Raw genomic sequence first — 102,728 nt, 5'->3', positions numbered from 1 at the left:
GTGGAGTCGATGAGCCGGATCCCGATGGGGACGGCGACGTCGGTGGGCGGGTCGCCGCTGCCCGGGCCGTTCATGGACCGCTACGGCGTCTTCCCCAACCAGGGCGTGGGCGCGGAGATGATCGCCGAGCAGTGGGGCTTCTCCCGGCAGCAGCTCGACGAGTACTCGGTGGCCTCGCACGAGAAGGCCGCCGCCGCGCGGGACGAGGGCCGCTTCGAGGCGCAGATCGCCCCGGTGACCACCGACGCCGGCGTGGTGTCGGTGGACGAGGGCATCCGCGAGTCGACGGTGGAGAAGCTCGGCACGCTGAAGACGGTGTTCAAGCCGGAGGGCGGGACGATCACCGCCGGCAACTCCTCGCAGATCTCCGACGGCTCGGCGGCGCTGCTGATGATGACGTCGGACAAGGCCCGGGAGCTGGGGCTGACCCCGATCGCGCGGGTGCACACCGCCGTCCTGGCCGGTGCCGACCCGGTGATCATGCTGACCGCGCCGATCCCGGCCACGCAGAAGGCACTGGCGAAGTCGGGGCTGTCGGTCGACGAGATCGGCGCGTTCGAGGTCAACGAGGCCTTCGCGCCGGTGCCGCTGGCCTGGCTGGCCGACATCGGCGCCGACGCCAAGGCGCTCAACCCCAACGGCGGCGCGATCGCGCTGGGTCACCCGCTGGGTGGCTCGGGTGCCCGGCTGATGACGACGCTGGTGCACCACATGCGCGACAACGGCATCCGCTACGGCCTGCAGACGATGTGCGAGGGCGGCGGCCAGGCCAACGCCACCATCCTCGAGCTCCTGTAGGCCGCCCGCTGACGGTCACCGGCCGGCGTGCAGCGTGCACGCCGGCCGGTGCCGCACCGGGAGCAGGGGAGGCTGTGTGCGGATCGGGCTGGGCGACCTCGTCGGGGCGGATCTCGCCCGGCACGTCGCGGAGAGCCGGGCGTTCTACGCGGAGCGGGGGTCACGGCGGGGCCCGGCGTCCCTCGAGGAGCTGCTGGCGGCGCGGGCCGCATCGGTGCCGGCTCCGCCGTCCGCCCGGGTGGAGCAGGTCGTGGACGGGTGCCGGCGGGAGGTCTTGCTGCGGATCGCCCTGCCGGCGGACCGGCCGGTGCGGGGCGTGCACCTCGAGATCCCCGGTGGGGGCTTCTACCTCGGGCCGACGGCGGGCGCGGACGCGCGGAACGCGGCGCTCGCCGAGTCGCTCGGCATCGCCGTGGTCGGCGTCGAGCACCGGCTCGCGCCGGAGCATCCGTGGCCGGCCGCGCCGGACGACTGCGAGGCCGCTGCCCTCTGGCTCCTCGACCACGCCGGGGAGCGGTTCGGCACTCCCCGCCTGACCGTCGGCGGCAGCTCGGCCGGGGCCACGCTCGCCGTGACGACGCTGCTCCGGCTGCGGGACCGGGGGCGTGCCGGACCGTTCGCCGGCGCCGTCCTGCAGTTCGGCACCTACGACCTCAGCGGCGGGACCCCGGCCGGCCGGCTGATCGCCGACGAGTACTTCCTCCAGGCCTACGTCGGCGCCGTGGCCGACCGCACCGTTCCGGACGTGTCGCCGGTCTTCGGCGACCTGCGCGGCCTCCCGCCGGTACTGCTGGTCGTCGGGGCGTCGGACGTCCTGCTCGAGGACAACCTGGTCATGGCGGCCCGGCTCGCCGCGGCGGGCGTCGGCGTCGACCTGCGCGTCTACCCCGCGTCGCCGCACGGCTTCACCGGTCACCCCACCGCCATGGCGCGGGCCGCGCTCGCCGACCGGGACGCGTGGCTCGCCGAGCGCTTCCCCGCCCACGGCTCGGGCCGGGGCGGCTGATCCGGGCGGGTCAGAACGGCGGCGGCTCGGTGGTGGCGACGAGCCCGGACCGGGTGGTGACGGTGAGGGTCCCGTCAGCGGCCAACTCGTGGGTCGTGCCGGGGGCCTGGTGCTTGCCGCGGTGGTCGCCGGTGCAGAAGCCGACCAGGTTGGCCGTCGACGTGGCGCCGAGCGGGTAGGGCACGTGGTGGTCCAGCTCGCCGGCGCGGACCCGTCGTCGGCACCCGGGAAAGCGGCAGCGGCGGTCGCGGTGCCGCACGAACCGGTCGAGCTCGGCCCCGGGGCGGTAGCCGTCGGTCGGCGGTGGTGCGCCCAGCGGGTGCCCGGTGGTGGCCGCGCGGCGCAGCCCGGGCAGGTCGGTGAGGGAGACGAGCGCACCCGACAGTGCGTCCACCAGGGCGATCCGCGGCCGGTCGACCAGTCCGCCGCCGGCGGTGCGGGCCAGCAGGTCGGTCAGAGCCGCCCGGTCGGCGGCGGCCGCGGCCGAGAGCGCGCCGAGGGCGTCGCGGGCGGCCGAGACCCGGCCGGACGGGCCGGCCCGCCGGAAGGCCTCGTCGGCCAGGTCGGCGCGTTCGGCCGTGCGCACCAGCCGGTGGGCGCGGGCCATCGCCCGCAGGGACCCGCGCACCGCCGCCGACGCGTCCTCGACCGCCCGGTCGGCGGCCGCCCACCAGCCGGAGTCCGGCGGATCGTCGGGCGGGCCGTCTTCCGGTTCGGGGAAGGGGTCGGGGTGCAGCCCGGCCGCGAACTCCGCCTCCTCCCGGGCGTCGGTGGCGGCCAACTCCGCCTCCAGCTCCAGCCAGCCGTCGTCCAGCGCCCGCTCGGCGGCGGCGACCACCTCGGCCGCGGAGAGGGGGTCGGGGCCGTCGAACTCGCCGGCGTCCAGACGGCGTTCCCAGTCGGCCTCCCAGGCCTCGTGCGCGGCGCGCATCTGCTCGGTCCAGTCCTGCGGGTCGAGGCCGGGGTCGACGAACCGATCGTCCTCGTCCCACCCGGCCGACTCCGCCTGCTCCGTCGGAGCGGCGGTGCCCGCGGCGGCGCCGAGGTGGGCGCCGGTGAGGGCGGCCAGCAGCTGCCGGGCCAGCTCCGCCGGGATCACCTGACCGCCCAGCTCGGCCGGGGCGTCACCGCCGAGCACCGTGCCGATCGGGGCGACCAGGGTCAGCGTCACCTGCACCGGCGGCCGGTCGCCCGCCCCCGGCCGCAGCACCAGGTCCAGCAGCACGTCGGCCAGCTTCTCCCCGCGGGTGCGGGTGTCGGCCGGATCGACCGGCAGCGCGTCGACGTGCGCCTCCGCGGCGGCGATCAGCGCCTGCGCCTCCGGCAGGGTCAGCAGCGCGACCACCGAGGCCATCCCCGGCCGCCGGTCGCCCTGCACGCTCACCCCGCGCCGCTTGACCGCCCTGGCCAGCTCGTCGGCGACCCTGCGGACGTTGCGGGCGGTGACCTCGCGCAGCACCTTGGCGCCCAGCTGCGGCGGGGTGGTGATCGTCCGCCCGGCCGCCCGGGCGGCCACCCAGCCCAGCCCCGCGGCCTCCACCTCGGTGCGCACCGCGTCGTCGGCGATGGGGGCGACGTGCTCGCGCAGGCACCACAGGTGGTCCTCGGTCAGCATCCCGGCCTCGAGGGCGGCCAGCGTGCCCGGCAGCCGGTGCACCAGGGTCAGGGCCTCGTCCAGCAGCCGCTCCGCCTTGCCCTGCGCGCGGGCCAGTCCGATGGACAGCTCCGGCACCGCCCACTCCGACACGGGTCCGAGCAGCTCCGGCCGCGACCGCCACCGCTCCGCGCTCATCGCACCCGGCACGCCCTGCGGCCGGTCCAGCTCCGCCGGCCACGTCCCGGCGAACTCCGCCATGGCGCGCGACCGCAGCGCCACCTGCCGGGCGATCTCGCGGTCGGCCTCCTGCACCGCGGCGAGCGGACCCGACGCCAGGTCGGTCTGCGGCGCGAACACCGTGGTCGCGGCGGGCGTGGTCACGCCTTCGATCATACGTTCGATCATGACAGTTCTGCGTCCAGCCTGTGGACAGGTCCACCCAGCTCAGCCCCCCTGTGAACGGTGGGCCCCGCACGGGGCGTCGTCCAGTCGGTACGGTTTGCCCGACATGCCGCGGGAGGTGCCCGCCGGCCGGACCGTGGAGACGCCGTGACCGATACCGCCTCCGCACCCGCGGACGCGGGCCTCCTGGGCGAGGCGCTCGACGCCGTCCCGGACGGCGTGGCTGTCTTCGACGGCGACTGGTCGATCGTCTACGTCAACGGGGCCGCGGCGGAGCTGCTCGGCCGCGACCGCGCCGACCTGCTCGGGCGCAACATCTGGATCGCCCTGCCGGAACTCGGCGGCACGATCTTCCACAGCTTCCTGCTGCACGCGCGCAGCGTGGGGGAGCGGGTCACCTGGCACGGCTACTACGCGCCCGGCGGGCGCTGGCTGAGCGCGACCGCCGTGCGCAGCGGGGACCGGCTGCACGTCAGCTTCCGCGAGCCGGCCGACCGGCTCGCCGAGGTGGCCGCGCCGACCGACGTGGACGCCGAGGCCGACAGCGAGCGGCTGCGCTTCCTCGCCGAGGTCAGCGAGTCGATGATCAGCACCCTCGACACCGGGGAGACGCTGGAGCGGCTGGTCGACCTCGTGGTGCCGCGCCTGTGCGACTGGGCGATCGCCGCGCTCATCGGCGACGACCGCCGGCCCACCGAGGCCGCCCGCCGGCACAGCGACCCCGAGCGCGTGACCGACATGGACACCTACCTCGACCGGCCCGAGCAGGGCGGCGACGAGGACAGCCCGATGACCACCGCCTTCCTCATGGGCGAGCCGATCCACGCCCACCCCATCCCGGCGGAGCTGGTCGAGCCGCAGCTGACCACCGACGAGGTCCGCACGGCCTGGCAGCGCCTGGACTCGGACTCGTTCACCATCGTCCCGCTGCGCGCCCGCGGCGAGACCTTCGGCGGCATCGCCCTGATGAACACCCGGGCGCGCGGCCCGCACAGCGAGATGGAGATCGCCACCGCGGTCGAGGTGGCCCGCCGGGCCGGGCTGGCCCTGGACAACGCCCGCCTCTACGGCCGCCAGCTCAAGGTGGCCGAGACCCTGCAGCGCAGCCTGCTCACCCCGCCGCCGCAGCCCGACGACCTCGAGCTCGCCGTCCGTTACCAGCCGGCGGCGAGCAACATGCACGTCGGCGGCGACTGGTACGACGCGTTCCAGCAGGCCGACGGCGCCACGCTGCTCGTCATCGGCGACGTCGTCGGCCACAACGTCGACGCCGCCGCGGCGATGGGGCAGATCCGCAGCATCGTGCGCGGCATCGCCTTCGACCGCCAGGAGTCGCCCGCGCGGGTGCTCACCCGGGTCGACGACGCGCTCGGCGGCCTGCGGATCGGCACGCTCGCCACCGCGCTGATCGCCCGGATCGAGCAGTCGCCGGAGGAGGACGGGACGGGCCTGCGCACCCTGCGCTGGTCGTCGGCCGGGCACCTGCCCCCGCTGGTGCGCCACGCCGACGGCGCCGTCGAGATGCTGACGTCGGCCCCCGAGGCGCTGCTCGGCACCGACGTCCCGCAGGGCCGCACCGACCACGTCGCCCGGCTGCTCCCCGGCGACACCCTCCTCTTCTACACCGACGGCCTGGTCGAGCAGGGGCGGACGACGATCGACGAGGGGCTGGACCGCCTCGTCCGGCTGCTCGCCGAGGTGGGCGGGCTCGGGCTCGACGCGCTGTGCGACGCGCTGCTCGACCGGATCGTCGCCCGGCGGTCGGAGGACGACGTCGCGATCGTGGCCGTCCGCTGCCACCCGCAGGCCGGGTCCGGGGACTAGATTCGGTCCGAGACGTTCCGCGGGAGGTCGGCCATGGACGAGCGGCGACCCGAGCTCAGGATCTCCGACCGCGACCGCCACGCGGCCGCCGAGCGGCTGCGGCTGGCGCTGGGCGAGGGCCGGCTGGACCTCCTGGAGTACGACGACCGGCTGACCCAGGCGTACGCCGCCGTCACGCACGCCGACCTCGAGCCGCTGCTCGCCGACCTGCCGCCCGCCGACGAGATGTCCGCGCCGCCGCCGTCCCCCGCCCCGGCGTCCCGCCCCGCGCCGAAGGTCGCCCGCCTGCCCCTGGCGCTCAAGGTGCTCTGGACGGTCTGGCTGGCCGTGGTGTCGATCAACCTCACCGTGTGGGTGCTGGTCAGCGTCGACGGCGAGCCGGACTACTTCTGGCCGATGTGGCTGCTCGTGCCCGGCGCCGCCCTGTTCGGCGTCTCCGCCGCGGTCCTCGGGATGCGGCGCCCGCCGTCCGGCGGAGCCACGTGAGCTGCGCCACCGCGGCGGTGTAGACATCGGGGGTGGTCGCATCCCTCCACCCCCGCGTCACCGAGGGCACGGTGCTCCGCTCGGGCCTCGACCCCGGCGACGAGCAGTACCGGGCCAACCGGGCGGCGTCCCTGGCCCTGCTCGCGCAGCTGGACGAGCAGCTCGAGCTGGCCCGCGCCGGCGGCGGGGAGCGCTACGCGGCCCGGCACCGCGCGCGCGGGAAGCTGCTGGCCCGCGAGCGGGTGGAGCTGCTGCTCGACCGCGACTCGGCGTTCCTCGAGCTCTCCCCGCTGGCCGCCTGGGGCACCGACTTCACCGTCGGCGCCAGCCTGGTCACCGGCATCGGCGTGGTGTCCGGCGTCGAGTGCGTGGTGATCGCGCACGACCCCACCGTCCGCGGCGGCGCGATGAACCCCTGGTCGCTGAAGAAGTCGCTGCGCGCGCTGGAGATCGCCCGCCGCAACCGGCTGCCGGTGGTCAACCTCGTCGAGTCCGGCGGCGCCGACCTGCCCACGCAGGCGGAGATCTTCGTGCCGGGCGGCAAGGTGTTCCACGACCTCACCGAGCTCTCGGCGATGGGCATCCCGACGATCGCGCTGGTCTTCGGCAACTCCACCGCCGGGGGTGCGTACCTGCCGGGCATGTGCGACCACGCCGTGCTGGTCGACGGCGGGGCCAAGGTGTTCCTCGGCGGGCCGCCGCTGGTCAAGATGGCCACCGGTGAGGACGCCGACGAGGAGGAGCTCGGCGGCGCCCGCATGCACGCCCGCGTCTCGGGTCTGGCCGACCACTTCGCCGTCGACGAGCGCGACGCGATCCGGATCGGGCGGCGGATCGTCAGCGAGCTCAACTGGCGCAAGCTCGGCCCGGGACCGTCCCTGCCGGCCGACGAGCCCGTCCACGACCCCGACGAGCTGCTCGGCATCGCCCCGGCCGACCTGCGGGTGCCGTTCGACCCGCGCGAGGTGCTCGCCCGCGTCGTCGACGGCTCCCGCTTCGGCGAGTACAAGGCCGAGTACGGCACCAGCCTGGTGACCGGCTGGGCGTCGGTGCACGGCTTCCCGGTCGGCGTCCTGGCCAACGCCCGCGGCGTGCTGTTCGGCCCGGAGGCGCAGAAGGCCACCGAGTTCATCCAGCTGGCCAACGCCGCCGACACCCCGCTGCTCTTCCTGCAGAACACCACCGGCTACATGGTCGGCAAGGAGTACGAGCAGCGCGGGATCATCAAGGACGGCGCCAAGATGATCAACGCCGTCAGCAACAGCACGGTCCCGCACCTCACCGTGAACCTCGCGGCCAGCTTCGGCGCGGGCAACTACGGCATGAGCGGTCGGGCGTTCGACCCGCGCTTCGCCTTCGCCTGGCCGGGCGCGAAGCTCGCCGTCATGGGCGCCGCGCAGCTGGCCGGGGTGCTCTCGATCGTCGGCCGGGCCGCGGCCGCGGCGTCGGGCAAGGAGTTCGACGAGGCCGCCGACGAGGCCCGGCGACGGGCGATCGAGGCGCAGATCGAGGCCGAGGCGCACGCCTTCGCCGTCACCGGCCGGCTGTACGACGACGGGCTGCTCGACCCGCGGGACACCCGGACCGCGCTCGGCATCGCGCTGTCGGCCGCGCACTCCGGACCGATCGAGGGGCGCCGCGGCTACGGCGTCTTCCGGATGTGAGGCGCGCGTGATCAGGAAGCTGCTCATCGCCAACCGCGGCGAGATCGCGCTGCGGATCACCCGCACCGCGCGGGAGATGGACATCGCCACGGTGGCCGTCTTCTCCGACCCCGACGCCGGCGCGCCGTTCGTGGCCGCCGCCGACGAGGCCGTGCGGCTGCCCGGCGCGACCCCGGCGGAGACCTACCTGCGCGGCGACCGGCTCGTCGCGGCGGCGCGGGCCACCGGCGCCGACGCCGTCCACCCCGGGTACGGGTTCCTCTCGGAGAACGCCGGCTTCGCCCGGGCGTGCGCCGATGCGGGGCTGGTCTTCGTCGGGCCCTCGCCCGAGGCGATCGAGGCGATGGGGTCCAAGACGGCGGCCAAGGAGCGGATGGCCGCCGCCGGGGTCCCCACGCTGCCCGGCGCGGTCATCGGCGCCCGCGGGGAGCTGAACGAGGCCGCGCTCGCCCGCGCCGGCGAGGGGATCGGCTACCCGCTGCTGGTCAAGGCGGCGTTCGGCGGCGGCGGCCGGGGCATGCGGATCGTCCGGGAGGCCGGCGAGCTGGCCGGGGCGGTGGCCGCCGCCCGGCGGGAGGCGGCGTCGGCGTTCGGCGACGGCACGGTCTTCCTCGAGCGCTTCGTCGAGCGACCGCGGCACGTCGAGGTCCAGGTCGTCGGCGACACCCACGGCACCGTCGTCCACCTCTTCGAGCGCGAGTGCTCGATCCAGCGGCGGTACCAGAAGATCGTCGAGGAGTCGCCGTCGCCGGCGGTGACGCCGGAGCTGCGCGCCGAGCTGGGCGCCGCCGCCGTCGCCGCGGCCAAGGCGATCGACTACGTCGGCGCCGGCACCGTCGAGTTCGTGCTCGACCGGGCGGGGCGGTTCTTCTTCCTCGAGGTCAACACCCGGCTGCAGGTCGAGCACCCGGTCACCGAGCTGGTCACCGGCCTCGACCTGGTGCGGGTGCAGCTGCAGGTGGCCGACGGGGAACCGCTGCCCCCCGAGGTCACCGGAGCCTCGCTCACCGGGCACGCGGTCGAGGCGCGGCTCTACGCCGAGGACGTCGCGGCCGGCTTCCTGCCCGCCACCGGCACGGTGCACCGGTTCCGCGTGCCCGAGCTGCCCGGCCTGCGGGTCGACGCCGGGGTCGCCGACGGGTCGGTGGTCGGCGTCCACTACGACCCGATGCTGGCCAAGGTCATCGCGCACGGCCCCACCCGCGACGCCGCCTGCCGCACGCTGGCCCGCGCGCTGGCCGAGGCGCGGGTGCACGGCGTGACCACCAACCGCAACCTGCTCGTCGGGCTGCTGCGCGAGGACGAGTTCCGCCGCGGCGGGATCGACACCGGCTACCTGGAGCGGCACGACCCGGTCGAGCTGGGGCGGTCCGGGGACGAGCGGCTCGCCCTCCGGGTGCACGCCCTGGCCGCCGCGCTCGCCGGCGCGGCCGGGCGCCGGGCGGCCGCGGGCGTGCAGGCGGCGGTGCCCAGCGGCTGGCGCAACGTGCCGTCGGCCGACCAGACGACGACCTTCGCGCTGGACGGCGCCGCCGTCGACGTGGCGTACCGCTACACCCGCGACGGGGTGCGGGCCGCGGTCGGCGGCGAGCGGCTGGACGTCGTCGTCGACGCGGCCTCGCCGGACGCCGTGACGCTGACGGTCGACGGGGTCCGGCGGACCGTCGAGGTGCACCGGGTCGCCGACGACCACTTCTGCGACAGCTCGCTCGGCGCCACCTGGCTGACCGAGGTCGAGCGCTTCCCCCAGCCGGAGGCCGAGGAGCAGGCGGGCTCGCTGCTCGCCCCGATGCCCGGCACGGTCGTGCGGGTGGAGGTCGGCGTCGGGGACCCGGTGCGGGCGGGCGCGGTGGTCGTCGTCCTGGAGGCGATGAAGATGGAGCACCCGGTGCGCGCGGCGCACGACGGCCTGGTGATGGCGCTGCCGGCGACGGTCGGCGCGACCGTCGACACCGGCGCGGTGCTCGCGGTGGTGGGGGAGGAGGCGTGAGCGTCGACATGGCGGCGCTCACCGCCGACCTCGCCGCGGAGTCCGCCGAGCTCTACGAGGTGCTGTCGGTGCTCGCCGAGCCCGACTGGGCGCGCGACACCCCGGCAGCCGGCTGGACCGTGCGCGACCAGGTCACCCACCTGGCCTTCTTCGACGAGGCGGCGGTGCGCGCGGCCACCGAGCCCGAGGCGTTCGCCGCCGAGGTGGCGGCGCTCGCCGAGCAGGACCCCGACCGGGTGGCCGAGCGCTACCGCGGGCTGCCCGGCGCCGAGGCGTTCGCCTGGCTGCAGCAGACCCGCCGCGCCTACCTCGACGTCTTCGCCGCGCTCGACGGCGGCGCCAAGCTGCCCTGGTACGGCCCCCCGATGAGCGCCGCGTCGTCGGTGACCGCCCGCCTCATGGAGACCTGGGCGCACGGCCAGGACGTGCACGACGCCCTCGGGCTGGTCCGCCGGCCGACCGCGCGGCTGCGGCACGTGGCCCACCTCGGCGTCCGCACCCTGGGCTGGAGCTTCGCCGTCCGCGGGCTGCCGGCGCCCGGGGCGCCGGTGCGGGTGGAGCTGACCGGTCCTGACGGCGAGCCGTGGACGTGGGGTCCGGACGACGCCGCCGACCGCGTCACCGGCCCGGCCGAGGACTTCTGCCTGCTCGTCGTGCAGCGCCGCCACCGGGGGCAGACCGCGCTCGTCGCCGAGGGGCCGGTGGCCGACCGGTGGCTGGACGTCGCGCAGGCGTTCGCCGGGCCGCCCGGCCCCGGCCGTGCTCCGGAGGCCGGCGGATGAGCCCGCCCACCGGCCCGCCGCACCTCGCCCCGCGCAGGCCGGTGCGCATCGCGAACTGCTCGGGTTTCTACGGCGACCGGCTCTCGGCGGCGCGGGAGATGGTCGAGGGCGGCCCGATCGACGTCCTCACCGGTGACTACCTGGCCGAGCTGACCATGCTCATCCTCTGGAAGGCCCGCCGGAAGGACCCGACCGCCGGCTACGCGCGCACGTTCCTCGCCCAGCTCGAGCAGGTGCTCGGCACCTGCTTCGAGCGGGGCGTCAAGATCGTGACCAACGCCGGCGGGCTCGATCCGCTGGGGCTCGCCGAGGCGGTCGGCGACCTCGCCGCCCGGCTGGGCGTACCGGCGCGGGTCGCCGCGGTCACCGGCGACGACCTGCTCGACCGGCTGCCGGAGCTCCAGGCGGCCGGGGTCGACCTGGCGCACCTCGACACCGGCGAGAAGCTGGCCGACTCGGGGCTGCGCCCGCTCACCGCCAACGCCTACCTGGGCGGGTGGGGGATCGCCGAGGCGCTGGCCGCCGACGCCGACGTCGTCGTCTGCCCGCGGGTCACCGACGCCTCGCTCGTCGTCGGCCCGGCCGCCTGGTGGCACGGGTGGCGGCGGACCGACTGGGACGCGGTGGCCGGCGCGGTCGCCGCCGGGCACGTGGTCGAGTGCGGCCCGCAGGCCACCGGCGGCAACTACGCCTTCCTCGACGAGATCCGCGACCGCCGCGCGCCGGGCTTCCCGATCGCCGAGGTCGCCGCCGACGGGAGCAGCGTGATCACCAAGCACCCGGACACCGGCGGCCTGGTCTCGGTGGGCACGGTCACCGCGCAGCTGCTCTACGAGATCGCCGAGCCGGCCTACGCCAACCCCGACGTCGTCGCGCACTTCGACACCGTGGCGCTCACCCAGGAGGCGCCCGACCGGGTGCGGATCAGCGGCACCCGCGGCAGCCCGCCGCCGGACACGCTCAAGGTCGCGCTCAACGCCCTCGGCGGCTACCGCAACACCATGACGCTGGTGCTCACCGGCCTGGACGTCGAGGAGAAGGCCGCCTGGGCCGAGCAGCTGCTGTTCGACCAGCTGGGCGGCCGCGGGGCGTTCGCGGAGACCGACGTCCGGCTGCTGCGCTTCGACGTCCCGGACGCCCCGACCAACGAGCAGGCCACCGCATACCTGCGGATCACGGTCAAGGACGCCGACGCCGAGAAGGTCGGCCGCCGGTTCTCCGACGCGGCCGTCGGGCTGGCGCTGGGCGGCTACGCCGGCTTCCACGCCACCTCGCCGCCCACCCGGGAGAGCGCCTACGGCGTCTACTGGCCGGCGCTGGTGCCCGCCGACGCCGTCGCGCACGCCGTCCACCTGCCGGACGGGACGCGGCAGGCGATCCCGCACCCGCCGACCTGGCCGGTGGCCCCGCCGGCCGAGCCGGCACCGCCGCCGGAGGTGCCGGGCGGACCGACCGAACGGGTGCCGCTGGGCCGGATCGCCGGCGCGCGGTCGGGGGACAAGGGCGGCAACGCCAACGTCGGGTTCTGGGTGCGGGACGACGACGCCTACGCCTGGCTGGCCGCCGAGATCACGCCGAAGCGGATCAGGGAACTGCTCACCGAGGCGGCCGACCTGGAGGTCCGCGTCTTCCCGCTCCCGAACCTGCGCGCGGTCAACGTGGTGGTCGTCGGGCTGCTAGGGGAGGGCGTCGCGTCGAGCACCCGGCCCGACGCGCAGGCGAAGGGGCTGGGGGAGTACCTGCGCTCGCGGCTGGTCGACGTGCCGGCCGCGCTGCTCCGGTCAGGCTGAGCGCGCGGCCTGCTGCTCGGCGAGCTGCTCGCGCACCTCGTCCATGTCGAGGCTGCGCACGCCGGCGATCAGCTGCTCGAGGGCGGGCGCGGGCAGGGCACCGGCCTGGTTGAAGACGAGGATGCCGTCGCGGAACGCCATGAGGGTCGGGATCGAGCGGATGCCCGCCGCGGCCGACAGGCCCTGCTCGGCCTCGGTGTCGACCTTGGCGAACACGATGTCGGAGTGCTGCTCCGAGGCGGCCTCGAAGACGGGGGAGAACGCGCGGCACGGCCCGCACCAGGCGGCCCAGAAGTCGACCAGGACGATGCCGTTGCCGGTGACCGTCCGCTCGAAGGAGTCGGCGGTCAGCGCTGTGGTGGTCATGGCGGGTGCAACCGCCGGCGGGCCCGGGGTAGTCCCGGGCCCGCCGGCCGGCTCACCCGGCCAGCACGGCGGCCAGCCGCCGCACGGCCGCGGACTCGGCGTCGACGATCCCGGCGACCTGCTCGCTCATCGAGGCCAGGACGACGGCGACCCGCTCCGGCGACAGCGGCGGCTCGGCGTCGTGCTCGGCCCGCAGCCGCCACAGCTCCTCGGCCGCCGCGGCCCGCTCGGCGGCGGCCGCGTCGCCCTCGGCGACCGTGCCGGTCACCGTGGCCGTCAGCTCGCGCAGCCGGACGAGCGCCGGCACGTCGGCGGGCAGGGCCGCCTCGGCGACGGCGTGCCAGCGCTCGGCGATCTCCCGCCAGCCCGCCGCCTCGGCGGCCAGCGCCGGCTCGCCGAGCAGCGCGGCGGCCTCCTCCAGCCCGTCGGCGAACAGCCCGCGCAGGGAGCCGCCGTCCGTGCCGGCGGGCTCGACGCCCTCCCACACGCTCGCCAGCGCCCGCAGCAGGCCGCGTCGGTCGGCGAACACCGTCGGCCACCCCTTGGCGGCACGGGGGTCGACGAGCAGCTTCGACCACTTGCGCCAGGCGGGCAGCGCGAACGACGTCGACGTCCCGCCGAGCTGGTCGACGGTGGCCTGCAGCCCGGCGCGCACCGCCGTCCGCAGCCGATCGGCGGGGACGGCGGCGTCCCGGGTGCGGACGACGAGCGCCGCGTTCCTGTAGCTGCCGACGCGGGCCCGCGCCCGGTCGAGGTCGTCGACCGCCACGGTGAGCGGGGCCAGGGTGCGGTCGTCGACGTGCACCCGGGTACCGGCGACGGCGTAGGCGACCACCGGGTGGCCGCCGTGCCCGTCGAGGAACGGCGGCAGGTTCCAGTAGCCGACGTGGAAGCGGTCGGGCCAGATGATCGCCGGATCGCCCGCGGCCAGCGCCGAGGCGAGGGCCCGGGCCGCGGCGGCGGTCCCGCCGGTGCGCGACCAGGCGACGTCCAGCCCCAGCCGGTCCACCGTGGTGGCCAGCCGCCGGTCGAAGTACTGCCAGGAGTGGGTGAAGCCCAGCGTGACGACGCGGCTGTCGTCGTGGGCGAACTCCCACAGGATGTAGCCGGCGCCGAGCCCGCCGCCGGCGACCAGGAGGAGGGGCTCGGTCAGCGGCCCGTCGGGCCCGGTGACCCCGCGGTGCGCGAGCACGTTGGTCAGCGCGGCGGTGTCGGGGTCGGTGCCCCCGCGCAGCACCCACCCGCGGTCCACGACGGGGCCGTGGTCGGCGGTGCCGACGACGTGGGCGCGGGCGACGGCGTAGCGCTCGCCGGTGCGGGCCATCCGCGCGCGGACGCGCGCCTTGAGCTGCTTGGCGACGGTCATGGTCGGACCTTCCCGGCTGCACGCGCGGCCGGACGGCTCCACGCACCGCCCGCCGCCGCAGCCGAGCAGTTCCGGACACGTCGGGGACGACCAGCGCCTCGAGGCTCCCGGAGTCCCCTTTGCCCCGCGGTGCCGGCCCGCGTGGAGAACCGGTCTGGGGTTGGGCGTGAGGCCCGCCGCCCGGGAGCTTATCGAGCCGGGAGGACCGGCCGGTAGCGTCCGCGCCGTGGCCGCCCGCGAGCTCGTCGTCCTGGGGACGGCGAGCCAGGCGCCGACGCGCACCCGCAACCACAACGGCTACTTCCTGCGCTGGGACGGCGAGGGGTTCCTGTTCGACCCGGGGGAGGGGACGCAGCGGCAGATGCTCCTGGCCGGCGTGCCCAGCTCGGCGGTCACGCGGCTGTGCCTGAGCCACTTCCACGGTGACCACTGCCTGGGTGTGCCCGGCGTGGTGCAGCGGCTCTCCCTCGACGGGGTGGCGCACCCGGTCGTCGCGCACTACCCGGCGAGCGGGCAGGTGTTCTTCGACCGGCTGCGGCACGCCTCGGTGTTCCACGAGCGGGCCGAGCTGAACGAGGAACCGCTCACGGTCGACGGGCCGGTCGCCACGGGGGCGTTCGGCACGCTGGAGGCCCGCCGGCTCGACCACCTCGTCGAGTCGTTCGGGTACCGGCTGGTGGAGCCCGACGGCCGGCGGATGCTGCCCGGCGAGCTCGCCCGGTACGGCATCGCCGGCCCGGACGTCGGCCGGCTGCAGCGGGAGGGTTCCCTCGACACCGGCGGCCGCACGGTGCGGGTCGAGGACGTGAGCGCGCCCCGGCCGGGGCAGCGGTTCGCCTTCGTGATGGACACCCGGCTCTGCGACGCGGTGTACGCGCTGGCCGAGGGGGTCGACCTGCTGGTGGTCGAGTCCACGTTCCTCGCCGAGGACGCCGCGCTGGCCGACCGGTACGGCCACCTCACCGCCCGCCAGGCCGGGGCCGTGGCACGGGAGAGCGGCGTGCGGCTGCTGGTGCTCAGCCACTTCTCCCAGCGCTACCCCGACCCCGCGCGGTTCCGCGAGGAGGCCGCCGCGGAGTTCGCCGGCGAGATCGTCGTCGCCGCCGACCTCGACCGGGTCGCCGTCCCGCCGCGCCGCTGACCGGCGGTGGTCACGCCGGGCGCACCGCCGAGCGCGGGTGCAGCACCAGCACGCCCCCGTCCGCGGCGAGCGCCCGCTCCACGTCGCGCAGGACGTGCAGGCCGGCGTCGTCGGCGGCGTGCACGTCCCGCAGGTCGAGGAGCACCCGGGCGTGGCCGCTGCGGTGGAGGCTCTCCACGGTGCCGCGGACCAGGTCCGCGCCCTGCACCGTCAGGTGCCCGCTGACCCGGACGGACCCGGTGCGCGGGTCGACGGTCTCGGACATGGCGGCGCGGGGTGCTCCGGTGGTGCTCATGGGACCACCCTCCCAGCCCGCCGGGCGCGGCGGAGCGGTCAGGGGCACCCGTCACCCGCTCGTCACGGAACCGCAAAGTCAGGACGGCGGCGCCGGGGAGGGCGGGGGCGGCGCGGTGGCCAGCGGCGCGTAGTCGTCGGCCGTGAGCGGCGCGGAGGTCAGCTCGCCGGACGGCAGCGGGGCCTCCAGCGGTTCGCCGTCCAGGGTGAGCAGCACCGCGCGCACCTCCGGCAGGCTCGTCGCCGTCAGCACGACCTGGCCCACGGCGCGCCGGCTCTGCTGGCCGGAGGGGGCGTCGCCCGCACCGGCCAGGTCGACGGTCACGGTGCCGTCGTCGGCGCCGGTCACGGTGAGCCGCAGACCGGGGGGCAGCGCGGTGGTCAGGGCGTCGTCGCGCTCCCCGGCGGTGGGTCCGTCGGCGAGCTGCGCGAGGAGGTCGGCCAGCCGCTCGCGGGTCGTCGTCCCGTCGACGTCGCGACCGCTGGCCACGAGGACGTCGTCGGGGCCCACGAGGTAGACCCGCGGCTGGTCGGCGCGGGGTGCGGAGCTCGTCGGCGCGGCCGTCGTGGGCGCCGGATCGACCAGGCCGTAGGGGACGTCGGACGCCGGGATCGCCTCCGGCGCCCCGCCGGTCGGGACGCCGCAGCCGGCCAGGACGACAGCGGCGGCCACGAGCAGCCGGCCCCTCACGCCGGCTCCACCGGCAGCGCGAGGGTCATCCGCGCGCCGCCGTCCGGGCTCGCCGAGCACCAGGCGGCGCCGCCGTGCCGGGCGGCGGTCTCGGCCACGATGGCCAGGCCCAGACCGGCGCCGGGCAGGGACCGGCGACCGGCGTGCACGCCGCGGGTGAACCGCTCGAAGATCCGCTCCCGGTCCTCCGGCGGGACGCCGGGGCCGGCATCGTCCACGGTCAGCACCACCGACCCGTCGCGCTGCTCCACCCCGACGGCGCGCGCCCCGCCGGCGTGCCGGTCGGCGTTGTCCAGCAGGTTGCGCAGCGCGCGCTCGAGCTGCCGCTTGTCCCCGCCGACGACGGTCCGCCCGCCCGTGTGCAGCAGGTCGACCGGTCGGCCGGTCGCGACGAGCACCTCACGGGCGAGCGCGGCCAGGTCGACGGCGGACCGCTCCTCGACCGCCGCGGCGTTGTCCAGCCGGGCCAGCTCGAGCAGGTCGTCGAGCGTGGCGCGGAAGCGGACCAGCTGCTCCTCGACGAGGGCCAGCGCCTGCCGCGCGCGCGGCTGCAGCTCCTCGCGGCGGGCGGCGAGCACCTCGACGCTGGTGATCAGGCTGGTCAGCGGGCTGCGTAGCTCGTGGCTGACGTCGCCGACGAACCGGGCGTCGCGCTCGATGCGGGCGGCGAGCGCGTCGACCATGGTGTTGAAGCTGCCGACGATCGCCACCAGGTCGCGGTCGTCGGTCGGTGGCAGGCGGGTGGTGAGCTCGCCGGCGGCGATGCGGGTGGCCGCCCCGGCGACCTGGTTGAGCGGCTGCACCACGCGGCGGCTGGCCCAGACCCCCGCGGCGGCGCCCGCCGCGGTCGCCGTGGCGGCCGCCGCGCCCAGCACGGCGGTCAGCGTGCGCAGCACCCCGCGCAGCTCCACCAGCGGGGCCAGCTCGTAGAACTCGAGGTCGGCGGCGACCACGGGGACGCCGATGACCAGCCGCGGCCCCTCGTCCGACGGCGTCCGGATCGTGCCGGCCGCACCGCCCTCGACCAGCTCCTGCAGCGTCGCGGGGACGTCCCGCGCGCCGACGTCGAGGCTGGAGGAGTACCAGGAGTCCCCGCTGCGGACGACGAAGTCCGACCGCCCGGGGGACATCTCCGAGAGGACGTCGCCGACCTCGGTGCCGGCCGTCGCGAGCCGGCTGCGCAGCAGGTCCGCGTCGACGAACGCCTGCCGGGTGGCGGCGCGCTCGCGCTGGTCGAGGAGGTAGCCGCGGGCGAGCAGGAAGGTGGTGACGACGAGGACCGCGGAGACCAGCAGGGCGCCGGCGGCGAAGGCGAGGACGATGCGCGCCCGCAGGCCGCGCGGCCCGGGCGCGAGCCTCACTGCGGGTCCAGCCGGTACCCGAGCCCCCGGACGGTGACGACCAGCCGCGGGGCGCCGGGATCGGTCTCGACCTTCGTGCGCAGCCGGCGCACGTGGACGTCGACGATCCGCTCGTCGCCGAAGTAGCCGTGCTGCCAGACCCGCTCCAGCAGGTCCTGCCGGCTGAGCACCCGGCCGGGGACGGCGGCGAGCTCGCACAGCAGCCGGAACTCGGTGACGGTGAGCGGCACCTGCTCCGCGCCGCGGTGCACGGTGCCGCGCTCCTCGCGGAGGACCAGCGGTGCGGCGGGGTCGGCGTCGAGCACGACCTCCCGGGGCGCCTCCTCGCGCGCCGGCCGGCCGCCACCCGCCCGGCGCCGCAGCGCGCGCAGCCGGGCGGTGATCTCCTTGACCTGGAACGGCTTGGTCACGTAGTCGTCGGCGCCGGCCTCCAGCGCCGCGACGATGTCGTGCGTGTCGGCCCGCGCGCTGACCACGATGATCGGCAGGTCGTGCGAGCGGCGGACGTGGCGGACGACGCCGTAGCCGTCCATCCGCCCGAGCATCAGGTCCAGCACCATCAGGTCGGGCGGGGCGGCGTCGACGACGGCGCAGGCGTCCTCCCCGCTGGCCGCCTCGTCGACCGCGTACCCCTCGTCCTCGAGGGCCCACCGCAGCGAGGTCCGGATGTGGTCGTCGTCCTCGACGATCAGCAGACGCGGGGGCACGCCGTCCCATGCTGCCACCGCCCGGCGTCGGCAACCGTCCCGGAGGCGGACCGTCACGGAATCGCAAAGCGGCCGTCCGGGGAACCGCAATGTGCCGCGGGAACGCTCGGGCCATGACCGCCGTGGCCGATCGCGTGGACCTGCCCCCGGCCGTCGACGAGGTGGTGGTCACCCTCGACGACGGGGTGCTCGCCGACGGGTTCGCCGACGCCCGGTGGCTGCTGCACGACGCGCTGCTGGCCGGGGCGCGGCGGATCGTCGTCGACCTCAGCCGGGTCGGCTCGCTGGGCAGCCCGGCGCTGGCCAGTTTCCTGTGGGCGCACCGCGTCTGCCGGGCCCGGGGCGGGGCCGTGGTGCTGCGCGGTGCCGACCGGCGGACGCGGGACATGCTCCACCGGACGGGGCTGTGGCGGGTGCTGCAGGTGCAGAAGGGCGCGGCGCGGGGCCGCGGCCGGCGGTCAGCGGACCGGCGGCACGACCTCTGAGACGGGGGCGCTCGGGGCGTGCCCGCGCTGCGCGCGGTAGACGTACAGCAGCGCCCGGTCGGGCAGCGCGTGGCCGCGCGGGCAGGCCAGCGTGTCGACGTGGCCGACGTACACGGGTACGCCGAGCACGCCGTGGTGGTGCAGACCCGCCTGCTGCACCAGCCGGTGGTCGCACCGGGGGCAGTGGAGGTTGTGCAGGGACTGGACCCAGAGCGCATCCATGGCCCCAGGCTGGAGGGCCGCCACGGTCCGCAGCCACCCGGCTCCGGCGTGTTCGGGGAAGCGTCACGGGATCGCAACACCTCCGCGTCGGGATGTGACGGTCCCGGGACGACCCGCCCCAGCGCGTGCGTCGTCGACCCGCGCCGGGGCGCGGCAGGCCACGGTTCCCCGGTCCACCGACCGAGGAGGCCCCGTGTCCTGCACCCGTTGCGGCTCCGCGCGCCCGCGCGGCCGGTTCTGCACCACCTGCGGCCGGCGGCTGCCGCCGTCCGGCTCGCTGCCCCCGGTCCGGGTGGTGCCCCGGCCGGTCACCGACCGGGCGGCAGGGAGTGCTCGGCGAGGGCGTTGACCGCGGCCGCGCCCAGGGCGTCGACGTGGGCGGCGAGCCGGCGCAGCGGCAGGGGGCCGGGCGCGCTCAGCAGCCCGGCCAGCCGGTCGGCGGCGACGGCCACGCGGTCGGCGCCGCGGCCCGCCAGCTCGGGCAGCGGCTCGGCGTCCCACGGCTCGCCGACCTCGGCGGAGAGGCCGGGGTAGCGGCGCAGGAAGTCGGCGCAGCCGGTGGCCAGCCGCCACCAGGTGCCGGCGGCGAGCTCCGGCGCGGTGCCGGCGGCCGCCCAGCGCAGCAGCCGGACGACGTCCTGCCAGACGACGTCGGACACCACGCCCTGCACGGCGGACGGCGCCGGCGGCCGGTGGGCCAGCACGAGCCCGCGCGCGGCGTCCGGGTCGAACAGGGATCTGCGCAGCTCGTCGTCCACGGGGCCGACGCTGCCGCGCCTCCCCGGTGCCGGGGTGACCGCCGGCTGTGGACCGGCTGTCAGTTCTGCGCGGCCGGGGCGGCCTCCCGCTCGGCCTCCGTCGTCGTCCGCCACCGGGAGTGCCGGTAGCCGTATCCGAAGTAGACGAGGAAGCCCAGGGCCATCCAGGCGAGGAACCGCAGCCAGGTCTCGAGCTCGAGGTTGGCCATCAGGTAGAAGCAGGCCAGCGCCGACAGCCAGGGCAGCCAGGGGGAGAACGGCACCCGGAAGGCGCGCTTCAGCTCGGGTCGGGTCTTGCGCAGCCGCGGGACGGCGAGGGAGACCAGCAGGAAGGCGAACAGGGTGCCGATGCTGACCAGGTTGGCCAGCTCCTCCAGCGGCACGAACGCGGCCATGACCAGGACGACGGCCGCGTACATCAGCGTCATCCGCACCGGGGTGCCGGTGCGCGGGCTGACCTTGGCGATCGACATGGGCAGCAGCCCGTCGCGGCCCATGGCGAAGCCGATCCGGCTGACCGTGACCAGGTCGACCAGGATCACCGAGGTGAGGCCCGCGACCGCGGCCAGCGAGATCAGCGCCGAGGCCCAGCCGAGCCCGTTCTGGGCGAACGCGTCGGCGATCGGAGCGCCCTCGTCGATGTCGGTGTAGTTCACCATCCCGACGACGACGAACGAGACGCCGACGTAGAGCGCGGTCGACAGCGCGAGGGTGCCGAGGAGGCCCAGCGGGAGGTCGCGGCCGGGGCGGCGGGTCTCCTCGGAGAGGTTCGCGACGGCCTCGAAGCCGGTGTAGGAGAAGAAGACGACGGCCGCCGCGGTGAGCAGGCCGCCGATCCCGAAGACCGCCGGGTCCAGGCCGAGCGCCCAGCCGATGAGCGGCTGCTGCAGGCCGCTGGCGCCCGCGCTGCCCTCCGACGGGGGGATGAACGGGGTGAGGTTGGCGCCGGTGACGAACCAGGCGCCGGCGACGATGACGAAGACGCAGATGGCGACCTTGACGATGACCAGGGCGCCGGTGACGCGGGCCGACTCGCGGATGCCGAGCACGGCCACGACGGTCAGCACGACCACGATGAGCACCGCGCCGACGTTGACCACCGAGTCCTCGCCGAACAGCGACGGCGGCAGGTCCAGCAGGTTGCCCACGTAGCCCGACCACCCGCGGGCGACGACGGCGGCGCCGAGGGCGAACTCCAGGAAGAGGTCCCAGCCGATGATCCAGGCGAGCAGCTCGCCGGCGGTGGCGAAGGCGTAGGAGTAGGCGCTGCCCGCCGTCGGCACGGAGGAGGCCAGCTCGGCGTAGCAGAGGGCGGCCAGGACGGCGACGACGCCGGCGACGACGAAGGAGATCACCACCGCGGGCCCGGCGGTGTTCTTCGCCTGCACGCCGGTGAGGGTGAAGATGCCGGTGCCGATCACGACGCCGATGCCGAAGGCGACGAGGTGCCGGGCGGAGAGGTTCTTCCGCAGTTTCCCGACGCCGGTGACCTCGCTCTCGGTCTCCCCGATGTGCTCGACCGGCTTCGTCCGGAACACGTGCATGGCCACGAGGGGCCCCCGTACCCCTGCGGACCGACCTGTCACACGCGCGGCCGGACGGGGCACCCTGGAGAGGTGTTCGACGTCGACTGGATGGGTCTGCTCACCCGCGAGGTGCTGCGCGAGCGGGTGCCGGCGCTGGTCGCCGAGGCGTGCGCCTGGAGCGTGGGCCTGTCCGACCAGCCGCACCACCTGCGCCACCGGGGCCGGCTGGTGGCCACCGGCACGACCATCGGTGTGCGCGCCGCCAACGGCCAGCCGCTGTCGGGGGAGGAGGACGGCCGGCTCGAGCTCGGCGACGCGCGGCCGGGCAGCTTCGCCGACGTGCTCAACGCGGTGACGGCGGACGGCGGCACCTACGCCGACCGGCTCGACCGCGAGGTGCTCGACCCGTTCGTGCTGCAGACCTGCGTGCTCGCCGCCGAGCGGGCCCGCGAGACGCGGCAGCGGGCGTGGGCGGAGCTGCTCGACGAGCTCGGCGAGGACGGCGGGGACCTCGGCGACGTCGTCCGGGCGGGCGACTGGGAGACGCCGCTGCGGGCCGAGGCCGAGCTCCTGCTGCTCGCCGCGCTGGGCGACGTGCCGCTGGCCGAGGTGGAGGCGGAGGGGCTGCCGCTGGCCGTCGTGCGCGCCGCCGAGCGGGCGACCCGGGGCGCGGTGCCCGCTCCCGAGCCGGAGCCGGCCGACCTCGGCGCCGCCCGGATCCTCGCCGACGCGGCGCTGCGCGGCTCCGGGCTGCCGCTGCCCGTGCCGCCCGGCGAGGCCGGCCGCCTGCTGGAGCTGCTGCTCACCGAGGGGCTGGAGCCGGAGGAGATCCCGCCGCTGCTCGCCGAGCTGCCGGTGGACGCCGCGACCGCCGTCCAGGTGGCCGCCATGCTCGCCGCCGCCGGCGAGGACCCCTACGCCTGACCGGGCCCGCCGGTGCACCATTCCGGTGTGGAGGGCCCGGTCCGGCAACTGCTCGCCGAGGTGCGCGTGGCGCTGCGCGCAGGGGACGCGGCCACTGCGCGAGACCTGCTGGCCCGGCTCGACGAGGCCGAGCCGTCCCCGCTCGTGCACGAGCTCCGGGGCCGGGTGGCGTTCCTCGAGCTCGACTTCCCGCGGGTCGCCGAGAACTGGGAGCGGGCCTACGCCGGCTACCGCGCGGCCGGGGACCCGCTCGGGGCGATCCGCACGGCCCGCAGCCTCGGCGGCGTCCACTTCTCCATGCTGGGCAACCCGGCGGTGGCCGCGGGCTGGCAGGCCAGGGCGCAGACGCTGCTGTCCCAGGTCCCGGGGTCGCGGGAGGCGGGGTGGGTGGCGCTCGACGCGGGCATGTTCGAGGCCGACCGCGCCCGCAAGGAGGCGCGCTTGCGGGAGGCGCTCGCCGCCGGGCGGGGGGCCGGCGACACGGACCTGGAGTGCGCCGCGCTGGCCTACCTCGGGGCCGCGCTGGTGCACGCCGACCGCACGACCGAGGGGATGGCGCTGCTGGACGAGGCGCTGGCCGCGGTCGCCGGACGCGAGGTGGACGACTTCTTCGTGCTGGAGGAGATCTTCTGCCAGCTCTTCTCCGCCTGCGAGCACGCCTGCGACGTGCGCCGCGCCGAGGAGTGGATCGCCGTCGGAGAGGCGATCGCCGCTCGGCGGAACCTGCCGGCGGTCTCCGCCTTCTGCCGCACCCACTACGGCGGCGTCCTCACCGCCGCGGGCCGGTGGTCGGAGGCCGAGCAGGCGCTGACCGCGGCAGCCCGCATCTGGGGGCTGAGCCGGCGCTCGGCGCTGCGGGCGGGCGCCCTCGCCCGGCTCGCCGAGCTGCGGGTACGCCAGGGCCGGTTCGAGGAGGCCGCGCAGCTGCTCGCGGAGTTCGACGGGGCGGTCTCGGCCGAGGTGGTCCGGCCGCTGGCCGCAGTCCACCTCGCGCGCGGCGACGTCGAGCTCGCCGGCGACCTGCTCGAGCGGGCGCTCGGGGCGGTCGACCCGTCCGCCGCGGAGGCCGCCCCGCTGTGGGCGCTGCTGGTCGAGGTGCACCTCGCCGCCGGCCGGGCCGACGCCGCCCAGGACGCCGCCGGGCGGGTTGCCTGCTGCGCCGAGCGGCTGCCCGCCCCGCACCTGGTGGCGCTCGCCGCCTTCGCCCGGGGACAGGTCTGCCTGGCCACCGGCGCCGATCCCTCCGCGTGCCTGCGCCAGGCCCTCGCGGGGTTCACGGCGGCGCAGATGCCGCGGGAGCGGGCCCGCACCCGCCTGGCGCTCGCCCGCGCGGTGGCCGGCGAGCGGCCGGCCGTGGCCCTCGCCGAGGCGCGCACCGCCCTCGCGGAGTTCCGGGGGCTGCGCGCCGACCGCGACGCCGACGACGCCGCCGCGCTGCTGAGGTCCCTGGGCGTGCGGGTGCCGGGGACCCGGGCGCCGGGCGGCGCGCTCACCTCCCGCGAAGCGGAGGTGCTCGAGCTGCTCGGTCACGGGCTGACCAACCCGGAGATCGCCGAACGGCTGTTCATCAGCCGCAAGACCGTCGAGCACCACGTCGCCAACGTGCTGGCCAAGCTCGGCCTGCGCAGCCGTGCCGAGGCGGCGGGCTACGCGGTGCGGGCGGGTGCGGACGGGATGCGGGGCGGGATGCGGGGCGGGAGATAGGGGAGCTCACCGATCCTTGCGCGGCCGGAGGGGACGACCGTGTCGGCGTCCGTCCACGGAGGAGGTCCGGCCATGACCCAGCAGTACGACGTGATCGTCGTCGGCGCCCGGTGCGCAGGTTCCCCGACGGCGATGCTCCTCGCCCGCGCGGGGCACCGGGTGCTGGTCGTCGACCGCGCGGCGTTCCCCAGTGACACGGTGTCCACCCATGCCGTCCACGCGCCGGGCGTCGCCGCGTTGCGGCGCTGGGGGCTGCTGGACGCGGTGCTGGCGACCGGCTGCCCGCCGGTCGACGGCTACTCGTTCGACTTCGGCCCGTTCACCCTCACCGGCACGCCCCGGCCGTCCGGAGGCGGCTCCACCATGTACGCGCCTCGCCGGTACCTGCTCGACGCCGTCCTCGTCGAGGCCGCCGCCGCGGCCGGCGCCGAGGTGCGGGAGCGCTTCTCCGTGCAGGAGCTGCTCGTGGAGGACGGCGCCGTGGTGGGGGTCCGCGGGCACAGGCCCGGTGGTCGGGAGACCACGGAGCGGGCGCGCGTCGTCGTCGGGGCCGACGGCCGCAACTCACGCGTGGCCCGGGCCGTGGGGGCGTCGGAGTACCACGTGCGGCCCTGCCTGCAGTACGGCTTCTACACCTACTGGAGCGGCCTGCCCGTCGACCGGTTCTCCACCGTTGCGCGCCCCGACCGGGGCTGGGGGGCGATCCCGACGAACGACGGGCTGACCCTCGTCGTGGTCGGCCGGCCGTACGCCGAGCTGTCGGACTACCGGGCCGACGTCGAGGGGAGCTACCTGGCGACCCTCGAGCTGGTGCCGGAGTTCGCGGCGCGGGTGCGGGCGGCCACGCGGGAGGCCCCGTTCGTCGGCGGCGGGGTGCGCAACTTCTTCCGCACCCCCTACGGGCCGGGGTGGGCGCTGGTGGGCGATGCCGGCCTCACCGTGGACCCCATCACCGCGCAGGGCATGACCCACGCGTTCCTCGACGCGGAGCTCTGCGCCTCCGCGCTGGACGCAGTGCTCCGGGGGCGCGCCGCGCACGCCGCCGCCATGGCGGCGTACCAGCGGGCACGGGACGAGCGGGTGCTGCCCCTGTACGAGTTCACCTGCGGCATCGCCACGCTGGCCCCGCCCCCGCCGGAGGTGCAGCGCCTGCTGGCCGCGGCGGCGGGGAACCGGCCGGCGATGGACGCCTTCGCGTCCGTGATCGCCGGGACGCTCGCACCCGCGGAGTTCTTCGCGGCTACCGCTGCCTGAGCGGCTCGATGTCGAAGGCGGCGATCCGCTCGGGATCGGCGATGAGCTCGATCACGGTCACCCGGCCGTCCACGACGGTGAAGGCGAAGACCACCTTGGTCTCGCCGAGGTGCGACCAGACCCAGCCCGGGACGCCGTCGACCAGCACCAGGCGGGCGGCGCGCGCCCGGCCGGAGAGGAAGCCGGCGACCCCGCGGGCGCCGCGCAGCTCGGTGACGTCGGAGCCCATCCGCACGGCCGCGGCGTCGGCGCGCAGCACCGCGTCGGGGTCGAGCAGCTCGAGCAGCGCGGAGAAGTCGCCCTCGCGCGAGGCGGTGAGGAACGCCGACACCACCTCGCGCCTGCGGGCGACGTCGTCGGCCGGCTCCGCCCCGCGCACCCGCCGCCGGGCGCGGCTGGCCAGCTGGCGGGCGGCCGCGGGGGAGCGGTCGACGATCGGGGCGATCTCGTCGAACGGCACGTCGAACAGGTCGTGCAGCACGAACGCCAGCCGCTCGGCGGGGGCGAGGGTGTCCAGGACGGCGAGCAGCGCCAGGCCGACCGAATCGGCGAGCACCGCCTCCTCGGCCGGGTCCGGGACGGCGTGCAGGTGCCGCCGCGCGGCCTCCTCCAGCGGGTCCTCGCGGCGGGAGGTGCGGCTGCGCAGCTGGTTGAGGGACACCCGGGCGACGACGGTGGTCAGCCAGCCGGCCAGGTTGTCGACCTCGCCGCTGTCGGCGCGGCTGACCCGCAGCCACGCCTCCTGGACGGCGTCCTCCGCCTCGGCGCGCGAGCCGAGCAGCCGGTGCGCGACGGCGGTCAGCCGGTCCCGCTGCTGCTCGAACTCCGTGGCGAGCAGATCGTTCTCGCTCATGTCCGTCACATCCCCCGGTCGGCGCGTGTCAGTGAGGTGAGAGACCCACCGATCCGCACCACCCGAGGAGCACATCATGACCGCCGGCGTCCGCACCGTCATCTACCCCGTCGCCGACCTGCCCCGCGCGAAGGCGCTGTTCGGCGTCCTCACCGGCGCCCAGCCCGTGGTCGACGCCCCCTACTACGTGCAGTTCGACGTCCGAGGCCAGTCGATCGGCCTCGACCCGCACGGGCACCGTTTCGGGCAGTCCGGCCCGGTCGCGTACTGGCACGTGGACGACGTCGCCAAGGCCCTGGCCGCGCTGGTCGAGGCCGGCGCCGAGACCGTGCAGGAGCCCACCGACGTCGGCGGCGGCATGCAGGTCGCCGTCGCCCGGGACGCCGAGGGCAACCTGATCGGCCTGCGCCCCGGCGCCTGAACCGGGTCCGAGAGGGCGATCCGTGCACGGCCGGCCGGCGTGTCCGCCGCGATGTCGTGCACGGGATGCCTTCTCGGCGGCACGGTGCCGGCGGACGACCGCTGCCGCTCAGGCATGGCCGTGCTGCGCCCCCGGTGGACGACGCCGGGCTCCGCGCACGGGGTGGCGGGCGAGGACGGCGGCGAGCTCGGCGTTGCGCCGGACGAACGGCTCCCACGTCGCGCTCGACGCCTCCGGTGGCCGGGTGCCGCGCCGCTGCTCCCAGCCGCGCAGCCGCCCGCCGCGGATGCGCAGCCGGAGGAGGACGTCGCCGGCCCAGCCGGTGACGTCCTCGTCGCCGCCGGCCGCGGTGACCCGCTGCGGGGCGACGACCCACTCGACGGCGGCGAGCTCCTCCTGCAGCCGCGCGGCGGCCTCGTAGCGCTGGGCGCCGGCGGCCGCGTCCCGCCGCGCGGTGAGCTCCGCGCGCAGCGCCGCCACCGCCGACGGCTCGCGGTCGAGCACCGCCGCGATCGCCGCGGCGAGCTGCGACGGGTCGGCGCCGGCCGCGCCGCGCAGCCGAGCCATCTCCCGCTCGGAGGGGCTGAGCCCGGTGCCGGCGTAGCCGAGCGGGTGGACCCGCAGCAGCGCCGAGACCGCGAGCCGCACCCTCCGGCTGCCCAGGTACGGGCCGAAGCAGCGCGCCCCCGGGCCGGGCGGCGCGTCGCGGACGACGTGCAGGCGCGGCGCTCCGGGAGTGGCGTCCAGGCGGATGCGGACCGGCACCTCGAGGCCGCCGGGAATGCGGTTCCACCGCGGCATCGCCCGCTCGAGCAGGTTCCGCTCGGCCCACGCCGCCTCGTGCGCCGAGTCGCAGACGAGGGCCTCGATGCGGGCGACGTGCGGCACCATGCGCCGCAGGTGCCGGCGGTCGCCGAGGTCGCCCCAGTAGGAGCCGACCCGCCGCCGCAGGTCCACGGCCCGGCCCAGGTAGAGGACCCGGCCGCCGTCGTCCCGGAAGCGGTACACACCCGGCTCGGCCGGCAGGGCGGCGACGGCGGACGGGCGCGCGCTCACCCGGCCATCGTGCACGACAGGGACTTCGGCCCCTGGGCCGTATCGGACGGAACCGTCACGGTATGGGCATGAGCTCGGACGCGGTGACGACGCCCGCGGCCGGCAAGGGGCCGGCCGACGACGAGGGACTTCCTCAACCACCGGTGCTGGTGGTCCGCTGCGACCCGGTGCGCGGGGTGGTCCGCGCCCGCGGGTGGCTGGACACGGTGGGCGCCGAGGTGGTGGCGGCGCAGGTGGACGCCCTGCACCTCGCCGGCCACCGGGAGATCGCCGTCCGGCTGACGCAGGCCGACGTGGGCGCCCGCGCCCTGCTGGGCGCCCAGGCCGCGCGGCTGGCCGCCGCGGGCGTCCGGGTCCGCCTCGGCGGGGGGTCCGCCTAGTCCTCGATGAGGTCCCGGCCCTGCTCGCGCAGCCGCGCCAGGCCGTCGAGCACGCCCTGCAGGACCTCCGGGTCGTGCCCGGTCCAGCCGTCGGGCTCGCCGACGACGCGCAGCGGGAGCGGGTGCGGTAGGAGCGCGTGGGGTTGCCGGGGAACCTCGTGTCGGTCACGTCCGGGTCGTCCTCGCAGGGGCCGAGCGGCTCCACGACGTCGATGCGCCCCCGCGCCCCGTCACCGGCCGGCCCGGGCGCGGTAGCGCTCGGCGCGGCGGGCCGCCGCGGCGCGCTTGCGCTCGCTCTCCTCCTGCTGCCTGACCAGCGAGCGCCGGTCCCGGTGCGCCTGCGCCGTCCCGGCCGGGTAGCCGGCCTTGACCACGCGGTTCTCGATCACCTCGGTCATGTAGGCCAGCGAGTAGATCATCGCCAGGAAGATGCCGCCCCCGGCGACCGCCGCGCGCAGCGCCAGCGGCGCGGGGAGGAAGACCATGATCAGCACGACCGGGACGGCGAGCTGGACGAACATGCGCGCGATGTGCCGCAGCCACCAGGTGTCGGTCGTCGTGTCGTGCAGCACCCAGCCGCGGTTCTCGCGGGGGAGCCGGCCGCCGAAGGCGTACCAGAGCCACCGGTGCGGGGCCGGGCGGACGACGGGGTCGGCCGGCGCGCCGGTCTCTGCCATGGGGAGCGCTCCTGGACTGGTCATGCGATGGCCCGCGGGCCGTCGCCGGGGGTGGACAGCGCCTGCTGCGCCGCCGAGATGACGCGGGTGAGCGCGCCGTGCAAAGACATCAGCTCGTCGAGGGGCATGCCCAGCCGCTCGACGATGCCGGCCGGGATCTGCTCGGCCCGGGCGCGCAGGGCCCGGCCCTCGTCGGTCAGCGCGAGGGCCAGGTTGCGCTGGTCGCGGGGGTCGCGCTCGCGGCGCAGCAGACCGGCGGCCTCGAGCCGCTTGAGCAGCGGCGACAGGGTGCCGGGGTCGAGCTGCAGCAGCCGCGACAGGTCCTTGACCGCCAGGGTCCCGTGCTGCCAGAGCGCCAGCATCACCAGGTACTGCGGATGGGTCAGCCCCAGCGGCTCGAGCACCGGCCGGTAGACCGCGACGACGTTGCGAGCGGCCACCGACAGGGCGAAGCAGACCTGGCGCTCCAGCGCCAGCACGTCCTGGTCGTCGGTCACGTCCCCATCGTAGACCGTTGGGGCACCAAACATTGGACCGCCAACGGTGATGCTCGACGCACTGGAGGCGGGTAGGTTCCGCCCTCTCGACGGCACGGCACGAGGAGGGGACATGGCTGGTCCGGCGTCCGGCCGCCCGGAGACCTGGGCACCGGCCTACTTCGACGCGTGGAACACCCGCGACCCGGCCGCGATCGCGGCGTTCATGGCCGACGACCTCGTCTGGGTGGACAACGGCGGTGGCGACCGGCTCACCGGCGTCGCCGCGTTCCGGGAGTACGTCGCCGGGCTGTCGGCCACGTTCTCCAGCGACTACCGGTTCGAGCCGGGCGACGTCGTGGGCGACGAGGCGGGCTACGCGATCGAGTGGACCATGGTCGGCACGCACGACCGGGCGGCGCCGACGCGGGGGCTGCCGGCCACCGGCCGCACCTTCCGCTTCCCGGCGGTCTCGGTCGGGCGGGTGCGCGACGGCCTCGTCGTGGAGAACCACGACTACTGGAACCTGGCCGCCTTCCTCCAGCAGGTGGGCCTGATGCCCGCGGCCGCCCGCGCCGGGTGACCGCTACCGGCGCCGGTCCCCGTCGGGACCGTGCAGCGCCGTGAAGACGTCGAGCAGCCGGTCCCGGGCGGCCGGCGGCAGGGTGGGCGCCGGTACGGTCCGGAGCGCGGCGGTGGTGGCGCGCATCTGCTCCAGGTAGACCCGGCAGGGCTCGCACAGCTCGAGGTGGTCGGCGACGGCGCGCTCGAGGGTCTCGGGCAGCGTGCCCTCGAGGTGCTCGGTCACGAGCTCGACGAACTCCTGGCAGGCGATCTCCAGGACGTCGTCGGCGGGAGGCCGTGGGCCCGGCAGCTCAGCCACGAGGCCCTCCTTCCCCCGCGGCGCCGCGGTACACGTCCTCCAGCCGGGCGCGCAGCCGCGAGCGCCCCCGGTGCAGCAGGATCCGCTGGTTGCCGGGACTGAGGGCCAGCCGCTCGCAGACCTCCTCCGCGGTCAGCCCGTGCACGTCCCGCAGCTCGACGACCACGCGCTGGCGTTCGGGCAGCTCGTCGAGGGCCACCCGCAGCTCGGACCGGATCTCGGCGGCCACGGCGGCGTCCTCCGGCGGCGGCTGCCACGCCACGGGCAGCCCGGCGTCGGTCCAGTGGCGCGGCCAGCGGTCGTCCGGTCCGCGGAAGCGGGCGCGGTCCACCGCCGGGCCGTCGTCCCCCTCGCCGTCGGGGAACGCCGTCGACCACGGCACGGACCGGGCCTCCTGCGCGCCGCGGGACCGGGCCCGGTTCTCCAGGATGCGGAACACCCAGGTGCGCAGCGACGAGCGGCCCTCGAAGCGGTCCAGCTGCCGGATGACGGCGAGCCACGTGTCCTGGACGACCTCCTCGGCGGAGGCCCGGGTCGACACGTGCATCAGGGCCACCCGCAGCAGGACCGGCGTCCAGGCGTCGACCAGCTCGGCGAACGCGGCGCGGTCGCCCGCGCGCAGCCGCTCGAGGAGCTGCTCCTGCGCGGCGCTCCCGCCCTCGACGACGGCGGCCGCCACGGCCGACGGGGGACCCGTGTCGGGCTGCTGCATGCGGCTGCTCCTCGCCGGACGGCGGCCGGGAACCGAGCCCCGTCCCGGACATCATGGAGAGGGTCGGGAGCCCGCGTCAGGGACCGAGGTCCCGCGTGCACCGGGCTCATCGCCGCGCGCGCTCCGCCTGGTCGATCGCCCAGGCGGCGTTGACCAGCCCGATGTGGCTGAAGGCCTGCGGCACGTTGCCGAGCAGCTCCCCGGTCGCCGGGTCGATCTCCTCCGAGAGCAGGCCGAGGTCGTTGGCGAACGCCGCCGCCCGCTCGAAGACCTCCCGGGCGCGCTCGACCTGCCCGGACAGCGCGAGCGCCTGCGCCAGCCAGAAGGTGCAGAGCAGGAACGTCCCCTCCTCGCCGGCCAGCCCGTCCACGCCCTCCTCCGTGCGGTAGCGGTAGACCAGGCCCCGGTCGTCGGTCAGCCGGTCGGCGATCGCGTCGATGGTCGCCAGCATCCGCGGGTCGTCCGCGGGCAGGAACCCGACGATCGGGAGCATCAGGTTCGACGCGTCCAGGGCGGTCGACCCGAAGTACTGGGTGAAGGCACCCGCCTCCTCGTTCCAGCCCTGCTGCAGGACGGCGTCGGCGATCTCCTCGCGCACCTTCTGCCACTCGTCGACCCGGTGCTCGCAGCGCAGCTGCGGCGCCAGGGCGATGGCCCGGTCCAGTGCCACCCAGCACATGACCTTGGAGTAGAGGAAGTGCTGCGGCTCGCCCCGCACCTCCCAGATGCCCTGGTCCGCGTCCCGCCAGCGGACGGCGGCGGTGTCGGCGCAGGCGGCCAGGAACCAGCGGGTCTCCTCGTCGAGGGCGGGCAGCTGGTCGGCCAGCCGTGCCGCCGCGCCGAGCAGCTCGCCGTACACGTCGACCTGGCGCTGGTCCCACGCGCCGTTGCCGACGCGGACCGGGCGGCTGTCCCGCCAGCCCCGCAGGTGACCGAGGGTCCGCTCGCTCAGGTCGTGCTCGCCGCCGACGCCGAACATGATCTGCAGGGACATGCCGGGGCCGATGCCGCCGGCGCCGGCGGTGGTCATGAAGCCGAAGAAGTCCTCCGCCTCGTCGGGGCACGCGGCGACCCACAGCGCCTCCATCGTGAAGCTCGCGTCGCGCACCCAGGCGTAGCGGTAGTCCCAGTTGCGCTCGCCGCCCACGCCCTCCGGCAGGGAGGTCGTCGCGGCGGCGACGACGGCGCCGCTGGGCTGGTACGACAGCCCCTGCAGCACCCGTCCCGAGTGGTGGACCAGGTCGGCCCAGGGCCCGTCGTAGGACTGGTGCAGCGCGCACCACGACTCCCACGAGACCAGCGTGCGGTCCAGCAGCTCGGCCAGCTCCTCCTGCGACCAGACGTGCGCGGACACCGCGTCGCCGAGGGTGCTGCGCTGCAGCGCCAGGTGCACGACGTCGCCCGCCTCCAGGTGCAGACGGGCGGTGGCGCGCCCCTCCCGCAGGTCGGCGCCCCCGGGCAGGGTGAGCACCAGCCAGTCGGCCCCGCCCCGGGCGGCGACCCCGCCGTCCAGGTGCGAGAGCAGCGGGACGATCAGCCCGTACTCCGGCCGCGGCCGGTAGTCGACGACGACGTCGACCGCGCCCGCGGTGCAGGCGAGCCGGCGGACCAGCACGTGCGGCACGTCGGTGCCGATCCGGTGGCCGTCGTTCTCCGGGCCGAGGCCCAGGGCGTCGGTGAGCACGAGCTCACCGCCCGCGGTGCGGAACGTGGTCTCGAGGGCCAGCGAGCGGTCCGCGTACCGCCGGGTGGCGGTCCAGTCGGCGTCCGGCCGCACCGACCAGTGGCCGGCGTCGTCGTCGAGCAGCTGCGCGAAGACCGCCGGGCCGTCGAAGCGGGGGAAGCACAGCCACTGGACCGTCCCGGCCCGGTCGACCAGGGCACACGAGTGCCGGTCGGAGAGGAAGGCGAGGTCGGCGATCGGGGTGTCGCTCATCGGAACTCCCGGAGGTCGGCGGTCGTGCCGGTCCAGTCCCGCGGGTGACCCGCCCGTTACGCGTAACGCGGCACCGCGGCGCGGGACGACGGTGGGGCAGCGACTGCCCGAGGAGGTCCCATGTCCCCGTCCCAGCAGGTCGACCTCGAGGTCGACGTCGTCGTCGTCGGTGGCGGGCCCGCGGGGGAGGTGCTCGCGGGCCGGTGCGCGGACCGGGGGGTCGACGTCGCGCTGGTCGAGACGGAACTGGTCGGCGGCGAGTGCTCGTACTGGGGGTGCATCCCGAGCAAGACCCTGCTGCGGCCCGGCGACGTGCTGGCCGCGGTCCGGCGGGTCCCGGGTGCCGCCCGCGCGGCCGGCGGCGCGATCGACGTGCCCGCCGTCCTCGCCCGGCGCGATCTCATGACGTCGTCCTGGGACGACCGCGGGCAGGAGGCCTGGCTGGCCGAGCACGGCGTCCGGCTCGTCCGCGGGACCGGCCGGCTGGCCGGCCCGCGCCGGGTCGAGGTCGCGGGCGGGCCGGTCCTGGCGGCGCGGCGCGCGGTGGTGCTGGCCACCGGCAGCGCCGCGGTCCTGCCGCCGGTCCCCGGCCTCGCCGACGTGCGGCCGTGGGACAACCGGGCGGCGACGGCGGCCAAGGAGGTCCCCCCGCGGCTGCTCGTCCTCGGCGGCGGCGCCGTGGGGCTGGAGCTGGCGCAGGCGTTCGCCCGCCTCGGCGCGCAGGTCACCGTCGTCGAGGGCGGCGACCGGCTGCTGCCCCGGGAGGAGCCCTTCGCCGGCGAGCAGGTGCGGACGGCGTTCGAGCAGGAGGGGATCGCCGTCCGGCTGGGCGCCCTGCTGACCGGCGTCCGCCGGGAGGGCACCGACGGACCGGTGCACGGCACCCTGAGCACGGGCGAGCGGGTGGTCGCCGACGAGGTGCTGGTGGCGGTGGGCCGTCGGCCGCGCACGGACGACGTCGGCCTGGAGACCGTGGGGCTCCCGCCGGGCCGGCCGGTGGCGGTGGACGACCGGCTGCGGGCGCTGGGCGTCGACGGCGGCTGGCTGCACGCCGTCGGCGACTGCACCGGCCTGGCGCCGCTGACCCACATGGGCAAGTACCAGGCCCGCGTGGCCGCCGACGTGCTCACCGGTCGCGACGTCCGGGACGTCGCCAGCCGGGCCGCGGTCACCCGGGTGACGTTCACCGACCCGCAGGTCTGCGCGGTCGGCCCCACCGCCGCGCAGGCCCGGGAGGCGGGGCTGCGCGTGCGCACGATCGACGTCCCCACCGGCGAGGTCCCCGGCTCCTACGTCCTGGGCGAGGGGCTGGTGGGGACCACCAGGCTCGTGCTGGACGAGACCGCCGGCGTGCTGGTCGGCGCCACCGTCACCGGCAACGGGGTGCAGGAGCTCCTGCACTCGGCGGCCGTCGCGGTCGCCGCCCGCGTCCCGCTGGAGGACCTGCGGCACGCGGTCCCGGCGTTCCCCACCGTCGCCGAGGTGTGGCTGCACGCCCTCGACGCGGCCGGTCTGTGAGGGGTGCGCGATGCCCGACGTGTCGTTCACCAACCTGCTGCTGGTCGCGCTCGTCGCCGCGGCCGTGCCGCTCGCTCTCGGGTGGGCCCCGCGCGTGCGGGTGCCCTCGGTGGTCCTCGAGATCGTCGTCGGCGTCGTCCTCGGCCCGTCCGTGCTCGGGTGGGTGGAGGTCGACCTCCCCGTGGCCGTCCTCTCGGTGGTCGGCCTGGCGTTCCTGCTGCTGCTGGCCGGCCTGGAGATCGACCTGCGCGGCCTGCGCGGCCGCACGCTCGGCATCGCCGGGGTCGGGTACGCCGTCAGCGTCGCCCTCGCCGTGCTGGTCGGGCTGGGGGCCGCCGGGCTCGGCTGGACGAGCAGCCCGCTGTTCCTCGCGATCGCGCTCACCTCGACCGCGCTGGGCCTGGTCGTGCCGGTGCTCAAGGACGCCGGCCAGGTCGGTTCGCCGGTCGGGCAGGCCACGATCGCCGGCGCCACGGTCGCCGACTTCTGCGCGATCGTGCTGCTGACGCTGCTGTTCTCCGCCTCCGGGGGCGGCGCCGGCACGACGGCGGCGCTGATCGGCGCCTTCGGCGTCCTCGTGGCGGTGCTCGCGGTGGCGCTGGGCCGGATCGGCATGTCGATGCGGCTCGGCGAGGTGCTGGTGCGGCTGCAGGACACGACCGCCGAGATCCGGGTGCGGCTCGTCGTCCTGCTGCTGGTCGCGTTCGTCGCCCTGGCCGAGCGGCTCGGCCTCGAGCTGCTGCTGGGGGCGTTCCTCGCGGGGGCGCTGGTCGGCCTGCTCGACCGCGACGCGGCGTCGCACCCGCGGTTCCGGGCCAAGCTGGAGGCCCTCGGCTTCGGCTTCGTGGTGCCGGTGTTCTTCGTGGCCAGCGGGATCCGCCTCGACCTGCGCGGCCTGGTGGAGGAGCCCTCGGCGCTGCTGCGGGTGCCGGTGTTCCTGGCCGTGCTGCTCGTCGTGCGCGGGGTGCCGGCCGCGCTGCACCGCCGGTCGCTCGGCCGGACCGGCGCACTGGCCGCCGGCCTGCTGCAGGCCACGTCGCTGCCGTTCCTGGTCACCGCCGTGCAGATCGGCGAGGAGACCGGGCGGCTGGACCCGGTGACCGGGGCGGCCCTGGTCTGCGCCGGCCTGCTGTCGGTGCTGGTCTTCCCGGCGCTGGCCCTGGCCCTGCTCGGCCGCGACGGCGGAGGCGGCCGGGGGACCGGGGAGGCCCGGCGGCCCCGCACCGCGGCGCACGCCTGAGGCCTGCACCCGAGGCGTGGCGCTCAGGTGACCTCGCGCTCCAGGGAGACGCGGGGGACGGTGAGCACGGCCTTCAGCGAACCGACGAGGCCCAGGCCCGCGACGGCGACGGCGCACCACGCGCCGAGGTCGAAGCGGGCCGGGCTCCAGCCCGCCTCGGCGAGGAGGACGACGACGCCGGCGGTGGCGATGCCCGCGACGAACAGCTCCAGGACGCCGACGACCCGGTGGGTCCGCGCCGGGCGGAGCAGCAGCAGGCCGAGCAGGAGCAGGACGCCGCCGCCGAGCACGACGGCGAGGACGGGCCACAGCGGGCCGCCGAGGAGCGTCGCCATGCCGGCCCCGGCCTCCGCGACGCCGTCGCTGACCAGCACCACACCGACGTCGTCCCGGCCCCGGAGCCACGGGACCCACAGGCTCACGCCCGCCGCGACACCGGCCAGGACGAGCAGGACCGCCGCGAGGACGTCCGCCCTCCGCGCGACCACGAGCCGGACGCCCGGCCCCGGGCCGTCCGGCTCGTCGACGGCAGGCGGTCCGTCGTCCTCGTCGTACTCGGCGGGGAAGCCCAGGATCATCGGGCGGTCGCGGACCACGTTGTGCTCGAAGCGGACGTCGCCGGCGCGGGGAGGCGGCGCGGCTCTGCCCGCCGCAGGTCGGCCGATCCGGGAGCGCTGCTGCTCGTGCACGGACATGCTTCCTCCGACCGCGCTGGGCGCCGGGAAGAGGGGCGCCCTCGGTCCTGAGGATAGGGCGGCGGGAGCCGTCCGGCAGCACGAATCGGAACGGTGCCGATCCGGGTCAGCGGACCCGGTCGACCGCCGGTCGCGGCTGCCGCGGCGCCGGCACGAGAGCCTCGGCCGGCACCCGGGCCCCGAGCCGCTCGGCGATCCCGTCGGCCACCCGCAGCGCGTTGGCGATGATCGTCAGCGTCGGGTTCACCGCCGTGCTGGACACGAAGAAGCTCGAGTCGGCGACGTAGAGGTTGTCCACCTCGTGCATCCGGCAGTCGAGGTCCAGCGGGGCGGTGGCCGGGTCCGGGCCGAAGCGGATGGTGCCGTTCTGGTGCGCCACCCCGCCGATGCCCAGCTGCCCGCCGGCGTACTGCCGGTTCTCGTACACGTCGGGCTCGCAGCGGAGCCCGTCGAGCAGGCCCATCAGCCGCATCCGCAGCCGGGCGACCTCGGCGGCGTTGGTCCGCGTGTAGCGCAGGGAGATGCCGCCGTCGCGGTCGACGGTGACCCGGTTGCCGTCCAGCGGCAGGTCCTCGGTGGTCAGCCAGAAGTCGATCGAGTGGCGGGCCAGGTCGGCCGGGTCCCGCGCGTCGGGGACGTCGAAGCCGATGAGGACGGCGTCGCTCTTGCCGTTCATCTGGATCGAGCCGACCGGGTACTCCCAGTCGGGGTCGAAGGGGTCGGACCAGTAGAAGTCGTTGACCCCGAGGGTCTTCTGGAACCGCGTCGGGTTGGGCGTCCGCGAGAACGCGACCAGCCCCGAGTTGTTGTGCAGCATCAGGTGCCGGCCCACGTGCCCGCTGCCGTTGCCCAGCCCGGCCGGGTGCCGGTCGGACGCCGAGGCGAGGAGCAGCGCGGCGGAGTTGATCGCGCCCGCCGCGAGGACGACGACGTCCGCGGTGTACTCCTCGCGCTCGCCGTCCCGGTCCACGACGACGCGGGAGACGCTCCGGCCTGACGGGTCGGTCTCCAGCCGGACGACCCGCGCCCCCGTGCGCAGCTCGACGTTCGGGTGCCGCAGGGCCGGCTCGACCGTCATCACCTGGGCGTCGGCCTTGCCGTTGACCAGGCACGGGAAGCCGTCGCACGTCGCGCACCGGATGCAGGCGGACAGGTGCGGCCGCGCCTCGTCGAGCAGGATGCCGTTCGGCAGGGAGAAGGGGTGCAGCCCGGCCGCGGTCAGGTCGGCGCGCAGCTGGGCGATGCGGGGCTCGTCGCTGATCGCCGGCCAGGGGTAGGGCCCGCCCGCCGGCGGCTCGTCGGGGTCCTCGCCGCGCGTGCCGTGCACCTGGTAGAGCCGCTCGGCCCGGTCGTACCACGGCGCCAGGTCGGCGTAGGAGATCGGCCAGGCGGGCGAGACGCCGTCCACGTGCTGGACGGCGCCGAAGTCCCGCTCCCGGAAGCGGTAGAGGATCGCGCCGTAGAACTTCGTGTTCCCGCCGACGTAGTAGTGCTGCTTCGGCGTGAACCGGTGGCCGTCCGAGCCGTCGGTCCACTGCCCGCTGTTGGCGTACCGCTTGCCGGCCCACAGCGCCTGCGGGTCCCAGTTCTGCGGCTCGCGCGGCAACCAGCCGCCGCGCTCGAGGAGCAGGACCTTCTTCCCGGTGGGCGCCAGGGCCCAGGTGACGGCGCCCCCGCCGGCCCCGGACCCGATCACGATGACGTCGGCGTGCTCGGCCATGGTTCTCTCCTGCTCAGGTGATCGCGAGGGGTGTGACCCAGGCGCCGGTGGCGCCGCGGAGCTTGGCGTGGCTGACGACGAGCAGGAACTCGCGCAGCCCGGCGGCGGCCGCCTCGGCCAGCCGCAGGTTCTCCAGCACGACGACGCCGTGCCGGACGTTGAGGGTCTGGGGGACGACGAACGGCTCGGCCGGGTCCTCGGCCGGCACCGGCCCGTAGCTCCAGGTGTCGCAGCCGGTGAGGGCGACCCGGTGCTCGGCCAGCCAGCCGGCCAGCGCGAGACCCGGGCCGGGCTCCCCGGAGGAGTACCGCTCGTCGTCGGCACCCCAGAGCCCGCCCCAGCCGGTGTGGAGCAGCACCGCGTCGCCGGGGCGCAGGGTGCGGTCGCCCAGCGCCGCCTCCGCGTCGGCGATCGTGACGACGTCCCCGGGCCCGAGCCGCTCGACCCCGCGGACCGCGGCGACGTCGAGCAACAGGCCGCGCGTGACCACCTGCGGCAGCGTCTCGACGCCGAGCCGGTTGGTGCCCCAGTCCTCGGCGATGTCGGCGAGCCGGTGGCCGTTGTACGTGCGGTCGCCGGCCTGCAGGTGGTTGAGCGCGTCGAGGTGGGTGCCCAACTGCTGGGTGGCGGTGATCTGCTCGACCACCCAGTTGACCCCGTTGCGGCCCCACCCGTCGGGGCCGCCGTCCGGCCGCCGCCGGTTGACGTGGTGGGAGTTGGTGGTCAGGTACGACCGGAAGGTGCGCCCGGGGAAGGCGGGCACGTCGGCGTGCAGCACGTGCGCGAGGTCGAACACCCGGCCGGAGCGCACGAGGGAGACGGCGGCCAGCACGGTCGCCGGGGTGATCTCGTTGAGCGCGCCGGCGGCGTCGTCAGGGCCCCAGCGGGAGGGGAACCACCCCGCCGTCCGCTCGGCGACCGACGGCGGGGTGCGGAGCTCGGTCACTCGGACGACCAGGTCGTCTCGAACGACGGGTAGAGGGTCAGCCCGCCGTCGACGAACACGGTCTGGCCGGTGATGTACGCGGCCTCGTCGGAGCAGAGGAAGGCGGTCACCGCGGCCATCTCCTCGGCATCGCCGGCGCGGCGCATCGGGATGTGGCTCTCGACCATCTCCCGCTTGACCGGGTCGTCGATCCAGGAGCGGTTGATCGGGGTCACCGTGGCGCCGGGGCCGATGCCGTTGACCCGGATGCCGCGCGCGGCGTACTCCAGCGCGAGCGTGCGGGTGAGGTTCTGCATCCCGCCCTTGGACACCGAGTAGCCGACGAAGCGCGGCTTCGGGATCACCTGGTGGACGCTGGAGACGTTGACGATGCTGCCGGCCTCGCCGGCACGCAGCCACGCGCGGATCGCCTGCTGGCTGCACAGGAAGGCGCCGCGCAGGTTGACCGCCAGCACCTTGTCGAACGCCGCCACCGGCAGCTCGTCGGTGTCGGCGGCGATCTGGATGCCGGCGTTGTTGACGAGCAGGTCGACCCGGCCGTAGTCGGACAGGACCTGGTCGAACATCGCGCCGACCTGGTCCTCCTGCGAGACGTCGGCGGCGACGAGGACCGGGCGCGTCCCGGCCGCGGAGATCTCCTTCATGCAGATCTCGACGCCGTGCTCGATGGCGTCCCGCGTCTCCTCGGCGCCCTCGGGCGGACCGACGTAGTTGATCGCGACGTCGACGCCCTCCCGGCCGAGCCGGATGGCGATCGCCTGCCCGATCCCCGAGCTCCCCCCGGTCACCAGCGCCTTCTTGCCCTGCAGACCCTTCACGTCCTGCTCCTGTCGGTGAGTACCCGTGCCCGTCCCTCCGAGAAGAAGGCGACGGCGTCCTGCGCGGAGGTGGTGCCGGCGGCGTCCCGCGCCGCCCCGAACGGTGCGTTCCAGAAGGCGTGCGGGGACGTCGGTCCCCCGTGGGGGCCGACGTAGGCGTACGGCTCCGGGAGGGCGGCGTCGCCGGGGGAGAAGCCGTAGTTCACCGCGTCGACGGTGATGCCGAGATCGAGGTGCTCGGGCCAGAGCACCGGCGTCGTCGGCTCCCCGAGCCGTGCGGCGAAGCGGCGCAGCGCGGTGTCGCCGAGGGCGAACCAGTCGGCGAGCCGGCGGGCGGCGGCCGTGTCGACGACCAGCGGCGCGTCCGGGTCGGGCGGGGTCGCGGGCGGGTAGCTGCCGCGCAGACCGAGCTCCACCCCGGCGAACGCGGCGGCGTCCCCGAGCGTGCTCAGCGGGCGGGACCGCAGCCGGGTGCCGTCGACGACGAGCAGCTGGTCACCGACGACCGCGAGCTGCCGGCCGGCGACGCCGACCGTGGTGGCGAGCCCGCCGGGGTACGGGCGGAGGCGGATCGTCCCGGCGGCGGCGAACTGCCCGGCGGCCAGGACGTGCTCGGCGACGCGGTGCCAGGCCTCCCGGGTCCGGGCCGGCGCCGCCGGGGTGGTGAGCGTCATGCACCCGTGGTCCGCCGCCGGCGGACGGCGTTACGTCACCACTCGGCGCGGCGGAGGATCTCCTGCTGCGCCTCCGGGTCGGGCGCCGCCCGGGCCGGGTCGTCCGGCCACCGCTCGACCTGCTGCGTCGCCCAGTCCGCCCACCGGGCGACGAGGGCGTAGAAGTCGGTGAGGAACGCGCCGGCCAGCATGGTCTGCGCCGCGCGCTGCTGGAACGGTCCGGTGCCCCCGGCGTAGGCCCGGGCGGCGCGCAGGTTCTCCTGGTTCCGCTCCACGGCCCAGGCGCGGGCCGCGGCCAGCGACGCCAGCGTGTCGGCCTTGGTGCCGGAGTCGGAGAACCAGACCTTGAGCAGCTGCTCCCACTCCAGGGCCGGGCCGTTCCCCGGCTCGGTCAGCCAGTCCGCCAGCGCGCGACGGCCCGCGGGGGTGATCGAGTACACCGTGCGCGGACGGCGGCCCACCTGCTCGGTGGTGGCCACCGCCAGGCCGGCCGACACCAGCTTCTTCGGTTCCTCGTAGAGCTTGCTCTGGGCGCGCGGCCAGATCCGGCCCAGACTGCGGTCCATCTGGCGCGTCAGCTCGTAGGTGCTCCACGGCTGGACGGCGAGCAGGCCGAGGATCGCGTACGACGTCGTCGTCAGCGGCCGGGCGCTTGACACATGGTCCCCCTGGGAGTAAGCCGGTTTAATCCCAAAGGGACTATATCGAGGGGGATCCGATGGTCACTCCGCAGCTCGCGGTGGACCCGCGGAACGCCGACCAGCTCCGGGCCTGGGACGGCGAGGAGGGGTCCTACTGGGCCCGGCACGCCGGCGTCTTCGAGCGCTCGACGGCGCGCTACGACGACGCGCTGTTCGCCGCCGCCGGGATCGGTCCGGGCGAGCGCGTGCTCGACATCGGCTGCGGCACCGGGTCCACCACCCGGGAGGCCGGCCGGCGGGCGGTCTCCGGTGCCGTGCTCGGCGTCGACCTGTCCTCCGCGATGCTCGCCGTGGCCCGGCGGGCCGCGGCCGACCTGCCCCACGTCGCCTTCCTGCAGGCCGACGCGCAGGTGCACCCCTTCGACGAGGGGTCGTTCGACGTCGCGGTCAGCCGCACGGGCGCGATGTTCTTCGCCGACCCGGTCGCGGCCTTCGCCAACATCGGCCGCGCGCTGCGGCCCGGTGGGCGGCTGGTGCTGCTGGTCTGGCAGGCCGTCGCCCGCAACGAGTGGTTCCGCGCCCTGACCGGAGCGCTGGCGGCCGGCCGGGACCTGCCGGCCCCGCCGGGCGGGCTGCCCCCCTTCTCCCTCGCCGATCCCGCCCGGGTGCGCGCCGTCCTGTCGGCGGCCGGGTTCACCGGTGTCGGGCTGACCGGCATCGAGGAGCCGGAGTGGCTGGGCCCGGACGCGGCGACCGCCACCGATTTCGTGCTCGGTCTCCTCGGCTGGCTGCTCGACGGCCTCGACGCCGACCGGCGGGACCGGGCGGTGGCCGCGCTGCGCGCGACGATCGAGGCGCACGTCGGTCAGGACGGCGTCGAGTTCGGCTCCGCCGCCTGGCTCGTCACCGCGCGGCGGCAGGGCCTTCCGGCCGTCGACGGCGGCGCCACCGGGTCCTAGCCTCTGGCTCCGCACGGGGGTCACTCGACGACGGGAGGCTCGCGGTGTTCGCTCAGGTGATCCAGGGCAGGACGACGGACCCGGCCGGTCTGCGGGCGGCGATGGACCGCTGGATGCGGGAGCTCCAGCCGGGCTCGGTCGGTTGGCTCGGCAGCACCGGCGGGGTGACCGACGACGGTCAGGTGGTGGTCGTGGCCCGGTTCGAGTCGGCGGACGCGGCCCGGCGGAACTCCGAGCGGCCGGAGCAGGGCGCCTGGTGGGAGGAGACCCAGCGGCTCTTCGACGGCGAGGTGACCTTCCTCGACAGCGAGGCCGTGGAGGTCGACCTCCGCGGCGAGCCCGACCGCGCCGGGTTCGTGCAGGTGATGCAGGGGCAGGTGACCGACCCGGACCGGGCGCGCAAAGTGGTCGAGGAGATGTCGACCGACGAGATGGCGCGGTTCCGGCCCGACGTCGTCGGCAGCGTGATGATCGCCCACGACGAGGGCCGCTGGACGCAGGTCGTCTACTTCACCTCGGAGGCCGAGGCGCGCGAGGGGGAGCGCAAGGCGCCGCCGCCGGAGATGCAGGCCGCGATGGAGGAGCTGGCCCAGATCGGCGCCGGGGAGGTGACCTACTTCGACCTCCGGGAGCCGCTGATGCACTCGCCGGGCTGAGGCGGGGGCGCGCCGCCGCATCCGCGTGTAACCGCACGGCCGAAGGACGGACTGAGAGGGCGACGGGCCTGTCCGGGAGGGGTGAGCGGCCATGCGGTGCAGCACCGACGAGGGGACGCGGCTGCGTGAGCTGGCGCGCCGCGGGCAGGGCCCGGTGGAGGTCACCCTGCTCTGGGACCAGGGGTCCGGGGGAACGGTCGTGGTCGTCTGGAACTGGGGCTCCGGGGCGTGCCTCCGGCTGGAGGTCGCGGCGGACCAGGCCGGCTTCGCCTACGCCCACCCCTACGCCTACGCCGCCGCGCGCGGCGTCCCGGAGGCGGAGATCCGGCGGGTCGCCTGACGGCGGGCGGCTCAGCGGCCGGCGGCGGCCGGCTCGACCGCGGCGGGTCGCCGCCCGCGGCCCACGACGGTGTCGAGCACCGCGTCGACGTCGGTGTCCCCGGCGCCCCGCCAGGCGACGTGCTGGTCGGGGCGGACGAGCAGCAGGTCGGCGCCGTAGTGCACGCGCAGCCGCGGCAGGTGCACCAGGTCCAGCAGGCGGACCGGCACCCCGGCGCGGGCCGCGGCGTCGAGGAACGGGCCGGCGTCGGCCTCCGGCGCCAGCCGGACGAGGGTGAAGACGTCGCCGAGCAGGTCGTAGACGGAGGTGCTGTCGGGCAGCCAGGCGTGCGGCAGCCGCGCGCCGGGGTGCGCCGACGGCGTGTAGCGGACGACGTCCCGTGCCGGGCGCGGACCGGCATCGGGGACGACGACCGGGGAGTCCGGGTAGTCGTAGCCGAGCACCAGGCCGAGGCTGTGGAACTCGGGGTCCTTGACCTGGAGCGCGTCGGCGACCCGGGCCCGCAGCGCCTCGCCGGCGGGGGTGTCGGCGTCGAGCTCGTCGGCGGCGAACGAGGGGGCGAGGAACGCCTCCTGGCTGCCGGCGGCGTCGATGGTGCGCAGCGCGACCGGCCGGCGCTCGGGCTCGTAGCTGTCGAGCAGCGAGGCCGGGGCCCAGCCCTGCAGGACGGCGGCGAGCTTCCAGCCGAGGTTGACCGCGTCGCCGACGCAGGTGTTGAACCCGTGGCCACCCCACGGCGGGTTGAGGTGCGCGGCGTCGCCGACCAGGAACACCCGCTCGCCGCGGTACCTGTTCACGAGCAGCATGCGGGCCGACCACGGGTCGGTGGCCAGGACGTCGAGGTCGATGTCCGCACCGACCAGCTCGCGGACCAGCGCCACCGGGTCGACGCCGGCGGTGTGCTCGTCCACGCCCTGGACGATCGCCCACCAGGTGCCGTCGAGGTCCAGCCGGCCCATCAGCCCGCCCCGGGTAGCGCCGATGACCCAGTAGTGGACGCCGAGCGCGCACAGCGGCCGCTCCTCGAGCGCCCGGCTGCGGAAGGTGATCGACATGTTGGGCAGGACGCCGGAGGAGCCCTCGTAGCGGGCGCCGATCGCGGCACGGCTGATGCCGCTGCTGCCGTCGCAACCGAGGAGGTACTCGGCGGACACCTCGTGCCTGCTGCCGTCCGGGGCCTCCAGCCCGGCGCGGGCCCCGCGCGGCCCGTCGACGACCGACATGGCCCGCCAGCCGGTCAGCAGGGTGACGCCGGGCAGCGCCGCGGCGGTCTCGCGCAGCACCTCCTCGACGACGTTCTGCGGGGCCTGCTGGCCGGGCTCGGCGAGGAACTCCTGCCGGTCGGGGAACAGCGCGAAGGCGTTGCGGAAGCGGGTGATCTCGTGCCCGAACAGGCCGGTGCAGAAGACGACGTCCTGGGCGTGCCCGACGGGGAGCGGGGCGACGGCGCGCAGCCGGTCGGCCACGCCCCAGCGGCGCAGGTGCTCCATGGTGCGGGCGCTGGTGGTCTTGGCGCGGGGCCGCAGCGGGTCGGGCGTGGTGCGCGGCTCGACGACGAGCACCTCGATCCCGCGCCGGCCGAGCTCGATCGCGGCGGCCAGCCCGCTGGGGCCGCCGCCGACGACCAGCACCGGGACACGGGCAGGCACGGCGGTCATCGCAGATCTCCTGTCGGAAGGCACCGCTCGGCGGGCGAGCGGACGTGCGGGGAGGTGCGCCGGGAGCCGGCCGGCCCCGCTCAGCGCCTCCCCAGCATCCGTGGCGGGGGTCACCCCGGCGTAGGCCGTTGCCATTGAGCGGCAGGGTCTGCGAGACCCGATCGTCCGGCTCAGCAGGCGGCGTGCCGCTCCTGCCACAGCCGCACCCACGCCCGGCCGTAGTCGTTGCCGTGCGGGGTGCGCAGCACGGTGTGGACGTGGAACGGCTGCGGGGTGTCGTGGTCGAGGAAGACGCCGCAGTGGTGGTCGAGCTCGGCGATGACCACCGGCGACTGCAGCCGGTAGTAGAAGACGTCGCCGGGGCCGTGCCCGCCGATCCAGGAGAACCAGGTCTCGTCGAGGTGTGCCTCGATCTCGCGCATCCGCGCCCGGCGGGGACCCTCGGGCAGCAGCGCCACGAAGCTCTCGGCGACGGCCAGCGCCGCCTGCTGCGCCTCGGCGGGCAGGTCGGCGACCCGGACGCCCTCGAACGGGATGACCCGGTTGTCCTGGAAAGCGCCGGCCAGGTGCCGCTCGTCGCCGGGGTGCACCCGGCCCTCCGGCATGGCGGGGTCGACCATCTGCGCGTAGACGGTCGCCTGCGCCCGCTGGCCGTCGGTCAGGGCGGCCATGAGCCGGCGGCCGAGGGCGATGCGGTCGGCGAAGACGTCGCGCAGCCCGGCCCGCGGGCCGGCGTCGATCTCGTCGGGCTCGGCGCCGAGGAAGACCGGCGAGAGGACCATGCGGCCCTCGACCACGACGCAGTTGAGCGCGCAGTGGTGGCCGAAGAGCTGCCAGCCCCACGGGGCCCGGGTGTCGGGCTCGCCGTAGAGGGCGATGTTGTAGCTCCACTCGTTGAGCACGGTGGTCAGGTCGACCACCTCGCCGAGGAAGCCGTTGATCAGCATCATCGCGTGGGCCAGCGCGAAACCCTCGGGGGAGAGGGAGGCGCGCACCAGGGCCAGCGCCTTCTCCCGCACCTCCTGGGGCTGCAGGTCCAGGCGCAGGCCGGTGTCGAACTGCATGAACTCCGGGTTGGCCCAGGTCTGCCACTCGACGGCGTCGACGTCGAAGGAGATCCGCTCGCGGCCCTCGTCGTCCAGCGCGGCCAGCAGGGCGTTGGCGGACTCGACCATCGCGGCGACCGGGGCCTGCTCGCCGGGCTCGGCGGGGGCGAGGGTGTAGAGGTCCGGGCGGAGCGTGCCGTCCTCGGTGACGCCGCGGAACCCGGTGCGGTACAGCGGGGTCCAGCCCTCGACCAGTCCGCCGGTGAACGTGCCCGGCGTCCGGGCGTGCTCGCGGTAGGTGTAGGGGTCCATGCCGCGGACCTCGGCCAGCCGCGGGTGGTCGTGCGGGAAGAGGTACTGGCGGTACTCGCCGGACATCAGGCCTGCTTCCGGGTGTCGTTGGCGACGACGGGGTTGGTCAGGGTGCCGAGGCGCTCGACCTCGACCTCGACGACGTCGCCGGGCTGCAGCAGCCAGCGGGGCTCGCGGGCGTAGCCGACACCGGACGGGGTGCCGGTCGCCAGCAGGTCGCCGGGGCGCAGCGTGAACGTGTGGCTGATCAGGGAGAGGGTGTCGCCGACGGTGTAGACCATCTCGTCGGTGGAGCCGTCCTGGACGGTCTCGCCGTTGACCCGGGTCCGCACCCGCAGCCCGTCGCGCAGGTCGCCGACCTCGGCCGCGGGCACGATCGGCCCGAGCGGACCGGAGCCGTCGCCGTTCTTGCCGAGGATCCACTGGCTGGTGAGCTTCTGCGCCCGCCGCGAGGTGATGTCGTTGAAGGTCGAGTAGCCGACGACGGCGGCCAGCGCCTCGTCCGGGGTGGCGTCGACCAGCGTGGCGCCGACGTAGGCGACGACCTCGCCCTCCCAGTCGACGCCCTCCTCGTTCGACGGCACTGGCACCGGGGCGCCGCCGACCGACAGCGACCGCGTCCAGCGGGCGAACAGCGTCGGGTGCTCCGGCAGCTCCTGGCCGGCGAACGAGCCCTCGGCGACGTGCTTGAGGTAGTTCAGCCCGATGCAGATGACCCGGGCGCCGGGCAGCACCGGCGGCACGAGCTCCACGTCCGCCGCGGGCACGGTCTCGCCGTCGGGGGTGCGCGCCAGGTGCCCGGCGGCGTCGGCCCAGAACTCCTCCAGCCCGGCGACCACGGTCACCGACGCGCCGTCGTCCGACAGCGCCGCCACCTCGACCGCTCCGCCGTCCCGGCGGGTGCCCACGAACCTCATCTGTCCTCTCCCTCTCGTCAGCGGCGGACGCCGGAGCGCCGGCGCAGGACGTCGATCGTGCGGTCGAGCGCCTGCTGCGCGGCTCCGGCGGAACCGAGCCACATGTGGTCGGCGCCTTCGTACAGGTCAAGCTCGGCGTCCGCACCCGCTTCGACCAGGGCGGCGTAGAGCCGTTCGCTCTGCACGCACGGCACGAACCGGTCGGCCGCGCCGTGCAGCAGCAGGAACGGCGGGGCGTCCGGCGTCACGTGCGCGACCGGGCTGGCCTGGGCGGCGAGCGCGGGGACGTCCCGCGCGGGGGCGCCGAGCAGCTGCGCCTCCCGGGTGGTCGGGTCGGCCGGGTCGGCGGCCGCGTCGGCGGCGAACCCGACGAGGTCGGTCGGCGGGTACCAGGCGACGACGGCGGCGACCGCGCTCGACCCGTCGCGGTACCCGACGTCCCCCTCGAGGGACGGGTCGGTGAGCAGGCCGAGCAGCGCGGCGAGGTGGCCGCCGGCCGACTCGCCCCAGGCAGCGATCCGGTCGGGGTCGACGCCGACGTCGCCGGCGCGGGCCCGCAGCCAGCGGACCGCGGCCTTGGCGTCGTGCAGCTGCGCCGGCCAGACGGCCTCGCCGGAGAGCCGGTAGTCGACGCTGGCGACGGCGAGCCCGGCCTGCGCGACGCGCTCGAACGGGGTCGGGTCGGCGCCGCGGTAGGCGGGCCCGGCCGCGTGCCGGGAGCCCAGCCGCCAGCCGCCGCCGTGCAGGAAGACGACGACCGGGTGCGGGCCGTCCCCGGCGGGCAGGTACAGGTCGAGCTCGAGCGGGCGGATGCCGGGGACGGCCGCGTACGGGATGCCGAGCAGCAGGCGGGTGCCGCCCGCTCCGGGGTGGGCCGGCGGCAGCGGCAGCTCGTGCGCCGGCGGGGGCAGCGGCAGGGCGGGCGTGGGCACGGTCAGGCGTCGGGCCAGGTGTAGTCCGGCATGAACCGCATGTTGTGCTGCTGCGCCGCCGCCTGCATGCGCGGGAAGTCGGGGACGAACGGTGGCTGCTCGGTCGTGGCGTGGTCGGTCGGCGTGCCCATGTGCTGGAAGAACCGCTCGAAGCCGCCGGAGAGCGTGCCCATCATCCGGGCGTCCTCGACGATCTGGTAGGCGTGCGCGAAGCCGGCCGGCACGAAGCCGAAGTCGCCCGGCGTGAGCAGCGACGACTGCTGCTGCCCCTCGGCGTCCTCGAAGAAGAGCTTCACCTCGCCCTCGAGCACGTAGAACGTCTCGTGGGTCGCGTTGTGCGAATGGGTCGGGATGACGTCGCCGGCGGGCGAGTCGGCGGTGATGATCCCGAACTGGTTCTCGGTCTCGTCGCCGGAGAGCAGCACCGTGAACAGGTCCCGGAACAGCATCGCCGTCTCACCCTCGCCGCGGCGCAGCACGTAGGGGACCGGCCTGCCGGGCAGCACGCCCTTCCACTGCGGGCCCTCGGCCGGGTCGATCAGGTACTCGAAGCTCACGGGGCTCTCCTCCGGGGTCGGCGTCGACTCCCCGAAGCATCGGTGACCGCCGTCACCGGCACCCAGCGCCCTGCCATTGAGCGGAAACCATCCTGCGCCGGTCGGGGGAGGGGCAGGATGCAGGCATGCCTCTGTTCACGGGTGTCGGGGTCGCGCTGGTCACGCTCTTCCGCGGGGACGGCGCGCTCGACGCGCCGGCCACCGCGCACCTGGCGGGCCGGCTGGTCGACCTCGGCGTGCGCTGCGTGCTGGTCGCCGGGACGACGGGGGAGGCCGCCGCGCTCACCGCCGAGGAGCGGGACACGCTGGTCGGCGCCGTGCGGTCGGCGCTGCCCGCCGACGTGCCGGTGCTCGCCGGCACCGGCGCCCCCACCGGCCGGCAGGCCGCGGAGCTGACCGAGCGGGCGTTCGCCGTCGGCGCTGACGGCGTCCTGGCCCTGTCGCCGCCCGGGGTGGCCGACCCGCGGCCGTACTACGAGACGGTCGCCAAGTCGGCCACCGGGCCGCTGCTGGCCTACCACTTCCCGGGGGCCGCGGCGCCCGGCATCCCGGTCGAGCTGCTGGCCGACCTGCCGGTGTCGGGGCTCAAGGACTCGTCCGGCGACGCCGGCCGGCTGCTGCACGAGCGCGACGTCTTCGGCGGCGACCTCTACACCGGCGCGACCAGCATGGTCACGCTGTGCGGCGCGGTCGGCGGCGCCGGCGCGCTGGTCGCCGTGGCCAACCTCGCGCCCGAGGACGCCGTCGCGGCGTTCGCCGGCGACGCGGCGGCCCAGGTGCGGTTGGCCGCGGCCGACCGGACGGCGTCCCGCGACTTCCCCGCCGGCTACAAGCGCGCGACGGCGGAGCGGTTCGGGACGTCGGCGGTCACGCGGGTCGGCTCCTGAGCTCAGTGCGACTCGCGGGCCACGTGCGAGCCGCTCGAGCCGAGGAGGAAGTCGAGGTCGGCGCCGGTGTCGGCCTGCTGCACGTGGTCGACGTAGAGCCGCTCCCAGCCGCGCACCGGGGTCGCGAACGCGGCGACGGTCGCCTCGTCCGGCGGACGGGCGGCCAGCTCGCCGTCCGGGACCTCGACGTCGATCCGCCGGGCGGCGACGTCGAGGCTGATGACGTCGCCGGTGCGCACCTTGGCCAGCGGTCCGCCGGCCGCCGCCTCCGGGGCGACGTGCAGGACGACGGTGCCGTAGGCGGTGCCGCTCATCCGGCCGTCGCAGACCCGCACCATGTCGCGCACGCCCTGCTCAAGCAGCTTCTTGGGCAGCGGCATGTTCGAGACCTCCGGCATGCCCGGGTAGCCGCGCGGCCCGCAGCCGCGCAGCACGAGCACCGAGTCGGCGTCGACGTCGAGGTCGGGGTCGTCGATGCGGGCGGCGAAGTCCTCGATCGAGTCGAAGACCACCGCCCGGCCCCGGTGGCGCATCAGGTGGGGTGAGGCCGCGGCCGGCTTGATGACCGCGCCCGCGGGGGCGAGGTTGCCGCGCAGCACGGCGATGCCGCCGTGCTCGACCAGCGGCTCGCGGCGCAGCCGGATGACCTCCGGGTCCCAGATCGGGGCGTCGTCGAGGGTGTCGACCAGCGGCCTGCCGGTGACGGTGAGCGCGGTGGGGTCGAGCAGGTCGCGGACCTCGCCCAGCACCGCGCGCAGCCCGCCGGCGCGGTGGAAGTCCTCCATGAGGAAGCGGCCGGCCGGCAGCAGGTCGACCAGCACCGGCACGCCCGAGCCGATCCGGTCGAAGTCGTCGAGGGTCAGGTCGATCCCGAGCCGCCCGGCGACGGCGAGCAGGTGCACGACGGCGTTGGTGGAGCCCCCGATCGCGGCGAGGGCGACGATCGCGTTGGCGAACGACGCCTTCGTCAGGAAGGTGCTCGGCCGGCGGTCGGCGGCGACCATCTCCACCGCCAGCCGTCCGGTGCCGTGCGCGGCCTCGAGCAGCCGGCTGTCGGCGGCGGGCGTGCCGGCGACACCGGGGACGACGGTGCCCAGCGCCTCGGCGACCAGCGCCATCGTCGAGGCGGTGCCCATCGTGTTGCAGTGGCCGCGGCTGCGGATCATCGCCGACTCCGACCGGGCGAAGTCCTCCGCCGACAGGGTGCCCGCGCGCACCTCCTCGGAGAGCCGGAAGACGTCGGTGCCGCAGCCCAGCGGCACGCCGCGGAAGGTGCCGGTGAGCATCGGCCCGCCCGGGACGACGACCGCGGGCAGGTCGACCGAGGCGGCGGCCATGAGCAGCGACGGGATCGTCTTGTCGCAGCCGCCGAGCAGCACCAGCCCGTCGACCGGGTTGGCGCGGAACGCCTCCTCCATCTGCATCGCGGCGAGGTTGCGCCAGAGCATCGCGGTCGGGCGCACCTGCGTCTCGCCCAGGCCCATCACCGGCAGGTCCAGCGGGGTGCCGCCGGCGGCCAGGACGCCGTCGCGCACGGCGGCCGCCACCTCGGTGAGGTGCCGGTTGCACGGCACCAGGTCCGACGCGGTGTTCGCGATCGCGATCTGCGGGCGGCCGAACGCGTCGTCGGGGATGCCGCGGCGCATCCACGCCCGGTGGATGTAGGAGTGACGGACGTCGCCGGAGTACCACTGCGCGCTGCGGAGGGTCACGACCGCCATCCTTGCCGGGTGTCGAGAACCATGCGCGCGGTCGTGCTCTCCGGGCCGGGGGAGTGCTCGGTCCAGGAGGTCCCCGTCCCGGAGGCGGCGCCCGGCGAGGTCGTCGTCGACGTCGAGCGGGTCGGCGTCTGCGGCACCGACGTCGAGCTGTTCACCGGCGAGCTGTCCTACCTGCAGACCGGCCACTCGGCGTACCCGCTGCGGCCCGGGCACGAGTGGTGCGGCCGGGTCACCGCGGTGGGGGACGGCGTCGACGCCGGGTGGCTGGGCCGGCGGGTCATGGGCGACACCATGCTCGGCGACCTGGTCTGCCGGCGCTGCCGGCGCGGCCAGCAGCACGTCTGCGAGCAGCGCCAGGAGGTGGGCATCCGCGGCGGCCGGCACGGGGCGCTCGCCGAGCAGCTCGCCGTCCCCGCGTGGTCGCTGCACGAGCTGCCCGACCGCGTCGACGCGGCGCTGGGCGCCCTCGTCGAGCCGGGCGGCAACGCGTGGCGGGCGGCGCAGGCCGCCGCCGTCGGAGCCGGTGACCGGGCGCTGGTGATCGGTCCGGGGACCATCGGGCTGCTGACGGCGATGTTCCTGCGCGCGGCCGGCGCCGAGGTGCACCTGCTCGGCGTCACCGAGGAGTCCCTGGCCTTCGCCCGACACCTCGGGTTCGCCGACGCGTGGACCCGACCGGGGCTGCCCGGCCTGCCGTTCGACGCCGTCGTCGACGCCTCGACCGGTGCCGGGTCGCCGGCGCTGGCCCTGGAGCTCGTCGAGCCCGCCGGCCGCGTCGTGTGCATCGGCATCGCCGGCACGCCCAGCACCGCCGACACCCGGACGCTGCTGCTCAAGGACGTGACGGCGGTGGGGATCCTGTCGGCCTCGCCCGGGCTGGCCGCCACGATCGCGGCCTACGCGGCCGGCGCGGTCGACCCGCGGCCGCTCGTCGCCGCCACCGTCGGTCTCGACCAGGTCGCCGCCGTCCTCGCCGGAGGCCGCCCCGAGGGCAGTGGTGCCGGGCCGAAGGTCCAGGTCGACCCGCGGCTCCAGGCGGACCGGCCCCGGTAGAGCCAGGGCCGCAGCAGCCGGGCCGGCGCGGCCGCGGGCGGCTCGAACCAGGCCTCCATGCCGTCGAGCCGGCGGACGGCGACGGTCTCCGTGCACTCCGCGCCCCGCTCGAGCAGCCGCGTGCGGATCGTCGAGCCCTCCCGGCCGGCCAGCCGCTCGGGCGAGTCGAAGCGGTAGACCACGTGCCACACCGAGCCGCCGGCGATCGGCCGCAGCACCCCGGAGCCGAGGTAGCCGGGGAAGCGCCGGGCCGCGGCGAGCAGCTCGTCCACCCAGCGGTGGAATTCCTGCTCGCGGCCCGGCGCCACCTCGCGCGCGACGACGACGGTGATCCCGTCGGCGGCCACGGTCATCTCACAGCCCGTTGCGCCGGGCCACCTCGCCGAGCCAGGCCAGGCTGGGCTTCGGCGTCCGGACGAAGGTGTCGCGGTCGACGGCGACGAGACCGAAGGTGGGCACGTAGCCCAGCATCCACTCGAAGTTGTCGAGCAGGCTCCAGTGCACGTAGCCGCGGACGTCCACGCCGTCGGCGATCGCGGCCGCCAGGCCGGTCAGCGCGTCGGTGGTGAAGCGGATGCGGTCCTCGTCGTCGGCGGTGGCGATGCCGTTCTCGGTGACCAGGACCGGCGTCCCGCCGAGCACCTCGGCGCTGCGCCGGACGGCCGCGCCGAGGGCCTCGGGCCGCCGCTCCATGCCGTGCGCCAGCGTCTGCAGCTCCGGCGCCGGCGCCACCAGCCCGTCCGGGCCGAACCGCGCGCAGGTGTAGACCTGCAGCCCGACCCAGTCGTCGCCGCGCGAGACCTCGAGGAACTGGTCCTCGAAGGCCGCCCGCTCCGCGCGCATGAGCTCCTCGCCGCCTGCCTCGGCGATGTTCTCCCGGCCGACGAGCGTCCAGCCGGTCCGCAGCCCGGCCTCGCGCAGCGGCTCGACCATCCGGCCGTGCAGGCCGATCAGCGCATCGGCGACGTCCTGGTCGGGGCGCGGGAGGCCCGTGATCGGCTGGCCGCTCCTGGCCATGCGCGCCATCACCGGCTGCACCGACATGAGGTTGGGCTCGTTCAGCGTGGCCACGTAGCCGGCGTCGGCGAGCGCGGGGGCGACGAACTCGGTGTAGCGGGTGATCCGGTCGCCGGTCTTCGGGCCGGTCCAGCCGCCGTCGTGCAGCAGCCAGCGCGGCTGGGTGAAGTGCACCAGCGTGACGATCGGGATGAGCCCCCGCTCGCGGCAGCCGTCGACGATCCGCCGGTAGTGGTCGAGGGCCGCGCGGGAGAACTCGCCCTCCTCGGGCTCGATCCGGCTCCACTCGAGGCTGAACCGGTAGGTGTCCAGCCCGGCGCCGGCGACCAGGTCGAGGTCCTCCGGCCAGCGGTGGTACGAGTCGCAGGCGTCGCCGCTGGGCTCCGCGAACGGGGAGTGCGGCGCGTGCTCCAGCTCCCAGTGGTCGTTGTTCACGTTGCCGCCCTCGACCTGGTGGGCGGCGGTGGCCGCGCCCCAGAGGAAGCCGTCGGGGAACCGGGTCATGAAGGGATCTCCTCGGTGTCGCTGCCGCGGTAGCGGAAGTCGGAAAAGGTGACGGTGCCGTCGGTGGCGTGCATGCCGACCACGCGGCCGGTGAAGCTCTTGGCGACCTCGAAGGTCCAGTAGCGGCCGTCGAGCTCGGTGAGGACGACGACCTCCCCGCCCGAGACGGCCAGCAGGCGGATGCGGTCGCCGCCCACGGCGCCGGCCGAGAAGTCCGCCGGCGGCGGCGTCATCTCCATGCGCAGCTCGACCGGGCCCGCGGGCAGGGCCGCCTGCCAGGTCTGCTCGATCCCGGCCAGACGGGCGCGCGCGGTGACCGTGCCGTCGGGCGCGGCCTCGATCGCGAACCAGTGGTCCTCCGCGCAGCGGGACGCCAGACCGCCGGTGCCGCGCGCGGCGTCGACCGTGGTGCTGACCGTCGCGCGCAGGTGGCGCTGGCGGCGGCCGACGAACGACGGTCGGGGCCCGTCGAGCCCGGTGCCGTCGGCGGTGACCGCCAGCCCGTCGGCGGTCGGCCTCCCGATCTCGGCCGGGGTGCGGCGGACGGCGAGCCAGCCCGGGTCGTCGAGCGCGGCGGCGTCGGCGAGGTCGAACGCCTCCTCGACGCCCGGCCCCGGAGCCGGCTCGGGCAGCCGGGCGACGGGCCAGCCGTCCACCCAGTCGACCGCGGTCAGGAAGGTCTCGCGGCCCAGCGGCGAGAAGCCCTGCGCCAGCCCGACCGGGCGGACGCCGAGGTGCACCATCGCCGTCCCGCCGTCCGTGGTGTCGACGAGGTCGGCGTGGCCGGTGTTCTGCACCGGCGACCCCGTGCCGGCGGCGGTGAGCACCGGGTTGCCCGGGGAGCTCTCCCACGGGCCCTCCGGGGACGGGCCGCGCGCGACGGTGACGGCGTGCCCGCGGTCGGTGCCGCCCTCGGCGGCCAGCAGGTACCAGTTCCCACCGCGCCGGTGGAGGTGCGGGCCCTCGGGGGAGTAGCGGCCGCTGCCGGCCCACAGGGCCCGCGGCTCCTCGAGCGCCTCGCCGGTGGCCAGGTCGACGCGCACCTGGCGGATGGCGTGCGGGTGCTTCGCGTAGGTGACGTAGGCGGTGCCGTCGTCGTCCCAGGCGAGATCGGGGTCGATGCCGTCGACGGCCGGGACCGGCGTGCCGTCGCTCCACGGCCCGGCCGGGTCGGTCGCGGTGAACACCACGCAGCCGCGCCCGCCGAGCATCACGGTGACGATCACGAAGAAGACGCCGTCGCGGTACCGGATGGTCGGCGCCCACACGCCGCCCGGCGTCGGCACGCGGTCCAGCTCCACCTGCGCGGGGCGGGTGGCGACGTTGCCGATGTGCGCCCAGGTCGCGAGGTCGGTGCTGCGGTACACCGGCAGGCCGGGCAGGTACTCGAAGGACGACGTCACCAGGTAGTAGGTGCCGTCGACCCCGACGATGCTCGGGTCGGGGTGGAACCCGGGGACCAGCGGGTTCACGCGGCGACCGGCACGCGGCCGCCGGAGACCACCTCGGCCATCAGGTCGAGCGCCCGCCCGACCGGCTCGAGATCGGGGCGGGTGTTGAGGAAGCCGTGCAGCATGCCGACCGCGGTCACCTGGCGGACGTCGACGCCGGCCAGCGCGCACTGCGCGACGAACGCCTCGCCCGAGGCGCGCAGGTCGTCGTACTCGGCGTTGATCACCAGGGTGGGGCACAGGCCGTCGAGGACGGCGAGCGCGCCGAAGGCGTAGCCGTCGGCGGTCGACAGCGGCCCGCCGAGGTAGTTCTCGTTGAACCACCTCGTCTGCGGCGGGAAGAAGCGCAGCACGTCGGGGACCTCGGCCGTCCTCGCGGCCAGCGACGCCGACGCGGGCGGGACGACGGCGTGCGCGACCGGGTAGATCGGCAGCAGCGCGGCCGGGGCCGGCCCCTCGTCCCGCAGCTTCAGCGCGGCACCGATGGCGAGGTTGCCGCCGGCGGAGGCTCCACCGATCGCGATGCGGTCCGCGTCGACGCCGAGCTCGCCGGCGCTCCCGTGCACCCAGCGGAAGGCGGCCACGACGTCGTCGTGGGGGACCGGGTAGTGCACGCCCCCGTGGCAGAGCCGGTAGTCGACGCTGACGACGACGGCGCCCGCGCGCTCGGCGACCTGCCGTGCGGTCCAGTCGGCCTCGGGCATCTCCAGGTCGCCGCCGACGAAGGCGCCGCCGTGCATCCAGACCAGCGCCGGGCGCTCGGGGCCGGGCTCGGCAGGCTCGTAGACCCGCACGGGCACGGGCCCGTGCGGGCCCGGGGCGGTCGTGTCCCGCGTCGCCACCTGCGGCGGTTCGGGCGCACCGGTGATCGCCGTGAACTCGTCGAGCAGCGCCCGCTGCGCCGGGTCGGCCATGGCCGCCTCGAACGAGGAGATGCCCTCGAGCAGGTGCAGCTTCGAGGCGATCAGCGGGTGGATCAGCACGGGGTGACCTCCGGATGCGGCAGGGCCCGTGGCGGTGCCCGGTGTGGCGCCCGCCACGGGCGCGGTACCGCGAGCATCACGGGCGGGGCCCGGCCGCCCCTAGCGCCCTGCCATTGAGCGGAACGTCGGCTCAGGGGCTCGACAGGCCGATCGAGCGGCGGGCGCCGAGACCACGGGAGATGGAGCGGGCCGCCGTCCGCACGGCCGGGCCGAGCAGCCGGGGCTCGGCGTTCTCCTGCGGGACCACCACCGACAGCGCGGCGGCCACCTCGTCGTCGGCGCCGAAGACCGGCGCGGCCACGCTGACCAGCGGCTGGGGTGCGCGCCGGCGCAGCGTCGCCAGCCCCTCGCGGCGGACCTCGGCGAGCGTGCGGCGCAGCGCGGCGGGGGAGACGGGCACGTTCTCGGGCTGGTGCACGAGCGGCTGCTCGAGCAGCTGCTCCTGGAAGCCCGACTCCGCGTACGCGAGCAGCACCAGTCCGACGCCGGTCGAGTGGAGGGGGAGCCGCCCGCCGACCCGGTAGAGGACCGCCATCGCGCCGTGCGCGGACAGCCGCTCGACGAGCAGGGCGTCGTCCCCCTCGCGGACGGCGAGCAGCACGTGCTGGCGGGTGACCTCCTCGAGGTCGCCCATGAACGGCAGCGCGACCTGCTTGAGCCCCTGGCCGCGGGGGGCCAGCGAGGCGACCTCCCACAGCCGCAGGCCGATGGTGAACCGGCCGTCGCCGCCGCGCTCCAGCGCGCCCCACGCCTGCAGCCGGCCGGCCAGCCGGAGCGTCGAACTGGTCGGGATGCCGCTGCGGCGGGCCAGCTCCCCGAGCGCCAGCGAGCGGTGGCCGGCGTCGAACGCGGCCAGCAGCGACAGCGCCCGGTCGATCACCGGGTCGCCCTGCGGCGGGCGACGGCCGCGGACGCGGACCGGCTGCCCCGGGCCGTCGGGCACAGGGCCGTCGGTCACCGGGTGGTCACCCGTCCGTCACCGATGAGGCAGGGACCACAGTTGTTTTCCATTGAGCGGCATTGTGCCTGACGCCGGTGTGACGCCGACCGCATCGTTGGCGGCCAAGCCGGGCGGGACCGCTTCGGCCCGGCCAGGACGGCCCCCACGTGACCCCTCCGTTGTCAGGCGAAGGAGCCAGCAGCATGAATCGATTCACCCTCCGGACCGGCGCGGCGCTGGTCACGGCCGCGGCCGTGACGTCGCTCGCCGCGTGCAGCGGTGGGGGCGGCGGTGGCGGCAGCAGCCAGAGCGCCGAGGACACGCTCACCATCGCCCTCGACGCCGACGCGGCCCCGACCGGCTACGACCCGCTGCAGTACTCGCAGGGCCAGTACTCGTTCTTCGCCGGGCTGTACGACGCCCTGTTCGTGACCCAGCCCGACGGCAGCGTCGAGGGCAGCCTGGTCGAGGAGTTCTCGAACAACGCCGAGAACACGCAGACCACGCTGACCCTGCGCCAGGGGGTCACCTTCGCCGACGGCTCGGAGCTCGACGGCGACCTGGTCAAGGCCAACCTCGACCGGCGCAGCGACCCGCTCCTCGAGGCCTACGCCTCGCTCGCCCCCGGTCAGGCCTCGGAGATCACCGACGTCTCGGTCGCCGACCCGCAGACCGTCGTCATCACCTGGGCGCAGCCGCAGGCCACGCCGGAGAACAACCTGGTCGACACCGCGGGCGTGATCGTCGGCCCCGACGGCGTCGCCGACCCGAGCTCGCTCGAGACCGCGCCGGACGGCTCCGGGGCGTACAGCCTGGACACCGGCGGCACCACCCAGGGCAGCTCCTACACCCTCGTCAAGAACGACGAGGCGTGGAACGCCGACGAGTGGACCTACGACACCCTCGTCTTCGACGTGATCACCGACCCGCAGGCGCGGGCCAACGCGGTCGTCTCGGGCCAGGCCGACATCGCCGGCATCCTCGACCCGACCACCATCGACCTGGTCGAGTCGCGGCAGAACACGGTGAGCCAGGGCGGCACCACGGTGGGCTTCATCTTCCTCGACAAGACCGGCGAGCGGAATCCGGCGTTCGCCAGCGAGCAGGCACGACTGGCGATCATGCACGCGATCGACCGCGAGACCTTGGTCAACGACCTGCACGACGGCTCGCGGCCCACGTCGCAGTTCTTCCCCGAGGACGCGACCGGCTTCGATCCCGCCCTGGACGAGGAGTACGCCTACGATCCGGAGCGGGCGCGGCAGCTGCTCGCCGAAGCCGGCCTGCCCGACGGTTTCGAGTTCGACACGACCGTCCTCGGCCAGCCGAGCGAGGACCAGGTCGCCGTCCAGAGCCAGCTCGCAGAGGTGGGCATCACGATGAACTTCGTCGTCGCCACCTCGACCGATCAGGTGTTCGCGTCGGTGAACACCGACCCCGTCCTCTTCGGCCCCTTCGCTCCCGGGGCGCAGCCGGCCGGCTTCGTCGCCGGCGCCCTCTACGGCGGCTTCCTGAACACGCAGGGCGCCGTGGAGCCGGAGATCGAGGCCGCCCTGGGTGGCGCGCTCGGTGCCACCGGTGACGCCCAGGAGCAGGCGCTGACCGACCTCAACACCGCGCTCACCGGCAACGCCTGGGTCGCCCCGGCGTACGAGGACTTCACCTACTTCGGCTACGACGCCGAGGCGGTGGCAGAGCCGGAGTTCGCCGGCGCGAACAACTACCTCGTGCTCTCGGCGATCCAGCCCGCGAGCTGACGTCCGCGTCTCCGGCCCACCCCGCCACCCCCTACCGGCCGGTGGCCGCGGCTCTGCTGACCCGCGGCCACCGGCCCCAGGCCACGGCCATCCGCCCACCCACCCAGACGAGGGACCCGAGATGCTCGCCTACGTCGCCAAGCGCCTGGCGCTGGCCGTCGGCACGGTGTTCGCCGCCGCGCTGATCACCTTCCTGCTGGTGCACGCCGGCGACAGCACCCCGGGCGCGGTCCGGCTCGGACCCGGCGCCAGTCCCGCGGACATCGCCGCGGAGAACGAGGCGCTGGGCTGGAACCGGCCGCTGTTCGTCCAGTTCTTCGACTACCTCGGCGACCTCGTCAGGTTCGACCTCGGGACGTCGCTGATCAACAGCCGCTCCATCGGCGCCGACCTCGCCGACCGGCTGCCGGTCACCGCCTTCATCGCCCTGTTCGCCACGCTCGCCTCCGGTGTGATCGGCGTGCTGCTCGGCGTCACCGCGGCGGTGCGCGGCGGGCGGCTGGGCAAGTTCATCACCACCGGCGCCGGTGTCGCCCTCTCGCTGCCGGCCTTCTGGGTGGGCGTCCTGTTCGTCTACCTGCTGGCCATCCGGCTGGAGCTGTTGCCGGCCACCGGGTACGTGCCGTTCTCGGCCGATCCCGCGGCCTGGTTCGACAGCCTCCTGCTGCCCGTGCTGACGCTCACCATCGGCGGCGCGGCGATCATCGCCCGCACGGCCGCCGTCGGCATGCGCGAGGCGCTGGGCCAGGAGCACATCCGCACGCTGCGGGCGATGGGGACGCCGGAGTGGCGGATCCGCTACGTGCACGCCCTGCGGTTCGCCAGCGTGCCGGTGGTCTCGACGCTGGGCATCCAGTTCATCGCGCTGTTCGGCGGCTCGGTGATCATCGAAAACCTCTTCGCGCTGCCGGGGCTCGGCCAGGCCAGCCAGCAGGCCGCGCTGTCCAGCGACTTCCCGGCCCTCGTCGGCGTCGTCGTCATCGCCACCGTGGTGGTCGTCGTCATCAACCTGCTGCTCGACCTGGTGGTCGCGGCGCTGGACCCGAAGGTGCGCACATCGTGAGCGTCCTGCCCCTCGACGCGGCCGCCGAGGTCGCCACCGAGCCGGTTCCGCCCGCCCGCCGCCGGCGCGGCCTGCCCGGGTTCCTCCGCCGTCCCGGCGGCGTCTTCGGCGCCACCTGGCTGACGGTCGTGGTGGTCGCGTCGCTGACCGCCCCGTGGTGGCGGCCCTACGACGTGACCGAGCAGGACACCGCCGACCGGCTGGCGCTGCCCTCGGCCGAGCACTGGCTGGGCACCGACCCGCTGGGCCGCGACCTGCTGTCGCGGATCTTCACCGCCGGGGCCCTCCCGCTGCTGTCGTCGGCGCTGATGCTCGTCGTCGCGTTCGGCATCGGCGTGCCGCTGGCGCTCATCGCCGCCGAGCGCGGCCGCCGGACCGAGCGGGTGATCAGCCGGGTCACCGAGGTCTTCCTCGCCCTGCCGTCGACGATCCTGCTGCTGGCGGTCATCGGCGCGATCGGCAACAGGCTCTACCCGGTCATGGCGATCCTCGGCATCCTGATCTCCGCCGCGGTCTACCGCGTGCTGCTCGGCGTCGCCCAGTCGGTGCGCCAGCGGCTCTACGTCGACGCCGCCCGGGTCAACGGGCTCGGGTCGCTGCGGGTCAATCTGCTGCACGTGCTGCCGTCGATGGCCACCGTCGTCGCCGTCCAGGCCGCGCAGCTGTTCGGCATCGGCCTGCTCATCGTGGCCGGTCTGGCCTTCCTCGGCTTCGGACCGGGCGAGCCGGAGCCGTCGTGGGGTTTCATGATCCAGGACGCCTCCGGGCACCTGTTCGACGCGCCCTGGCTGCTGGTGCCCACCGGCCTGGTGCTGGCGCTGACCGTCGTCGCGGCCAACGAGCTCGCCGACGCCCTGGCCGGCAAGGCGAAGGGCGAGCGGCCCCGTGCCCGTCGGAGGGGGCCGGCCGTGACGCCGGTGCCGGTCGACGCCCCGGCCGGGGCGGGTGGGGACGGCACAGCCGTCCTCCAGGTGCGCGACCTGTCGATCGCGGTCGACGACGGGCCGCAGCTGGTCAGCGACGTGTCGTTCGCACTGCGCCCGGGCCAGGTGCTCGGCCTGGTGGGCGAGTCGGGGTGCGGCAAGACGATGACCGCCCGCTCGCTGATGGGCCTGCTCCCGGACGGCGTCTCGGTGTCCGGCGGGTCGATCCTGTGGCAGGGGCGCGAGCTGGTCGGGCTGGCCGACAAGGAGCTGAACGGGATCCGCGGTCGGGAGATCGCGCTGATCTCCCAGGAGCCGATGGTGGCGCTGGACCCGATGTTCTCCATCGCCTACCAGCTCACCGGCCCGATCCGCCGGTTCCGCGGCGTGGGCCGCGGCGAGGCACGGCAGATCGCCGCCCAGCTGCTGGAGCAGGTCGGCATCGTCGACGCCGAGCGGGTGCTGCGGTCCCACCCGCACCAGCTGTCCGGCGGCATGGCGCAGCGCGTGTGCATCGCGCTCGCCCTGACCGGGCAGCCGGAGCTGCTCATCGCCGACGAGCCCACCACCGCCCTCGACGTGACGGTGCAGGCCGAGATCCTGTCGCTGCTGCGCCAGCTGGTGCGCGACACCGGCCTGTCGATCGTGATCGTGTCCCACGACCTCGGTGTGGTCGCCGACATCTGCGACGACGTCGCCGTCATGTACGCCGGCACCGTGGTGGAGTCCGGCACCGCCGCCCGCGTGCTCGACGAGCCCGCGCACCCCTACACGATGGCGCTGCTGGGGGCGAACCCGCACGTGCCCGAGGGCGAGGCGGTGCCCGAGCGGCTGGCCTCGATCCCCGGCACCGTGCCGCCGCCCGGTTCGTGGCCGACCGGCTGCCGGTTCGCGTCCCGCTGCCGGTTCGCCGCCGAGCAGTGCACGTCGCCGTTCCCCTCGCTGCCCGCGCACGGTGACGGCTCGGTGCTCTGCATCCGGGTCGAGGAGCTGTCCCGCGCCCACGTGGTGTGGGAGGCCGAGGAGGCCGGCGCCGAGACCGCCCCGACCGCAGGAGTGCCCGCATGACCGCCGCAGCCCCCACCGCGTCCGTCGCGCCGGTGACCACGCCGGCACTGGAGATCCGCGACCTCGTCGTCCGCTACGGCTCCGGCCGCAAGGCCCGCAGGGCCACCCCGGCCGTGGACGGCGTCGGCTTCGACATCATGCCGGGCGAGACCGTCGGCCTGGTCGGCGAGAGCGGCTCGGGCAAGTCGACGATCGGCAAGGCCGTGCTCGGCCTGCACCCGCCGGCCGCCGGCACCGTGAAGCTGCACGGCCGCGACATCACGTCCATGTCGCTCAAGGAGCGCAGCCGCGTGGTGGCCGACCTGCGGGTGGTGTTCCAGGACCCGTACTCCTCGCTCAACCCGGCCCGCACCATCGGCCAGACGCTGGTCGAGCCGCTGCGGCTGATGGGCGTCAAGGGCGAGCCTGCTCTGGCCAGGGCCCGCGCCGGCCTGGAGTCGGTCGGCCTGCCCGGCGACGCGGTCGACCGCTACCCGTCGCAGTTCTCCGGCGGCCAGCGGCAGCGGATCGCGATCGCCCGGGCGCTGGTGTGCGACCCGAAGGTCGTCGTCCTCGACGAGCCGGTGTCGGCGCTGGACCTGTCCACCCAGGCGCAGGTGCTCAACCTGCTCGCCGACCTGCGCGACCAGCACGGCCTGGCGTTCCTGTTCATCGCCCACGACCTCGGCGTCGTCCGCTTCCTCGCCCAGCGCGCGGTGGTGCTCTACCGCGGGCAGGTCATGGAGACCGGCCCGGTCGAGCCGGTCACCCAGGCGCCGCGGCACCCGTACACGGTGGCGCTGACCGCGGCCGCCCCGGTGCCGCGGCCGGCCGAGCAGGCCGCCCGCCGCGCCGCCCGCGAGGCCGCCGGGTTCGGCACCGCCGGCGCCGCCCAGCCCGCGCCGACCGGCTGCCCGTTCGTGCCCCGCTGCCCGCTGGCCACCGACGTCTGCCTCGAGCAGCGCCCGCCGCTGCGCCTGGTCGGCGACAGCCTCAGCGCCTGCCACCACGCCGAGCGCCTGAAGGACGGCGCCCTCTAGGTGCTTCATCGCGACCGAGCACGCGTGCTCCGTCGCGATGACGCGACGCCCCACCCGTCGAACAGGAGAGCCGTGCCCTCGTCCGCGAATCCGACCCACCCCGACCTGGAAGCTCTCCTCGGGAAGCTGGACCTGGAGACGAAGGTCCGACTGCTGTCCGGGGCGGGGGTGTGGACGACGCAGCCGGTGCCGGAGATCGGGCTGCGGTCCATGACGGTCTCCGACGGGCCGATCGGCGTCCGCGGCGGCACCGACACCGAGCTCGACCCGTCGGCCGCCCTGCCGTCGAGCTCGGCCATGGCGGCGTCCTGGGACGAGGGGCTGCTGGGGAGCATCGGTGCGCTGCTCGCCGGTGAGGCGGTGCGCAAGGGCGTCGACGTCGTCCTCGGCCCGACGATCAACCTGCACCGCTCGCCGCTGGGCGGCCGGCACTTCGAGTGCTTCAGCGAGGACCCGCTGCTGTCCGGCCGGCTGGCCACCGCCTACGTGCGCGGCCTGCAGGAGCGCGGCATCGGCGCCTGCCCCAAGCACTACGTGGCCAACGACGCCGAGACCGACCGGATGACGGTCGACAACCGGATCGACGAGCGCACGCTGCGCGAGCTGTACCTGGCACCGTTCGAGGCGGTGGTCGAGGACGCCGACCCGTGGCTGGTCATGGCCGCCTACAACGGCGTCAACGGCGCGCCGATGACCGAGAACGACCTGCTCGCCGAGCCGCTCAAGGGGGAGTGGGGCTTCTCCGGCGTCGTCGTCTCCGACTGGGACGCGCTGTACTCCGGCGAGCCGGCGGCCCGGGCAGCCCTGGACCTGGCCATGCCCGGACCCGACGAGACGTGGGGCGACGCCCTGGTGGAGGCGGTGCAGGCCGGCCGCGTCGCCGAGGCGGACGTCGACGCCAAGGTGCGCCGGCTGCTCCTGCTCGCGGCGCGCACCGGCGCGCTCGAGGGGTTCGAGGTCGAGAAGGCGCCCGCCGGCCGGATCGAGGACGCCGCCCCGCTGGCCCGCGGGGCCGCCGCGGCCGGGACCGTCCTGCTGCGCAACGACGGGGTGCTGCCGCTGCGCGCCGACGGCCTGCGCCGGGTCGCGGTCCTCGGCCCCGGCGCACGCGACGCCCGGGCGCTCGGCGGCGGCTCCGCCACCGTCCCGCTGGCGTACCTCGTCACCCCGGTCGCCGGCCTGACCGCCGCGCTGGACGGCCGGGCCGAGGTGGTCAGCGCCGTCGGCGCGGCGCTGTCCGACGCGCTGCGCCCGGCGCGGGCCGACGAGCTGGCCGGCGACGCCGGGACCGCCGTCGCCACCCTCCGGTGGCTCGACGAGCACGGCGCCACCGTCGCCGAGCAGACCGCCGGGACGGCGGTGCTCGTCCGGATCGTGCCCGAGGTCCCCGCCGGGGCGGTCGGGTTCGAGCTGGCCACCCGGTTCACCCCCGACGAGGACGGCGACTGGCGGATCGGCGGCACCGGCTTCGGTGACTGCACCGTCAGCGTCGACGGCGCGGAGGTCGCCCGCGGGTCGGTCGACCGGGCGCCGGCCGACGTCGGCGAGATCTTCCAGCGCAGCCCCCAGCACGTCGGGGTGGTGCGGCTCGCGAAGGGGCAGTCGGCCGACGTGCGGATCCGGTTCCGCTGGCAGCCCGACTCGTTCATCTTCCGGGCCGGCCTCGTCGTGGGCCTGCCGCTGCGGCCCGCCGACGAGGAGCTCGCGCACGCCGTCGAGCTGGCCCGCACCAGCGACGTCGCCGTCGTCGTCGTGGGGACGTCGGAGGACGTCGAGAGCGAGGGCTTCGACCGCACCTCCCTGGCGCTGCCCGGCCGGCAGGACGAGCTGGTCCGCGCCGTCGCCGCGGCCAACCCGCGCACCGTGGTGGTGGTCAACGCGGGCGCCCCGGTGGAGCTGCCGTGGCGGGACGAGGTCGCCGCCGTCCTCGTGTCCTGGTTCCCCGGCATGGAGTTCGGCGGCGCGCTGGCCGACGTGCTGCTCGGCGCCGCCGAGCCGGGCGGGCGGCTGCCCACCACCTGGCCGACCACCCGGGCCGAGGCCCCGGTCACCGGCACCACGCCCACCGACGGGCGGCTGGAGTACGCCGAGGGCCTGCACATCGGCCACCGCGCGTACCTGCGCGCCGGCACCGAGCCCGCGTACTGGTTCGGGCACGGCCTCGGCTACACGACGTGGGAGTGGCTCGCCGTCGAAGCCGAGGACGCGACGACCGCCACCGTGCGGCTGCGCAACACCGGCCACCGGTCCGGCAAGCAGGTCGTGCAGGTCTACGCGTCGCGGCCCGGCTCGCGGATCGACCGTCCGGCGTGCTGGCTGGCAGGCTTCGCCGTCGTGCACGCCGAGGCCGGGGAGACCGTCGACGTCCCCGTCGCGATCGACCCCCGCACCCTCCGGCACCGGACCGGCGACGGCTGGGCGGTCGAGCCCGGCGAGCTCGTCCTCGCGACCGGTCCGTCGGCCGGCGAGCTGCCCATCGCGACGACGATCCTCATCGAAGGAGCCCCTGCGTGACCTCCGCACCGTCCGGCCTGCGGGTCGAGCACCTCGACGAGGCGATCGGCATCCGGACGACGGCGCCGCGCCTGTCGTGGCGGCTGCCCGCCGGCGCCCGCGAGCAGCACGCCTACCGGATCACCACCGACAGCGGCTGGGACTCCGGTTGGGTGGAGGGCGACGGCAGCCTGCTGGTGCCCTACGCCGGCCCGCCGCTGGCGTCGTCGCAGCGGGTCCAGTGGCGGGTGCAGGTGCTCACCGACCTGGGGGAGAGCCCGCCGTCCGAGCCCGGCTGGTTCGAGACCGGCCTGCTGTGGACCGAGGACTGGCGCGCCTCCTGGGTCGAGCCGGGCGCCATGCCGGAGGGGGAGAAGGGGCACCGGCCCGCGGCGCTGCTGCGCGTCGAGTTCGACGTCGACCGGCCGGTCGTCGCCGCCCGGCTGCACGCCACCGCGCAGGGCGTCTACGAGGCGTTCCTCAACGGCTCACGGGCCGGGGACGCCGAGCTCACGCCGGGCTACACGCAGTACGACGCCCGGCTGCAGGTGCAGACGATCGACGTCACCGGCTCGGTCCGCGCCGGCCGCAACGCGCTGGGCGTCGTCCTCGCCGACGGCTGGTTCCGCGGCCAGGTCGGCCTCACCCGGGCCGACCAGCAGTGGGGGAGCCGGCTCGCGCTGCTCGCCCAGCTGCACCTGGTGCACGAGGACGGCGAGGTCACCGTCGTCGGCAGCGGCCCGGGCTGGCGCAGCGGGACGGGGCACGTCGTGGCCGCCGACCTCATCGAGGGCGAGCGCTGGGACCTGACCCGCCTGCCGCGCGGGTGGGACGCCGCCGGCTTCGACGACGCCGGCTGGGACGACGTCGCCGTCGTCGAGCACGGCTTCGCCGGCCTGGTCGACTCCCCGGCCCCGCCGGTCCGCCGGGTCGAGGAGCTCGTGCCGCGCTCGGTGACCCGGCTGCCGGGCGGCGCGCACGTCGTCGACCTGGGCCAGAACATCAACGGGTGGCTGCGGCTGACCGACCTCGGCCCGGCCGGCACCACGCTGACGCTGACCCACGGCGAGTGGCTGGACCCCGCCGGCGACGTGACCGTGGCCAACCTCGAGCCGGACATGCCGTTCCTCCCGCACCCGCTGCCGGCCGGCCAGGTCGACGTCGTCGTCTCCGCCGGCGTCCCCGGCGACGTGTTCGAGCCGCGCCGGACCACCCACGGCTTCCGGTACGCGCGCATCGAGGGCCACCCCGGCGAGCTGACCGCCGACGACGTGCGCGGCGTCGTCGTGCACACCGACCTGCGGCGCACCGGCTGGTTCTCCTCCAGCGACGAGCGGCTCGACCGGTTCCACGAGGCCGCGGTCTGGAGCTTCCGCGGCAACGCCTGCGACATCCCGACCGACTGCCCGCACCGCGAGCGGCACGGCTGGACCGGCGACTGGCAGCTGTTCGTGCCCACCGCGGCCTTCCTCTACGACGTCGCCGGGTTCTCGACCAAGTGGCTGCGCGACGTCGCCGCCGACCAGTGGCCCGACGGCACGATCGCCAACGTCAGCCCGAGCCCCCGGCACGAGGGCCGCGAGGGCCCGATCGCCTTCCTCAACGGCTCGGCCGGCTGGGGCGACGCCGCGGTGATCGTGCCCTGGGAGATCTACCGCGCCTACGGCGACGTGCAGGTCCTCGAGGAGCTCTGGCCGACGATGGTCGGCTGGCTGGGCCGCGCCGAGCGCGCCGCCCGCGAGCACCGGCACCCCTCCCGCGTCACGCGGTCGGCCACCCCGGCGCCGCACGAGCAGTACCTGTGGGACACCGGCTTCCACTGGGGCGAGTGGCTGGAGCCGGGCGAGAAGCTGGGGACGTCGTCCGAGGAGTTCCGCACCGGCGACAAGGGGCACGTCGCCACCGCGTACCTCGCGCACAGCGCGCGCCTCGCGTCGCGGATCGCGGCGCTGCTCGGCAGGGACGAGGACGCCGCCCGCTACGCCGAGCTGGCCGACCGGGCCCGCGAGGCCTGGCAGGTCGAGTACCTCGCCGCCGACGGCGCGCTGACGCCCGACACCCAGGCCACCCACGTGCGGGCGCTGGCCTTCGACCTCGTGCCGGCCGACCTGCGGCCGGCGGTGGCCGACCGGCTGGTGGAGCTGGTCCGCAAGGCCGACACCCACCTGGGCACCGGCTTCCTGGCCACGCCGTACCTGCTGCCGGTGCTCGCCGACACCGGGCACCTCGACGTCGCCTACGAGCTGCTGCTGCAGGACACCGAGCCGTCGTGGCTGGTCATGGTCGACCGCGGCTCCACCACCGTCTGGGAGCTGTGGGACGGGGTGGACGCCGCCGGCGTGCCGCACGACTCGCTCAACCACTACTCCAAGGGCGCGGTCGTCTCGTTCCTGCACCGGTACGCGGCCGGCATCGAGCCGGTCGAGCCCGCCTACCGCCGGTTCCGCGTGCAGCCGCGGCCCGGCGGGGGGCTGACCCGCGCGGAGGCCGCGCACGAGTCGCCGTACGGCCGGATCGAGTCGGCCTGGCGGCTGGACGGCGAGGCCTTCTCGGTGCGCGTCGTCGTCCCGGCCGGCACGCAGGCCGAGGTCGTCCTGCCCAGCGGCGCCACCTGCACCGCCGGACCCGGCGAGCACACCTTCGAGGAGGACGCCCGATGACAGCCGAGACGACCGAGTGGGCCGGCCCGGCCCGCTTCCTGCCGCCGCACGAGCCCGTGGAGCGGGAGGACGGCGCGTTGCACCACAGCGGGCTGACCTACGCCGTCGCCTTCGGCTACCGGCCGCTGCAGCTGGACCTGTGGGTGCCGGCCGGCGACGGCCCGGCGCCGGTGGTCGTGTGGGTGCACGGCGGCGGGTTCATGTTCGGCGACCGCCGGATCCTGCCGGAGACGTTCCGGCCGAACTCGGTGTTCGACGCGCTGCTCGAGGCCGGGCTCGCCGTCGCCACCATCGACTACCGGCACGCCCTCGAGGCGCCGTTCCCGGCGCAGCTGCTCGACGCCAAGGCCGCCGTCCGCTACCTGCGGGCCTTCGCCGGCGAACTCGGCATCTCCACCGGGCGGATCGGTGCGATGGGCGAGTCGGCCGGCGGGCACATCGTCGCCGCCCTCGGCCTGACCGCGCACCGCGCCGACCTCGAGGGGACCCACGGCGTGCTCGGTCCGTCGTCGGCCGTGGACGTCGTCGTCGACTGGTACGGCGTCTCCGACCTGGCGACGATGCCCCGGCGCACCCCGCCGCCGCACATCGCCGCGGAGCTGCCGCCCGAGCTGCTCGTCGCGCCGGAGGACCAGCTGACCCGCGGCCTGGAGGGGCAGGCGCTGGCCGACGCCAGTCCGATCACCCACGTCACCCCGCAGGCGCCGCCGTTCCTGCTCGTGCACGGCACCGCCGACTGGCTGGTGCCGTACGCGCAGAGCGAGGCGCTGCACGCCGCGCTGCAGGCCGCCGGCGCCAACTCGACGCTGGTGCCGGTCGAGGGCGCGCAGCACGTCTTCGACGGGCACGACGACGTCGACGCCCTCGTGAAGCTCTCGGTCGAGCACCTCGCGGCGGCCCTGCGATGAGCGACGTCTCGGTCGCCCCCGTCACCTTCGAGCACCACCGCGAGCCGCTCGGCATCGGCGAGGCCGCGCCGCGGCTGTCGTGGGTGGTGCGGACCGAACTCCCCGGCTGGCGGCAGGCCGCCTACGAGCTGGAGATCGGCGAGTGGTCCTCGGGCCGCGTCCACTCCGGCGGGTCGGTGCTCGTCGCCTGGGACGCCCCGCCGCTGACCAGCCGCGAGCGGCGCAGCGTGCGGGTCCGCGTCTGGGGCGAGGACGCCGCCGAGCCGTCGGCGTGGAGCGACGAGGCCGTCGTCGAGGCGGGCCTGCTGTCGGCGGAGGACTGGACGGCGGAGCTCGTGCAGCCCGCCCTGCCGGACGACGCCGACGAGCCGGTGCTGCTGCTGCGCCGCGAGTTCGCGCTCGACCGGCCGGTCGGCCGCGCGCGGCTGTACGCGACCGCGCAGGGCGTCTACGAGGCGGAGCTCAACGGGCGACCGGTCGGCGACCACGTGCTCGCGCCGGGCTGGACCAGCTACCGGCATCGGCTGCGCTACCAGACCTACGACGTCACCGCGCTGGTCACCGAGGGCGCCAACGCGCTCGGCGCGCAGCTCGCCGACGGCTGGTTCCGCGGCTACGTCGGCTTCACCGGCGAGCGCGGCCTCTGGGGCGAGCGCACCGGCCTGTTCGCCCAGCTCGAGGTCGAGCACGCCGACGGCAGCCGCACGGTGGTGACGACCGACGGGTCGTGGCGGTCGGCCCCGGCGCCGACCACGCGGGCCGGCCTCTACGGCGGCGAGACCTTCGACGCCCGCCGCGAGCTGCCCGGCTGGTCGGCCGCCGGCTTCGACGACGCCGCCTGGACGCCGGTCGGGACCGGCACGCTCGACGTGGCCACGCTGGTCGCGCCGACCGGCCCGCCGGTCCGCCGCACGGAGGTCCTGCCGGCGGTCGAGGTGTTCCGCTCACCGGCCGGCAAGGTGCTGGTCGACTTCGGGCAGAACCTGGTCGGCCGCCTCCGCCTCGCGCTGCCCGACGCCCCGGCCGGCACCGAGGTCACCGTCCGGCACGCCGAGGTGCTCGAGGACGGCGAGCTGGGCACCCGCCCGCTGCGCGGGGCGAGGGCCACCGACGTCGTCGTCCTCGACGGTCGTGGCCCGCGGTCGTGGGAGCCGCGGTTCACCTTCCACGGCTTCCGCTACGCCGAGGTCGAGGGGTGGCCCGGCGAGCTGACGACCGCCGACCTCGAGGCCGTCGTCGTCCACACCGACCTGCGCCGCACCGGGACGTTCACCTGCTCCGACCCGGACGTGACCCAGCTGCACGAGAACGTGCTGTGGGGCATGCGCGGCAACTTCGTCGACGTCCCCACCGACTGCCCGCAGCGCGACGAGCGGCTCGGCTGGACCGGCGACCTCGAGGCCTTCGTGCCCACGGCGGCGTTCCTGTACGACACCGCGGGCATGCTGCGGTCGTGGCTGGCCGACCTCGCCGCGGAGCAGCTGGAGGACCTGGGCGGCGTCGTCCCGCTCTACGTGCCGTGGATCCCGCTGATGCCGATCCCGCTGGCCGCCGAGGCCGGCTGGGGTGACGCCGCCGTCGTCGTGCCGTGGACGCTCTACCAGCGGCACGGCGACGCCGGGGTGCTCGCCGACCAGTGGGCCTCGATGACGGCGTGGCTCGACGCCTTCGCCGCCCGCGCGGGGGAGCGGCTGGACTTCGCCGGGGTGCCCTTCATGCTCGGCGACTGGCTCGACCCGGCCGCCCCGCCGGACCGGCCGGGGGCCGCCCGCACGCCGTGGCCCGTCGTCGCCACCGCATACCTCGCCCGGACGGCGCGGATCATGGCGCAGGCCGCCGCGGTGCTCGGGCACGACGGCGTGGCGTACGCCGCCCTGGCGGAGCGGGCCGCCGAGCGGTTCCGGGCCGAGTACGTGAGCCCCACCGGCCGGGTGGCCTACCCGGCCCAGACCGCCTACGCGCTGGCGTTGGAGTGCGACCTGCTGCTGCCCGAGCAGCGGGCGCACGCCGGGGAGCTGCTGGCGGGGCAGGTGGCCGACGACGGGTTCCACATCGGCACCGGCTTCCTCGGCACGCCGTTCGTCACCGACGCGCTGGTGAACGCCGGCGCGGTGGCGAGCGCGTACGGGCTGCTGCTGCAGCGGGAGAACCCGTCGTGGCTCTACCCGGTGACCATGGGCGCGACGACGGTGTGGGAGCGCTGGGACTCCATGCTCCCGGACGGCTCGATCAACCCCGGCGAGATGACCTCGTTCAACCACTACGCCTACGGCGCGGTCGCCGACTGGCTGCACCGCACGGTCGCCGGGCTCGCGGCCGCCGAGCCCGGCTACCGCCGGCTGCGGATCGCGCCGCGGCCGGGGCCGGGGATCACCTCGGCGGCGGCGACGCACGAGACGCCCTACGGTCCCGCCGCGGTGTCGTGGACGGTCGACGGGACGGCGTTCGCGCTGGAGGTGACCGTGCCGCCGGGCACCACCGCGGAGGTGTCGCTGCCCGACGGGGGCGAGACCGTCGAGGTCGGCTCGGGCCGGCACGTGTTCGAGCGGACGATCACCGTCCCGGCGCCGGCCGAGGAGCCGACGGGCTTCTTCGGCGCCCCGGAGTGACCCCCTGGCAGACGATCACGGAGTTCGGGAAGCGGCGCGCCGCCGTGCAGCGGTGTGCCGCCTCCCGAACTTCATGATCGTCGCGGAACCCCGTAGAGGCGGGCGAGGGCGGCCCGGATCTGGTCAGGGGTCATCGGGTCGGTGGACAGGGCGCTGTGCAGCACCAGCCCCTCCACCAGGGCGTCGACCTCGCGGGCGGTGACCGGGTCGAGGTGCCGCTCGAGGCTGCGGCGGCTGCGCGACATCCAGTCCTGGGTGACCGCGCGCAGCGCCGGGTCCCGGGCGGCGGCGACGTAGAGCTCGACGGCGAGCACCAGCTCGCGCTGCGACCCCACCAGGTCGCCGGCGACGTGCTCGACCAGCGACTCGAAGGCCGCCGCCCGGTCCGGGGCGGTGCGCATCCGCTCGTCGAAGCGCTCGGCGACGACGTCGACGTGCCGGGTGAACGCCGCCGCCAGCAGGTCGGCCAGCGAGGAGAAGTGGTAGGTCAGCGAGCCCAGCGGGACGTCCGCGGCGCGGGCGATGGCCCGGTGCGACGCGGCGGCCACCCCGTGCTCGGCGATGACCTCGAGGGCGACGTCGACCAGCCGGTCGCGCCGGTCGGGGTCGTGCCGGCGGGGGCGCCGCGCGGTGGTCACCCCAGGGTGCGGACGACGCGGGCCGGGTTGCCGACGGCGATCGCGTTCGCCGGCAGGTCCCTGGTGACGACGGCCCCGGCGCCGACCACGGTGTTCTCGCCGATCGTCACGCCGGGCAGCACGATCGCGCCGCCGCCCAGCCACACGTTGTCGCCGATGGTGATCGGCTCGGCGGCCTCCCACTTGTCCCGCCGCGGCCCGGGCTCCACCGGGTGGGTCGGCGTGAGCAGCTGCACGTTGGGGCCGAACTGGACGTCGTCCCCGATGGTGATGGGCGCGACGTCCAGGGCGACCAGGCCGAAGTTGGCGAAGCAGCGGGCGCCGATGCGGATGTGGCCGCCGTAGTCGACGTGGAAGGGCGGCCGGATCTCGGTGCCCTCGCCGATCGACCCGAGCAGCTCCTCCAGCAGCTGCCGGCGCAGCGCGCCCTGGCGGACGGTCGTGGCGTTGTAGGCGGCGGCCAGGTCCAGCGCGCGGGCGCTGGCCTCGGCGAGCTCGGGGTCGTCGGCGACGTAGAGGTCACCGGCGAGCATGCGCTCGCGCATGGTCCGGGGATCGTCCTCGGTGGGCAGGGAGCTCATAAGAACGACCGTACACAACGCGCCTACCGGGTGAGGGCGTGCCGGGCCTTCCTCTCGACCTTCTTCCCGGTCCTGCGCACCTTCCGGTGCCCGCGCTCCACCTCCCGCTCCGCCTTGTGCTTGAGCCGCCAGAACTTCCACCCGCCGACGACGAGCAGCACCAGGGGGGCGAGCGGGAGCAGGACGGGGGTCAGGAGGAGCCCGAGCAGGAGCAGGACCACGGCGAGGACGACGCCGACGGTCCCCACGAGGGAACGAACAGCGTTCATGCGGGCAGGATGCGCCTGGACCACCCGGTCCGCGATCTCGAGGAGGACCGTGACCGTCTACGTCGCCCTGGGCAGCTCGTTCGCCGCCGGGCCGGGCATCGAGCCGGTCGTCGACCCGGCCTGCGGCCGATCGGGCGCCAACTACGCGCACCTGGTGGCCGAGCGGCTCGGGTACGACCTCGTCGACGTCACCTCCGGCGGGGCCACCGTGGACGACGTCCTCGACCGGCCGCAGGTGCTGCTGGCCGGCGGCCTCGTGCCGCGGCAGATCGAGGCCGTGCGCCCGGACGCCGACCTGGTGACGATCACCGTCGGCGGCAACGACGTCGAGTACCTGCTCACCCTGCTGCGCTGCTCGTACCGGGTGTCTCCCGAGGCGGCGCCACCCGGCGCCGGCGCCTTCTTCGGCACGCCGGTCGACGAGACGGCCGTGCACGGGGCGCTCGCCGCGCTGCCGGCCAGGCTCGCCGATCTCGTCGGCGCCGTCCGGGGCCGGGCGCCGCGGGCCCGCATCCTGCTGGTCGACCACCTGACGATCCTCCGCGAGGACGCCGGCTGCGCCCGGCTGCCGATGAGCGACGAGGACGTGCGGCTGTGCACCGGCATCGGCCGGCGGCTGGAGACCGCGACGGCCCTGGCGGCACGGTTCTCCGGGGCCGAGCTGGTCCGGGCCTCGGCGATCAGCCGCGACCACACGGTCTGCGACCCCGAGCCGTGGGTCACCGGCTGGGAGTTCGGCGACGTGTTCGCCGGCGGGATCGGCCCGTACCACCCGAACGCGGCGGGGATGCGCGCCGTGGCCGGCCTGCTGGTCGGCATGCTGGGCCGATGACGCCGCACGCCTGGGACGAGGGCACCTGGACCACGCCGCCGGTCACGGTGACCGGGGACGGGCCGGACCTGCTGGTCACCGCCGCGGAGGGCAGCGACGCCTGGCGGCACACCGCCTACGGCTTCGTGCACGACGACGCGCACGCGCTGCTGGCGCCGTTGGACGACCCCGGCGCCGTCGAGGTCACCTTCGACGCCGCCTACGACCGGCAGTTCGACCAGGCCGGCCTCGTGCTGCGCGCCGACGCGGAGACCTGGGTGAAGACGGGCGTCGAGTTCTCCGACGGCGCCCCGCAGCTCGGCGCCGTCGTCACGCTGGGCCGGTCGGACTGGTCGGTGGCGCCGGTGCCCGGTTGGGCCGGCCGGGCGGTGACCGTGCGGGCCAGCCGCGCCGGCGACGCCGTCACGATCCGCGCGCGGGTGGACGACGAGCCGTTCCGGCTGGTGCGCGTCTGCCCCTTCCCGGAGGGCGTGCCGGTCGCCGCCGGGCCGTACTGCTGCGCGCCGACGCGGGCCGGGCTCGTCGTCCGCTTCCGCCGCTGGGCGACCGGGCCCGCCGACGCCGCGCTGCACTGAGGCCGGTCAGCGGTCGCTGAGCCGCTCCATCTCGTCGGGGTAGCGCGCGCCCTGCACCTCGACGGCGGCCGCGGCCTCCCCGATGCGGGCCAGCTCGGCGGGGGGAAGCGCGAGGGACGCGGCGGCGAGGTTCTCCTCCAGCCTCGCGAGCCGGCGCGTGCCCGGGATGGGCACGATCCACGGTCGCCGGGCGAGCAGCCACGCGAGCGCCACCTGGCCCGGCGTCGCCCCCCGGTCGGCGGCGACGGCCGCCAGCAGGTCGACCAGTGCCTGGTTGGCCCGGCGCGCGTCCTCGCTGAACCGCGGGATGGTGCTGCGGATGTCGTCGCTGCCGAACGCCGTCGTGGGGTCGACGGCGCCGGTGAGGAAGCCCCGCCCCAGCGGGCTGAACGGCACGAACCCGATGCCGAGCTCCTCGAGCACGGCCAGCACCTCCCGCTCGGGCTCGCGGTACCAGAGCGAGTACTCGCTCTGCACCGCCGTGACGGGGTGGACGGCGTGCGCCCGGCGGATCGTCCGCGGGGACGCCTCGGACAGCCCGAAGTGGCGCACCGCGCCGATCTCGACGAGCTCGGCCACCGCGCCGGCGACGTCCTCGATCGGCACGTCCGGGTCGACCCGGTGCTGGTACCAGAGGTCGATGTGGTCGACGCCCAGCCGGCGCAGCGAGCCCTCGGCCGCCCGGCGGACGTCGCCGGGGCGGCTGGACAGCCCGTCCGGACGACCGTCGGCGTCGTAGGCGAACCCGAACTTCGTGGCGATGACGACGTCGTCGCGCACGGGGGCCAGGGCCTCGCCGACCAGCTCCTCGTTCACGAACGGGCCGTACACCTCGGCGGTGTCGAACAGGGTGACCCCGCGGTCGACGGCCGCCCGCAGCAGGGCGATCGCCTCCCCGCGGTCGGGCGGGGGGCCGTAGCTCTCGCTCAGCCCCATGCAGCCGAGCCCCAGTGCCGACACCTCGAGCCCCTGCCCCAGGGTCCGCGTCGGCAGCATCAGCCGGTGGGCGTGCCGGTGACCGGGGTCAGGTCGGGCGCGGCCGCGCCGCCGAGGCGCTCGCAGGCCAGCTCGCGGATGCGGAAGCGCTGCAGCTTGCCCGTCGCCGTCGTCGGCAGCTCGTCGAACACCAGGATGTGCCGCGGCCGCTTGAACGCCGCCAGCCCCTCCCGGCAGAAGGCGACCAGGTCCTCGGCGCTCGCGGTCGCGCCGGGCAGCAGGACGACGCAGGCCACCGGCTTGTCCAGCCCGTCGTCGTCCGGCACCGGGACGACGACCGCCTGGCCGACCGCCGGGTGCGCGCGCAACCGCTCCTCGACCTCGGTGGGGGAGACCCAGATGCCGCCGGCCTTGATGATGTCGTCGGTGCGGCCCAGCGAGGAGTAGTAGCCGTCGGCGCTGCGCACGTAGGTGTCGCCGGTGCGCACCCACTCGCCCTGGAACACCCGCCGGGTGGTCGCCGTCCGCGACCAGTAGCCGGACGCGGCGCTGTCGCCCTTCACCCACAGGTGGCCGGGCGTCCCGTCGGGCACCGGCTGCCCGTCGTCGTCGAGGATCCGCGCCTCGTAGCCGGCCACGATCTCGCCGGTCGCGCCGGCGCGGGTCCGGCCCGGCCGGCCGCTGATGAAGATGTGCAGCATCTCCGTCGAGCCGATGCCGTCGAGCATCTCCACCCCGAAGGTCTGCGTGAACCGCTCGAAGAGCGCCGCCGGGAACGCCTCCCCGGCCGACACGCAGGCCCGCACCCCGGCGAAGGCGTCGGCCGGCAGCCCGGCGGCCAGCAGCGCCGCGTAGTAGGTGGGCCCGCCGAAGAACAGCGTCGGCCGGTGCTCGCGCAGCACCTGGGCGGTGCGGGCGGGCGCCGGCCGGGCGCGGTCGAGCACGGTGCTCGCACCCACCGAGAACGGGAAGGTCAGCGTGTTGCCCAGCCCGTACGCGAAGAAGAACTTCGCCACCGAGAACGTCACGTCGTCCGGGCCGATCGCCAGCACGTCGCGCGCGTAGGTCTCGGCGGTGTCGCGCAGCGAGCCGTGCCGGTGCATCGCGCCCTTCGGCGTCCCCGTCGTCCCCGACGTGTAGAGCCAGAACGCGGGGGAGTCGGCCACCGTCGGGTAGGGCTCCGCGACGGCGTCGAGGGAGTCCGCGCCGGCGGCGGCGAACGAGTCCCACGACCGCACCCGCTTCCCGGGCACGTCGGGGAGGGCGTCCCCGGTCAGGACGACGACGTCGGCCAGGTCGCGCGACCCGCCGACCGCCGGCGCCAGCTCGGCGAACTCCGAGCTGAGCACCAGCAGGCGGGCGCGGCTGTCGGCGGCGAGGGTCCGGACGTCGTGCGGCTTGAGCATGGTGCTCACCGGCACCGGCACGGCCCCGATGCGCAGCCCGGCGAGGAAGGCGGTGAGCAGCTCCGGGCTGTCGCCCATGCACAGCAGCAGGCGCTCCTCGGGCCGGACCCCGGCGGCGACCAGGGCGGCCGCGAACCGGTGGACGGCGTCGTCCAGCTCGCCGTAGCTGAGCGTGCGGACCCTCCCGTCGAGGTCGATCGCGGTGATCGCCCGCTTGTCGGGGGTGGCCCGGGCGTGCCGGGTGACCAGCCACTCGGCGGCGTTGAACGGCTCCCCGGTGACTGGCGCCGCGGCCGGGGCCTCGAGCGTGGACACGGCGGCCGTCCCCTCAGAACCGCACGTAGTCGTACTCGACCGGCAGGTTGTTGATGCCGACCGGCGGCGGGCTGATCCAGCCGGCGAACTCGCCGGGCTCGTAGTGCGGCACCATCAGCGCGGCGACGCGGGCGTGGTCCTCGGCGGTGGGCAGCCACTCGTCGGCGTGCGCCTGCCAGGTCGCCTCGTCGAGCACCTCGCCGGTGGGCGAGACGTGCGTGCCGGCGAACGCGCCGACCTTGCGGTTGAAACCCTGGTGCGGCAGGTACAGGCGCTCGTCGAGGCCGGCCGCCTCGAGCTCCTTGTTCCACTTCTTCACGCCCGCCCCGCAGTCGGCCGAGTAGTCGCTGCGCAGGTCGTAGTTGAGCGCGGTGAGCATCGGCACGGTGCGGGTGGTGATCCGGCCGTCCTCGACCACCGGGATGTCCATCGTGGCGTCGGTGAGCACGTGGTCGTCCTTGCGCCGGGTCTCCATCCAGCGCCCCTTGAGGCCGGCCGTGTAGTAGGCGGCGACGTTGGACGACGTCTCGGAGCCGAAGAGGTCCAGCGAGACCGAGTAGTGGAAGTTCAGGTACTTCTGGATCACCGACAGCGGGATGCCGCCGTGGTCCCAGATGTCGTCGGTGCCGTGCTGCTTCATCAGCTCGGCGGTCCGCTGGACGGTGCGCTGCACCCCCGTCGTCCCCACGAACATGTGGTGCGCCTCCTCGCGCAGCATGAACGTGCAGGTGCGGGCCAGCGGGTCGAAGCCGGACTCCTTGAGCGTGCCGAGCTGGTACTTGCCGTCGCGGTCGGTGAAGTACGTGAACATGAAGAACGACAGCCAGTCGGTCGTCTCCTCGTTGAACGCGCCGAGGATGCGCGGGGAGTCGTAGTCGCCGGAGTTGCGCTTGAGCAGCTCCTCGGCCTCCTCGCGGCCGTCGCGGCCGAAGTAGGCGTGCAGCAGGTAGACCATCGCCCAGAGGTGCCGGCCCTCCTCGACGTTGACCTGGAACAGGTTGCGCATGTCGTAGAGCGACGGCGCGGTCATGCCCAGGTGCCGCTGCTGCTCCACCGACGCCGGCTCCGTGTCGCCCTGGATCACGATGAGCCGGCGCAGCTCCGACCGGTACTCACCCGGCACCTCCTGCCAGGCCGGCTCGCCCTTGTGCTGGCCGAAGCCGATCGTCCGGTCGGGGTCGCGCTCGGCGAGGAAGATGCCCCAGCGGTACTGCTCCATGGGCACCCGGTCGAAGTGCGCCCAGCCGTCGCGGCCGACCTCGATGGCGGTGCGCAGGTAGACGTCGTGGGTGGGGATGGAGGGGCCGAGGTTCTTCCACCAGTCGAGGAACTTCGGCTGCCAGCCCTCCAGGGCCCGCTGCAGCTTGCGGTCGCCGGCCAGGTTGACGTTGTTCGGGATGCGCTCGCTGTAGTCGATCCTCGACAGCGGCCCGGACGGCGCGGGGGACTCCCCGTGGACGGTGCCCTGCGTGGGGTTGGACTCGGTGGCCGGTGGGGTGGGTGGGTTCACGGTGCCAGTCATGCCCTCAGACCCGCTTCCTGTCGTAGTCGGCGCGCTTGCCGGTGCCGTAGCGGCGCAGCGCTCCCTCGGGGCCGGCGGCGTTGGGCCGCTGGAAGATCCAGTTCTGCCAGGCGGTGAGCCGGCCGAAGACCTTGGTCTCGGGCGTCTCGTGGCCGGCGAAGCGCAGGTTCGCCTCCATGCCGGTGAGCGCGTCGGGGGAGAAGCTGGCGCGCTCCTCGACCAGGAGGCGGATCTCGTCCTCCCAGTCGATGTCGTCGGGGGTGCCGGTCACCAGGCCCAGTTCGGCCGCGTCGGCGGCGAGCAGGTCGCGGCCGACGGCGGCCTCGGCGGCGGCCAGCTCGTCGGCGCTGCCGAGGAACCGGACCTGCAGGCGCGCCAGCCCGTTGCTCATGGGCAGCAGGCCGGTGTTGAACGCGTCGAGCCGGAGCACCGCCGGCGGCGCCGGGTCTTCGTCGTCCTCGAACTGCCCCTCGAGCATGTACTGGCGGTCGGCGGCCAGGGCGATCTCGGCCAGCGTGCCGACGAAGCAGGAGCCGGGCTCGATCAGCGCGAAGAGGCTGCGGCTGGTGGTGTCCAGGCGCTTGAGGGTGCGGCGGTGGAAGCCGACGGTCTCGGTGACCAGCCAGTCGTCGCGGTGCGCGAGCAGGAACTCGTCGTAGGCGGCGACGACGCCGGGGTCGCCCTCGGTGCGCAGCAGCCAGGTGCCGATCTCCAGCTCGTTGGTGCGCAGCCGCAGGATCGCGTCGTCGAGCTCCCGGGTGGCGGCCAGCAGCCAGGCGGTGTCGCCCTGCTCGTGCAGCTCCTCGACCCCGCCCGGCACGGCGGTCGGGCCGAGCACGGTGAGCGTCGCGGTGCCGGAGCCGCGGTCGAGGACCACGCGGACGTGCGGGTAGCGGGTGGTGTCGCCGTCCACCTCGCGCTGCAGCGGGGTCAGGCTGATGCCGGTGGTGCCGGCGCCGGGGCGGGTCGACGTGGCGGCGGCCTCGGCGGCGCGGCGGGCGATCTCTGCGTCGAAGTCGCGTGCCTTCACCGTGGCGTCGACCAGGCGCCACTCCACCGCGCGCCGGCCGCGGACCCCCTCGGCGGTGGTGGAGAAGACGTCGGCCAGGTCGCGGCGCACCCCGCGCTTGTCGACCACGCGGGTCAGCCCCCCGGTGCCGGGCAGCACGCCGAGCAGCGGCACCTCGGGCAGCGAGACGGCGGAGGAGTTGTCGTCGACCAGCACGATCTGGTCGCAGGCCAGCGCCAGCTCGTAGCCGCCGCCGGCCGCCGCGCCGTTGACCGCGGCGAGGAACGGTAGCCCGGAGTGCGCGGAGGCGTCCTCGATGCCGTTGCGCGTCTCGTTGGTGAACTTGCAGAAGTTCACCTTCCAGCTGTGCGGGGAGGCCGCGAGCATCTTGATGTTCGCGCCGGCGCAGAACATCCGCTCCTTGCCGCTGGTCACCACGACGGCCTTGACCTCCGGGTGCTCGAAGCGGATCCGCTGGACGGCGTCGTGCAGCTCGATGTCCACGCCGAGGTCGTAGCTGTTCATCTTCAGCTCGTAGCCCGGGACGATCCCGCCGTCCTCGGCGACGTCCAGCGTGAGGGTGGCGATCTCGCCGTCGACCGCGAGCCGCCAGTGCCGGTACCGCTCGGGCGAGGTGTCGAAGGAGACCTCGGGCGGCGCCTCCGACGTCGTCGCCGGCCGGTCGTCGAGGGTGGTCACGGTGCCTCCAGGAGGGTGCGGGCCGACGTCCTCGCGACCCATGCTGTCGTGCTACACGACGATGTGCAAGGCGCCGTCCGTCTGTAGACAAGTGCCGCAGGTCACTATGGTAGGCGGGGGACCGGCTGAGGAGCAGGCATGGCATCCACGCGCACGACGGCGACGACGCTCACCTGGGTCGAGGACGACGACCCGCGCTGGGACCCCGACCGCGAGCGGGTGTTCGCCGGCGTGCCGGAGGCGGTGTTCCGCTCGGCCGGCCGCACCCGCGGTGAGCGGCTGGCCGGCGACTGGTGGCGGGCTGAATCCGACGGCCGCGTGGTCGGTTACGGCTGGCTCGATGACGTGTGGGGCGACGCGGAGATCCTGCTGGCCGTCGAGGAGAGCGCGCGCGGCACCGGGGTCGGCGCCTTCGTGCTCGCCCGCCTGGAGGAGGAGGCCGCCGCGCGGGGGTTGAACTACGTGGTCAACGTGGTGCGCGAGACCCATCCCGACCGGGAGGCGGTGACCGCGTGGTTCGTCGCCCGCGGCTTCCGCGGCACCGACGACGGGCGGCTGCGCAAGCACGTCGCCGGCCGCCGTCCGGACGCCGGGACGCCGCAGGCCGACGACCCGCGCCGGGCGCGCTACGAGGCCGCGCGGGAGCGGGCCGCCGGCCGGCGCGGGCCGGACGAGCCGGCCGGCGGGGGAGACCTGGGCCCCGGGCACGAGGAGAGCGGCGGCTACGTCGACCCGGAGGACCACCGGTACTAGCCGACGCCCAGCAGCGCGCGGGCCACGGAGCTGTCGCGGCGGAACTCCTGCGTGGGTGACCGGTGCACGACCCGGCCCTTGTCCATGACGGCGATCTCGTCGGCCACCGCGAACGCCAGGTGCAGGTCCTGCTCGACCACCAGCAGCGTCACGCCCTCGGCCTTCATGTCGCCCACGACCTCGCCGATCCGGTCGACCAGCGACGGCGCCAGCCCGTCGGAGGGCTCGTCCATGAGCACCAGCCGCGGGTTGGTCAGCAGCGCGCGGGCGATGGCGAGCATCTGCTGCTCCCCGCCCGACAGCTGGCCGGCGCTGTGCCGCAGCCGCTCGCCGAGCCGTGGGAGCAGTTCCAGCACCCGGTCGACGGTCCACGGGCCGCGGCCCCGCCCGCGCCGGGCGGCCAGCGCCAGGTGCTCGGTGACGGTCAGCGGCGCCCACACCCGCCGGCCCTGCGGCACCAGCGCCACCCCCGCCCGGGCCACCACGTCGGGACGGCGGCCGGCGAGGTCGCGGCCGTCGAGCACGACCGCGCCCGCCGTGGCGTGCACCAGCCCCATGACGGTGTTCACCAGCGTCGTCTTGCCGACCCCGTTGCGGCCGAGCAGGCCGAGCACGCGACCGTCGGCGAGGTCGAGGTCGACGCCCTGCAGCACGCTGCTGCGGCCGTAGCCCGAGCGCAGCCCGCGGACCTCCAGCACTCAGCCCACCTCCAGCTGCGCGGGGCCGCTGTCGTCGAGGAAGAGCGCCCCGCGGTCGGTGCCGAGGTAGGCCTCCTGCACCGCGTCGCTGCGCCGCACCTCGTCGGGGGTGCCGGTGACCAGCACCCGCCCCAGGTGCAGCACGGTCATCGAGCCGGCGAGGGCGAACACCACGTCGAGGTCGTGCTCGACGATCACCAGGGTCACCGACCCGGGCAGGCCGCGCAGCAGCGCGACCAGCCGCGCGCTCTCGGCGGGCGACATCCCCGCCGCCGGCTCGTCGAGCAGCAGCAGCCGGGGCTCGCAGGCCAGCGCCACCGCCACCTCGACCTGCCGCCGCTCGCCGTGCGAGAGCGCGGCCACCGGCACCTCGGCCCGCGCCTCGAGACCGACGTCGGCCAGCAGCGCGCGGACCCGGTCGCGGGCCGCGCGCTGCCGGCGGGGGACGAGGGCGTGCCGCGACCCGTGCCGGCGCTGGGCGGCCAGCAGCACGTTCTGCTGCACGGTCTGGGTGAGGAACAGGCTGGAGTGCTGCATCGTCCGGCTGATGCCGAGCCGGGCGCGCTGCGGCTCCGACCGCCCGGTGACGTCGGCCCCGGCGAAGTGCAGGGTGCCGGCCGAGACGGGCATGGTGCCGGAGATCAGCTGGAACAGCGTGCTCTTGCCGGCGCCGTTGGGGCCGATGAGCGCGTGCCGGGCGCCGGCGGGCACCTCGAGCGTGACGTCGTCGACCGCGCGCAGCGCCCCGAAGGTGCGGCTCACCCCCTGCAGCGACAGCAGCGGCGCGGTCACGTCGCCCTCCTCCGGCGCACCAGCCCGGCGAGGCCGGCGACCCCCCGGGGCAGCACGTACACGGCGATGACGAACACGATCCCGAGCACCAGCGGGCCGTGGCCCTCCAGGGTCGGGCCGAGCGCGTCGCGGACCAGGACGACGACCGCCGCGCCGAGCACCGGCCCCCACAGCGAGCCCGCGCCGCCGAGGATGACGGCGAGCAGAGCGAGGGCGCCGGTGGTGAACCCGGCCTCCGCCGGGGTCACCAGCCGCACGAGCGTGGCGTACATGCCGCCGGCCATCCCGGCGAAGCCGCCGGCCAGCACGAAGGCGCCGAACTTGTACCAGAACGGCGAGTAGCCCAGCGACCGCATCCGCGGCTCGTTGTCGCGGATGCCGCGCAGCACGCCGCCGAACGGCGAGGCGGCGATCAGCCACAGCAGGGCGAAGCCGGCGAGGAACAGCGCGAGCAGGTACCAGTACACGTAACCGGCCAGCACCACCGGCTCGCCGCCGAAGCGGACGGCGGGGATGCCGTAGAGGCCGTTGGAGCCGCCGGTGACGTCGTCGAGCCGGGTGGCCAGCTGGAACGCCAGCTCGCCGATGGCCAGCGTCAGCATCAGGAAGAAGACGCCGGAGCTGCGCACCGCCAGCCAGCCGGTGGCCGCCGCGGCGACCGCGCCGGCACCGGCGGCGAGCAGCACCGGCACCGGCCCGGCGGCGGTCCAGTGGATGGCGACCAGCCCGGCGGTGTAGGCCCCGACCCCGAAGTACGCGGCGTGGCCGAGCGACGGCAGCCCGGTGACGCCGACCAGCAGGTCGAGGCTGACGGCGAACAGCGCGAACACCAGGATCCGGCCGAGCACCGTGGTGCCGAACGGGTCGACGAACAGCGGGACGGCCACCAGCGCCAGCACGACCGCCAGCCCGGCGACGGCGGCCGGCCACCCCGGCCGCGGAGGAGCCGGTGCGGCGGCGACAGGGGCGGTGCCCGGCGCCTCCGTCGTCGCCGGGTCGACGGAGGCGCTCATGTCCCGGCCAGCTTCCGGGGCCCGAACAGCCCCCGCGGGCGGACGACGAGCACGACGGCGAGCGTGCCGAACAGGACGAACGAGGAGACGTCGGGCAGCAGCGCCCGGCCCAGCGACTCGACCTGGCCGATCAGCAGCGCCCCGATGAAGGCGCCCTTGACCGACCCGAGCCCGCCGATCACCACGACGACCAGGGCCAGGATGAGGATCGTGTCGTCCAGCCCCGGGCGGGCGCCGTACACCGGCGCCCCCAGGACGCCGGCCAGCGTGGCCAGCATCGAGCCGATCCCCAGGACGGCGACCTTCACCTTGCGGTTGTCGATCCCCATCGCCGAGACCATCTCGCGGTCGGCCACGCTGGCCCGCACCAGCGCGCCCACCGACGTCCGCTCGACCACCAGCCAGACGACGACGGCGAGCACCACGCCGATCGCGATCAGCAGCAGCCGGTAGGTCGGGTAGGAGTTCCCGGCGACCGACACGCTGCCGTCGAGCCCGGGCGGCGCGGCCACGCTCAGCGCGTCGTTGCCGTACGCGATGGAGAGCACCTCGGCGACGATCAGCGAGACGCCCAGGGTGAGCAGCGCCTGGTCGAGGATCGGCCGCCGGGCCAGCGGCTCGGTCATGACCGACAGCCCCGCGCCGGCGAGCAGCCCCACGACGGCGGCCAGGCCCAGCGCGCCCAGGAAGGCGCCCCACGTGGCGCCGCCGCCGAGCAGGTCCCAGGCGAGGTAGGCACCGACCAGGTAGAGCGCGCCGTGGGCCAGGTTGAGCACGTCCATCATCCCGAAGACGATCGACAGCCCGAGGGCGAGGATGAACAGCAGCGATCCGATGGCGAAGCCGTTGAGGATGCTGACGAGGTTGGCGTCCAGCCAGCCGACCACGAGCGCTCAGGCCCCCGGCTGGGCGTACACGCCGAGCTCCTCGACGACGCTGTTGATCAGCGTGCCGCCGTCGTCGGTGACCTCCCGCAGGTAGACCGCCTGCTCGGGGGACTGCCCGGTGAAGCTCCACGGCCCGCGGGGGCTGTTCGCGATCTCGCCCAGCCCCTCCAGCGCCGCGGAGACCGAGTCGCCGCTGAGGTCGTCGGCCTCGGCCAGCGCCTGGTCGAGCACGTTCGCGGTGTCGAACGTCGTCATCGCGAAGACCGTCGGCAGCTCGTCGTACGCCTCCTGGTAGGCCTGCACGAACTCCGTGTTGGCGTCGTTCTCGATCTCGGTCGAGTAGTGCAGCGTCGTCTGCACGCCGACCGCGGACTGGCCCTGCGCCTCGAGCACGCTGCCCTCGGTGAGGAAGCCCGAGCCGTAGAGCGGGATGGTGTCCTTGAGCCCGAACGAGTCGTACTGCTGCACGAAGCTCACCGCCTCGCCGCCGGAGTAGAAGACGAAGGTGGCGGCCGCCCCCGAGGACTGGATGCCGGAGAGGAACGGCTGGAAGTCCTGCGTCGTCCCGAACGGGGTCAGCGCTTGCCCGGCGACCGTGCCCCCGCCGGCCTCGTAGGCCTCGGTGAAGCCGGCGACGACCTCCTGGCCGGCCGCGTAGTCCGGCGCCATGACGTAGACCGGGCCGACCCCCTCGGCGGCGAGGTGCTCGCCCATTGCCGAGGCGATCTGCGCGTTCGTGAACGAGGTGCGCCACACGTACGGCGACGCGGCGTCGGCGGTGATCGCGCCGGCACCGGCGTTCGCCACGACGAGGACCTTCTGCGCCTCCGCGAACTGCTCGGCCGCACCCAGCGCGGTGGCCGAGTTGACGATGCCGACGACGACGTCGACCTGGTCCTGCTGCAGCAGGCGCTGCACCGCCGGCACCCCGGTGTCGGGCCCCTCGCCCTCGTCGGCGACGACGGTCTCCACCTCGTAGCCGCCGAGCGTGCCGTCGTTCTGCTCCAGCCAGAGCTCCCAGCCGTTCTGCATGTCCTCGCCGAGCGGGGTGTAGACGCCCGCCTGCGGGATCACCAGGCCGACCTTGATGCTGCCGCCGCCCTCGCCCCCGTCGCCGCCGCCGCCCCCGCCGTCGTCGTCCCCGCCGAGGCTGCCGCCGCCGCAGGCGGCCACCGCCACGGTCAGCACACCGGCGCCGGCGGCGGCGAGGAGGCGGCGCCGGGAACGGGAGGTCAACGCCATCGCGGGCTCCTGCGGGTCGGGTCCGACGTGCTACAGACGTGCGCCGAGCGTTGACGCATGCTGTAGAAGTCGGATCGGGTGTGTCAAGGGTCACAGCGCGTCCGCCGGGTCTCGTGACCGGATCGATGCCCCGCCGGGGTGGTGCGCCCCGGAGGGACGGCGGGGACGGGAGGACCGGGTGCCACGATGGACGCCGTGAACCCCGCGCCGGTCGAGGAGCTCGACGAGGTCGAGCCCGTCCCGGCCCGGCGCGAGCTGGGCGCCGGCAGCGCCCGGAGCCTGCTGCTCACCGTGCTCGGCGAGTTCGTGCTGCCCGCGGCGCAGCCGGTGTGGACGGCGACCCTGCTGGAGCTGCTCGGCGAGCTCGACGTGGCCGAGAAGGCGGCCCGCCAGGCCATCATGCGCACCGCCGACTCCGGCTGGATCGAGGCGCGGCGGTTCGGGCGCGAGACCCGCTGGGGGCTGACGCCGTCCGGCGTCGCGCTGCTGCGCGAGGGCACCGAGCGGATCTACGGCTTCGCCGCGCCCGAGCAGCCGTGGGACCACCGCTGGCTGGTGCTCAGCGTCGGGGTGCCCGAGAACAACCGGGCCCTGCGCTCGCGGCTGCGCACCCGGCTGGGCTGGGTCGGCCTCGGCTCGCCGCGGGCCGGCACGTGGGTGACACCCCGGGTCGACCGGGAGGCGGCGGCGCGCACCGTGCTGGAGGAGCTCGGCCTGCTGGCGGGCAGCTGGTCGTTCGTGGCCACCGCCGGCGCCGTGGGCGACGAGCGCTCGCTGGTCCGGGCCGCGTGGGAGCTCGACGCGGTGGAGGAGCGGTACGAGGACTTCCTCGAGCTGGTCGGCCGCCGCCGTCCGCGGACCGACCGGCAGGCCCTGCTGGCCCAGATCCGGCTCGTGCAGGAGTGGCGCCGCTTCCCCCTGCTCGACCCCGGCCTGCCGCGCGAGCTCCTGCCGCCGCGCTGGAGCGGGCACCGGGCCGCCGAGGTCTTCCGCGAGCGGCACGCCGCCTGGGCCCCCCGGGCGCAGGCCGCCTGGGCGGAGCTCATCCGGGCTCGCTGACCGCCGCCGGGGTGCGGGCGGGCACCACGACGAGGGCCACGCCCAGCGCGGTCAGGCCGATGCCGACCAGCGAGACCGGCGCGAGGCGCTCGCCGAACACCAGGTACGCCTCGACCGCGGTGGCCGGCGGCACCAGGAAGTAGAGGCTCGACACGCTCGCCGCGCTGCCCCGGCGCAGCAGCAGGAGGAGCAGCAGCACCGCGCCGAGCGACAGCACGACGACCAGCCAGACGAAGGCGGCGACGAACTCGCCGGTCCACTCGATGCGCAGGTCCTCGGTGGCCAGGGCGATCGCGAGCAGCAGCACCGCCGACGCCGCGTACTGCACCGCCGTCCCCCACAGCAGGGGCACGGCCTCGCCGTGCCGCTTCTGGAACACCGTGCCGTAGGTGCCGGCCGCCAGCGCGACGACGCAGGCCAGCAGCCCGGCCGGCGGCAGCGGCCCGACCGGGCCCGCGGCCAGCACCCCGGGGACGACGACGAGCGCGACCCCGGCCAGGCCGAGCCCCAGCCCGACCCACTGCCGCGCGGTCGGCCGCTCGCCGAGCACGCGGGCGGCGAGGACGGCGACCAGCACCGGCTGCAGGCTCACCACCACCGCCGAGACCCCGGCGGGGATCCCGATGGAGATGGCGTAGAAGACCCCGCCGAGGTAGCCGGCGTGCAGCAGGAGCCCGGCGGCGGCCGCCTGCCCGTACTGCGCGCCGCGGGGCCGGGCCGAGCGCAGCGCGGCGGCGATGCCGGCCAGCAGCACCGCGGCCAGCGCCAGCCGGACGCCGAGGAAGGTGAACGGGTCGGCGTAGGGCAGCCCGTACTTCGCGCCGACGAACCCGGTGCTCCACAGCAGCACGAACAGCGCCGGGGCGCCGACGCGCTGCAGCCTGCTCACGGGGTCCAGCGTGCATGGCGGGTGCGCGGCTCCCCGCGGCGGATCAGCTCCAGCCGGGGCCGCGGCCCGTCGCTGCGGCCGGTCTGCGGCCGCCGGCTGCCGGCCCGGAACGGCGCGGGCCAGGTGGCGCCCGGCCCGGCCCACTCCTGCTCGGCCGCGGCGTGCAGCGTCCACTGCGGGTCGTAGAGGTGCGGCCGGCCGAGCGCGCACAGGTCGGCCCGCCCGGCCAGCAGGATGGAGTTGACGTCGTCGTGGCTGGAGATCGCGCCCACGGCGATCACCGCGACGCCGAACTCGCGGCCCACCTCGTTGCGGATCCGGTCGGCGTACGGGGTCTGGTAGCTGCGGCCGAACGCCGGGCGCTCCTCCTTGACCACCTGGCCGGTGGAGACGTCGATGCCGTCGGCGCCGTGCTCGGCGAAGGCGCGGGCCACCGCCACGGCGTCGTCCACGTCGGTGCCGCCCTCGCACCAGTCGGTCGCCGAGATCCGCACGGTCATCGGCCGCCCGGCCGGCCACACCTCGCGGACGGCGTCGAACACCTCCAGCGGGTAGCGCAGCCGGTTCTCCAGCGGGCCGCCGTAGCGGTCGGTGCGGCGGTTGGACAGCGGCGAGATGAACGACGACAGCAGGTAGCCGTGCGCGCAGTGCAGCTCGAGCACGTCGAAGCCGGCGCGCACCGCCGCCCGGGCGTTGGCGACGAACTGCTCGCGGATCCCCGCCAGCTCGGTCTCGGAGAGCTCCCGCGGCACCTGGTTGGCGGGGGAGTAGGGGATCGGCGACGGGCCGACGACCTCCCAGTTCCCGTCGGGCAGCGGCTCGTCGATGCCCTCCCACATCCGCTTCGTCGAGCCCTTGCGGCCCGAGTGGCCCAGCTGGACGCCGATCTGCGCATCGGTGTGCCCGTGCACGAAGTCGACGACGCGGGTCCAGGCCCGCTCCTGCTCCGCGGTGTACAGGCCGGTGCAGCCCAGGCTGATCCGCGCCTCCGGGCTGACGCACACCATCTCGGTCATCACCAGCCCGGCACCGCCGAGCGCCTTGCTGCCCAGGTGCACCAGGTGGAAGTCGGTCGGCAGCCCGTCCTCGCCGGAGTACATGTCCATCGCCGAGACGACGACGCGGTTCTTCAGCTCCAGCTCGCCCAGGCGGAAGGAGTGGAACATCGGCGGCCGCGGCGTCGTCGGCTCGGGCTGGCTGCGGGCGAACCAGGCGTCGACGCCGGCGACGAACTCGGGGTCGCGCAGCCGCAGGTTCTCGTGGGTCACCCGCCGGCTGCGGGTGACGATGTTGAACGCGAACTGCTCGGGGTCCTGGTGCACGTAGTGCCCGATGTCCTCGAACCACTGCATGCTGGCCTTGGCCGCGCGCTGGGTGGAGAGCACGACCGGCCGCCGCTCCTCCTCGTAGGCGGTCAGCGCGGCGTCGAGGTCGGGCTGCTCGTGCAGGCAGGCGGCCAGGGCGAGGGCGTCCTCCATGGCCAGCTTGGTGCCCGAGCCGATGGAGAAGTGCGCGGTGTGCGCGGCGTCGCCGATCAGCACCAGGTTGCCGTGCCGCCAGGTGCGGTTGGACAGCGACAGGAAGTTCAGCCACTTCGAGTTGTTGGCGAACACCCGGTGGCCGTCGAGGACGTCGGCGAACAGCTGCCGGACCAGCTCGATCGACTTCTCGTCGCTCTCGCCGGGCGCCAGGTCGACCGCCGCGACGTCGCCGAACGCCCGCTGCCACACCCGCTCGTGCATCTCGACGATGAACGTGCTGCCGGTGCGGTCGTACGGGTAGCCGTGGATCTGCATGACCCCGTGCGGGGTCTCCTCGACGTAGAACTTGAAGGCCTCGAACACCAGGTCGGTGCCGAGCCACATGTACCGGCTGTGCCGGGTCTCCAGCGTGGGGTCGAAGACGTCGGCGTAGCGGGCGCGGACCCGGGAGTTGGCGCCGTCGGCGGCGAGGACGAGGTCGGCGGTGCGGCGCAGCTCCTCGACGTCCGGTGCCTCGGTGCGGAAGTGCACCGTCACGCCGAGGTCGGCGCAGCGGCGCTGCAGGATGCCGAGCAGCTCCTTGCGGCTCATCGCGGCGAAGCCGTGGCCGCCCGAGGTGGTCACCGTGCCGCGGAAGTGGACGTCGATGTCGTCCCAGCGCGCGAAGTGCTTCTCCATCTCGCGGTGGACGACGGGGTCGGCGTGCTCGATGCCGCCGAGGGTCTCGTCGGAGAAGACGACGCCGAAGCCGAAGGTGTCGTCCGGGGCGTTGCGCTCCCAGACCGTCACCTCGTGCGTGGGGTCGAGCTGCTTGACCAGGGCCGAGAAGTAGAGGCCGCCCGGGCCCCCGCCGACCACCGCGATGCGCATCCGTCGTCCCCTCAGCGCAGCCGGTAGCGCTGCAGCTTGCCGGTGTTGGTCCGCGGCAGCTCGTCGACGAACTCGACCACCCGCGGGCACTTGTACGGGGCGATGGCCTGCTTGGTGAACGCCCGCAGCTCCTCGGCGGTCACCTCGCCCGCGCGCTCGGGGTTGAGGACGACGAACGCCTTGACCACCATGCCGCGGTCGGGGTCGGGTGCCCCGACGACGGCGCACTCGACGACGTCCGGGTGGCCCAGCAGCGCCTGCTCCACCTCGGGGCCGGCGATGTTGTAGCCGGCCGAGACGATCATGTCGTCGGTGCGCGCCCGGTAGCGGAAGTAGCCGTCGGCGTCGCGGACGTAGGTGTCGCCGGTGTAGTTCCAGCCGTGCCGCACGTACTCGGTCTGCCGGTCACCGCCGAGGTAGCGGCAGCCGGTGGGCCCGCGGACGGCGAGGTGCCCCTCGGTGCCGTCGGGCACCGGGTGGCCGTCGTCGTCGAGCACCGCGGCGGTGTAGCCGGGGACGGCGCGGCCGGTGCAGCCGGGGCGGATGTCGTCGTCGGCGGCGGAGATGAAGATGTGCAGCATCTCGGTGGCGCCGATGCCGTCGATGATCTTCACCCCGGTCGCGTCGTGCACGGCCCGCCAGACCGCCTCCGGCAGCGTCTCGCCGGCCGACACCGCGCGGCGCAGGCCGGCGAGGCCGCGGGCCCACCCGCCGGCGACGACCGCCTTGTACATGGTCGGCGCGGTGAACAGCACCGTGACGCCGTGCGCCGCCACCGCCGCGGCCAGCTGCTCGGGGGTGGCCTTCTCGAGCAGCAGCACGCTGGCGCCGACGCGCAGCGGGAAGACGACGAGCCCGCCCAGGCCGTAGGTGAAGGCGAGCGGCGGGGTGCCGGTGAAGACGTCGTCCGCCGTCGGGCGCAGCACGTGCGCCGAGAACGTGTCGGCGATGGCCAGCACGTCGCGGTGGAAGTGCATGGTGGCCTTGGGCCGGCCGGTGGTGCCGGAGGTGAAGGCCAGCAGCGCCACGTCGTCGGCGGCGGTGTCGACCGGGGGGAAGCCGGTCGGCCGGGCGGCGGCCCGGGGGAGCAGGTCGTCGTCCCCGTCGCCGCCGAACGCGACGGTGGTCAGGCCGGGGACGGCGGCCCGCTCCAGGTCGGCCAGCAGCCGGGCGTCGCACAGCGCCACGGCGGGCCGGCTGATCTCGGCCACGGTGGCCAGCTCCGCGGCGCGCAGCAGCGGCATCGTCGTCACCGCCACCGCACCCGCCCGCAGGACGGCGAACCAGCAGGCGACCAGCCAGGGCTCGTTGAACCCGCGCAGCAGCACCCGCGTGCCGGGGACGACGCCGAGCTCCTCGACCAGGACGGCGGCGATGCGCTCGGCGTGCGCGCGCAGGTCCCCGTAGCTCCAGGAGGTGCCGTCGGGGGTGCGCAGGCACGGCCGGTCGGCGCCGAGCCGGTCGATGGTGGCGTCGAGCAGCTCGGCGGCGCAGTTGAGCCGCGGCCCGTAGGGCAGGTCGCCGAGGTCGAGCACCGGCCACTGCTCCCGGGGCGGCAGGTGCTCGCGGCAGAAGGGGTCGACGTGGGCCGAGGGGGTGAGGGCGGCGGGGGTGAGGGTCATGGGGACCTCCCGGCAGCGGCCGCCGGCGCAGCGGTGGGCCGGCGGCACCGTGGGGCCAGTATGCCGTCGTCCTGACGGGAGTCAACGGGACGCCATGGAGCACCTATCGTGACCTCGTGACCGTCGTCCAGGAGGCAGCCGCGGGGGCCGGCCTGCAGCCGCGGCAGCTCATCGTGACGCTGTACGGGCTGTGGGCCCGGCAGCGCGGCGGCTGGCTGTCGGTGGCGTCGGTCGTGCGGCTGATGGCCGACCTCGGGGTCGACGAGGCCGCCGTCCGGTCGTCGATCTCGCGGCTCAAGCGGCGCGGCCTGCTGGTGGCCCGCCCGGAGGCCGGCGTCGCGGGCTACGCCCTGTCGGCCGACGCGGTGGAGGTGCTCGCCGAGGGCGACGCGCGCATCTTCGGCCGCCGCCGGGCCGAGGTCGGTGACGGCTGGCTGACCGTCGTCTTCTCGGTGCCCGAGTCGGAGCGCGACCGGCGGCACCGGCTGCGGGTGGAGCTGAGCCGCCTGGGCTGCGGCACGGTGGCGCCCGGCGTGTGGATCGCCCCCGGCCACCTCACCGACGAGGTGACCGAGGTGCTGCACCGGCGCGGGCTCGACGGCTACGTCGAGCTGTTCGCCGGCCGGCACGTCGGCTCCGGCGACCCCGCGGCGGACGTGGCGCGGTGGTGGGACCTCGACGCCCTCCAGGCCCGGTACGCGGAGTTCCTGGAGCGGCAGGAGCCGGTGCTGCGGCGCTGGTCACCGGAGACGGCGTTCGCCGACCACGTGCGGCTGGTCACCGACTGGCGGCGGCTGCCCTACGCCGACCCCGGGCTGCCGCTGGCGCTGCTGCCCGCCGGCTGGAACGGCGCCCGCGCCGCGGAGCTGTTCGCCGAGCTCAGCGCCGTCCTCACCGCCCCCGCGGCCGAGCACGCCGCCCGCGTGCTCGGTTAGCCGGGGACGACGGCGGTGCCCTGGACCTCGACCAGCGCCTCGTCGTCCCAGAGGCGGGCCACGCCGATGCCGGCCATCGCCGGGTAGTCGCGGCCGACCAGCCGCCGCCAGACCCCGCCGATCTCCCCGGCGTGCGCCCGGTAGTCGGCGAGGTCGACGGCGTAGACGGTGAGCGACACGAGGTGCGCCGGCTCGCCGCCCGCGGCGCGCAGCGCCGTGAGCAGGTTGCCCAACGCCCGCTCGAACTGGGCGACCACGCCCTCGCCGACGATCCGCCCGTCGGCGTCCATCGCCGTCTGCCCGGCCAGGAACACCGTCCGCCCCGGGCCGGCGACGACGGCGTGCGCGAAGCCCGCCGGCTTGGCCAGCTCCGGCGGGTTGACCCGTTCGCTCACGACGTCCATGGTTCGCCTCCGCGGGGCGCTCCGCTCCTCGCTCGTTCCTCGCTGCGATGCTCACGCCCCTGTCGGCTCACGACTGGACCGCCCCTCCGTCGACGTCGATGCCCTGCCCGGTGATCGCCGCGTTGGCCACGCACAGCAGCACGGCGTCGGCGACCTCCTCCGGCGTGACCAGCCGGCCGATCGGCTGCCGGCGCACCAGCGCCTCGCGGGCCTGCTCCGCCGTCCGGCCGGTGGTCGCGCTGATGTTCTCGACGGTCCGGTCGGTCATCGGGGTGTCCACGTAGCCGGGGCAGACGGCGTTGACGGTCACCCCGGTGCGCGCCACCTCGGCCGCCACCGAGCGGACCAGCCCGAGCAGGCCGTGCTTGGAGGCGGTGTAGGCGGCCACGTAGGGGTCGCCGCGCTTGGCCGCGATCGAGGCCACGGCGACGACGCGCCCCCAGCCCTGCTCGACCATCGGCGGCAGCGCCCGGCGGAGCAGCCGGAACGGCGCGGTCAGGTTGACCTCGAGCATCCGGTCCCAGTCGGCGTCGGTGGTGCGGGCCAGCGGCGCGGAGGTCGCGGCGCCGGCGTTGAGGACCAGCACCTCCACCGGCCCGCCCCACTCCTCCTCCACGCGGCCCAGCACGTCGTCCGCGGCGGAGGGACCGGTGAGGTCGGCCGGGACGACGAGGGAGGGACCGGCCAGGCCGGTGGCGACCGCGGCGAGCTCGTCGGCGCTGCGCGCGGTGAGCGCGACGGAATGTCCCTCGGCCGAGAGCCGGCGGGCCACCGCGGCGCCGATGCCGCGCCCCGCGCCGGTCACCAGGCAGCGGCGGGCGGGCATGCGGCGGAGGTTGCCACCCCTCCGTTACGACCGTCAACATGACGACATACCGGCGTCCGGCGGAGGGGATCGCATGCGGCTCGAGGAGTTCACCGACGTCCGGTACGCCGTGGAGGAGGACAACCACGCGGTCATCACCATCGACCGGCAGGAGCGGATGAACTCCTTCCGCGGCCGCACGGTCGACGAGCTGATCGCGGCGTTCAAGCACGCCTGGGCCGACCGCCGGGTGGCCGCGGTGATCCTGACGGCGACGGGGGAGCGGGCGTTCTGCACCGGCGGGGACGTCAAGGAGCGGGCCGAGACCGGCGGCTACGGCGAGACCGAGTGGGGCACCTTCGAGATCGAGCGGCTGCACCGGATCATCCGCGACATCCCCAAGCCGGTCATCGCCGCGGTGAACGGCATCGCGATCGGCGGCGGCCACGTGCTGCACGTGCTGTGCGACCTGACCGTCGCGGCCGAGAACGCCACCTTCGCCCAGGCCGGCCCGCGGGTGGGCTCGTTCGACGCCGGCTTCGGCACCGCGTACCTGGCCCGCGTGGTGGGGGAGAAGCGGGCCCGCCAGATCTGGTTCCTGCTCGACCGGTACGACGCGACCACCGCCGAGCGCTGGGGCCTGGTGAACGCCGTCGTCCCCAAGGACGAGCTGCTGGACACCGCGCGCGAGTGGGCGCGCAAGATCGGCTCCTACTCGCCGACGGCGATCCGGTTCCTCAAGCACTCGTTCAACGCCGACACCGACCACCAGAGCGGGATCTCCCACCTGGCCTTCGACGGGCTCGAGCAGTTCGTGCACAGCGAGGAGGGCATGGAGGGCGCGCGGGCGTTCGCCGAGAAGCGGCCGCCGGACTTCAGCCCCTACCGCTGAGGCAGGATCGGGAGCCGTGCTCGACGGACACGTCCTGGTGGACGCGCACGTGCACGTCCCGGTGCTCGGCTCGCTGGCCCCGGCGTGGGTCGACTGGGCGCGGCAGTTCGGCCGTCCGGGCGTGCTCGAGGAGGTCTGGCGGCCCGACGGCACGCCCGACCCGGCGGCGCTGGACCGGCTGTTCGCCGCCGAGGGCGTCGACGTCGCCCTGCTGTTCTGCGAGTACAGCCCCAAGGCCACCGGCTACCAGCTCTTCGACGACCTGCTGCCGTTGGTCGAGGCCAACCCGCGGCGGTTCCGGCCGGTGGCCAACGTCAACCCGCACCTGCACTTCCCGATCGCCCGCGAGCTGACCCGCCAGCTCGACCTGGGCGCGGCCGCGCTGAAGATCCACCCGGTGCACGGCGGCTTCCGGGCCGACGACGCCGCGCTGTACCCCGCCTACGCGGTCCTGGTGGAGCGCGGCGTGCCGCTGGTGGTGCACTGCGGCAGCAGCAGCTTCCCGGGCTCGACCAACGCCTACGCCGATCCCCAGCTGCTCGACGCGGTGCTGCGCGACTTCCCCGACCTGCAGGTGGTGCTCGCCCACGGCGGGCGCGGCTGGTGGTACGACGCCGCGGCGTTCCTCGCCGTCTCCCGGCCCAACGTGTGGATCGAGCTGTCCGGCCTGCCGCCCAAGCGGCTGCCCGAGTACTACGCCCGCTTCGACCTCGCGCGGCTGGCCCGCAGGTTCATCTACGGCACCGACTGGCCCGGCGTCCCCGGGCAGGCGGCGAACGCCCGCGCCGTCGCCGGCCTGGGCCTCCCCGACGACGTCGTCCCGCTGGTGTGGGGCGGCAACGCCCTGCGGGTCTACGCCGGCCTCGACCCGGCCTGAGCTCCGCGTCGCACGGCGCGGGGCAGGAACGTGCTTGCTTCTATACGTACATGTATGCATATACTCCTGCCGTGCCTATGATGGTCCCGTGCCGAACAAGACGATCTACGTCTCCGACGCCGACCTGCCCGTCTTCCAGCGGGCGCAGGAGCTCACCGGGGGCAACCTCTCGGCGGCCATCTCCAAGGCCCTGCGCCGGCTGGTCGAGGTCGAGGAGGGCCGCCTGGAGGGGTTCGAGGAGGTCACCGTCCGCGTCGGGGTGGAGCCTGGGAGGCTGCAGCGCTTCCAGGGGGTACGGCTCGTCGACTGGCACCGGACCAGCAGCGGCGGCAGCGGCGGCGAGGAGCGCTTCCGCGTTTTCCGTACCCGCACCGGCAAGTTCGCCGTGCACGTCTCGCTCCCCAAGGGGTTCGTGCACAAGGCCGGCAAGGACGGCCAGCTGACCGGCTGGCGCAAGCACTTCTCCGCCGACCAGCAGTGGGGCGAGACCCCCGCCGTGGCCACCCTCGAGGTCTTCGACACCTTCGAGGAGCTGCAGGCGGCGGTCCCGGCCGAGCTGGCCGCACTGGTGGAGGCCTACGCGACCCAGCCCGAGGTCGAGGACCTCGACATCTGACGCTCCCGGCGCCGCCGGGAGCGGCCCGGCAACGCCCCGAGGAGCGATCATGCCCACCAGTCCACCGCCGGCGATCGAGGTCGCCGGCCTCTCCAAGCGCTACGGCGACCAGACCGTGCTCGCCGGCCTGGACCTCGCGGTGCCCGCCGGCACCGTGACCGCCCTGCTCGGCCCGAACGGGGCCGGGAAGACCACGACCGTCTCGATCCTGGCGACCCTGCTGCCGGCCGACGGCGGCACCGCCCGCGTCCTCGGCCACGACGTGGCCCGCGAGCCGCAGGTCGTGCGGCAGCTGATCGGGGTGACCGGCCAGCTGTCGGCCGTCGACCCGCTGCTCACGGTCACCGAGAACCTGCGCCTGATGGCCGACCTGTTCCACCTGCCCCGCGCGGAGGGCCGCCGCCGCACGACCGAGCTGGTCGAGCGCTTCGGCCTGGCCGACGCCGGCCGCAAGCAGGCCCAGCAGCTCTCCGGCGGCATGCGCCGCAAGCTCGACCTGGCCATGACCCTGGTCGGGGGGCCGCAGGTCGTCTTCCTGGACGAGCCCACCACCGGCCTCGACCCGCGGGCCCGCCGGGAGCTGTGGGACCAGGTGCGCGGCCTCGTGGCCGGGGGCGTGAGCGTGCTGCTGACCACCCAGTACCTCGACGAGGCCGACCAGCTGGCCGACTCCGTCGCCGTCCTGCACGAGGGCCGCCTGGTCGCCCACGACACCCCCGCCGGCCTCAAGGCCGCCCACGACGCCGGCTCGCTCGACGACGTCTTCCTCGCCCTGACCGAGTCCCACCACGACGTGAAGGAGGTGGCGTGATGACCGCCGCCGTCGCTCCCGCCCCCGTCGGCCTCCCCGCGGGGCCCTCCGCCCCGGCCCGTGCCGCAGGCGACCTGCTCACCATGACCCGGCGCAGCATGCTGCGGATGGTCCGCTACCCCTCGCTGAGCGTGCAGCTGGTCGTCATGCCCGTCGTGCTCCTGCTGCTGTTCGTCTACGTCTTCGGCGGGGCGTTCGGCGCCGGCGTCGACGCCGGCACGGCGACCGGCGCGGCCGGGCGGTCGGCGTACCTGGACTACATCACGCCGGCGATCCTGGTGATCACGGCCGCCGCCATCGCCCAGGCCACCGCGATCACCGTCGCCATGGACATGACCGGCGGGATCGTCACCCGGCTGCGCACCATGCCGGTCGCGCCCGTCGCCGTCCTGGGCGGGCACGTCATCGGCGCGGTCGTGCAGACGCTCCTGGCCGGCGCCGTCGTGCTCGGCGTGGCCGTCGCGCTGGGCTTCCGGTCCGGCGCCGACGCGCTCGGCTGGCTGGCGCTGGTGGGCTTCTTCACCCTGTTCGGGCTCATGCTCACCTGGCTGACCGTGGCGATGGGCGCCGCGGCGCGCTCGGTCGAGTCGGCGTCGAACACCCCGATGATCCTGATGCTGCTGCCCTTCTTCGGCAGCGGGTTCGTCCCGGTGGAGACCATGCCCACGGCGGTCCGCTGGTTCGCCGAGAACCAGCCGTTCACGCCGATCATCGAGACCGTCCGCGGCCTCCTGGCCGGGACCGCGATCCCGGCGTCGACGGTGTGGACGGCGATCGCCTGGTGCGTGGGCCTGAGCGTCGTCGGCTGGCTGTGGGCCCGCGCCGCCTACCGCCGTCCTCGCGCGGCCGCCTGACCAGGGGCGTCGAACGCCTGAGGCCCGGGACCGTGGCGGCGGTTCCGGGCCTCAGGCGTTCGAACGGTGCAGCCACGTCGACCGGGTCAGGCGGGGACGGGCGCGTCCCGCGGGTCGTCGTCCCGGTCGGCGGTCCGCTCGACCACCACGCGCTCGTCGACGACGTCGACCGGCGCGGTGAGCCGGGCCAGCTCCTCCTCGGACCCCACCGCCTCGCCGCGGGCGACCATGCCGGCGATCTCCGCCAGCGGGATCTCCTTGAGCAGGAGCGCCAGGACGACGGCGACGAGCAGGATCGGCACGAGGTACCAGAACACCGGGGCGAGCGAGCCGGCGTACGCGTCGACGATCGCCGTCTTCAGGGGCTCGCCGGCCGCCTCGACCGCCGCCGGGGTGAGCGTGTCGGCCGAGGTGATGCCGGCCTGCACCGCCTGCCCACCGTTCTCGGTCAGCGCGCCGACCAGGTTGTCGGCCAGCCGGCTGGTGAACAGCGTGCCGAACAGCGCGATCCCGAGGGTGGCGCCGACCTCGCGGAAGTAGTTGTTCGTGGAGGTCGCGGTGCCGATCTGCTCGGCCGGGACGGCGTTCTGCGCGGCCAGGACGACGTTCTGCATGATCAGGCCGAGCCCGGCGCCGAGCGCGAAGAACATCAGGCCGATCGTCCACAGCGACGTCGCGCCCGACAGCGTCGTCATCCAGACCATCGTGGCCGCGATGACCGCGGCGCCGGCGATCGTGAAGACCTTGTAGCGGCCGGTCTTCGCGATGAACGACGCCGAGCTCTGGATGGTCAGGATGATGCCGGCGGTCATCGGCAGCATGAGCAGGCCGGAGTTGGCCGCCGACAGGCCCGAGCTCATCTGCAGGAACGTCGGCATGAACGCGATCGCCGAGAACATGCCCAGGCCCACCGCCATGCCGAGCGCGGTCGCCACCACGAAGGTGCGGTTGCGGAACAGGCCCAGCGGGATGATCGGCTCGACGGCCCGCCGCTCGACCAGCACGAAAGCCACGGCCGAGACGACGAGCGCGGCCAGCCACGCGAGCGTGACCCCGGCGCCCCAGCCGTCGCTGCCGCCGAAGTCGGTGAACATGATCAGCGACGTGGTGGTGGCCGACAGGGTGACGATGCCGGCGTGGTCGAGCGGGGTGGTGCTGCGCTTGCGGGGCAGCGTGAGCGCGAACCAGCCGATCAGGAACGCGGCCAGGCCGACCGGCACGTTGACCCAGAAGCACCACTGCCAGCCGAACAAGTCGGAGTCGGTGAAGAACCCGCCGACCAGCGGCCCGGCCACGGCGGAGAGACCGAACAGGGCGCCGATGGGGCCCATGTACTTGGCCCGTTCCCGGGCCGGGACGATGTCGGCGATGATCGCCTGCGACAGGATCATCAGCCCGCCGCCGCCCAGGCCCTGCACCCCGCGCCAGATCACCAGCCAGGTGAAGTCCGGCGACAGCGCGGCGCCGAGGCTCGCGATCGTGAACAGCCCGATCGCGATCAGGAACAGGTTGCGGCGGCCCCACAGGTCGCCGAACTTGCCGTAGACGGGCATGACCAGCGTGGTGGCCAGCAGGTAGGCGGTGGTCATCCACGCCATGTGCGAGACGCCGCCGAGGTCGCCGACGATCGTCGGCATCGCCGTCGCCACGATGGTCTGGTCGAGCGCGGCCATGAGCATGCCGGCGAGCAGCGCCGAGAAGATGAGGTTGATCCGGCGCCGGGTGAGGACGATCGGCGGCGGGCTGTCGGTCAGCGGGGCCTGCAAGGGAACTCCATCAGGTCGTGCGGAGGTGCCGCGGGTGCGCGGCACCGGGTGGTGCGGGTCAGGACGGCGTGGGCAGTCCGGCGGCCACGGCGTCCCAGGCCTCGTCGACGAGGTCGGGCAGCGAGGCGGTGAAGTCGGTGGTGAACCAGCGGTGCAGCGAGGTGCGCATGACCGCGGCGGCGACGCCGGCCAGCAGGGTGGGCAGGACGTCGACGCCGACGGTGCTGCCGGTGCGCTCGGCGATCGCCTCGGCGAGCGCCCGCTCGGACTCCCCGAACGCCGCGGCCAGCCGGCCGACGAGCGCGGGGTGGGCGTCGATGACCTTGAGGCGCAGCGGCCACAGCTCGGTCTCGGTGGCCATCTCCGCCACCTGGACGCGCTGCACGGCCCGCAGCGCCTGCAGCGGCGACTCCTCGGCCGGCCGGTCGCGGAACGCCTGGATCTGCCGCGTCGACGCCTCGGGGTCCAGGCCCAGGACGGCCTCGTCCTTGCCGGAGAAGTAGTTGAAGAAGGTCCGCGGTGAGACGTCGGCGCGCTCGACGATGTCGTCGACGGACACGTGCTCCAGCCCGCGCTCGGCCACCAGCCGCAGCGCGGCCTCGTGCAGCGCGAGGCGGGTGGCGAGCTTCTTGCGCTCGCGCAGGCCGGTGCTCACCCCTTCATGGTGCCGCAAACTTGCAGACTCTGCAAGTTTGCGGAGGCTGCACGGCGTGTCGTGCAGGCCGACGGGAACAGGTGTGCGGTAAGGCCCCCGCGTCGGCCGGTCGGGGTCCACCACGGCCGGTTCGGGCTTGGTCCACGCCGAGCCGGGGCCGAGGTCGACGACGCACACGCGGTCGCCGTGCACGACCGCCGTGGAGATGCCGAAGCGGTTGGCGTGGAGCGCGGCGGGCCCGCCGGCGGCGCCCAGCAGGACCAGCCGGGTGCGACCGCCGCGCCGTCCGGATCTGAGGAAGGCGCGCCGGTTTGCCTCGGGGAGCGTGGGGTCGGCGGCGGTCCCCGAGAACTCCTCGCACATGCGTGCCTGGCCCTCCTCGTCGTCCGGGACCGCGGGGAACGCTGTCCGGAGCACGACGGAGGAGCCAGACGGATCGTCCGAACGCCCGTCAGGCGCCGCCTACCGCGGCGGGCACGGCGAGGTGGCGAGTGGTTCCGGCTCGGGTGCCGTCCGGGTGCGGAGCACCGCCCGCCGGAGCAGCGGGACCAGCGCCAGCGTGCTCAGCAGCAGGCACCACAGCAGCGTCTCGCGCAGGCCGAGCACGTCGCCGGCCAGCCCGCCGGCCGCGGCGCCGAGCGGGATGGTGCCGAAGCCGATCAGCCGCACCGCGGCGTTGACCCGGCCGAGGACGGCGGACGGCGTGAGGGTCTGCCGGAGCGAGACGCTCTGCACGTTGAACCACAGGATCGCCGTGGTGAACAGCACCTGCCCGGCGATCAGCAGCGGCACCGCGGCCGGTCCGGCGGGTGTCAGCGCCAGGACGGCCAGGCCGGCGACCGACCCGGCCGCCCCCAGCACGAGGACCGGGCCGATGCCGAGCCGCCGGGCCAGCGGGGCGCTCGTGGCCGCGCCCAGGACCAGCCCGAGGTTGCCCAGGCCCAGCACCAGGCCGACGGCGGCGGCACCCAGGCCGAGATCGCGGACGAGGAAGACCAGGAACACGGTCTCGAACGCGGTGCCGGAGAGGTTGGCCGCGGCCATGTGCACCGTCACCGGGCCGAGCACCGGGCTGGCGCGCAGCTGGCGCAGCCCCACCCCGGCCGCCCGCCAACCCCGGGCGGCGCCCGGGTCGCGCGGCTCGGGGCGCGGCTCCGGGCGGCGGACGAGTGCCAGGGCGACCGCGGAGACGACGTAGCCGGCCGCGTCGACGAGCAGCACCCCGGCCGGTCGCAGCACGCCGACCAGGGCGCCGGCCAGGCTCGGACCCGCGACGCCGGCCACCGACCGCGAGGTCTCGAGCGCGGCGTTGGCCGGCACCACCTGCTCGCGGCGCACCAGCGACGGGAGCACCGACAGGTACGCGACGTCGAAGAGCACCGTGGCCGCGCCGGCCGCCGCGGTGACGAGCAGCAGCAGGGGGAGCGAGAGCCCGCCGACCCACGCGGCCAGCGGCACCAGCAGCAGCCAGGCGGCGCGCCAGAGGTCGCAGCCGATCATCAGCGGACGGCGCCGCACCCGGTCGACCAGCGCCCCGGCCGGCAGCGTGAGCAGCAGGTACGGCAGGAACTCCGCGGCCCGCAGCAGCCCGACCTCGGCCGCCGACGCCTCCAGCGTCAGCAGGGCGACCAGCGGGAGCGCCACCTGGGTGACCGCGGCCCCGAGCTGGCTCACCGAGTGGCCGGTCCAGAAGAGGCGGAAGTCGCCGTCCCGCCAGATCGACTGGGTGGACGGGCGGCGCACGCTCCGCAGGGTAGGACTGCTCGACGTCGCCGCTGGTCAGCGGCCCGAAACTGTCGTACCTCCTGCTCACCCCGGATGACGCCGACCCGGTGCCGGGCACGCCCGGAGCGAGCGCTGGCGGCGACCCTGCGACCCGGCCTTCCCGGGTGTCAGCGAGTCGTTCCCGCCCGAGCTCGCGCACACGCTGGGGGTGGGGCACGGCACCGCGCTGCACCGGGCGCGGCGGGCGTGCACCTGGCGCGACCCGCTGCCGGCGGTGTTCGCGGCGCCGGCCGCCGGGGAGCTGGACGAGCGGCGCGGGCAGATCTCCGCCGACGTCCTCGCCTTCACCGACCCGGCGCTGGCCCGGCGGGTCGCGGCGGCCGTCGTGCTGCCAGCCGGCCGGCCGCCGTCGCCGGGCACGCGATTCCCCCGGCGCGGCTGCGCGACCTGCTGCGCCGCATCGGCGTCCTCGGCCTGACCACCCCCGACGGCGGGGAGCTGGCCCTCGCGCTCACCGACGCCGACGGCGCCCTGGTCGCCACCCCGACCCTGGCCCAGCTGCAGCGGAAGGTCCGCGCCGGCGAGGGCGCTGATCCGCCGCCGGACACCGACGCCGACCGGGCCACCGCCGCCCGGCGCCGGTTCCTCGGCACCCGCGACGGCTGCCGGCACCCGTTCTGCTCGCGGCGGGCCGGCTGGGCCGACCACGCGCAGGGTGGGCGCACCGGCTGCGCGAACCCGTGCTGCCTGTGCCGCACCCACCACCGGCTCAAGACCCTGCTCGCGGGCTGGCTGTTCGCCATGGAGCCCGACGGCACTCTGCACGTCACCAGCCCGGCCGGCATCACCCGCACCACCCGGCCCCGGCTGCACGCCGCCGACCACCACCCCGACCACCAGCGGAACCGGTCGACGATCCGCCGCCGTTCCAGAGCCGCCCCGACGACATTCGCCCCGAAGTCCCGGGCAGCCCTGTCGGGGAGAGCCGCTTCGGGCTGAAAATGGTGCGCGGTCACCCGTAGACGCCGTAGCCGCCTGGTCGATAGAGGCCGTTCTGAAGTCGGGCGCGGGGAGCTGTGCTGT

Annotated in this window: 95 protein-coding genes and 2 pseudogenes; 42 read left to right on the top strand and 55 right to left on the bottom strand. The window is 75.4% G+C overall.

Annotated features, from left to right (window positions below; translation table 11 throughout):
- The coding region (locus tag ACI8AF_RS15100) for a thiolase family protein (protein WP_456540541.1) at positions 1–798 on the top strand (798 nt) is incomplete at its 5' end.
- 76 nt (positions 799–874) lie between these two features.
- Positions 875–1,804, top strand: a complete 930-nt coding sequence (locus ACI8AF_RS15095) for an alpha/beta hydrolase (RefSeq protein WP_456540540.1) — start codon at positions 875–877, stop codon at positions 1,802–1,804.
- A 10-nt stretch (positions 1,805–1,814) separates the two neighbouring features.
- On the opposite strand, the gene ACI8AF_RS15090 is transcribed toward ACI8AF_RS15095, so the two are convergent.
- Positions 1,815–3,782, bottom strand: coding sequence for a DUF222 domain-containing protein (locus ACI8AF_RS15090; RefSeq protein WP_456540539.1), 1,968 nt, complete (start codon positions 3,780–3,782; stop codon positions 1,815–1,817).
- A 168-nt stretch (positions 3,783–3,950) separates the two neighbouring features.
- On the opposite strand from ACI8AF_RS15090, the gene ACI8AF_RS15085 reads away from it, so the two are divergent.
- The 6 genes from ACI8AF_RS15085 to ACI8AF_RS15060 are packed head-to-tail and all read left to right on the top strand — an operon-like array spanning position 3,951 to position 12,339.
- A complete protein-coding gene (locus ACI8AF_RS15085; protein ID WP_456540538.1) occupies positions 3,951–5,627 on the top strand; it encodes a SpoIIE family protein phosphatase in 1,677 nt (558 codons plus the stop codon).
- A 33-nt stretch (positions 5,628–5,660) separates the two neighbouring features.
- Positions 5,661–6,113 (top strand): DUF1707 SHOCT-like domain-containing protein, encoded by a 453-nt coding sequence (locus ACI8AF_RS15080; protein ID WP_456540537.1) that lies wholly within the window; start codon positions 5,661–5,663, stop codon positions 6,111–6,113.
- Between the two features lie 32 nt (positions 6,114–6,145).
- Positions 6,146–7,777, top strand: coding sequence for an acyl-CoA carboxylase subunit beta (locus ACI8AF_RS15075; protein WP_456540536.1), 1,632 nt, complete (start codon positions 6,146–6,148; stop codon positions 7,775–7,777).
- Positions 7,778–7,784: 7 nt separating this feature from the next.
- A complete protein-coding gene (locus tag ACI8AF_RS15070) occupies positions 7,785–9,767 on the top strand; it encodes an acetyl/propionyl/methylcrotonyl-CoA carboxylase subunit alpha (protein ID WP_456540535.1) in 1,983 nt (660 codons plus the stop codon).
- Complete coding sequence (locus tag ACI8AF_RS15065) at positions 9,764–10,549, top strand: TIGR03084 family metal-binding protein (protein ID WP_456540534.1); 786 nt, start codon at positions 9,764–9,766, stop codon at positions 10,547–10,549. Before ACI8AF_RS15070 ends, ACI8AF_RS15065 begins: the two co-directional genes overlap by 4 nt.
- Positions 10,546–12,339, top strand: a complete 1,794-nt coding sequence (locus ACI8AF_RS15060; protein WP_456540533.1) for an acyclic terpene utilization AtuA family protein — start codon at positions 10,546–10,548, stop codon at positions 12,337–12,339. Before ACI8AF_RS15065 ends, ACI8AF_RS15060 begins: the two co-directional genes overlap by 4 nt.
- Here the strand turns inward: ACI8AF_RS15060 and trxA are convergent.
- Together trxA and ACI8AF_RS15050 are read right to left on the bottom strand one after the other, a co-directional pair.
- Positions 12,331–12,705 (bottom strand): thioredoxin, encoded by a 375-nt coding sequence (trxA, locus tag ACI8AF_RS15055; RefSeq protein WP_456540532.1) that lies wholly within the window; start codon positions 12,703–12,705, stop codon positions 12,331–12,333. The two genes, ACI8AF_RS15060 and trxA, sit on opposite strands and share 9 nt — an antisense overlap.
- 52 nt (positions 12,706–12,757) lie before the next feature.
- Complete coding sequence (locus tag ACI8AF_RS15050; RefSeq protein WP_456540531.1) at positions 12,758–14,071, bottom strand: BtrH N-terminal domain-containing protein; 1,314 nt, start codon at positions 14,069–14,071, stop codon at positions 12,758–12,760.
- 226 nt (positions 14,072–14,297) lie between these two features.
- On the opposite strand from ACI8AF_RS15050, the gene ACI8AF_RS15045 reads away from it, so the two are divergent.
- Entirely contained in the window at positions 14,298–15,212 is a 915-nt protein-coding gene (locus ACI8AF_RS15045) for a ribonuclease Z (RefSeq protein WP_456540530.1), read from the top strand.
- A 10-nt stretch (positions 15,213–15,222) separates the two neighbouring features.
- Here the strand turns inward: ACI8AF_RS15045 and ACI8AF_RS15040 are convergent, their stop codons facing one another.
- The 4 genes from ACI8AF_RS15040 to ACI8AF_RS15025 form a co-directional block, all read right to left on the bottom strand.
- Positions 15,223–15,507, bottom strand: coding sequence for an STAS domain-containing protein (locus ACI8AF_RS15040; protein ID WP_456540529.1), 285 nt, complete (start codon positions 15,505–15,507; stop codon positions 15,223–15,225).
- 78 nt (positions 15,508–15,585) lie between these two features.
- Entirely contained in the window at positions 15,586–16,197 is a 612-nt protein-coding gene (locus tag ACI8AF_RS15035; RefSeq protein ID WP_456540528.1) for a GerMN domain-containing protein, read from the bottom strand.
- Positions 16,194–17,558 (bottom strand): sensor histidine kinase, encoded by a 1,365-nt coding sequence (locus tag ACI8AF_RS15030; protein WP_456540527.1) that lies wholly within the window; start codon positions 17,556–17,558, stop codon positions 16,194–16,196. Before ACI8AF_RS15030 ends, ACI8AF_RS15035 begins: the two co-directional genes overlap by 4 nt.
- Entirely contained in the window at positions 17,555–18,265 is a 711-nt protein-coding gene (locus tag ACI8AF_RS15025) for a response regulator (RefSeq protein WP_456540526.1), read from the bottom strand. The genes ACI8AF_RS15030 and ACI8AF_RS15025 overlap by 4 nt, the downstream gene beginning before the upstream one ends.
- Before the next feature lie 113 nt (positions 18,266–18,378).
- Here ACI8AF_RS15025 and ACI8AF_RS15020 point away from each other — a divergent pair, with 113 nt between their 5' ends.
- A complete protein-coding gene (locus tag ACI8AF_RS15020; protein WP_456540525.1) occupies positions 18,379–18,750 on the top strand; it encodes an STAS domain-containing protein in 372 nt (123 codons plus the stop codon).
- On the opposite strand, the gene ACI8AF_RS15015 is transcribed toward ACI8AF_RS15020, so the two are convergent.
- The 3 genes from ACI8AF_RS15015 to ACI8AF_RS15005 all read right to left on the bottom strand — a co-directional run bounded on the left by ACI8AF_RS15015 (position 18,724) and on the right by ACI8AF_RS15005 (position 21,274).
- Positions 18,724–18,972: a hypothetical protein gene (locus tag ACI8AF_RS15015; protein ID WP_456540524.1), complete on the bottom strand. Its 249-nt coding sequence runs from the start codon at positions 18,970–18,972 to the stop codon at positions 18,724–18,726. The genes ACI8AF_RS15020 and ACI8AF_RS15015 overlap by 27 nt on opposite strands.
- Positions 18,973–19,280: 308 nt before the next feature.
- Complete coding sequence (locus ACI8AF_RS15010; protein ID WP_456540523.1) at positions 19,281–19,730, bottom strand: hypothetical protein; 450 nt, start codon at positions 19,728–19,730, stop codon at positions 19,281–19,283.
- Between the two features lie 59 nt (positions 19,731–19,789).
- Positions 19,790–21,274, bottom strand: coding sequence for an APC family permease (locus ACI8AF_RS15005; protein ID WP_456540542.1), 1,485 nt, complete (start codon positions 21,272–21,274; stop codon positions 19,790–19,792).
- A 72-nt stretch (positions 21,275–21,346) separates the two neighbouring features.
- Between ACI8AF_RS15005 and ACI8AF_RS15000 the strand changes: the two genes are divergently transcribed.
- The 3 genes from ACI8AF_RS15000 (at position 21,347) to ACI8AF_RS14990 (ending at position 25,138) form a co-directional block, all read left to right on the top strand.
- Positions 21,347–22,180: a hypothetical protein gene (locus ACI8AF_RS15000; RefSeq protein ID WP_456540522.1), complete on the top strand. Its 834-nt coding sequence runs from the start codon at positions 21,347–21,349 to the stop codon at positions 22,178–22,180.
- 27 nt (positions 22,181–22,207) lie between these two features.
- Positions 22,208–23,884, top strand: a complete 1,677-nt coding sequence (locus tag ACI8AF_RS14995) for a LuxR C-terminal-related transcriptional regulator (RefSeq protein ID WP_456540521.1) — start codon at positions 22,208–22,210, stop codon at positions 23,882–23,884.
- 72 nt (positions 23,885–23,956) lie between these two features.
- Positions 23,957–25,138, top strand: a complete 1,182-nt coding sequence (locus ACI8AF_RS14990; RefSeq protein WP_456540520.1) for an NAD(P)/FAD-dependent oxidoreductase — start codon at positions 23,957–23,959, stop codon at positions 25,136–25,138.
- On the opposite strand, the gene ACI8AF_RS14985 is transcribed toward ACI8AF_RS14990, so the two are convergent.
- Complete coding sequence (locus ACI8AF_RS14985) at positions 25,125–25,991, bottom strand: sigma-70 family RNA polymerase sigma factor (RefSeq protein ID WP_456540519.1); 867 nt, start codon at positions 25,989–25,991, stop codon at positions 25,125–25,127. The genes ACI8AF_RS14990 and ACI8AF_RS14985 overlap by 14 nt on opposite strands.
- A gap of 76 nt (positions 25,992–26,067) precedes the next feature.
- On the opposite strand from ACI8AF_RS14985, the gene ACI8AF_RS14980 reads away from it, so the two are divergent.
- Complete coding sequence (locus ACI8AF_RS14980) at positions 26,068–26,412, top strand: VOC family protein (protein ID WP_456540518.1); 345 nt, start codon at positions 26,068–26,070, stop codon at positions 26,410–26,412.
- A gap of 108 nt (positions 26,413–26,520) precedes the next feature.
- Here the strand turns inward: ACI8AF_RS14980 and ACI8AF_RS14975 are convergent, their stop codons facing one another.
- Positions 26,521–27,468: a hypothetical protein gene (locus tag ACI8AF_RS14975; protein WP_456540517.1), complete on the bottom strand. Its 948-nt coding sequence runs from the start codon at positions 27,466–27,468 to the stop codon at positions 26,521–26,523.
- A gap of 68 nt (positions 27,469–27,536) precedes the next feature.
- Between ACI8AF_RS14975 and ACI8AF_RS14970 the strand changes: the two genes are divergently transcribed.
- Positions 27,537–27,848, top strand: coding sequence for a hypothetical protein (locus ACI8AF_RS14970; protein ID WP_456540516.1), 312 nt, complete (start codon positions 27,537–27,539; stop codon positions 27,846–27,848).
- Here ACI8AF_RS14970 and ACI8AF_RS14965 read toward each other — a convergent pair.
- The 3 genes and pseudogenes from ACI8AF_RS14965 to ACI8AF_RS14955 form a co-directional block, all read right to left on the bottom strand.
- A pseudogene (locus tag ACI8AF_RS14965) lies at positions 27,845–28,071 on the bottom strand (NAD(+)--rifampin ADP-ribosyltransferase); the annotation flags it as partial. The gene ACI8AF_RS14970 and the pseudogene ACI8AF_RS14965 sit on opposite strands and share 4 nt — an antisense overlap.
- Positions 28,072–28,078: 7 nt before the next feature.
- Complete coding sequence (locus tag ACI8AF_RS14960; protein WP_456540515.1) at positions 28,079–28,525, bottom strand: DUF5313 family protein; 447 nt, start codon at positions 28,523–28,525, stop codon at positions 28,079–28,081.
- A 20-nt stretch (positions 28,526–28,545) separates the two neighbouring features.
- Positions 28,546–29,022 carry a MarR family winged helix-turn-helix transcriptional regulator gene (locus tag ACI8AF_RS14955; RefSeq protein WP_456540514.1) on the bottom strand — a complete coding sequence of 159 codons (477 nt, stop codon included), beginning with the start codon at positions 29,020–29,022 and terminating at the stop codon, positions 28,546–28,548.
- 112 nt (positions 29,023–29,134) lie between these two features.
- Here ACI8AF_RS14955 and ACI8AF_RS14950 point away from each other — a divergent pair, with 112 nt between their 5' ends.
- A complete protein-coding gene (locus tag ACI8AF_RS14950) occupies positions 29,135–29,584 on the top strand; it encodes an ester cyclase (protein ID WP_456540513.1) in 450 nt (149 codons plus the stop codon).
- Between the two features lie 3 nt (positions 29,585–29,587).
- Here ACI8AF_RS14950 and ACI8AF_RS14945 read toward each other — a convergent pair whose 3' ends face one another.
- From ACI8AF_RS14945 to ACI8AF_RS14935, 3 genes are all read right to left on the bottom strand, one after another.
- A complete protein-coding gene (locus ACI8AF_RS14945; RefSeq protein ID WP_456540512.1) occupies positions 29,588–29,884 on the bottom strand; it encodes an anti-sigma factor family protein in 297 nt (98 codons plus the stop codon).
- The gene (locus tag ACI8AF_RS14940; protein ID WP_456540511.1) at positions 29,877–30,596 is read right to left on the bottom strand and encodes an RNA polymerase sigma factor; all 720 of its coding nucleotides are present in this window, start codon (positions 30,594–30,596) and stop codon (positions 29,877–29,879) included. The genes ACI8AF_RS14945 and ACI8AF_RS14940 overlap by 8 nt, the downstream gene beginning before the upstream one ends.
- A 106-nt stretch (positions 30,597–30,702) precedes the next feature.
- Complete coding sequence (locus tag ACI8AF_RS14935) at positions 30,703–32,532, bottom strand: glycoside hydrolase family 15 protein (RefSeq protein ID WP_456540510.1); 1,830 nt, start codon at positions 32,530–32,532, stop codon at positions 30,703–30,705.
- Positions 32,533–32,652: 120 nt separating this feature from the next.
- Here ACI8AF_RS14935 and ACI8AF_RS14930 point away from each other — a divergent pair, with 120 nt between their 5' ends.
- Together ACI8AF_RS14930 and ACI8AF_RS14925 are read left to right on the top strand one after the other, a co-directional pair.
- Complete coding sequence (locus tag ACI8AF_RS14930; RefSeq protein WP_456540509.1) at positions 32,653–34,050, top strand: dihydrolipoyl dehydrogenase family protein; 1,398 nt, start codon at positions 32,653–32,655, stop codon at positions 34,048–34,050.
- A gap of 10 nt (positions 34,051–34,060) precedes the next feature.
- Entirely contained in the window at positions 34,061–35,290 is a 1,230-nt protein-coding gene (locus ACI8AF_RS14925) for a cation:proton antiporter domain-containing protein (protein WP_456540508.1), read from the top strand.
- Positions 35,291–35,313: 23 nt separating this feature from the next.
- Here ACI8AF_RS14925 and ACI8AF_RS14920 read toward each other — a convergent pair whose 3' ends face one another.
- The 6 genes from ACI8AF_RS14920 to ACI8AF_RS14895 all read right to left on the bottom strand — a co-directional run bounded on the left by ACI8AF_RS14920 (position 35,314) and on the right by ACI8AF_RS14895 (position 40,802).
- Positions 35,314–35,985 (bottom strand): hypothetical protein, encoded by a 672-nt coding sequence (locus ACI8AF_RS14920; RefSeq protein WP_456540507.1) that lies wholly within the window; start codon positions 35,983–35,985, stop codon positions 35,314–35,316.
- Positions 35,986–36,091: 106 nt separating this feature from the next.
- A complete protein-coding gene (locus tag ACI8AF_RS14915) occupies positions 36,092–37,705 on the bottom strand; it encodes an FAD-dependent oxidoreductase (protein ID WP_456540506.1) in 1,614 nt (537 codons plus the stop codon).
- 13 nt (positions 37,706–37,718) lie between these two features.
- Entirely contained in the window at positions 37,719–38,651 is a 933-nt protein-coding gene (locus tag ACI8AF_RS14910; RefSeq protein ID WP_456540505.1) for a cyclase family protein, read from the bottom strand.
- A complete protein-coding gene (locus ACI8AF_RS14905; RefSeq protein WP_456540504.1) occupies positions 38,648–39,469 on the bottom strand; it encodes a glucose 1-dehydrogenase in 822 nt (273 codons plus the stop codon). Before ACI8AF_RS14905 ends, ACI8AF_RS14910 begins: the two co-directional genes overlap by 4 nt.
- On the bottom strand, positions 39,466–40,143 hold the full coding sequence (locus ACI8AF_RS14900; RefSeq protein ID WP_456540503.1) for a hypothetical protein: 678 nt from the start codon (positions 40,141–40,143) through the stop codon (positions 39,466–39,468). The genes ACI8AF_RS14905 and ACI8AF_RS14900 overlap by 4 nt, the downstream gene beginning before the upstream one ends.
- Positions 40,144–40,178: 35 nt before the next feature.
- Entirely contained in the window at positions 40,179–40,802 is a 624-nt protein-coding gene (locus ACI8AF_RS14895; protein WP_456540502.1) for a PadR family transcriptional regulator, read from the bottom strand.
- Positions 40,803–40,861: 59 nt separating this feature from the next.
- On the opposite strand from ACI8AF_RS14895, the gene ACI8AF_RS14890 reads away from it, so the two are divergent.
- From ACI8AF_RS14890 to ACI8AF_RS14880, 3 genes are all read left to right on the top strand, one after another.
- Positions 40,862–41,743, top strand: a complete 882-nt coding sequence (locus ACI8AF_RS14890) for a class I SAM-dependent methyltransferase (RefSeq protein ID WP_456540501.1) — start codon at positions 40,862–40,864, stop codon at positions 41,741–41,743.
- 44 nt (positions 41,744–41,787) lie between these two features.
- The gene (locus ACI8AF_RS14885; protein ID WP_456540500.1) at positions 41,788–42,399 is read left to right on the top strand and encodes a hypothetical protein; all 612 of its coding nucleotides are present in this window, start codon (positions 41,788–41,790) and stop codon (positions 42,397–42,399) included.
- Between the two features lie 91 nt (positions 42,400–42,490).
- The gene (locus ACI8AF_RS14880; protein WP_456540499.1) at positions 42,491–42,739 is read left to right on the top strand and encodes a hypothetical protein; all 249 of its coding nucleotides are present in this window, start codon (positions 42,491–42,493) and stop codon (positions 42,737–42,739) included.
- Between the two features lie 11 nt (positions 42,740–42,750).
- Here ACI8AF_RS14880 and ACI8AF_RS14875 read toward each other — a convergent pair whose 3' ends face one another.
- From ACI8AF_RS14875 to ACI8AF_RS14855, 5 genes are all read right to left on the bottom strand, one after another.
- A complete protein-coding gene (locus tag ACI8AF_RS14875; RefSeq protein ID WP_456540498.1) occupies positions 42,751–44,397 on the bottom strand; it encodes an FAD-dependent monooxygenase in 1,647 nt (548 codons plus the stop codon).
- A 170-nt stretch (positions 44,398–44,567) separates the two neighbouring features.
- On the bottom strand, positions 44,568–45,821 hold the full coding sequence (locus tag ACI8AF_RS14870; RefSeq protein WP_456540497.1) for a DUF3500 domain-containing protein: 1,254 nt from the start codon (positions 45,819–45,821) through the stop codon (positions 44,568–44,570).
- Positions 45,821–46,672, bottom strand: a complete 852-nt coding sequence (locus ACI8AF_RS14865; RefSeq protein WP_456540496.1) for a fumarylacetoacetate hydrolase family protein — start codon at positions 46,670–46,672, stop codon at positions 45,821–45,823. Before ACI8AF_RS14865 ends, ACI8AF_RS14870 begins: the two co-directional genes overlap by 1 nt.
- 17 nt (positions 46,673–46,689) lie before the next feature.
- The gene (locus ACI8AF_RS14860) at positions 46,690–47,604 is read right to left on the bottom strand and encodes an alpha/beta hydrolase fold domain-containing protein (RefSeq protein ID WP_456540495.1); all 915 of its coding nucleotides are present in this window, start codon (positions 47,602–47,604) and stop codon (positions 46,690–46,692) included.
- 2 nt (positions 47,605–47,606) lie between these two features.
- Positions 47,607–48,161, bottom strand: coding sequence for a quercetin 2,3-dioxygenase (locus ACI8AF_RS14855; RefSeq protein ID WP_456540494.1), 555 nt, complete (start codon positions 48,159–48,161; stop codon positions 47,607–47,609).
- A gap of 125 nt (positions 48,162–48,286) precedes the next feature.
- On the opposite strand from ACI8AF_RS14855, the gene ACI8AF_RS14850 reads away from it, so the two are divergent.
- Positions 48,287–49,048, top strand: coding sequence for a dihydrodipicolinate synthase family protein (locus tag ACI8AF_RS14850; protein WP_456540493.1), 762 nt, complete (start codon positions 48,287–48,289; stop codon positions 49,046–49,048).
- Between the two features lie 2 nt (positions 49,049–49,050).
- Here ACI8AF_RS14850 and ACI8AF_RS14845 read toward each other — a convergent pair whose 3' ends face one another.
- Positions 49,051–50,769, bottom strand: coding sequence for a dihydroxy-acid dehydratase (locus tag ACI8AF_RS14845; protein WP_456540492.1), 1,719 nt, complete (start codon positions 50,767–50,769; stop codon positions 49,051–49,053).
- A 9-nt stretch (positions 50,770–50,778) separates the two neighbouring features.
- Here ACI8AF_RS14845 and ACI8AF_RS14840 point away from each other — a divergent pair, with 9 nt between their 5' ends.
- Complete coding sequence (locus tag ACI8AF_RS14840) at positions 50,779–51,822, top strand: zinc-dependent alcohol dehydrogenase (protein ID WP_456540491.1); 1,044 nt, start codon at positions 50,779–50,781, stop codon at positions 51,820–51,822.
- Between the two features lie 158 nt (positions 51,823–51,980).
- Here the strand turns inward: ACI8AF_RS14840 and ACI8AF_RS14835 are convergent.
- The 5 genes and pseudogenes from ACI8AF_RS14835 to ACI8AF_RS14815 form a co-directional block, all read right to left on the bottom strand.
- Positions 51,981–52,175 (bottom strand): annotated as a pseudogene (locus tag ACI8AF_RS14835) (antibiotic biosynthesis monooxygenase); the annotation flags it as partial.
- 1 nt (position 52,176) lies between these two features.
- Complete coding sequence (locus ACI8AF_RS14830) at positions 52,177–53,343, bottom strand: glycoside hydrolase family 1 protein (RefSeq protein WP_456540490.1); 1,167 nt, start codon at positions 53,341–53,343, stop codon at positions 52,177–52,179.
- Complete coding sequence (locus ACI8AF_RS14825) at positions 53,340–54,815, bottom strand: family 43 glycosylhydrolase (RefSeq protein ID WP_456540489.1); 1,476 nt, start codon at positions 54,813–54,815, stop codon at positions 53,340–53,342. The genes ACI8AF_RS14830 and ACI8AF_RS14825 overlap by 4 nt, the downstream gene beginning before the upstream one ends.
- The gene (locus ACI8AF_RS14820) at positions 54,812–55,777 is read right to left on the bottom strand and encodes an alpha/beta hydrolase (protein ID WP_456540488.1); all 966 of its coding nucleotides are present in this window, start codon (positions 55,775–55,777) and stop codon (positions 54,812–54,814) included. The genes ACI8AF_RS14825 and ACI8AF_RS14820 overlap by 4 nt, the downstream gene beginning before the upstream one ends.
- A gap of 130 nt (positions 55,778–55,907) precedes the next feature.
- On the bottom strand, positions 55,908–56,735 hold the full coding sequence (locus ACI8AF_RS14815; protein ID WP_456540487.1) for an IclR family transcriptional regulator: 828 nt from the start codon (positions 56,733–56,735) through the stop codon (positions 55,908–55,910).
- A gap of 185 nt (positions 56,736–56,920) precedes the next feature.
- Here ACI8AF_RS14815 and ACI8AF_RS14810 point away from each other — a divergent pair, with 185 nt between their 5' ends.
- From ACI8AF_RS14810 to ACI8AF_RS14775, 8 genes are all read left to right on the top strand, one after another.
- The gene (locus ACI8AF_RS14810; protein ID WP_456540486.1) at positions 56,921–58,474 is read left to right on the top strand and encodes an ABC transporter substrate-binding protein; all 1,554 of its coding nucleotides are present in this window, start codon (positions 56,921–56,923) and stop codon (positions 58,472–58,474) included.
- Between the two features lie 121 nt (positions 58,475–58,595).
- On the top strand, positions 58,596–59,537 hold the full coding sequence (locus tag ACI8AF_RS14805; protein WP_456540485.1) for an ABC transporter permease: 942 nt from the start codon (positions 58,596–58,598) through the stop codon (positions 59,535–59,537).
- Positions 59,534–61,528 (top strand): dipeptide/oligopeptide/nickel ABC transporter permease/ATP-binding protein, encoded by a 1,995-nt coding sequence (locus ACI8AF_RS14800; RefSeq protein ID WP_456540484.1) that lies wholly within the window; start codon positions 59,534–59,536, stop codon positions 61,526–61,528. Before ACI8AF_RS14805 ends, ACI8AF_RS14800 begins: the two co-directional genes overlap by 4 nt.
- A complete protein-coding gene (locus ACI8AF_RS14795; RefSeq protein ID WP_456540483.1) occupies positions 61,525–62,547 on the top strand; it encodes an ABC transporter ATP-binding protein in 1,023 nt (340 codons plus the stop codon). Before ACI8AF_RS14800 ends, ACI8AF_RS14795 begins: the two co-directional genes overlap by 4 nt.
- Positions 62,548–62,619: 72 nt before the next feature.
- Positions 62,620–65,061 (top strand): beta-glucosidase, encoded by a 2,442-nt coding sequence (locus ACI8AF_RS14790; protein WP_456540482.1) that lies wholly within the window; start codon positions 62,620–62,622, stop codon positions 65,059–65,061.
- A complete protein-coding gene (locus tag ACI8AF_RS14785; protein ID WP_456540481.1) occupies positions 65,058–67,700 on the top strand; it encodes a family 78 glycoside hydrolase catalytic domain in 2,643 nt (880 codons plus the stop codon). Before ACI8AF_RS14790 ends, ACI8AF_RS14785 begins: the two co-directional genes overlap by 4 nt.
- Entirely contained in the window at positions 67,697–68,608 is a 912-nt protein-coding gene (locus ACI8AF_RS14780; protein WP_456540480.1) for an alpha/beta hydrolase fold domain-containing protein, read from the top strand. Before ACI8AF_RS14785 ends, ACI8AF_RS14780 begins: the two co-directional genes overlap by 4 nt.
- Positions 68,605–71,217 carry a glycoside hydrolase family 78 protein gene (locus ACI8AF_RS14775; RefSeq protein WP_456540479.1) on the top strand — a complete coding sequence of 871 codons (2,613 nt, stop codon included), beginning with the start codon at positions 68,605–68,607 and terminating at the stop codon, positions 71,215–71,217. Before ACI8AF_RS14780 ends, ACI8AF_RS14775 begins: the two co-directional genes overlap by 4 nt.
- 71 nt (positions 71,218–71,288) lie before the next feature.
- Here ACI8AF_RS14775 and ACI8AF_RS14770 read toward each other — a convergent pair whose 3' ends face one another.
- The 3 genes from ACI8AF_RS14770 to ACI8AF_RS14760 are packed head-to-tail and all read right to left on the bottom strand — an operon-like array spanning position 71,289 to position 72,705.
- Positions 71,289–71,855 (bottom strand): TetR/AcrR family transcriptional regulator, encoded by a 567-nt coding sequence (locus ACI8AF_RS14770; protein WP_456540478.1) that lies wholly within the window; start codon positions 71,853–71,855, stop codon positions 71,289–71,291.
- Positions 71,852–72,436, bottom strand: coding sequence for a sugar O-acetyltransferase (locus tag ACI8AF_RS14765; RefSeq protein WP_456540477.1), 585 nt, complete (start codon positions 72,434–72,436; stop codon positions 71,852–71,854). Before ACI8AF_RS14765 ends, ACI8AF_RS14770 begins: the two co-directional genes overlap by 4 nt.
- 23 nt (positions 72,437–72,459) lie before the next feature.
- Positions 72,460–72,705 carry a hypothetical protein gene (locus tag ACI8AF_RS14760; protein ID WP_456540476.1) on the bottom strand — a complete coding sequence of 82 codons (246 nt, stop codon included), beginning with the start codon at positions 72,703–72,705 and terminating at the stop codon, positions 72,460–72,462.
- Positions 72,706–72,754: 49 nt separating this feature from the next.
- Between ACI8AF_RS14760 and ACI8AF_RS14755 the strand changes: the two genes are divergently transcribed.
- Both ACI8AF_RS14755 and ACI8AF_RS14750 read left to right on the top strand, forming a co-directional pair.
- The gene (locus ACI8AF_RS14755; RefSeq protein WP_456540475.1) at positions 72,755–73,537 is read left to right on the top strand and encodes an SGNH/GDSL hydrolase family protein; all 783 of its coding nucleotides are present in this window, start codon (positions 72,755–72,757) and stop codon (positions 73,535–73,537) included.
- Positions 73,534–74,112 (top strand): DUF1349 domain-containing protein, encoded by a 579-nt coding sequence (locus ACI8AF_RS14750; RefSeq protein WP_456540474.1) that lies wholly within the window; start codon positions 73,534–73,536, stop codon positions 74,110–74,112. The genes ACI8AF_RS14755 and ACI8AF_RS14750 overlap by 4 nt, the downstream gene beginning before the upstream one ends.
- A 6-nt stretch (positions 74,113–74,118) precedes the next feature.
- On the opposite strand, the gene ACI8AF_RS14745 is transcribed toward ACI8AF_RS14750, so the two are convergent.
- Genes ACI8AF_RS14745 through boxC form a run of 4 tightly spaced genes read right to left on the bottom strand, consistent with a single transcriptional unit; the run spans position 74,119 to position 79,999 of the window.
- Complete coding sequence (locus ACI8AF_RS14745; RefSeq protein WP_456540473.1) at positions 74,119–75,108, bottom strand: aldo/keto reductase; 990 nt, start codon at positions 75,106–75,108, stop codon at positions 74,119–74,121.
- The gene (locus ACI8AF_RS14740) at positions 75,108–76,769 is read right to left on the bottom strand and encodes a benzoate-CoA ligase family protein (protein WP_456540472.1); all 1,662 of its coding nucleotides are present in this window, start codon (positions 76,767–76,769) and stop codon (positions 75,108–75,110) included. The genes ACI8AF_RS14745 and ACI8AF_RS14740 overlap by 1 nt, the downstream gene beginning before the upstream one ends.
- A gap of 13 nt (positions 76,770–76,782) precedes the next feature.
- Positions 76,783–78,291 carry a benzoyl-CoA 2,3-epoxidase subunit BoxB gene (gene boxB, locus ACI8AF_RS14735; RefSeq protein ID WP_456540471.1) on the bottom strand — a complete coding sequence of 503 codons (1,509 nt, stop codon included), beginning with the start codon at positions 78,289–78,291 and terminating at the stop codon, positions 76,783–76,785.
- Between the two features lie 4 nt (positions 78,292–78,295).
- Positions 78,296–79,999: a 2,3-epoxybenzoyl-CoA dihydrolase gene (gene boxC, locus ACI8AF_RS14730; RefSeq protein ID WP_456540470.1), complete on the bottom strand. Its 1,704-nt coding sequence runs from the start codon at positions 79,997–79,999 to the stop codon at positions 78,296–78,298.
- Positions 80,000–80,137: 138 nt separating this feature from the next.
- On the opposite strand from boxC, the gene ACI8AF_RS14725 reads away from it, so the two are divergent.
- Positions 80,138–80,752, top strand: a complete 615-nt coding sequence (locus tag ACI8AF_RS14725) for a GNAT family N-acetyltransferase (RefSeq protein ID WP_456540469.1) — start codon at positions 80,138–80,140, stop codon at positions 80,750–80,752.
- Here the strand turns inward: ACI8AF_RS14725 and ACI8AF_RS14720 are convergent.
- From ACI8AF_RS14720 to ACI8AF_RS14700, 5 genes are read right to left on the bottom strand one after another with little or no spacing between them, the layout of a single operon-like run.
- Positions 80,749–81,450, bottom strand: a complete 702-nt coding sequence (locus tag ACI8AF_RS14720; RefSeq protein ID WP_456540468.1) for an ABC transporter ATP-binding protein — start codon at positions 81,448–81,450, stop codon at positions 80,749–80,751. The two genes, ACI8AF_RS14725 and ACI8AF_RS14720, sit on opposite strands and share 4 nt — an antisense overlap.
- Complete coding sequence (locus ACI8AF_RS14715) at positions 81,451–82,242, bottom strand: ABC transporter ATP-binding protein (RefSeq protein WP_456540467.1); 792 nt, start codon at positions 82,240–82,242, stop codon at positions 81,451–81,453.
- Positions 82,239–83,255 (bottom strand): branched-chain amino acid ABC transporter permease, encoded by a 1,017-nt coding sequence (locus ACI8AF_RS14710; RefSeq protein ID WP_456540466.1) that lies wholly within the window; start codon positions 83,253–83,255, stop codon positions 82,239–82,241. Before ACI8AF_RS14710 ends, ACI8AF_RS14715 begins: the two co-directional genes overlap by 4 nt.
- A complete protein-coding gene (locus ACI8AF_RS14705; protein ID WP_456540465.1) occupies positions 83,252–84,142 on the bottom strand; it encodes a branched-chain amino acid ABC transporter permease in 891 nt (296 codons plus the stop codon). The genes ACI8AF_RS14710 and ACI8AF_RS14705 overlap by 4 nt, the downstream gene beginning before the upstream one ends.
- Before the next feature lie 6 nt (positions 84,143–84,148).
- Positions 84,149–85,384: an ABC transporter substrate-binding protein gene (locus tag ACI8AF_RS14700; RefSeq protein ID WP_456540464.1), complete on the bottom strand. Its 1,236-nt coding sequence runs from the start codon at positions 85,382–85,384 to the stop codon at positions 84,149–84,151.
- A gap of 195 nt (positions 85,385–85,579) precedes the next feature.
- Between ACI8AF_RS14700 and ACI8AF_RS14695 the strand changes: the two genes are divergently transcribed.
- On the top strand, positions 85,580–86,443 hold the full coding sequence (locus tag ACI8AF_RS14695; protein ID WP_456540463.1) for a PaaX family transcriptional regulator: 864 nt from the start codon (positions 85,580–85,582) through the stop codon (positions 86,441–86,443).
- On the opposite strand, the gene ACI8AF_RS14690 is transcribed toward ACI8AF_RS14695, so the two are convergent.
- Genes ACI8AF_RS14690 through ACI8AF_RS14680 form a run of 3 tightly spaced genes read right to left on the bottom strand, consistent with a single transcriptional unit; the run spans position 86,427 to position 91,305 of the window.
- Complete coding sequence (locus tag ACI8AF_RS14690) at positions 86,427–87,332, bottom strand: DMT family transporter (RefSeq protein WP_456540462.1); 906 nt, start codon at positions 87,330–87,332, stop codon at positions 86,427–86,429. The two genes, ACI8AF_RS14695 and ACI8AF_RS14690, sit on opposite strands and share 17 nt — an antisense overlap.
- A complete protein-coding gene (locus ACI8AF_RS14685) occupies positions 87,329–89,683 on the bottom strand; it encodes a bifunctional salicylyl-CoA 5-hydroxylase/oxidoreductase (RefSeq protein ID WP_456540461.1) in 2,355 nt (784 codons plus the stop codon). The genes ACI8AF_RS14690 and ACI8AF_RS14685 overlap by 4 nt, the downstream gene beginning before the upstream one ends.
- An 11-nt stretch (positions 89,684–89,694) precedes the next feature.
- Positions 89,695–91,305, bottom strand: a complete 1,611-nt coding sequence (locus ACI8AF_RS14680; protein ID WP_456540460.1) for an AMP-binding protein — start codon at positions 91,303–91,305, stop codon at positions 89,695–89,697.
- Between the two features lie 116 nt (positions 91,306–91,421).
- Here ACI8AF_RS14680 and ACI8AF_RS14675 point away from each other — a divergent pair, with 116 nt between their 5' ends.
- Positions 91,422–92,240, top strand: coding sequence for a PaaX family transcriptional regulator (locus ACI8AF_RS14675; RefSeq protein ID WP_456540459.1), 819 nt, complete (start codon positions 91,422–91,424; stop codon positions 92,238–92,240).
- On the opposite strand, the gene ACI8AF_RS14670 is transcribed toward ACI8AF_RS14675, so the two are convergent.
- Positions 92,237–92,644: a RidA family protein gene (locus tag ACI8AF_RS14670; protein ID WP_456540458.1), complete on the bottom strand. Its 408-nt coding sequence runs from the start codon at positions 92,642–92,644 to the stop codon at positions 92,237–92,239. The two genes, ACI8AF_RS14675 and ACI8AF_RS14670, sit on opposite strands and share 4 nt — an antisense overlap.
- A 67-nt stretch (positions 92,645–92,711) precedes the next feature.
- Positions 92,712–93,470: an SDR family NAD(P)-dependent oxidoreductase gene (locus ACI8AF_RS14665; RefSeq protein WP_456540457.1), complete on the bottom strand. Its 759-nt coding sequence runs from the start codon at positions 93,468–93,470 to the stop codon at positions 92,712–92,714.
- 73 nt (positions 93,471–93,543) lie between these two features.
- Here ACI8AF_RS14665 and ACI8AF_RS14660 point away from each other — a divergent pair, with 73 nt between their 5' ends.
- From ACI8AF_RS14660 to ACI8AF_RS14640, 5 genes are all read left to right on the top strand, one after another.
- Positions 93,544–94,341, top strand: a complete 798-nt coding sequence (locus ACI8AF_RS14660) for an enoyl-CoA hydratase-related protein (RefSeq protein ID WP_456540456.1) — start codon at positions 93,544–93,546, stop codon at positions 94,339–94,341.
- A 16-nt stretch (positions 94,342–94,357) separates the two neighbouring features.
- Positions 94,358–95,218, top strand: coding sequence for an amidohydrolase family protein (locus ACI8AF_RS14655; protein ID WP_456540455.1), 861 nt, complete (start codon positions 94,358–94,360; stop codon positions 95,216–95,218).
- Between the two features lie 88 nt (positions 95,219–95,306).
- Complete coding sequence (locus ACI8AF_RS14650; RefSeq protein ID WP_456540454.1) at positions 95,307–95,834, top strand: EXLDI protein; 528 nt, start codon at positions 95,307–95,309, stop codon at positions 95,832–95,834.
- A gap of 49 nt (positions 95,835–95,883) precedes the next feature.
- On the top strand, positions 95,884–96,645 hold the full coding sequence (locus ACI8AF_RS14645) for an ABC transporter ATP-binding protein (protein ID WP_456540453.1): 762 nt from the start codon (positions 95,884–95,886) through the stop codon (positions 96,643–96,645).
- Positions 96,645–97,499 carry an ABC transporter permease gene (locus ACI8AF_RS14640; protein WP_456540452.1) on the top strand — a complete coding sequence of 285 codons (855 nt, stop codon included), beginning with the start codon at positions 96,645–96,647 and terminating at the stop codon, positions 97,497–97,499. Before ACI8AF_RS14645 ends, ACI8AF_RS14640 begins: the two co-directional genes overlap by 1 nt.
- Before the next feature lie 86 nt (positions 97,500–97,585).
- On the opposite strand, the gene ACI8AF_RS14635 is transcribed toward ACI8AF_RS14640, so the two are convergent.
- The 3 genes from ACI8AF_RS14635 to ACI8AF_RS14625 are packed head-to-tail and all read right to left on the bottom strand — an operon-like array spanning position 97,586 to position 101,663.
- Positions 97,586–99,265 carry a DHA2 family efflux MFS transporter permease subunit gene (locus tag ACI8AF_RS14635; protein ID WP_456540451.1) on the bottom strand — a complete coding sequence of 560 codons (1,680 nt, stop codon included), beginning with the start codon at positions 99,263–99,265 and terminating at the stop codon, positions 97,586–97,588.
- Between the two features lie 58 nt (positions 99,266–99,323).
- Positions 99,324–100,337 (bottom strand): acyl-CoA-like ligand-binding transcription factor, encoded by a 1,014-nt coding sequence (locus ACI8AF_RS14630; protein WP_456540450.1) that lies wholly within the window; start codon positions 100,335–100,337, stop codon positions 99,324–99,326.
- A gap of 45 nt (positions 100,338–100,382) precedes the next feature.
- Complete coding sequence (locus ACI8AF_RS14625) at positions 100,383–101,663, bottom strand: MFS transporter (protein ID WP_456540449.1); 1,281 nt, start codon at positions 101,661–101,663, stop codon at positions 100,383–100,385.
- Between the two features lie 228 nt (positions 101,664–101,891).
- Between ACI8AF_RS14625 and ACI8AF_RS14620 the strand changes: the two genes are divergently transcribed.
- Positions 101,892–102,644, top strand: a complete 753-nt coding sequence (locus ACI8AF_RS14620; protein ID WP_456540448.1) for a hypothetical protein — start codon at positions 101,892–101,894, stop codon at positions 102,642–102,644.
- The last annotated feature ends 84 nt before the right edge of the window (positions 102,645–102,728 follow it).

It is taken from the genome of Blastococcus sp. SYSU D00669 (genome assembly GCF_054050715.1).
This window is presented reverse-complemented; position numbering and strand designations above follow the sequence as displayed.

What these genes read in the sequence shown, in the direction of transcription:
- ACI8AF_RS15080 (WP_456540537.1), top strand. Translation starts at nt 5,661, where the DNA reads ATGGACGAGCGGCGACCCGAGCTCAGGATCTCCGACCGCGACCGCCAC.
- ACI8AF_RS15060 (WP_456540533.1), top strand. Translation starts at nt 10,546, where the DNA reads ATGAGCCCGCCCACCGGCCCGCCGCACCTCGCCCCGCGCAGGCCGGTG.
- trxA (WP_456540532.1), bottom strand. Translation starts at nt 12,705, where the DNA reads ATGACCACCACAGCGCTGACCGCCGACTCCTTCGAGCGGACGGTCACC.
- ACI8AF_RS15050 (WP_456540531.1), bottom strand. Translation starts at nt 14,071, where the DNA reads ATGACCGTCGCCAAGCAGCTCAAGGCGCGCGTCCGCGCGCGGATGGCC.
- ACI8AF_RS15040 (WP_456540529.1), bottom strand. Translation starts at nt 15,507, where the DNA reads ATGAGCACCACCGGAGCACCCCGCGCCGCCATGTCCGAGACCGTCGAC.
- ACI8AF_RS15020 (WP_456540525.1), top strand. Translation starts at nt 18,379, where the DNA reads ATGACCGCCGTGGCCGATCGCGTGGACCTGCCCCCGGCCGTCGACGAG.
- ACI8AF_RS15015 (WP_456540524.1), bottom strand. Translation starts at nt 18,972, where the DNA reads ATGGATGCGCTCTGGGTCCAGTCCCTGCACAACCTCCACTGCCCCCGG.
- ACI8AF_RS15005 (WP_456540542.1), bottom strand. Translation starts at nt 21,274, where the DNA reads ATGCACGTGTTCCGGACGAAGCCGGTCGAGCACATCGGGGAGACCGAG.
- ACI8AF_RS14990 (WP_456540520.1), top strand. Translation starts at nt 23,957, where the DNA reads ATGACCCAGCAGTACGACGTGATCGTCGTCGGCGCCCGGTGCGCAGGT.
- ACI8AF_RS14985 (WP_456540519.1), bottom strand. Translation starts at nt 25,991, where the DNA reads ATGAGCGAGAACGATCTGCTCGCCACGGAGTTCGAGCAGCAGCGGGAC.
- ACI8AF_RS14980 (WP_456540518.1), top strand. Translation starts at nt 26,068, where the DNA reads ATGACCGCCGGCGTCCGCACCGTCATCTACCCCGTCGCCGACCTGCCC.
- ACI8AF_RS14970 (WP_456540516.1), top strand. Translation starts at nt 27,537, where the DNA reads ATGAGCTCGGACGCGGTGACGACGCCCGCGGCCGGCAAGGGGCCGGCC.
- ACI8AF_RS14960 (WP_456540515.1), bottom strand. Translation starts at nt 28,525, where the DNA reads ATGGCAGAGACCGGCGCGCCGGCCGACCCCGTCGTCCGCCCGGCCCCG.
- ACI8AF_RS14950 (WP_456540513.1), top strand. Translation starts at nt 29,135, where the DNA reads ATGGCTGGTCCGGCGTCCGGCCGCCCGGAGACCTGGGCACCGGCCTAC.
- ACI8AF_RS14940 (WP_456540511.1), bottom strand. Translation starts at nt 30,596, where the DNA reads ATGCAGCAGCCCGACACGGGTCCCCCGTCGGCCGTGGCGGCCGCCGTC.
- ACI8AF_RS14935 (WP_456540510.1), bottom strand. Translation starts at nt 32,532, where the DNA reads ATGAGCGACACCCCGATCGCCGACCTCGCCTTCCTCTCCGACCGGCAC.
- ACI8AF_RS14930 (WP_456540509.1), top strand. Translation starts at nt 32,653, where the DNA reads ATGTCCCCGTCCCAGCAGGTCGACCTCGAGGTCGACGTCGTCGTCGTC.
- ACI8AF_RS14925 (WP_456540508.1), top strand. Translation starts at nt 34,061, where the DNA reads ATGCCCGACGTGTCGTTCACCAACCTGCTGCTGGTCGCGCTCGTCGCC.
- ACI8AF_RS14920 (WP_456540507.1), bottom strand. Translation starts at nt 35,985, where the DNA reads ATGTCCGTGCACGAGCAGCAGCGCTCCCGGATCGGCCGACCTGCGGCG.
- ACI8AF_RS14915 (WP_456540506.1), bottom strand. Translation starts at nt 37,705, where the DNA reads ATGGCCGAGCACGCCGACGTCATCGTGATCGGGTCCGGGGCCGGCGGG.
- ACI8AF_RS14900 (WP_456540503.1), bottom strand. Translation starts at nt 40,143, where the DNA reads ATGACGCTCACCACCCCGGCGGCGCCGGCCCGGACCCGGGAGGCCTGG.
- ACI8AF_RS14890 (WP_456540501.1), top strand. Translation starts at nt 40,862, where the DNA reads ATGGTCACTCCGCAGCTCGCGGTGGACCCGCGGAACGCCGACCAGCTC.
- ACI8AF_RS14880 (WP_456540499.1), top strand. Translation starts at nt 42,491, where the DNA reads ATGCGGTGCAGCACCGACGAGGGGACGCGGCTGCGTGAGCTGGCGCGC.
- ACI8AF_RS14875 (WP_456540498.1), bottom strand. Translation starts at nt 44,397, where the DNA reads ATGACCGCCGTGCCTGCCCGTGTCCCGGTGCTGGTCGTCGGCGGCGGC.
- ACI8AF_RS14870 (WP_456540497.1), bottom strand. Translation starts at nt 45,821, where the DNA reads ATGTCCGGCGAGTACCGCCAGTACCTCTTCCCGCACGACCACCCGCGG.
- ACI8AF_RS14865 (WP_456540496.1), bottom strand. Translation starts at nt 46,672, where the DNA reads ATGAGGTTCGTGGGCACCCGCCGGGACGGCGGAGCGGTCGAGGTGGCG.
- ACI8AF_RS14850 (WP_456540493.1), top strand. Translation starts at nt 48,287, where the DNA reads ATGCCTCTGTTCACGGGTGTCGGGGTCGCGCTGGTCACGCTCTTCCGC.
- ACI8AF_RS14845 (WP_456540492.1), bottom strand. Translation starts at nt 50,769, where the DNA reads ATGGCGGTCGTGACCCTCCGCAGCGCGCAGTGGTACTCCGGCGACGTC.
- ACI8AF_RS14830 (WP_456540490.1), bottom strand. Translation starts at nt 53,343, where the DNA reads ATGACCCGGTTCCCCGACGGCTTCCTCTGGGGCGCGGCCACCGCCGCC.
- ACI8AF_RS14810 (WP_456540486.1), top strand. Translation starts at nt 56,921, where the DNA reads ATGAATCGATTCACCCTCCGGACCGGCGCGGCGCTGGTCACGGCCGCG.
- ACI8AF_RS14805 (WP_456540485.1), top strand. Translation starts at nt 58,596, where the DNA reads ATGCTCGCCTACGTCGCCAAGCGCCTGGCGCTGGCCGTCGGCACGGTG.
- ACI8AF_RS14795 (WP_456540483.1), top strand. Translation starts at nt 61,525, where the DNA reads ATGACCGCCGCAGCCCCCACCGCGTCCGTCGCGCCGGTGACCACGCCG.
- ACI8AF_RS14780 (WP_456540480.1), top strand. Translation starts at nt 67,697, where the DNA reads ATGACAGCCGAGACGACCGAGTGGGCCGGCCCGGCCCGCTTCCTGCCG.
- ACI8AF_RS14775 (WP_456540479.1), top strand. Translation starts at nt 68,605, where the DNA reads ATGAGCGACGTCTCGGTCGCCCCCGTCACCTTCGAGCACCACCGCGAG.
- ACI8AF_RS14765 (WP_456540477.1), bottom strand. Translation starts at nt 72,436, where the DNA reads ATGAGCTCCCTGCCCACCGAGGACGATCCCCGGACCATGCGCGAGCGC.
- ACI8AF_RS14760 (WP_456540476.1), bottom strand. Translation starts at nt 72,705, where the DNA reads ATGAACGCTGTTCGTTCCCTCGTGGGGACCGTCGGCGTCGTCCTCGCC.
- ACI8AF_RS14750 (WP_456540474.1), top strand. Translation starts at nt 73,534, where the DNA reads ATGACGCCGCACGCCTGGGACGAGGGCACCTGGACCACGCCGCCGGTC.
- ACI8AF_RS14745 (WP_456540473.1), bottom strand. Translation starts at nt 75,108, where the DNA reads ATGCTGCCGACGCGGACCCTGGGGCAGGGGCTCGAGGTGTCGGCACTG.
- boxB (WP_456540471.1), bottom strand. Translation starts at nt 78,291, where the DNA reads ATGACTGGCACCGTGAACCCACCCACCCCACCGGCCACCGAGTCCAAC.
- ACI8AF_RS14725 (WP_456540469.1), top strand. Translation starts at nt 80,138, where the DNA reads ATGGCATCCACGCGCACGACGGCGACGACGCTCACCTGGGTCGAGGAC.
- ACI8AF_RS14710 (WP_456540466.1), bottom strand. Translation starts at nt 83,255, where the DNA reads ATGAGCGCCTCCGTCGACCCGGCGACGACGGAGGCGCCGGGCACCGCC.
- ACI8AF_RS14700 (WP_456540464.1), bottom strand. Translation starts at nt 85,384, where the DNA reads ATGGCGTTGACCTCCCGTTCCCGGCGCCGCCTCCTCGCCGCCGCCGGC.
- ACI8AF_RS14685 (WP_456540461.1), bottom strand. Translation starts at nt 89,683, where the DNA reads ATGCGCATCGCGGTGGTCGGCGGGGGCCCGGGCGGCCTCTACTTCTCG.
- ACI8AF_RS14680 (WP_456540460.1), bottom strand. Translation starts at nt 91,305, where the DNA reads ATGACCCTCACCCCCGCCGCCCTCACCCCCTCGGCCCACGTCGACCCC.
- ACI8AF_RS14670 (WP_456540458.1), bottom strand. Translation starts at nt 92,644, where the DNA reads ATGGACGTCGTGAGCGAACGGGTCAACCCGCCGGAGCTGGCCAAGCCG.
- ACI8AF_RS14665 (WP_456540457.1), bottom strand. Translation starts at nt 93,470, where the DNA reads ATGCCCGCCCGCCGCTGCCTGGTGACCGGCGCGGGGCGCGGCATCGGC.
- ACI8AF_RS14660 (WP_456540456.1), top strand. Translation starts at nt 93,544, where the DNA reads ATGCGGCTCGAGGAGTTCACCGACGTCCGGTACGCCGTGGAGGAGGAC.
- ACI8AF_RS14645 (WP_456540453.1), top strand. Translation starts at nt 95,884, where the DNA reads ATGCCCACCAGTCCACCGCCGGCGATCGAGGTCGCCGGCCTCTCCAAG.
- ACI8AF_RS14640 (WP_456540452.1), top strand. Translation starts at nt 96,645, where the DNA reads ATGACCGCCGCCGTCGCTCCCGCCCCCGTCGGCCTCCCCGCGGGGCCC.